This window comes from Kitasatospora sp. NPDC048286 (assembly GCF_043201735.1).
In the GTDB taxonomy this organism is placed as follows: Bacteria; Actinomycetota; Actinomycetes; order Streptomycetales; family Streptomycetaceae; genus Kitasatospora.
Genome location: NZ_JBICZE010000010.1, coordinates 1 through 113267 on the forward strand (window position 1 = coordinate 1; position 113267 = coordinate 113267).

Sequence of the window (113267 nt, forward strand, 5' to 3'; positions counted from 1 at the left end):
ACGCTGTTGAGTTCTCAAGGAACGGACGCTTCCTTCGGACCGCCTTCCAGCGGACCCTCCGGGCTTCGTTCTTTCGTGTTTCCAGCTTATCAGATATTTTCCGCTCCGTTTTCCGGAGTTTCATTCATCTGATTTCCCGTAACTGGCCGGGATCGCTTTCGCGACGTCCACCACACTAACGCATTTCGAGTGTCACTCGAAATTCACACTCGCTCCGGTTGGCGGGAACGCCAACAAACCCATTTTCATGGGGATCAGAGTGAGAGTGGGTCTTGCTGAGTGGGATGGCCGCTCCAGCGACTCGTTCAACACTAGGCCACCTGGACGGCATCGTCAAACGCCGAGGGCCGGATCTGTCCAGATCCGGCCCTCGAGGCTCGAAGCCGCAGCTCAGAGCAGGTGTGTTTCAGCCATGGCCAGGCCTCAGCCGGCGGCGACCAGCTCCGCCGCCGCCAGGTTCCGCTTGCCGCGCCGCAGCACGAGCCAGCGGCCGTGCAGCAGGTCGGCCTCGGTCGGCACGGCCTCCTCGTCCGTCACCTTGACGTTGTTGAGGTAGGCACCGCCCTCCTTGATCGTCCGGCGGGCGGCCGAGCGGCTCGGCGACAGGCCGACGGCGACCAGCAGGTCGACCACCGTCTGGAGCTCGGACACCTCGGCCTTCGGGACCTCGGCCAGGGCGGCTGCCAGGGTCGGGGCCTCCAGGTCCGCCAGGTCGCCCTGGCCGAACAGCGCCTTGGACGCGGCGACCGCGCGCTCGTACTGCTCCGCGCCGTGCACCAGCGTGGTGAGCTCCTCGGCGAGGGCGCGCTGGGCGAGGCGGGCGGCGGGGCGCTCGGTGGTCTCGCGCTCCAGCTCCTCGATCTCCTCCTTCGAGCGGAAGCTGAAGATCCGCAGGAAGTTGGGGATGTCCCGGTCGTCCGCGTTCAGCCAGAACTGGTAGAAGGCGTACGGGGTGGTCAGCTCGGGGTCGAGCCAGACGGTGCCGGACTCGGTCTTGCCGAACTTGGTGCCGTCGGCCTTGACGATCAGCGGCGTGGCCAGCGCGTGGACGGACTTGCCGTCGGCCTTGCGGATCAGGTCCGTGCCGGCGGTCAGGTTGCCCCACTGGTCACTGCCGCCGGTCTGAAGGGCGCAGCCGTAGCGGCGGTTCAGCTCCAGGTAGTCCATGCCCTGGAGGATCTGGTAGCTGAACTCGGTGTAGCTGATGCCCGCGTCGGAGTTGAGCCGTCGGGCGACGGCCTCCTTCGCGATCATGTTGTTGACCCGGAAGTACTTGCCCACGTCACGCAGCAGGCTGATCGCCGACATCCCGGACGTCCACTCCAGGTTGTTGACCATGCGCGCCGCGTACGGGCCCTCGAAGTCGAGGAAGCGCGAGATCTGGCCGCGCAGGCGCTCGACCCAGCCGGCCACCGTCTCGGGGTCGTTGAGCACGCGCTCGGCGGTGGGCTTCGGGTCGCCGATCAGGCCCGTGGCACCGCCGACCAGTCCGAGCGGGAGGTTCCCCGCCTGCTGGATGCGGCGCATGGTGAGGATCTGCACCAGGTTGCCGAGGTGCAGGCTGGGGGCCGTCGGGTCGAAGCCGCAATAGAACGTGACCGGGCCGTCCGCGAACGCCTTGCGCAGTGCGTCCTCGTCAGTGGAAAGGGCGATCAGCCCACGCCACTGCAGCTCGTCGACGATGTCCGTCACGGTCACGCTTCTCCTTCGATCGGGCGTCCGCCCGGTGCCGGCCCGATTCGGTCGGGCCCCGGGTCGGTACGACTCCAGCCTGATAGAGCCTACGCGGTTCCGGCCAGCGAGTTTTCCCCGAGGCACCCCACCGGGTCGGAGGGTCCCCTCTCCCGGGCCCCTCCCCGATACCGGAAATTCCGTTGTTCGACGGCTACGGGCCCATTCAGAGTGGTTCCACCGCCGTGCGGCGGCAGTGACGTGTGTGGAGACGGTCGTGCCGCCGTGGCACGCCCGCGGGAAGGGTGTGCCGAGTGCGCAACACGCTGGTTCTGAACGCGAGCTACGAGCCCCTGACGACGGTGTCGCTCCAGCGCGCCGTCGTCCTGGTGCTCCAGGACAAGGCGGTGGTGGAGCAGGCGCATCCGCTGCGCTCGATCCGGGGGACGGGCGTGGCCGTCCCGGTGCCACGGGTGATCAGACTGCAACGGTACGTACGGGTGCCGTTCCGACAACAGGCTCCGTGGTCGAGGCGGGGCGTCCTGGCCCGAGACCAGCACCTGTGCGCGTACTGCGGCCGGCGGGCCACCACGGTGGACCACCTCCAGCCGAAGTCGCGCGGTGGTGCCGACAGCTGGATGAACACCGTCGCCGCGTGCGCGGAGGACAACCAGCTCAAGGCGGACCGCACGCCGGAGCAGGCCGGGATGAAGCTGCTGCGCCGCCCGTTCGTGCCGACGCCGCAGGCGAGTCTCATGCTCGCGCTCGGTCTGCGCAGCTCGGAGGTCCGGGACCTCGCCGACTGGCTGCCTGTCGTACCGGGCCGGCCCGTCTCGGCGGCGTGAGGCGGTTTCCGGGCGCGGGAGCGTTCTCGGCACTCTCGGCGCTGTCGACGCTCTCGGTCCGAGGACACTCCCGGCGTCCGGGCACCGGCGGGTGACCGTGGGATGGCATGGGCGGAGGGGGAAGGGCGGAGGGCCTCAGTCCTTCGCCTGGTACCCCGCCGCCGTGCCGTAGTTGGTCGAGTGCTCGGGCACCACGACCACCTGCCCACCGCCGATCAGCACCCGTCCGGAGATCAGGAGCGAACCGGTACCGGCCGGGAAGTTGCCGCCGGTCGCCTCCTGGCCGCCCGCCAGCGGGAACCTGCTGAGGCGGGCGGGCTGGTCCCGTCGTTCATCGGCGGCGAGCACCAGCGATCCGCCGTCGATGCCCACGGCCCGGGCGGCGCCCTTGGCGGCGGTGGGCACCTTCCAGCGCTGCTTGCCGGTGTCCAGGTCGTAGCCGACGGCGGCCACCTGTCCGCCGCCGTTCGGAGGGGCCAGGGTGGTGACCATCGTGCGGCCCTCGAAGTACACGCCGGGAGTGGCCGAAAACGTACCGTGGGCGACGTCCAGCCGACCGCCGTCGACGGCCACCGGAATCTCGGCGGCCGGGTCGCCGCCCGCACCCCAGGCGAACAGCCGGTCCGCCTCGGGCTTCTCGCCGGTGGTGAGGACCACGGACGGCTCGGCGGACAGCACGGTCACCGTCTTCGGCTGGTTGTTCAGGCCCCGCCACCAGGCGACCTTGCCGTCCGCGGTGTTCAGCGCGACGGCCTGGTCGGCGGGGGTCGAATCGGCGCAGGAGGAGGCGACGAGCACGGTCTTGCCGCTGACGCCGCCGGAGAGGGTGCAGAACTTGCCCTGGCCGGTGTACTGCCAGACGTCCTTCCCGTCGGCGGACTCCCAGGCCAACGCCCGGTCGTCACCGACGGCAACCACCTTGTCCTCGGTGACGCCGACCCGGGCCGAGTACGCGCCCTTGGCGTCCGAGAGAGTCTTGGTCCAGGCGGTCTTGCCGGTCTTGGTGTCCACCGCGGTCACCAGCGTGCAGGGGCTCTTCGGATCGGCCTGCGGACGGAACAGCACCGCGCCCAGACCCGCCTGGTTCACCCCCGCCGACAGCCCGCACGGAACGGCCCCGGCGGCCGGCGGCTCCACCGACCAGGTCGGCTTGCCACCCGCCCGGTCGTACGCGTGCACCCCGGAGCCGTCGGCCCGGACCACCAGGTCGGCCAGCAGCCAGCTGCCGATCAGCGTGTCGTCGCCCCCGGACGAACCGGCCGCGGCGGGCTGCGCGGCCCACGCCCGGGCGTGCGCCACCGCGAAACCCGGCTCACCGCCGCTGCTCGCCGCCGCGCTGCCACCGCCCTCGGCGCCAACCGTCAACCCGGCGGCCACCAGCACCCCCAGCGCGGCCACACCGGCGCCGGTCCGCACCAGCAGGGCCTTGCGGCTGGGCACGTGCTCCCCGGTCAGCACCGCGCCGGCGGCCTTCCGGGCCTTGGCGGAGAGCGAGGAGCCGGAGCCCGCGCCGGAACCGGCTCCGCCGCCGGCGCCTCGACGGGCAGCGGCCCTCGACGGTGCGGCGGTCTCGGCCTGGCGCTCGGGGGCCTGTTCCCGAGAGGTCCCCGCAGGCTGCTCGGGGCCGGGCTCGGGTTCCGGCTCGACCTCTTCGATGTGCACGTAGCCGTCCGGCGAGTACTCCGCCCCCGCCGGGACGTACAGCCCCTCTGCGGCGGCGGGCTGCTGCGGCGTGGCGTACGGCGCGTAGGACTGGTGCTGCTGTGTGTGGTCCGGGTGCTGCGGATGCGGCTGGTACTGCTCCTGGCCGTCGTACCGGCCCTGGACGTAGCCGCCCTCGACATAGCCGGTCGGACCGAAGCCGGACTGGTCGTACCCACTCTGGTGGTACCCGCTCTGGTGGTACCCGCTCTGGTCATAGCCGGCGTGCCCGTAGCCGCCCTGGCCAAACTGCTGCTGCGGATGCTGTTGCTGCTGCCCGTACTCGGCTGAGCCGTAGCCCGGCTGCGGCTGCCACTGCGGCGGCTGCTGAGGTGCCTGTTGCTGCTCGGAGTACCCGCCGTACGCGTCGTTCTGCCAGTCCTGGTGGCCCTGGGGCGGCCACGGCTGCCGGGGGTGGGCGTCTCCGAAGGGCTCCTGCGCCATCCGTTCCCGTCCCTCCGAGCCGTCCGCCTGCCGATGCGGCAGTCAGCATCTCACGCCCGCCCGGAGGCGCCGCCCGGGCCCTCGGCCCTCGGCCGTACAGTCCCGGGCTTCGCGGTCGTTCTGCGTCAGGCCGCCGACTCGGCGCGCAGGGCCTCGTCGATCCGGGCGGCGAGGGAGAAGTCCAGCCCGGTGAGGCCGCTGGCGCTGTGGGTGGACAGGACGAAGCGCAGCGTGCGCCAGCGGACGTCGATGTCGGGGTGGTGGTCGAGCGCCTCGGCCTGCTCGGCGACGGCAACGACCACCCGGATCGCCGCCGGGAAGTCCGGGGCGTCGGCGGTGCGGAAGATGCTGTCGCCCTCCCGCGTCCACTGGGGCAGCGCCACCAGGGCCGCCGTGATCTCGTCCTCGTTCAGCCGTGCCCTGTTGCTCATCGCCGCGCTCCTGGTGGGTCGTCGGTCCGGTGTCGAGATTCCGGAGTGCCGGGACTCCGGGCTACCGGAATGTCCGGGGTTCCGGTGTCAGGCGGCCTTCCGCCGCGGACGGGCCACCAGCTCGCCACCACAGTTGGGGCAGCTGTCGGCCATGGCCTCGGTGCAGTCCGGGCAGAAGGTGCACTCGTAGGAACATATCGAGGCAAGGCCGTCCGCGGTCAGCGACACCGCGCAGCGCTCGCAGCTCTCACGCATCTCCAGGGCCACGGCGTACTCCTCCGTTTTGCACACGATGTGACAGTCGTTCAACTCAACAGAAGCTTGGCGACGGCCACGAGACCGACCACCACGATGACACCGCGCAGCGCGGTCGGGGGGAGGCGGCGGCCCACCTTGGCACCGAGCAGGCCACCGACCAGCGAGCCCGCCGCAATCAGACCGGCGGCGGCCCAGTTCACGGTCGAGGTGAAGAGGAAGAAGAGCGCGGCGACCGCGTTCACGATCATCGCCAGGGCGTTCTTCACCGCGTTGATCCGCTGGAGGTCCTCCTGGAGCAGCATCCCCATCAGTGCCATCAGCAGCACGCCCTGCGCGGCGCCGAAGTAGCCGCCGTAGATGCCGGTCAGGAACACCCCGATCAGCAGCACCGGGCTGCCGTCCGGATCGCCACCGGGTCGGCGGCGGGCCGCGACGGCCTTGGCCACCCGCGGCTGGATCACCACCAGAACGAGCGCGAGCAGGATCAGCACCGGGACGATCGTGTCGAAGGCCCCGCTCGGCAACTTGATCAGCAGCAGCGCCCCGAGCAGCCCGCCGAGCAGTGAGGCGGTGCCCATGCGCAGCACCCGGCGGCCCTGGCCCACCAGTTCACGGCGGTACCCGATCACGCCGCTGAGCGAGCCGGGGACCAGGCCGAATGAGTTGGAGACGTTGGCGGTGACGGGCGGGATGCCGACGGCGAGCAGGACCGGGAAGGTGATCAGCGTGCCGGAACCGACGATGACGTTGATCATCCCAGCGCCGACGCCGGCCGCCAGGACGGCGATCGACTCCCAGAGCGTCATGGGTCACCTCTCCTCTCGGTCCTGTCCGAGGGGATCATGCCGGACGGCCTCGCGCGCCGACCAGACCCGCCCACGATTCGGGACGCACGCCACACACCCCGGGACGTACGCGCCGGCCTCGCGAAAGGCCGAGGGCCCGCCACCTCTCGGCAGCGGGCCCTCGCCAGTACATGGGGTTCGACCGATCACTCCGGGTCGATCTTCGGGTACTCCCGAGCCGGGTCCACCCGGGGACGGGCGGCGCCCTTCTCGGTGTCCACGGGCCGCGGGCCGGCCGCCGGGTCCAGCGGAACCTGGGTGGCCGCCGGGGCGGTCTGCGGGATGCTGGGTGCCGCGACCGCGCCGCCGTTCATTCCGCCGTTGCCGGTCAGGCCAGTGAAGGCGCCGCCGAGGCCCTTGAGCGCGTCGCCGACCTCGCTGGGGATGATCCAGAGCTTGTTGGAGTCGCCCTTGGCCAGCTCGGGCAGGGTCTGGAGGTACTGGTAGGCGAGCAGCTTCTGGTCGGCGTCGCCGTCGTGGATGGCTTCGAAGACGGTCCGGATCGCGGCCGCCTCACCGTCCGCGCGCAGGACCGCGGCCTGCGCCTCACCCTCGGCCTTGAGGACCTCGGCCTGCTTCTCACCCTCGGCCTTGAGGATCTGGGCCTGGCGCTGGCCTTCGGCGGTGAGGATCGCGGCGCGCTTGTCCCGGTCGGCGCGCATCTGCTTCTCCATCGAGTCCTGGATGGAGGTCGGCGGCTCGATCGCCTTCAGCTCGACACGGTTGACCCGGATGCCCCACTTGCCGGTGGCCTCGTCCAGGACGCCGCGCAGGCCGGCGTTGATGACCTCGCGCGAGGTGAGGGTGGACTCCAGGTCCATCGAGCCGATGATGTTGCGCAGCGTGGTGACGGTCAGCTGCTCGATGGCCTGGATGTAGCTGGCGACCTCGTACGTCGCGGCGCGGGGGTCGGTCACCTGGTAGTAGATGACGGTGTCGATGTTGACGACCAGGTTGTCCTGGGTGATCACCGGCTGCGGCGGGAACGGCACGACCTGCTCGCGCAGGTCGATGCGGTTGCGGACGCGGTCGATGAACGGGACGACGATGTTCAGCCCAGCGTTGAGCGTCCGGGTGTAGCGGCCGAAGCGCTCCACGATCGCGGCGCTGGCCTGCGGGATGACCTGGATCGTCTTGATCAGCGCGATGAAGGCCACCACGACCAGGACGACCAAAACGATAAGGACGGGTTCCACGGACTCTCCCCTAGACGACCAGGGCGGTCGCGCCCTGGATTTCGACGACGTCGACCTGCTGCCCCGGCTGGTACACCTGGCCCGGGTGGAGCGCACGGGCCGACCAGATCTCGCCTCTCAGCTTGATCCGCCCGCCCTCCCCGTCGACGGTTTCCGCGACGACCGCGGTGGCGCCCTGGAGCGCCTCGATGCCCATCTTGACCTGCGGGCCCTTTCGAAGCTGCCGGTAGGCGATCGGGCGGACGAAGACCACCAGAGCGACCGAGACGACGACGAAGGTCACGGTCTCCAGGACCACTCCCCCGCCCAACGCGGCCACGCCGGCGGCGGCCAGCGCCCCGACCGCGAACATGGCGAACTCCGGCATCGCGGTAAGCACCAGCGGTATGCCGAGCCCTGCGGCGGCCAGGAGCCACCAGATCCAGCTGTCCACACGTCCATCCTAGGGAGCGAAGGCCTTCGAAGCGGACAGTTCCCGCAGGTCGAGGGGCGGAAACCGGTCGCACGTGCGACCGGTTCCGACGGCCTTCCGGATGAACGAACGGACAGGGCCTCAGCCCAGCGGCAGACCCTGGGCCGACCAGCGGTCTCCGTGCCGCTCCAGGGTGAGCGGCAGGCCGAAGCACTTGGAGAGGTTGCGGGCGGTCAGCTCGGTGTCGATCGGCCCAGCCGTGAGCACCTTCCCCTGACGGATCATCAGGACATGGGTGAAGCCCGGCGCGATCTCCTCGACGTGGTGGGTGACCATCGCCATCGCCGGGGCGAACTCGTCCTGGGCGAGCGCGCCCAGCCGGCGGACCAGGTCCTCACGGCCACCGAGGTCCAGGCCGGCGGCGGGCTCGTCGAGCAGCAACAGCTCGGGGTCGGTCATCAGGGCGCGGGCGATCAGGGTGCGCTTGCGCTCTCCCTCGGAGAGGGTGCCGAACTTGCGGTCCGTGAGGTTGGCCATGCCAAGGCGGTCGAGCAGGGCAAGGGCGCGGGCCTCGTCCGACTGCTCGTAGGTCTCCTGCCAGGTGACCGTCATGCCGTACGCGGCGGTGAGGACGGTCTGGAGCACGGTCTGCTCGGCGGGCAGCTTGTCGAACATGGCGGCGCCGGCCAGGCCGATCCGGGAGCGCAGCTCGAAGACGTCGATCTCGCCGAGCTTCTCACCCAGCACCGTGACCTTGCCCGAGGTCGGGAACAGGTACGAGGACGCGATCTGCAACAGCGTGGTCTTGCCGGCGCCGTTCGGGCCCAGGATGACCCAACGCTCGCCCTCGGAGATGGACCACGAGACCTGGTCGACCAGCGCGCGCCCCTCCCGGACCACGGATACGTCCACCAGCTCCAGCACGTCGCTCATGCCTACGCCTTCCCCAAAAAACAAGATTCTCGGCCGTCGGTGCGGGCGGCGAGCCTACTCCGGCAGCCGGTGGGCACGGGGTGGGTGCGCCGCACACGCATGGGCAAACCTACGCCACGCGGATGACCGCCGATTCCGTAGGCTGGCCGGATGCTCGCGACACCTGCCGACAATCCGTACGAAGAGCCCCGTTCGGGGCGGCTCACCGCATGGGGCAACGCCCTGCTGGCTGGTCTGGTTCCTCCGGACGACGCCGCCACGGCAGTCCTGGGCGCAGACGAGATCCATCGGGTCACCGGGCTTCCCGGCGACGAACCTGGCGAGCAGCACGGCCTGACCTGGGCGCTGGGCCGACTGCGAGTGCTCGGTGTGAAGGGCCTTCGTCTCGCGCTGCCCTCAGCCGGGCATCCGCTCGGGCTGACCGGCCCGAGGGCCTTCAACGAGCAGGCCATGAGTGCGGGTGAGGCCGTCCTGGCTGTGGGCGCACCGCTCGGGCTGGTGCCGGAGGTGGAGGTGTACGGTCCGGCCGGCGACCGCTCGGCCACCGTGCTGTGGCGCTGTTCCGAGGTCAATGACGCACCTCCGGCGGACGTGCCGTCGCTCCACGAAGCCGAGCGTGAACTCGCAGACGGGCTGCGGGAGGCTACCGTCATGCTCGCTCGCCTCGACGTGGCCGGGGCCGGGCCTGAGGCCCTGCGCGCCCTCGATGCGTACCGCCGGCGTGGCCACAGCGAGCTGCTCGCCCCTGGCTACCCGTCCCGGGCCGTCCGCGTCCTGGAGTCGGCCCGCCAGGTGTCCGCCCTGCTCGCCATCGCCTCCGGCGGCCACGGCGCTGCCGTCAGCGCCTCGGAGATGGCGGCCCGCCAATCCGTGCTGGCCCCGCTGCGGCGCACCGCCCGGCGCGCCCAGGTGGCCGCCTACAACGCCCTCATCGACGAGCGAGACGACCGCTGAGAGGCGGTGGGGCCCGGAGCCGGCGGCGGCGAGCGCGATCACCTCGGCGCGCTCGTATCTGCCGTCGGGCCCGATAACCAGGTCTCCCTGTGTCGTAGCGGCCGCCAGCCTTCGCCGGGACCACCCCAGGATCTCGGCCGCCTCCTCCTCCGAGAAGCTCGCCGCAAGCCGCCGCTCCAGCACCTCGACCGCGGCTCTCGCCGTGTCCGCAGCCTTGCGCATGCGCTCCATGACGGCCTGCTCCACCGCGGCATACGGGACTGCGGCCAAGGTCTCCCGGCTGTAAGTCGGCCAACCCCGGTATCCGCCACAGGGTCGCAGCTCCCCTGCGGCGGCAAGGCGTCTGACGTCCTCGGCGATCACCAGCAGACCGGTGGTGTGCCTCAGCACCGTGGCCGCCTTGGCCGCTCCCACCGGCGGCACGGCGCCCAACGCGAGGACGATCTCCTCGGCACGAGCCTCGAGCTGCACCTTGACGAGGGCCGACCAGGTGCCGTTGTCGAGGTCCGGTTCGGGGATCAGTTCGCGTTCCCGTGCCAGGTCGAACTGCCAGCGCCGCATCCGGAGCCGGCGCCTCAGCAGCTCCGGCCCGTACGCCTGCCGGTCGCGGATTGCCGCCCGGGTCGACCGCGCCCGGCGCTCGGTGGCTTCCGCTGCGCCGATATCCGGCTCCATGTCCTGACACCCCGACAAGAGGGGTTCGTCCGGCCCCCGCCCCTGGCTTCCGCGCTCGGAAGTCAGGGGAGGCCCAGAGCTGGACGGGATGGACGCGCCAGACAGGCGGCACGTCAACTCGAACTCATGGGCCAGCAGGGCAGTCCCGCAATCACTGCGCATCGCGTTCATCCGGCCCTCCATCGGAATCGGTGTCGGCATTCAGGCTGGCACAGCCGAATGACCACACGTCACCAAAATTCGGACCATCCCTGCCGAAAGGCATATGCCGGACCACCGTTTGACACCAGTTCTGGCCGAAACCCTGCCGATCGACACAGCGCCCGCATTAACTCCACGCGCCCCCGGCGCGCTACCCCTCGCGGGTCTCGCCATGGCGAACGGCCCAGAGTGCCGCCTGAGTACGGTCGGCCAGGTCCAACTTCATGAGGATGTTGGACACATGGGTCTTCACCGTCTTCTCCGAGAGGTGCAGGCTGCGGGCGATCTCCCGGTTGGAGCGGCCGTCGGCGATGTGACTCAGTACCTCGCGCTCGCGCTCCGTGAGCGTGCCTCCGCGCCCCTGCGGAGCACGAGGGCCGTCGTCGGAAAGCAGGGCCTCGGCCAGTTCGGGCTGGAGCAGGACGTGACCGGCGTGCACAGATCGGATCGCCCCGGCCAGTGCCTCCGGATCCACGTCCTTGTAGACGTACCCGGCCGCGCCGGCCCGCAGCGCGGGAACCATCGTGCGGTGCTCGGTGAAGCTGGTGACGATAAGGATCCGGGCCCGGCTGCCTTCCCCCTTGAGCGTGCGCAGCGCCTCGATGCCGTCGACGCCGGGCATCTTGAGGTCCATCAGGACCACGTCAGGATCGAGTTCACGGGCCCGCTCGATGCCCTCCGCCCCATCGGCGGCCTCCCCGACCACCTCGATGTCGTCCTGGACCTCCAGGAACGTACGCAGCCCGCGCCGAACCACCTGGTGGTCGTCGACCAACAGGACACGGATCGACGGTGTGCTCTCAGGCACCGGGGACCTCCATCTCGACTAGCGTCCCCCGGCCGGGGGCCGACTCCAGGGTTAGCGTGCCGCCGACGGCGGACGCTCGGTCGCGCATCGAGGCCAGGCCGAGGTGGCGGCCGGCTCGACGGACTGACTCTGGATCGAAGCCGCGCCCGTCGTCGTGCACCCGCAGCACCGCACCGCGCGCCGGCGTCCCGGTCAGGGTGACGGTGACGGTCCGGGCTCCCGAGTGACGTAGCGCGTTGTGCAGCGCCTCCTGGGCGACTCTCAGCAGCGCGGCCTCCTGGGCCGGCGGCAGCGCCCGGACACCGTCGGCGGTGAAGGTGACATCGGCGGTGTGCGCCCGGTCGAGCACCTGCACCTGCGAGGCGAGAGTCGCGCTGAGCCCGTCCTCCTCCAGCGCGGCGGGGCGCAGCTCCACGACGACGGCGCGCAGTTCGTCGGCCGCCTCGGCGGCCAGCCGGGCGACCTCGGCGAGCTCGGCACGCGCCCGGGCCGGGTCGCGGTCGACGAGCTTGGCGGCCGCCTTGGCCGTGAGCCGCAGCGAGAAGAGCTTCTGCGAGACGGCGTCGTGCAGGTCGTGGGCGATCCGGGCCCGCTCGCCGGCCAGCGTGAGCTCGCGGCTGCGCTCGTACAGCCGGGCGTTGGACAGGGCCAGGGCGGCGTGCGCGGCGAGGATCCGCAGCAGCTCCTCGTCGTGGTCGGTGAAGAGGCCGCCGCCGCGCTTGTTGGCGAGGAAGATGACGCCCATCACCTGCGGCTCGTCCTCGGCCGCGTCGGTGTCCAGGATCGGCATGCCCAGGAAGGCGTCCATGTCGGGGTGGGCCGCTGGCCAACCTTCGAAGGCGGGTGCCTTGCGGACGTCCACGAGCCGCGTGGGACCGGCCTCGTGCAGCATCGCGGCGAGCACCCCGTGCTGCCGGGGCAGCGGGCCGATCGCCCGCCACTGCTCGTCGGTGACACCGTCGACCACGAACTGGGCGAAGCCCCCGTGGTCGTCGGGCACACCCAGGGCCGCGTACTCGGCGCCGAGCAGCCCGCGGGCAGAAGCGGTGATGCGGCGCAGCACCTCGCGGACCTCCAGGTGCCGGCTCATGGCGAGCAGTGCCTGGCTGACGGTCTCGATCCCGGACAGGCACGGTTCGCAGGCAAGCAGCGGGCCGCGGTGGGCCCGGTGGTCTCCGGTGATGCTGGGCATATCGCCAAACTACCGCCGTCGCGACGAGCGCCGCGTCCGTCCGCGGCCGCCCCGGGCCCAGGTCCGGGGACCTAGGCCACAGGGCCCGCCCGGAGTCCTGGGGAGACCACTCGGAGCCCCGAGGGACCTTCCGGAACACGGAACCGAACACGCCCGGAACACGAAAGGGGCGGCCCTCCCCACTGGGAGAGCCGCCCCTCGGCCTGTCGTCGAGAAGGGTCAGCCCTTCTGCATGACCTCAGGCTCGTGCCGGCGCTGGAGCCGGGTCACGATGACGCCGATGACGATCGAGATGGCGATCAGCACACCCGCGTCGATCGCCCACTGGGCGACGCTGTGCTTCCAGAGCGGGTCGTAGTTGGGGTTCTGGAAGTCCTTGTTCCACGGGCCCATGAGCACGGAGAGGTCGAGCGTGGTGGACACGACGCCGGTGCCCCAGCGGGCCGGCATCAGCCAGGCGACCTGCTCCAGTCCTGGCTTGCTGAAGATCTGGAAGAGGCAGCCGGTGAAGACGACCTGCACGATGGCGAACATGACCAGCAGCGGCATGGTCTTCTCGGCGGTCTTCACCAGCGCGGAGATCATCAGGCCGAACATCATCGCGGCGAAGCTCAGCAGGATCATGCCGATGGTCATTTCGATGATCGGCAGGTTCTTGACGATCAGGCCGTGCTCGGGGAGCTTGCGCGGCAGGAAGCCGACGGCGGAGATGATGGCGCCCTGGATCACGCTGAAGAACCCCAGCACGATGATCTTGGACATCATGTACGCCGAGCGGGAGAGCCCGGTGGCTCGTTCTCGCTCGTAGATCGCCCGCTCCTTGATCAACTCGCGGACGGAGTTGGCCGCTCCGGAGAAACAGGCTCCGATCGCCAGGATCAGCATGATCGTCGCGGCGCCGCTGTTGAGGTGGAGCTGCGTCTTGGGATTGGGCGCGAGCCCCGGTTCGTTCGGGATCAGCACGCTGACCGCGCCGATGACGGCGGGCAGCAGCACGGACAGCGCGAGGAAGCCGCGGTCCGAGGCGAGCACCGACATGTAGCGGCGCATCAACGTCCACAGCTGCGAGCCCCAGCTCTGCGGCTTCGGTGGCCTGACGGCCTCCTGGGCGACCTGGACGTGCTGCACCTCACCCGCCTCCGCGGTGGGCGCGGAGTACTGCTGGTAGTGCACCGAGCCGCGGTAGCGGCCGGCCCAGTCGTGGTCCGGGTAGTTCTCGAAGGCCTGGAAGACGTCCGCCCAGGTCTCGTACCCGAAGAAGTGCAGCGCCTCGTCCGGCGGGCCGAAGTAGGCCACCGAACCGCCCGGCGCCATCACCAGCAGCCGGTCGCACAGCGCCAGCTCGGCCACCGAGTGGGTGACGACCAGGATGGTGCGGCCGTCGTCGGCGAGGCCGCGCAGCATCTGCATGACCTCGCGGTCCATGCCCGGGTCGAGGCCCGAGGTGGGCTCGTCCAGGAAGATCAGCGAGGGCTTGGTGAGCAGCTCCAGGGCGACCGAGACGCGCTTCTGCTGGCCGCCGGAGAGCGCGGTGATCTTGTTGTCGGCACGCTTGTCCAGGCGCAGCTCGTACAGCACCTCGTCGATCCGGGCGTCTCGCTCGCGGGCCTCGGTGTCGCCGGGGAAGCGCAGCCGGGCCGCGTACTTGAGGCCCTTGCGGACGGTGAGCTCGCGGTGCAGGATCTCGGACTGCGGCACCAGGCCGATGCGCGAGCGCAGCTCGGCGAACTGCTTGTAGAGGTTGCGGCCGTCGTACAGGACCTCGCCGCGGTCGGCCGGGCGATAGCCGGTGAGGGCGCGCAGCAGCGTGGACTTGCCGGAGCCGGACGGGCCGATGACGGCGACCAGCGACTTCTCCGGGACGCCGAAGCTGACGTCGTTGAGCAGGATCTTCTTGGTGCCCTTGTGCTCGACCTCGACGGTCAGGTGACGGGCGGAGAAGGAGACCGCACCGGTGTCGACGAACTCCTGCAGCTGGTCGCCGACCAGGACGAAGCTGGAGTGGCCGACGGTCAGCCGGTCCTGCGGGCCCATCAGCTGACGCTGCACCCGCTGGCCGTTGAGGAAGATGCCGTTGTGGCTGCCGAGGTCGACGATCTCGTAGCGGCCGTCCGGGAGCTGGCGCAGCTCGGCGTGGTGGCGGGAGACCTGGAGGTCGGACACCACGACGTCGTTGTCGAGCGCACGGCCGATCCGGACGGTACGCATCGCCGACGTCAGGTTGCGGATGATGGTCGGCTGCGGCCCGCCGTCGTGCTGCGGCGGGGCCGGAAAGCCCTGCTGGGGGAAGCCACCGTGCTGGGGCTGGGACTGCTGCGGGGCCGGCTGGGCCTGCGGCGGCGCGTACTGCTGCTGCGGGAACGCCGGCTGGGCCTGCGGCTGCCCCTGCCAGGCCTGCTGCTGCGGCTGCTGGTACGGGTCGTGCTGCGGCCAGCCCTGCTGCGGGGCGGGCTGCTGGGGCGTGGGCACCGGGCCACGGCTGGTGGCGGCCTCGTGCACCGGGGCGGCCTGCGGCGCCGGGGCCTGCGGAGCCACGGCGTGCGCGGGTGCGGAGAAGCCGAGCCGGGGGCCGTTCTCCGGGTTGCCCAGGTTGACCACGGCACCGGGGAACAGCTGGGCCTGCATGGTGCGGGCGCCGGCCACGTACGTTCCGTTGGTGCTGCCGTGGTCGTCCAGCTGCCAACCGCTGCCGTTGAAGCTGATGGTCCCGTGCTGCCAGGAGACCCTGGCATCGTCGAACGTGAAGTCCGACTGCGGGTTGCGCCCGATGGTGTAGGACCGCCCGGGCTCCAGAGTCCGCTGCTGTCCGTTGATCTCGATGACGAGTTGCGGCACTGCTCGCCTGCCCCGCTCTCTCGGTTCCCCCGAATTGTGGCCCCCGGCCGGGGCTGCGATGTTCCTGTGACTGACGGGGGGAATCATTCCAGCCTGCCGACCACCGGTGAAAGTCAGCCCTGGCGACTGTGACCAGGCTGCTACCGAGCCCTGACCCGCGTCGTCCCGCGAGGTGGGACGGGTGCTCCCGGGCCCTCGGCCGCCCGGTAGCGTGGAAGGCACCATGAACGCATCGCCCCTGGCCGCTGAGCCCCTCCCCGCCGCCCAGCACCGGACCGCGGACGAGCGCACCCTGCTCGTCAAGGTGTTCGGCAAGGACCGCCCCGGCATCACCGCCGGCCTCTTCGCGACGCTGGCCGGCTTCGGCGTCGACGTCATCGACATCGAGCAGGTCGTCACCCGTGGCCGCATCACGCTGTGCGCCCTGGTCACCCCGCCTCCCACACCCGGTGCCGAGGGTGGACTGCGGGCCACCGTCCACCGCTGGGCCGACGAGCAGAAGCTCCAGGCCGAGATCCTCTCCGGCATCGGTGACAACCGGCCGCGCCGTGAGGGCCGTTCGCACGTCACGGTGCTCGGCAACCCGCTGACCGCCGCCGCCGTCTCCGCGCTCACCTCCCGGATCACCGCCTCGGGCGGCAACATCGACCGTGTCTTCCGGCTCGCCAAGTACCCGGTGACGGCGGTCGAGCTGGCCGTCTCCGGCGTGGCCACCGACGAGCTGCGGGCCGCCCTGGCCCAGGAGGCCGCCACCCAGCGGGTGGACGTCGCGGTGGTCGCCGCCGGGCTGGAGCGCCGGGCCAAGCGCCTGGTGGTCATGGACGTCGACTCGACGCTCATCCAGGACGAGGTGATCGAACTGTTCGCCGCCCACGCGGGCTGCGAGGAGGAGGTCGCCGAGGTGACGGCAGCGGCGATGCGCGGCGAGCTGGACTTCGCCGAGTCGCTGCGGGCCCGCGTGGCACTGCTGGCGGGGCTGGACGCCTCGGTGACCGAGAAGGTCCGTGCCGAGGTCCGCTTCACGCCGGGCGCGCGCACTCTGATCCGTACGCTGCAGCGCCTCGGCTACCAGGTCGCGGTGGTGTCCGGTGGCTTCACCCAGGTCACCGACCACCTGGTGGAGCAGCTGGGACTGGACTTCGCGGCCGCGAACACCCTGGAGGTGGTGGACGGCAGGTTCACCGGCCGGGTGGTCGGCGAGATCGTGGACCGGGCGGGCAAGGCCCGCTGGCTGGCCCGCTTCGCCGAGCAGGCGAAGGTGCCGCTGGAGCAGACGGTGGCGATCGGCGACGGCGCCAACGACCTGGACATGCTGAACGCGGCCGGCCTCGGGGTGGCGTTCAACGCCAAGCCGGTGGTGCGCGAGGCCGCCGACACCGCGGTGAACGTGCCGTTCCTGGACACCGTGCTGTACCTGCTGGGCATCACCCGCGAGGAGGTCGAGGCGGCCGACGCGCTGCACGGCACCCCGCCCGAGTAGGCGCGGACCCGGCGACGGCCGATGGAGTGAGGCCCGCCGAGGAGCGCCTGCGTTCTGCGTCCCGCAGCCGCGGACACACGAGGGGCGCGTGGATCAATCCGCGCGCCCCTCACGTACGTTCCGGGGTCAGTCCTGCGGCGTGTGGTACGAGACCAGCTCGGCCACGCCCGGCTCGACGCCCTTCCAGGAGCCGCTGAAGCTGAGCACCGCGATCGCCGCCGTCGGGAAGCCCCCGAGCCGCAGCCGCTCCAGCGCGTCCCGGTCGCCCGCGTCCCCGGCCAGCACCTGGGTCAGGCCCAGCACTCCCGGGTTGTGGCCGACCAGCACCACGTCCGAGTACTCCTCCGGGGTCTCCTGGAGCACCGCGATGATCTCGCCGGGACTGGCCTCGTAGACCCGCTCCTCGTAGACGGTCTTGAGGGGCCGCTGCGGCAGCTCGTGTACGGCCAGCTTCCAGGTCTCGCGGGCGCGCAGTGCGGTGGAGCAGAGCACGTAGTCGGGGCTGATGCCGGAGTCCACCAGCCAGCGGCCGGCGTCCGGGGCCTGGTGACGGCCCCGGTCGGCCAGCGGCCGGTCGTGGTCGTCCACGCCGTTCGGCCAGTCGGCCTTGGCATGGCGGAGAACGATGATCCTGCGGGGCGTGTCGGCGCTCATACCCAGCAAGCTTGGCAGAAAAGCGGCCCGGCGGCGCGATGCTCCCGGATGCCGCCACTCCGAGGGACGACGAGTGTCATCATGCCCCGTTCACCGGGGCGTCGGATGGCGTACGGGCGTCCGTCAGCCCATCGTGGCCGCAACGGTGGCGATGATCGCCACCAGCACCACGATGGCGCCGAAGGCGAGGGCGATGCGGCCGAGCTGCTTGCGGCCGTCGGTGGGGTTGGGATCGAGAACGGGCATGTCCGAAAGTCTCCCATCCCGAACACGCCCGCCCCCCGCTGGCCCCTCCCCCTTGGCCGGGGCTTGACCTTCCCCGTCGGGCCCGGCCTTCACCGCCCCGTCCGACCGCCTCGCGGCCTCACGCGCCCCTCCGCGGCGTCACACGCCCCTCCACTGCCGCACGCGCCCTGCCGCGGCATCACGCGCTCCTCCGAGGCATCGCACGCCCTACCCGGGGGCGTCACGCCTTGGCCTGCTCCACCGGGTGCACCGCCTCGTCCTCGATGTGCCGGGCCCGCGCCGCGCGCAGGCCGAACAGCATCTGCGGCACCAGCAGCAGCGCCAGGAATCCCAGCGGCCAGTACCACTGGCCGGTGATGTCGTAGATCCGGCCGATCAGGATCAGGCCGGGAACGGAGATCAGGTAGCCGACGCCCTGGGCGAAGGCGGACAGCTGCGCCACCCCACCTGCCGTCCTGGCTCGCAGTCCGATCATCGTCAGCACCAGCGGGAAGGCGCAGTTGGACAGGCCCACCAGCACGGCCCAGACCCACGCCCCGCCGGCCGGGGCGAACGCCAACCCGGCGTACCCGACGATGCCGCAGGAGGCCAGCACGACCACGAACGGCCGCTGGTCGCCGCGGCGGGCGGCCAGGTTGGGCAGCACGAAGGAGACCGGCACGCCGATCACCATGGTGACCGCGAGCAGCACCCCGGACGTGCCCTTGTCGACGCCGGCGTCCTGGAAGATCTTCGGCAGCCAGCCCATCACCACGTACGCGCCGGTGGCCTGGAGGCCGAAAAAGCAGGCCAGCGCCCAGGCCGTACGGCTGCGGGTGATGGGCAGCCGGGCGAGGGCGGCGCCGCCGGCGTGCTCACCGCGCTCGCGCTTGGCGATCAGCACCGGCAGCCAGAGCACCAGGGCGAGCGCGCCCAGCGCTGCCCAGACGCCCAGTCCATGGCGCCAGTCACCGCCGAGCGCGTTGGTCAGCGGCACGCTGACCAACGCGGCCAGCGCGGTGCCGGCGGACAGCGCCATCGAGTACAGGCCGATCATCGGACCGACCTTCTCCGGGAAGTACCGCTTGATGACCACCGGCAGCAGCACGTTGGAGACCGCCACACCGGCCATGGCGAGCGCGGTGAGCAGCAGGAACACCGCCGTGCCGCCGGCGAAGGAGCGGGCCAGCACGCCCGCCGTGATCGCGCCCATCCCGGCAGTGACCACCGCGATCGGGCCGATCCGGCGGGCCGCGGCCGGTGCGGCGAACCCGAACAGCGCGAAGCACAGCGACGGGACGGCGGTGAGCAGTCCGGCGAGCGTCGGGTTCATCCCGAGGTCGTCGCGGACCTGGTCGAGCAGCGGCCCGAGGCTGGTGACCACGGGGCGCAGGTTGAAGGCGGCGGCGGCGATCGCGACGGCGAACAGCCAGCCCAGGTACTTGGCGGAGCCGGAGGTGGCGGACCGCTCGGCGGCCGGCGTCCGGCTCTCGGTCCGGGCGGAAGCGGTGGTGTCTGCTGCGGGCATGGAGAGCATCATAGAATGATGGGATGAATTGATGCACCTCGTTATTGGCATGATGTGCCGACCGTTCATCCGCCGGCCATCTCCCACCCAGGCCCCACCGAGCCGTAGTCGCAAGGAGTCCCCGTGGCGCTGTCCTCGCCGAGGCGCACCCCGCTGTCCGACCAGGTGATCGCACAGCTGCGTGCCCAGATCACTTCCGGGGAGTGGCCGGTCGGCTCCCGCATCCCCACCGAGGCCGCCCTGGTCGAACAACTCGGTGTCGCCCGCAACACCGTCCGCGAGGCCGTCCGCGCCCTCGCCCACAACGGGCTGCTCGACATCAGACAGGGCTCCGGAACGTACGTCCTCGCCACCAGCGAGCTGGCCGGCGTGATGCACCGCCGCTTCGCCGACGCCGACCAGGACCAGGTCGCGGAGCTGCGGGCGGCCCTGGAGACCTCGGCCGCGGCCCTCGCCGCCCGCCGCCGCACCGCGCGCGACCTGGAGCTGCTGGACGGCGCGATGGCCCGCCGGGAGGCCGCCTGGCTCTCCGGCGACGCCGAGGACTTTGTCCAGGCCGACGCCGCCTTCCACCAGGCTGTGGTGGAGGCCGCCCACAACGACGTCCTGCTCGCCGTCTACGCCGACCTCGGCGAGGCCACCCGCGAACTCCTGCGGCACGACATCGGCCCCGAGCTGATCCCCGAGCGCTACATCGGCCACCAGGCCATCCTGGAGGCCATCAGGGACGGCGACGCCCAGCGCGCGTCCGTCGAGGCCGGCCGCGCCGCCCCCGGCCCCTGCGCCACCATCGAGGCCTGACCGCCCGCACGCCGGCCTTCGACGTCACCCCGGCCCCCGACCCCGGCTGCCCCACCCCTCAGCCCTCAGCTCAGCCCTCAGCCAGAACCACCCCGCGGGCCCCACCGAACGAGAGCAAGAACGAGAGATCGAGAACAAGACGCCGCTGCCCGGCACCCCCACGAGGGGCGCCGGGCAGCGGCGTACGCGCGGAGCGTCAGGCGCCGATGGCGTGCAGACCGCCGTCGACGTGGATGATCTCGCCGGTGGTCTTCGGGAACCAGTCCGACAGCAGCGCAACGATGCCGCGGCCGGCCGGCTCCGGGTCGCTCAGGTCCCACTTCAGCGGGGAGCGGTGGTTCCAGGTGTCGGCCAGGTCGCCGAAGCCCGGGATGGACTTGGCGGCCATCGAGCCGATCGGGCCGGCCGAGATCAGGTTGCAGCGGATGTCCCGCTCGCCCAGGTAGCGCGCCAGGTAGCGGTTGGTCGACTCCAGGGCGGCCTTGGCCGGGCCCATCCAGTCGTACTGCGGCCAGGCGAACTGCGCGTCGAAGGTCAGGCCGACCACCGAGCCGCCGTCCTGCATCAGCGGCAGCAGCGCCGTGGTCAGCGACTTCAGCGAGTACGCCGAGACGTTCATCGCGGTGGCCACGGACTCCCACGGGGTGTCCAGGAAGTTGCCGCCCAGCGCGTCCTGCGGGGCGAAGCCGATCGAGTGGACGATGCCGTCCAGGGTCGGCAGGTGCTCGCGGACCTGGTCGGCGATGCCGGCCAGCTGCTCCGGGTTCGAGACGTCCAGCTCCAGCACCTTGACCGGGTTCGGCAGCTTCTTGGCGATCCGCTCGGTCAGGCTCGGGCGGGGGAAGGCGGTGAGGATGATCTCCGCGCCCTGCTCCTGCGCGAGCTTGGCGGTGTGGAAGGCGATGGAGGACTCCATCAGCACACCGGTGATCAGGATCCGCTTGCCCTCGAGGATTCCACTCATGATCAGTGACCCATGCCCAATCCGCCGTCGACGGGAATGACGGCTCCAGTGATGTACGCGGCCTCGTCCGACCCGAGGAACCGCACGGTGGAGGCGACCTCGGCGGGCGCCGCGTAGCGGCCCAGCGGCACGCCCGAGACGATCTCCGCGCGGCGCTCGTCACTGAGCACGGCGGTCATGTCGGTGTCGACGAAGCCGGGGGCGACCACGTTGACGGTGATGTTGCGCGGGCCGAGCTCGCGCGCCAGCGACCGGGCGAAACCGACCAGGCCGGCCTTGGAGGCGGCGTAGTTGGCCTGGCCCGGGGAGCCGGACAGGCCCACCACGGACGAGATGAGCACGACACGGCCCTTCTTGGCACGCATCATCAGCTTGGACGCGCGCTTGACCACCCGGAAGGTGCCGGTCAGGTTGGTGTCCACGACGGAGGTGAAGTCCTCCTCCGACATGCGCAGCAGCAGGGTGTCGTTGGTGATCCCCGCGTTGGCGACCAGCACCTCGACCGCGCCGTGCTTCTGCTCGATCTCGGTGAAGGCGGCGTCGACCTGCGCGGCGTCCGTGATGTCGCAGCGGACCGCGAGGACGTCGTACTTGGCCAGCGCCTCGGGCACCTCACCCGAGCGGCTGGTGATGGCCACCTTGTCGCCCGCCTCGGCGAAGGCCTGGGCGATCGCGAGGCCGATGCCCCGGTTTCCTCCGGTGACGAGAACCGAGCGGCTCAACGATCCACCTCTCTCCGTGTGTGAGCGCGTACGTCGGAATGCGCACGCAATGTGACGCTATCGGGCGGTCGGCGGCGGCGGCGCATCGGTCTCCCACAGCGCGACCCCGGCGGATCTGTCGCAATCCGACAATCCGCACCCGCCCGCGCCGCCCCGGCGACGGACATCGCCCAGGCCCGGGCGCTGCCCGGATCGGGGCGACTGTACGGGAACAACACGGGCGGGCGCACCCGTTGCCCCCGTGGTGCGGGCCGGCCCGGGACCTGCCGTACCGATCCCCGACCATCCCGGTGAGCGACGAAGGCAGAGCGGATGACCAAGGCACGGCCCGGGAGCACCCACCGACGCGGACGACTGCTGGCCCTCACCGCCTTGGCGGCCGGCCTGGGGGCGGCCGCCTGGTCTCTGCGCGACCTCCCGGCGGCGTTCGGGCGGCGGCCGGACGGCGAGCGCGAGGAGCGGGTGCGCAACTCCCCGCAGTACCGCGACGGCGTCTTCCACAACGCGCCCTCCGCGCTCGCCCGCACCGCCGGCGCCCCCGGCTTCGACGGCGCCACCGCCCGCCGGATGCTGTTCGAGCGGGCCGGCCGTGTCCCCTCGCGTCCGGTTCCGACGGTCCGCCCCGCCGTCCCGGCCGGGCCGGCCGCCGAGGGCGTGGAGGTCACCTGGTACGGGCACGCCTCCGCGCTGGTGGAGATCGAGGGCTTCCGGGTGCTGTTCGACCCGATCTGGAGCGACCGCTGCTCCCCCGCCGCGCACGTCGGCCCCAAGCGGCTGCACCCGGTGCCGGTCGAGCTGGAGGAGCTGCCGCAGGTCGACGCGGTGCTGATCTCGCACGACCACTACGACCACCTGGACATGGCGACGGTCAAGCGCCTGGTGCGCAGCCAGTCCGCGCCGTTCGCGGTGCCGCTCGGCATCGGCGCCCACCTGCGCCGCTGGGGCGTCCCCGAGCACCGGATCATCGAACTGGACTGGGACGAGACCTGCACCCTGGGCGATCTGGTGCTCACCCTCACCGCGGCGCACCACTTCTCCGGCCGCGGGCTGACCCGCAACACCACCCTGTGGGGTTCCTGGGTGGTCGCCGGCCCGAACCGCAAGGTCTTCTACACCGGCGACTCCGGCTACTTCGAGGGCTACGCCCGGATCGGCGCGCAGCACGGCCCGTTCGACGCCGCGCTGGTCCAGATCGGCGCCTACGACGCGGCCTGGGCGGACATCCACATGACCCCGGAGGACGCCGTCCTCGCGCACCGGGACCTGGCCGCCGGCCTGCTGGTGCCCGTCCACTGGTGCACCTTCAACCTGGGCCTGCACCCGTGGTCCGAGCCGGTCGAGCGGCTGGTGAAGGCCGCCAAGGAGCAGGCCGTCCCGCTGGCCGTCCCGCGGCCCGGCGAGCGGGTCGACGTCGACAACCCGCCGGAGCTGGACGGCTGGTGGGAGAACGTCGGCTGACGGCCCGCACCCACCGGCCGGGGGCACCGGCCCCGCTGGTCGGACGAGGCCGGCTGCCGGACGGCCCCACCGACCATCCGGGCACCACCGGCCGGACGGCCCCGCCGGTCGGACGGTGCCGGTTTCGGACGGCACCGTCCGAAACCGCGGCGCAGCGGCCGTAATGCGCTGGCCGGAAACCGGGTGGACGGGAAATGATGCGGTGCGGGCGCCCCTGTGGCGCCGCACCGCCACCCTCCGCGACCTGGGAGCCCGATTGCCTCCGATCCCTCCGGCCGATCGCTCCGGCGCCCCGCACGGGCGCGCCGTCGATCCGCTGTTCCTCGCCCTGCCGCTGCGGCCCCTCGCCGACGCCGCCCTCACCCGGGCCCGCGGACTGGGCGTGAGCCACGCCGACTTCCGGCTGGAGCGGATCCGCAGCGCCTCCTGGCGGCTGCGTGACGCGCGTCCCGCCGGCACCTCCGACAGCGTGCAGCTCGGTTACGCCGTCCGGGTGCTGCTGGACGGCGCCTGGGGCTTCGCCGCCGGTGTCGACCTGACCCCCGACGCGGCGGCCCGGGTCGCCGAGCAGGCCGTCGCGGTGGCCCGCCTGTCCGGCGGGATCAGCCGGGCGGCCGGCACCGCCGAGCGGGTCGAGCTGGCCGACGAGCCGGTGTACCGCGACGTCACCTGGGTCTCCGCGTACGAGGTCAATCCCTTCGAGGTGCCGGACGCCGAGAAGACGGCGCTGCTCGCCGAGCGCAGTTCCCGGCTGCTGGCGGCCGAGGGCGTCTCGCACGTCCAGGCGGCCCTGCGCACCGTCCAGGAGAACAAGTTCTACGCGGACACCGCCGGAACGGTGACGACCCAGCAGCGGATCCGGGTGTACTCGGACCTGGAGGCCACCTCGGTCGACGAGCGCACCGGCGCCTTCGACTCGATGCAGACGCTCGCCCCGCCGGTCGGCCGCGGCTACGAGTACGTCACGGGCACCGGCTGGGACTGGGACGCCGAGCTCGCAAAACTGCCCGTCCTGCTGGGCGAGAAGATGCGGGCCCCGAGCGTCGAGGCGGGCCGCTACGACCTGGTCGTCGACCCGACCAACCTCTGGCTGACCATCCACGAGTCGATCGGCCACGCCACCGAGCTGGACCGCGCGCTCGGGTACGAGGCCGCCTACGCCGGCACCTCCTTCGCCACCTTCGACCAGCTCGGCTCGCTGAAGTACGGCTCCGAGCTGATGCACGTCACCGGCGACCGCACCGCCGAGCACGGCCTGTCCACCATCGGCTACGACGACGAGGGCGTGGCCACCCAGTCCTGGGACCTGGTCAAGGACGGCGTCCTGGTCGGCTACCAGCTGGACCGCGGCATCGCCAGGCTGAAGGGCTTCGAGCGCTCCAACGGCTGCGCGTTCGCCGACTCCCCTTCGCACGTCCCGGTGCAGCGGATGGCCAACGTGTCGCTGCAGCCCGCCGCCGACGGCCCGGACACCGAGGGCCTGTTCGCCCAGGTCGAGAACGGCCTCTACATCGTCGGCGACCGTTCGTGGTCGATCGACCAGCAGAGGTACAACTTCCAGTTCACCGGGCAGCGCGCCTACGCGATCAAGGACGGCGAGCTCGCCGGCCAGGTCAAGGACTTCGCCTACCAGGCCACCACCACCGACTTCTGGGGCTCGATGGCGGCGGTCGGCGGCCCGCAGACCTACCTCCTCGGCGGTGCCTTCAACTGCGGCAAGGCGCAGCCCGGTCAGATCGCGGCGGTCAGCCACGGCTGCCCGTCGGCGCTGTTCCGCAACGTCAACGTGCTCAACACCCAGCAGGAGGCGGGTCACTGATGACCGCGAAGCAGCCCCACGAACTCGTCGAGCTGGCGCTCGGCCTCTCCCGCGCCGACGGCTGCGTGGTGATCGCCGACGAGGAGTCCACCGCCAACCTGCGCTGGGCCGGCAACGCGCTGACCACCAACGGCGTCACCCGCGGCCGCCGCCTCACCGTGATCGCCACCGTGGCGGGCGCCGAGGGCACCGCCTCCGGCGTGGTCTCCCGCGAGGCCGTCACCGCGGAGGAGGTGGAGGGCCTGGTGCGGGCCGCCGAGGAGGCCGCCCGCGCGGCCGGACCGGCCGAGGACGCCCAGCCGCTGATCGCCGACCAGCCCTCCTCGCCGGACTTCACGGAGCCGCCGGCGCTCACCTCCATCGAGGTGTTCGACGCCTTCGGCCCGGCCCTCGGCGAGGCCTTCGCCCGCGCCGCCGCCCAGGGCGAACTGCTGTACGGCTTCGCCCGGCACGAGATGACCTCCAGCTACCTGGGCAGCTCCACCGGTCTGCGGCTGCGCCACGACCAGCCCACCGGCATGGTCGAGATCAACGCCAAGACCGCCGACCTCTCCGGCTCGGCCTGGGTGGGCGCCGCCACCCGGGACTTCGCCGACATCGACCTCACCGCCCTGCACACCGAGCTGACCAGGCGGCTCGGCTGGGGTGCCCGCAAGGTGGACCTGCCGGCCGGCCGGTACGAGACGCTGCTGCCGCCCTCGGCCGTCGCCGACCTGCTGGTCGTCCTCAACTGGAACGCCGGCGGCCGGGACGCCCAGGAGGGCCGGACGGTCTTCTCCAAGCCCGGCGGCGGCACCCGGCTCGGCGACAAGCTCAGCTCCCTGCCGCTGACGCTGCGCTCGGACCCGCGCGAGCCCGGCCTGGAGGCCGCGCCGTTCGTACTGACCCACTCCACCGGCGGGGACTTCTCGGTCTTCGACAACGGCCAGCCGATCGCCGCCACCGAGTGGATCCGCGACGGCGTGCTGAACGACCTGATCACCAGTCGCCACGCGGCCGCCCTCACCGGCCTGCCGCTGCGCCCGGCGATCGACAACCTGGTGCTGGAGACGGCCGACCAGGAGTCGGCGCCGACGCTGGACGAGATGATCGCCCGCACCGAGCGCGGCCTGCTGCTCACCTGCCTCTGGTACATCCGCGAGGTGGACCCGGCGACGCTGCTGCTCACCGGCCTCACCCGGGACGGCGTCTACCTGGTGGAGAACGGCGAGGTCGTCGGCGAGGTCAACAACTTCCGGTTCAACGAGTCCCCGGTGGACCTGCTGGACCGGATCACCGAGGTGGGCCGCACCGAACGCTGCCTGCCCCGCGAGTGGAGCGACGTCGTCACCCGCACCGCGATGCCACCCGTGCGTGTCACGGACTTCAACATGAGTTCGGTCAGCCAGGCCTCTTAGCCACTGACCTACGGGGGATACGAGAGACATGATGGACGAGAAGCGCCTGGTCAGGTCGAGCAAGATGCTGTCGCGCATCCTGCGGCACGAGCCCGGGCTGGTGGGGATCACGCTGGACGGGGCCGGCTGGGTCCGGGTCGACGAGCTGCTCACCGCACTCGCGGCCCGGGGCAGGCCGCTCACCCGGGCCGAGCTGGACCACGTCGTGGCGACCAACAACAAGCGCCGCTTCGGCTACTCGCCGGACGGTCTCTCGATCCGCGCCAACCAGGGCCACACGGTGGCGGTCGACCTCGGTCTGGCCGCCGCGGTTCCGCCGCCCGTGCTCTACCACGGCACCGCCGACCGGCACCTGGCGGCGATCTTCCACGAGGGGCTGCGCCCGATGGCCCGCCAGGACGTCCACCTCTCGGCGGACACCGAGACGGCGACCAGGGTCGGCGCCCGGCACGGCCGTCCGGTGGTGCTGACCGTGAACGCGGCGGCGATGACGGCGGCCGGCCACGAGTTCCGGCTCAGCGAGAACGGCGTCTGGCTCACCGACGCCGTGCCCCCGCAGTACCTCTCCCGGCGCTCGTAGCCGACCGGGCCGCGCCGCCTCGCCGGCGCCCCGACCGAAGGGCCTGTCCGCTCCGCCGGACAGGCCCTTCGCGTACCCGACCGGGTGGGTCCGGCCCACCCGGTCTCGTCGCCGCCCGTGCCCGGGCGTACCGTGAGGAGGCCGCGCGGCCAGGCGCGCGGGTGCGTGACGAGGGCGGTAGGACACATGGGTAAGAGCGCCGACGACGGGCAGGTCTTCCGGATCACCGGGGCGCGCAGCAGCCTCACCGAGGACGTCCGGGGACGCCAGCGCCGCTACGTCATCTCGATGCTGGTCCGTACGGCCTGCGTGCTGCTCGCCGTGGTGCTGTGGGACGTCCAGCGGATCCTGGCGTTCGCCGCGCTGGCGGGCGCCGTGCTGCTGCCGTACTTCGCGGTGCTGATCGCCAACGCGGGCCGGGAGCGGGCCCCTGGGCTGCCGAGCACCTTCGACATCCCGCTCGACACCCCGCTGATGCTCGGCCCCGGTGGGAGAGGTGGGACGGGTGGGATGGGTGGAGCAACTGCGAAGGCCGGTACAGGAGAGGCAAAGGCCGCTCCCACCGATCCTTCACAGGACGTGGACTGACCGTCCGTTTCATGCTGCTTCACCCCCGTCCGGCCCGGAGAAAGCTCAAAAGAAGCTCAGATTAATCATGCAAGACCTCCCCATCCACGGGTCTTCGCGTGACATACTGCGTACGCGCTCCGCATCCCCCGTCGGAGCGACGGACCGACGCCGGGCGGCTCCCCCCGTGGCTGCCCGGCGTCGCCATGCCCGGACGGATCCGCTCGGCCCGGGCGGGCGTGACAGACTGGCGGCGCAGACGTACCCGCCAATCGTTGAGGACGGCCCGATGGAAACCCCGCAGACGCCGATCTGCTCCGCCAAGGGCTGCCGGGCGGACGCCGGCTGGGTGCTGGTGTGGAACAACCCCAAGCTGCACACCCCGGACCGCCGCAAGACCTGGCTCGCCTGTGACGAGCACCGCGAGCACCTGTCCCAGTTCCTCGGGGTGCGCGGCTTCCTCAAGGAGGTCGTCGCCTTCGCCGAGTGGACCCCCGAGGCCTCCGAGAGCACCGCGAGCACCGAGGGTTCCGGGAAGCCGGCCTAGCCGCCGATCGCGGACATCGGCCGCTCGGGCTGGAGGAACTCCGGGTCGTCGATCCCGGCCCCGGCCTTCTTGCCCCACATCGCCGCCCGCCACAGCGCGGCCAGTTCGGCGTCGTCCGCGCCCGAGCGCAGCGCGGTGCGCAGGTCGGTCTCGCCGGTCGCGAACAGGCAGTTGCGCACCTGGCCGTCGGCGGTCAGCCGGGTTCGGTCGCAGGCCCGGCAGAACGGCCGGGTGACCGAGGCGATCACGCCCACCCGGCCCGGGCCGCCGTCCACCAGCCAGCGCTCGGCGGGTGCCGCGCCCCGGCGGGCGGACGGCTCGGGGGTGAGTGTGAAGCGGGCCCGCAGCAGGTCCAGGATCTCCGTCGCGGTGACCATCGACGCGCGGTCCCAGCCGTGCTGGGCGTCCAGTGGCATCTGCTCGATGAAGCGCAGCTCGTAGCCCCGCTCCAGGCACCAGGCCAGCAGGTCGGCCGCCTCGTGGTCGTTGACCCCGCGCATCAGCACCGCGTTGAGCTTCACCGGCGCCAGCCCGGCGGCCTCGGCGGCGGCCAGCCCGTCCAGCACGTCCTGGTGACGGTGCCGGCGGGTGAGGGTGTGGAACACCTCGGGGTCGAGGGTGTCCAGCGAGACGTTGACCCGGTCGAGGCCGGCCTCGCGCAGCGCCGTCGCGGTGCGGGCCAGCCCGATGCCGTTGGTGGTCAGCGAGAGTTCCGGGCGCGGCTTCAGCTCCGAGCAGGCGGCGACGACGGCGACCAGCCCGGGGCGCAGCAGCGGCTCGCCGCCGGTGAAGCGGACCTCGCGCACGCCCAGGTCGCGCACGGCGACGGTGACCAGCCGGACGATCTCCTCGTCGGTCAGCAGGTCCGGCTTGCCCAGCCACTGCAGGCCCTCCTCCGGCATGCAGTAGGTGCAGCGGAGGTTGCACCGGTCCGTGAGGGAGACCCGCAGGTCGACGGCCTGGCGTCCGAAGGTGTCGAGCAGCACGTGCGTCCTTCCCCGAGATGCGGCCGGCCCGGCCACCGTCACGGCGGGCCGGGCCAGCATAGTCATCGCGGGACGATCAGTGGGCGCCCAGCCCGGTCAGTGAGCGGACCTCCAGTTCAGCGTACTTCGCCGGATCGGGGCGTTCCGTGGACAGCAGCGTGCCGAGCCAGCCGGCCAGGAAGCCGACCGGGATGGAGACCAGGCCGGGGTTCTCGAGCGGGAACCAGTGGAAGTCGGAGTGCGGGAAGAGCGAGGTCTTCGCGCCGGAGACCACCGGGGAGAAGACCACCAGCACCACCGAGGTGACCAGGCCGGCGTAGACCGAGCTGACGGCGCCGACGGTGGTGAACCGCTTCCAGAACAGCGAGTAGAGCAGGGTGGGCAGGTTCGCCGAGGCGGCGACCGCGAAGGCCAGGGCGACGAGGGCGGCAGTGTTGAGCTTGTCCGCGAAGAGGCTGAGCACGATCGCCACCGCGCCGATCGCGACCGCGGCCCACTTCGCCGACAGCACCTCCTCCCGCTCGCTCGCCTTCCCGCGCCGGATCACGTTGGCGTAGAGGTCGTGGGCGAAGGAGGCCGAGGAGGCGAGCGTGAGCCCGGCGACGACGGCCAGGATGGTGGCGAAGGCGACGGCCGAGATCACCGCGAGGAGGATCGCGCCACCGGTGGTCCCGACGCCTCCGCCGAGCGCCTCGGCCAGTTGCGGGGCCGCGGTGTTGCCCGCCGCGTTGGCCGCCTTGATCGCCTTGGAGCCGACCAGCGCGGCCGCGCCGAAGCCGAGCGCCAGGGTCATCAGGTAGAAGACGCCGATGATGCCGATCGCCCAGAACACCGACTTCCGGGCCGCCTTGGCGGTGGGCACGGTGTAGAAGCGGACCAGGATGTGCGGCAGGCCGGCGGTGCCGAGCACCAGCGCGATGCCCAGGCTGATGAAGTCGAGCTTGGCGGTGCCGGTGCCGTACTTCTGCCCCGGTTGGAGGAAGGCCTCGCCCTTGCCGCTCGCGCTCGCCGCCGCGCCGAGCAGTTCGGAGGGGTTGAACTGGTACTTGGCCAGCACCAGGACGGTCATCAGCGCGGCGCCGGCGATCAGCAGCACCGCCTTGACGATCTGCACCCAGGTGGTGCCCTTCATCCCTCCTATCACCACATAGACGATCATCAGCGCGCCGACCCCGACGATGGTCCAGCGCTTGGCGGCACTCCCCTCGGCCCCCAGCAGCAGGGCCACCAGGGTGCCGGCGCCGACCATCTGGGCGAGCAGGTAGAAGATCGACACCACGATGGTGGAGACGCCCGCCGCGGTGCGCACCGGGCGCTGGCGCATCCGGAACGCGAGCACGTCCGCCATCGTGAAGCGGCCGGAGTTGCGCAGCGGTTCGGCGATCAGCAGCAGGGCGACCAGCCAGGCGACCAGGAAGCCGATCGAGTAGAGGAAGCCGTCGTAGCCGCTGAGCGCGATGGTCCCGGCGATGCCGAGGAAGGAGGCGGCGGACATGTAGTCGCCGGAGATGGCCAGGCCGTTCTGGAAGCCGGTGAAGCCGCGGCCGCCCGCGTAGAAGTCGGAGGCGCTCCTGGTCTGCCGCCCGGCCCAGACGGTGATGCCGAGGGTGGCCAGGACGAACACGCCGAACAGGGCCATCGTCAGGCCGCGGTGCTCGGTGGCGGAGCTGGCGAGCAGAGTCATTCGACGGACTCCCGGGGGGCGTGGACGACGGCGCCGTGCGCCTCGCGGATCGCCGCGGCGGCGGGGTCGATCCGCCGGTCCGCGTAGCGGGCGTACCAGGCGGCGATGGCGAAGGTGGTCGCGAACTGCAGCAGCCCGAGCACCAGGGCCACGTTGACGTGCCCGAGGACCTTGGTGCGCATCAGTCCCGGGGCGTAGCAGGAGAGCAGGACGTAGAGCAGGTACCAGAGCACGAAGCCGATGGTGACCGGGAAGGCAAAGCTCCGGAACGAGCGCCGCAGGGTGCGGAACTCCTCGCTTTCGTCGATGACTTGGGCTTCCGTGGCGGCGGTGGTGGTGAGCGGCGGCGAATCCACGCTGTCTCCTCACTCCTTCGGCGTATGTGTCACACGGGGGAACGGTCGAGCGTGAGGGGCGTCACAGGTCTGGTGCGCGCCGCGCAATGCTAGGAGCGTCCTGCCCACCCCGGAAGGGGTTGACCGCGATCAGTCGACCGTTCACCCCCTCGCACCATCCGATTGGCCGAAAAACAGCCCATCCCAGCGATGCCACACCCCTCCAGCCCCACCCGGAACACGGCACCGGCCCGTACCGCACCCCATACGGGGCGGCACGGGCCGGTGCCGGGAGGCCGAGGACTCAGAACGCGATCCGCACCTTCAGGGCCGAACGGTCGTCCATCGCGCGGTAGCCGTCCGGAACGCCGTCCAGGCCGACGGTGCGGTCGAAGACCAGCCCCGGCTCGATGGCGCCCGAGAGCACGTCCGGCAGCAGTTCGGGGATGTACGCGCGGGCCGGCGCGACTCCGCCGTTCAGCGAAACGTTTCGGCCGAACATCTGACCGATGTCGACGCCCGCGCTGCCACCGTGCGGCACCCCGACGTAGCCCACCGCGCCGCCGTCCCGGGCGATCGAGACGGCCGTCCGCATCGACTCCTCGGTACCGACCGCCTCCAGGACGGCGTGCGCGCCCTGACCGCCGGTCAGCTCCTTCACCGCCTCGACCGCGGCCTCGCCGCGCTCCGCCACCACGTCCGTCGCGCCGAAACGGCGGGCCAGCTCGGTACGGGCCGTGTGCCGGCCCAGCGCGATGATCCGGCCCGCGCCCAGCCGGTGCGCCGCCAGGACGCCGCACAGGCCCACCGCACCGTCGCCGACCACCGCGACCGTCGCGCCGGGGCGCACCCGCGCCGAGACCGCCGCGTGGTGCCCGGTCGACATCACGTCGGACAGCGCCAGCAGCCCGGGCAGCAGCTTCTCGTCGCCCGCCGCCTCCTTCGGCAGCTTCACCAGCGTCCCGTCCGCGAACGGCACCCGCACCGCCTCGCCCTGGCCGCCGTCCGAACCGACCTGCCCCCAGAACCCGCCGTGCGGGCAGGAGGTCTGGAGGCCTTCGAGACAGAAGTCACACGTCCCGTCCGACCAGACGAACGGCGCCACCACCAGGTCGCCCTTGGCGAAGCCGCGCACCTCGGCGCCGGCCTCCTCGACCACCCCGAGGAACTCGTGCCCGATCCGCTGCCCGGCCACCCGGTGCGCCACCCCGCGGTAGGCCCACAGATCGCTGCCGCAGATACAGGCGTTCACCACCCGGAGCACCACGTCCGTCGGGTGCTGGATCACCGGGTCCGGGACTTCCTCGATCCGGATGTCGTTGGGGCCGTGAATCACGGTGGCACGCATGCGCTGTTCCTTAGCTGAATGGTTTCGACCAGGTGTACGACATCCCCCGCGACCACTCTATTCCGGCCGGTCCATCGGATCATTCCGGCCGGAACCCCCGCCCGGCCCCTTATCCTGTTGGACCATGCAACCGATCCAGCCCGAGACGTACGGAGTGCCGCGGACCGCGCCGGTCCCCGCGCAGCGCTCCGCCGACCCCTCCCGGGGCTTCGCGGTCGTCGACGTCGAGACCACCGGTCTCGGCCGCTCCGACCGCGTCATCTCGGCGGGCGTCTACCAGCTGGACCCGGACGGCGACGTCGTCGACCACTGGTACACCCTGGTCAACCCCGGACGGGACCCGGGCCCGGTCTGGATCCACGGCCTCACCGCCGAACTGCTCGCGACCGCCCCGACCTTCCCGCAGATCGCCGACGAGTTCGCCGCGCGTCTGCGCAACCGCGTCCTGGTCGCGCACAACGCGCTCTTCGACTGGAACATGATCTCCCGCGAGTTCTCCCGGGCCGGCCTGCGCGCCCCGGTCGAGCAGCGGCTGTGCACCATGGTCCTCTCCCGCGACCTGCGGCTGCCGCTGCCCAACGGCAAGCTGTCCTCGCTCGCCGCCCACTTCGGCGTCCGGCAGCGCCACGCCCACAACGCCCTGGACGACGCCCGGGTGCTCGCCGAGGCCTTCCGCCCCAGTCTGCACCTCGCCCGTGACGGCGGCGTGCCGCTGCCGCTGCAGAACTGCGTCGCGGTCACCGACCTCGGCGAGGAGGAGCCCGCCAGCCCGGGCCGCGCCGGCTGGACCGGCGCCACGTACCGCCAGGCCAAGAAGCGCCCGCCCTGCCCGTACCCCAACCCGGGGCGCTGGGAGGACGGCAAGCCGCTGGTCCAGGGCATGCGGGTGGCCATCACCGGTGACACCGCCACCGACCGCGAGATCCTGGAGGACCGCGCGGTCGAGGCCGGACTGCACATCGCGACCTCCGTGAGCCGCCTCACCAGCCTGCTGGTCACCAACGAACCGGACGGCTGGAGCGGCAAGGCCCGCAAGGCCCGCGAGGTCGGCACCCCCGTCGTCGGCGAGGACGCCTTCCTCCAGCTGCTGCGCGAGGTCGCCCCGCACCCCGGTGCGTGAGCCGGTTGTGAGGTCGGCGTACCGTTCCCATGTGTACCGTTTTCTGCTGACCCGACAGTGGCTGATCACCATGCTGATCGCGCTGCTGCTGATCCCCGCGACGATCAAGCTGGGCTTCTGGCAGCTGCACCGCCACGAGGCGCGGGTGGCCCGGAACGAGCTGATCGGCCAGGCCCTCACGGCCGCGCCGGTCCCCTTCGACACCCTGTCGCCGACCCCCGGCTTCGCGGTCCCCAAGGACCTCACCTGGCGCGCGGCGACCGCCACCGGTCAGTACGACCCTGCACACGAGTTCGTGGTCCGCAAGCGGACCGACTCCAGCGGGACCATCGGCTACTTCGTCGTGACCCCGTTCCAGCTCGCCGACGGCAAGGGCACCGTCCTGGTCAACCGCGGCTGGGTCGCCTCCGGCGACGGGGCCACCGAGTACCCCCCCGTCCCGGCCGCCCCCGCCGGCGAGGTCTCCCTCACCGGCCGCCTGCGCGCCGAGGAGACGTACGGCGCCAGCGGCATCAAGGACCGCACCGGCCTGCCGGACCGCCAGTTCAACCTGATCAACACCGACGAGCAGGCCAAGCGGACCGGCGTCCCCCTCCTCGGCGGCTACCTCGAACTCACCGGCACCACCCCGGCCCCGGCCGACCAGCCCCAGCTGATCCCCGAGCCCAACCACTCCGACATCGGCCCGCACATGGCCTACGCGATCCAGTGGTGGCTGTTCACCGCGATGATCCCGGTCGGCGTCTGGGTCCTCGCCCGCCGCGAGGCCAAGGACCGCGCCAAGCAGGCCGCCGAAGCCGAGGTCCCGCTCGAGGCCGTCCCCGCCTAGAGCACGTCGTCCAGCTCCCGCAGCAACCGCGCCTTCGCCCGCGCCCCCACCACCGACCGCACCGGCTGCCCGCCCCGGAACACCATCAGCGTCGGCATCGACAGCACCCCGTACGCCGCCTGCGTCCGCGGGTTGCGGTCCACGTCCACGCTCACCACCCGCAACCGGTGCGCCTCCTCCCGCGCGATGTCCGCCAGCACCGGCGCCATCATCCGGCACGGCGGACACCAGTCCGCCGTGAAGTCCACCAGCACCGGTCCCTCGGCCGCCAGCACCTCCGCGGCGAACGTGTCGTCCGTCACCGCCGGCACACCCGTGATCTCCACCATCGTCTACTCCTTCACCAGTTCACAGAGAGGCGACTCCCGGACGGCGGCCAGCTCGTCCCGTGCCCGCACGGCCCGATCGAACTGCCCCGCCATCTGCGCCCGCACCTCCTGGAGCCGGGCGATGCACTCGTCCAGCTCCCCCAACTTCCGCCGGTACACCTCCAGAGAGGCCGGACACGAGTCCCCCTCCGGGTGCCCCGCCCGCAGACACTCCACGAACGGCCTGGTCTCCTCCAGCCCGAACCCGAAGTCCTGCAACATCCGGATCTCCCGCAGCAACCGCAGATCCCCCTCGTCGTACGCCCGGTACCCGTTGCCCGCCCGCCGGGCCGGCAACAACCCCAACTGCTCGTAGTACCGCAACGCCCGCGTGGTCGTCCCCGCCCGCTCCGCCAACTCCCCGATCCGCACGCCGAACCACTCCTCCCGCACTTCCGGCAACGACCGTAAACCTTCCCCCCGACGTCAACGCCAGCCCTGCCCCGGCTCCCGATCACCCTCACCCAGCCCCACGGGGCGGCGGCCTCCCCCACCCCGGGGCCGCCCCCGGCCCCAACCATCCCGAGAGCCCACCCCCCGAACCCCAACCCCCACCGGGCACTATGTCCCCATGGATCTCGGACTGAAAGACAAGGCCTACATCGTCACCGGCGCCACCCGAGGCCTCGGCCTCGCCGGCGCCCGCGAACTCGCCGCCGACGGCGCCCGCGTGCTCATCAGCGGTCGCACCCAGCAGGCCGTCGACACCGCCGTCGCCGAACTCGGGACCCTCGGCACCGCCCGGGGCCTCGTCGCCGACAACGCCGACCCCGACACCCCCGAGCGCCTCATCTCCGAGGCCCGGCACCACTTCGGCCGTCTCGACGGCATCCTGATCAGCGTCGGCGGCCCCCAGGCGGGCCCCGTCGAGACCACCCCCGAGGACGCCTGGCGCGCCGCCTTCGAGTCCGTCTTCCTCGGTGCCCTCCGGCTCGCCCGCGCCACCGCCGCCGCGCTCCCCGAGGGCGGTGTGATCGCCTTCGTGCTCTCCAGCTCGGTCCGCCAGCCGATCCCGGGCCTCGGCATCTCCAATGGCCTGCGCCCGGGCCTCGCCATGGCCGCCAAGTCCCTCGCCGACGAGCTCGGCCCCCGCGGCATCCGTGTGCTCGGCCTGCTCCCGGGCCGGATCGACACCGACCGGGTCCGCGAGCTCGACGGCCTCACCCCCGACCCCGAGGCCGCTCGCGCCAAGGCCGCCGCCACCATCCCGCTGGGCCGGTACGGCGCCCCCGAGGAGTTCGGCAAGGTCGCCGCCTTCCTGCTCTCCCCCGCCGCCTCCTACCTGACCGGCCTCATGGTCCCCGTCGACGGCGGCGCCCTCCGCACCCTCTGACGCCCTCGCAACTCTCAATCACTCATTCCTGACCAATCGATCCCGACCAATCCGTCCCCACTACTCCACCCTCGACTGCCTGCGCCCCCGCCGGCCCCGCCGCCCCCACCCGTGCCGCGGCTCGACGGGGGCCGCCTGCAGGACCCGGATGCGCAGATCGGCCGGCAACTCCGCCAGCCGCAGGCTCCCGCACGCATCCGCCCGGGGCCCGTCCTCGAAGTGCTCCACCAGCGCGGCCGGATCCCCGCCCGGCCGCAACCGCACCGCGCCTCGCAACCGCGGATGCCTCGGTGCCCGCACCAGCCGCACCCCGGCCCGCTCGACCTCCGGCAGCACCGCCGTCCCGTTCTCCAGCGCCTCTTCCAGCGCCCGCGCACCGACCCGCAGTCGGAGCCCGCTCACGCCCGGCGTCGGCACCGCGATGCTCGGCAGCCCGCTGCGCCGCAGCTGCGCGACCAGCCACCACGCCATCCCGGCCACCAGCACGGTCAACCCGCCGATCACCGTCGGCCACCACCACGCCGACGCCACCCACTGCCCCCGCGAACGCGCGCTCACCACCGGCTGGTCGGGCGAGGTGAGCGGCCACCAGTCCGGCGGATGTACGCCCAGCCGCCGGTACAGATCGAGCCCGCCCGCCAACACCAGCACCCCGATGCCCAACAGCACCGCACCCACCAGCCCCAGCAGCACCCGGTTGACGACCGTCCTCCTCACCCCGTCACCCCCTCACCACCACCCGCGCCGCCACCCGTCCCCGCACTCGCCCCAGCCCCCGCGCCGCCACCCGTCCCCGCACCGGTCCCCGCGCCGAAGTCCTCCCCCACCGCGCCGGCGGCCCCTCGTGCCATCCGCACGTCCAACCGCAACGGCCGCCCCAGCCCCACCCGCTCCAGCTCGTCCCGCAGCTGCCGCTGCACCAACGCCGGATCCGCCACCCCCGCCAGCGAGATCCGGACCCGCCGCCGACCGACCCGGATCCGCAGGTGGTCGATCCCGTCCAGGCCCGCCGCCCGGTCCGCCAACAGGTGTCCGACCCCGGCCCGGTCGATGGCCGCCGACGTCCCCCCGTACGGACGCAGCACGAGCCACCGCCGCAGCCCGGGCGCGACGGCCAGCCACAGCAACCACCCGCCGAGCGCGGTCGCCACTCCGGCCCCCACCAGCACTCCCAGGTCGTCGAGGTGGCGTGTCGCCAGCTCGTCCGCGATCTGTGCCCGCCACCGTCGCGCCGGCTGCCCCACCCGCACCGCGATCACGTCGTACAGCAGCGCCCCCGCCACCACCAGCACCCCGGTCGCCACCAGCGCCGCCGCGGCCGTACGCGGAGCCCGCAGCCGTCTCACCCTCCACGGCCGGGCTTCCGGCGCCGCCCCTTCCACGCCCGCCGTCGCGGAATCCTCCGCGTTCACGCTCACGAGGCGCCTCCCGTCACCAACTTCTCGACCACGACGACCACTTCCGACACCCTCGTCCCGGTCAGCCCCACCACCCGCTCGGCGATCCGCTGCCGCACCGCCCCGGCCAGCGCCGCGATGTCCGAGGGGAACGGCAGCTCGAGCTCCACCCGGACCATCACCGTGCTGCCCGGTACGGTCACCGAGACATGCGGCGGCGCCCCCTTCGCCCGCCCGGCGGGCCAGGCATCGGCGAGCACCTCCCGGGCGGCCCGGGCCGCGATCCGGGCGTACACCCGGTCGGCGACCCGGAGCCGCCCCCGACGGCCCGGCACGGACCCCACGGCGGAACCCGACCCGGGGACCGCCGAGGAATCCGAACCGGAGCCCGAACGGGAAGAGAGCGCAACCCGCCCCGGACCGGACGCAACGCCCGACATCAGTGACGCCGGTCGCGGCCGCGGAGCAGGTCCCCGAGCTCGCCCAGCTCGATGTCTCCCTCCAGCAGGCGCCCGACCACGAAGCCGACCAGCCCGAGCGCGCCCACCAGCAGGAAGGCCGCGAATCCGCCGAAGTACCCGGCGAAGCCGAGGGCCATACCCGCCGCCAGGCCGACGATGGCCAGGTTCATCCGCTACTCCCTCGTCTCCAGCTACCTCGTCCGGTCCTGATCCGACTCGCCGCCGACAACCCGACCCCGCCCCGCCCCGCCCCGCCCCGCCGCCGAACGCGCTACTTGAGCTTCGGCCGCTGTCCGGGCGCCGTCTCCGGCACCTCTTCCTCCTCGAACTCCGGTTCGTCCGGGAGGTGGACGTCGTTGACCGCGATGTTGACCTCGACGACCTCCAGGCCGGTCATCCGTTCGACCGCGTTGATGATGTTCTCCCGCACCTGGCGGGCGAGTTCGGGAATGACCACGCCGTACTCGACCACCAGGGCGATGTCGATCGCGGTCTGCTTCTCGCCGACCTCGGCCTTGATGCCCCGCCCGACGCTGGGCTTGCCGCCGGGCACCCGGTCCCGCATCGCGCCGAAGGTACGGGCGAGCCCGGAGCCGAGCGCGTGGATCCCGGCGACCTCACGGGCTGCCATCCCGGCGATCTTCTCCACCACGCCGACGGCCAGCGCGGTGCGGCCGCGCTCGCCGACCGGCTTGGCACCGCCGCCGGTCCCCGGCGGCGGGCCGGCGCTGCCGCCGGTGTGCTTGTGCATGGTCGCGGGCGTCGGAGTGTCAGGCATGGCGCTTCTCCCGTCGTGCGGCTCCAGCTATATCGCAAGCCTCCCCAACTCTGGCATTTCGCCACGAACCCCGCCCGCCGAGCGCCGCCGGCCGGCTCCCCGCACGGAAGCTCCCGCCCCCGAACGGGGAAAGGGCCCGGCCCCGGGAGGATCTCCCGGGGCCGGGCCCTGCGTCGTCACCGCGCGGTCAGTCGCCGATCCCGGCGAGTTCCCGCAGTCGGCGGGCCTGCGCCGCCCGTTCAGCCGAACGCTGCTCGTCGAAGGAGCGCCCGGCGGCCCCCTGCAGCAGGGCCTTGGTCTCGATCACGGCCCCGCGCGGAGCGGCCAGCAGGGCCGCCGCGAGGTCGCGAGCGGCGGCGTCCAGTTCCTCGCCCGGCACCGTCAGGTTGGCCAGCCCGATCGCGGCAGCCTCCTCGGCACCCACCCAGCGGCCGGTCGCACAGATCTCCAGTGCCCGCGCGTAGCCGACGAGGTCGGTGAGCGGCTTGGTGCCGGCCAGGTCCGGGACGAGGCCCAGCGAGGTCTCCTTCATCGCGAACCGGACGTCCTCGGCGACCACCCGCAGGTCGCAGCCGAGGGCCAGCTGGAAGCCCGCACCGACGGCGTGGCCCTGGACCGCCGCGATGGAGATCAGGTCCGGGCGGCGCCACCAGGTGAAGGCCTCCTGGTAGGTGGCGATGGCGTCGTCCAGCTCCTGGTCGCTGGAGGCGGCGAGCTGGAGGAAGGTGGGCTCGCCCGGGATGCCCTCGGGGGTGAACATGGCCCGGTCCAGCCCGGCGGAGAAGGAGACACCCTCCGCGCGCAGCAGCACCACCCGGACGCTGCCGGGCAGCTCGCGGCCGGCCGCGGTGAGGGCGCGCCAGAGCGCGGGCGACTGGGCGTTGCGCCGCTTGGGCAGGCACAGGGTGACGACGGCGAGTTCACCGTCGATCTCCAGGCGGACGCCGTCGCGCTCCCAGCTCGGGGCCTGCGGGTCGGTGGCGGGAGCGGTCATGCGGGAACCTCCGGTGGCGAGGGACTTGGCTACCGGAGAGTAACAAAACTGGAGACGCGAGGGCAGGGGCCCCGACCCGAAAAGATCGACGGGGCCCACAGCGCTCGACGAAACGCGAAAGCGGAGCAGAGCGAAGCGCGAAAGGAAAACGAACGGACGTGAAGAACGGGGGGCGGACGACACCCCGGACATGACGATCGGCGGCCGGTCCACACGACCCGAGGGCGGACGCCCAGCTGGTGGTCAGCTGTCGTCTCCTCGGCCGGCGCCCTGCCGCCGCGTCATCCAGCCGGTGGCTGACTAACCGTCAGGACCCGGCCCCGGCGGTCGCCTTGTTCTTGCCCCGCGTGGCACCGCCGCGACCCCGGAGAATGACTCCGGATTCGCTCAGCATCCGGTGCACGAAGCCGTACGAACGACCGGTCTCCTCCGCGAGAGCGCGAATGCTCGCCCCGGAGTCGTACTTCTTCTTGAGATCGGCCGCGAGCTTCTCACGCGCGGCACCGGTCACCCGGCTGCCCTTTTTCAGAGTCTCGGCCACCCGTGCCTCCTCGTAGCGTTGCTCGGTCAGATTCCCATGATCACCCATCCATCGCGTCCTGGCCACCCATTCGACAAGGTCGATGTCGGAAATGCGTGGTCCTACGGTGGTGATCCGAGCGCATCAGGGCGCTCACACAGAGTGCACGCCCCCGGGTGGAAGTCGCCGTTCGCCGAGAAATAGCTGATCAGCAGCGTCGGCCCGACCACGATCGAGTGGCGGGCCGACGGAAAGTCCTTAAACGGAATCCGGGTCTACTTCATTCCCGGACACGCCGAAAGGACTAGATATTCTCATCCGAAAAGCGGATCTCGCGTCTACTTCCGGTCAGGCCAAGGAGACCAGATCGGCGTAGGACGGGTTCCAGAGATCCTCCACGCCGTCCGGCAGCAGGATGATCCGCTCCGGGTCGAGCGCCTCGACCGCGCCCTCGTCGTGAGTGACCAGGACGACCGCCCCGGAGAACTCGCGCAGCGCGCCCAGGATCTCCTCGCGGCTGGCCGGGTCGAGGTTGTTGGTGGGCTCGTCGAGCAGCAGCACGTTGGCGGAGGAGACCACCAGGGTGGCCAGCGCCAGACGGGTCTTCTCACCACCGGAGAGCACCCCGGCCGGCTTGTCGACGTCGTCGCCGGAGAACAGGAAGGAGCCGAGGATCTTGCGGATCTGCACCAGGTCGGTGTCCGGCGCGGCCGAGCGCATGTTCTCCAGCACGCTGCGGTCCGGGTCGAGCGTCTCGTGCTCCTGGGCGTAGTAGCCGATCTTCAGGCCGTGGCCCGGGATCACCTCGCCGGTGTCCGGCTGCTCCACCCCGGCCAGCATCCGCAGCAGGGTGGTCTTGCCGGCACCGTTGAAGCCGAGCACGACGACCCGCGAACCGCGGTCGATCGCCAGGTCGACGTCGGTGAAGATCTCCAGCGAGCCATAGGACTTGGACAGGCCGCTGGCGGTCAGCGGGGTCTTGCCGCACGGGGCCGGCTCCGGGAAGCGCAGCTTGGCGACCTTGTCGCTCTGGCGCACCTGCTCCAGACCGGAGAGCAGCTTGTCGGCGCGGCGGGCCATGTTCTGCGCGGCCACCGTCTTGGTCGCCTTGGCACGCATCTTGTCGGCCTGGGCGTTGAGGGTCGCGGCCTTCTTCTCGGCGTTGGCCCGCTCGCGCTTGCGGCGCTTCTCGTCGTCCTCGCGCTGCTGCTGGTACTGCTTCCAGCCCATGTTGTAGACGTCGATGCAGGAGCGGTTGGCGTCCAGGTAGAACACCTTGTTGACGACCGTCTCGACCAGGTCGACGTCGTGCGAGATGACGATGAAGCCGCCCTTGTACGTCTTCAGGAAGTCCCGCAGCCAGACGATCGAGTCGGCGTCCAGGTGGTTGGTGGGCTCGTCGAGCAGCAGCACGTCGGAGTCCGAGAAGAGGATCCGGGCCAGCTCGACGCGGCGGCGCTGACCGCCGGAGAGGGTGTGCAGCGGCTGGCCGAGGATGCGGTCCGGCAGGCCCAGCGCGGCGGCGATGGTGGCGGCCTCGGCCTCGGCGGCGTACCCGCCCTTGGTAAGGAACTCGGTCTCCAGCCGGGCGTACTTCTTCATCGCGTTGTCCTGGGTGGCGCCCTTGCCGTTGGCCATCCGGTCCTCGTTCTCGCGCATCTTCTTCAGCACGGTGTCGAGGCCGCGGGCGGACAGGATGCGGTCCTTGGCGAGCACGTCCAGGTCACCGGTGCGCGGGTCCTGCGGGAGGTAGCCGACCTCGCCCGACCGGGTGACGGTGCCGGCGGCGGGCAGGCCCTCGCCGGCCAGCACCTTGGTGAGCGTGGTCTTGCCGGCGCCGTTGCGGCCGACCAGGCCGATCCGGTCGCCGGCGGCGACCTTGAAACTCGCGGACTCGATCAGGATCCGGGCACCGGCACGCAGTTCGAGGGCGTTGGCGGAAATCATGGCTGAGGACTACTCCTGGGACGTGGGCGGGCGGCCGGGTGCGACGGACCCGGGGCCGGGTTGGCGTGAGGGGGACTTCAACGGCGGTCGGCGCGGCCCTCGTGGCGCCGCCACCCGCTATTGCCCGGAGAAGATAGCCATGGCGGCAAGTCTACCGGGCCCCGTGTGTCGCCTCCGGAGTAGTACCGGCCTGGGGTATCCACCGGGCACCGGGGGCCCACCGGTCCCGGCCGAGGGCCGCCCGGACCGAGACCATCACCTCGGACCGAAGCCTCGCCTCGGACCGTAGCCGTCGCCCCGGGCCGAAGCCTCGCCCCGGGCCGGAGGCCGCCGTCCGCGGGCCGACCCGGTTGCCGCGACCGGAGACGACCGCGGCCGCGACTACTGCGGCTGTCCGGCCGGCTGGTCCCCGGTAGGCGCCGCGGAGTCCGGCGTCGGGGCGTCCGGGGCGGTGCCGGCGGCCGCCGGGTCGCCCGCGGCCGGGAGGAGCGCCGACGGGTCCGCCGCACAGCCGCCCTGAGGACGGACCGCGGCGAACGGCGCGTCCACGCTGCCGCAGGGCGTCTCGGGCGCCGCCGCCTTGGTGTCGAACACCTTGGGCGGGACGATCGGGCCGTCGGTGATCTCCACCCGGCTGCGGTCCAGCACCTTGACCATGGCGTTCGGGCCGGTGCTCGTCGCCCAGCCGTTGCTGTCCAGCCGGTAGCCGGTGATGCCGCCGGACACGGCCTGCCCGCTGCTGTTGGTGCAGGTGCGTGGGATGAGTACGGCGTAGTCGGTGTGGACGGCGCGCAGCGGGTCGTAGACGCAGCCGCCGGAGGGCTTGTCGTTGTAGCGCAGGTCGCCGTCGGCGTCGCGCAGGCCCATGGTCAGGTTCGGCGTGACCAGGGCCAGCCAGGGCGAGCCGTCCCGCTGGACGGTGTGCAGCGCGCCCGCGGCCCGCTGCATGGCGAGCGCCTTGCGCTGGGCGTCGGTCCGCTTGTCGGCGCCGGGTTCGCCGTCGCCGTGCAGCCAGTCGGCCAGGCCGGGCACCGCGCGGTGCCAGCGGACCTCGTGGTCGCCGGGCCGCACCGAGGTCACCATGCCGTCGTCCCAGACCACGATGGCGTTGTCGCCGGCCATCGCCAGGTAGAGCGCCTCGGCGCCCTCCCGGCGGTAGGACCAGGCCTGCTCGCCGGTCTGCTTGTGGAAGGCCTCCAGGCCCGGGCCCACCCGCAGGTCGAGGTCGGCCGAGCTGAGCGACTCGGAGTTGACCGGCGTCGCCCCCGCGTCACCCGGTCCCGCCACCCGGTCGCCGAACGGCACCGGCTTGTTCGCGTGTGCCGCCGCTCCGGCCGCAAGGACCAGCACCACCGCCGAGGCAGGCAGGATCGAGCGGGGGGTCAGTACACGCAGCGGCTTCCAGGACACGGCCGGAGCGTACCTTTCACCGGGCACGCGAGTCAGCCCGGTTCTGCCGCCGACACCTCCCGCCCGGCGTCCGCCCGGCCCCGCGCGCCCTCCCCGCACGTCCGCCCGCCCACCTGCGCCGTCGGGGCCTCGGCCGCTCCGGCGGGCGCGCCGGAGCGGGCCGCAGCGGCCCGGCGGGACCGTTACAGAGCTGATACACGACCGCCGGTCGTCGGCCGCCGTGGCAGCCGACGTTCGATCGGCGCCCACTTTGGGGTGACATTCGGCCCCTTCGTCCCTCTTCGGGCCTACTGTCAGCGAGCGGGGCGCCACGGTCCGTCCACGCCGTGACCGTGGCTCCCCGCCCACGAGACTCCCGAGGAGAGCACCATGCGAATCGGCCGCCTGACGCTGGCCGCCGCCACCCTGCTGCTGATGGCCACGGCCAGCGTCCCGGCCGGGACGCCGTTCAGCCAGACCGAACGGCACACCCTCTCCTCGGACGCCATCGAGCCGCGCGGTCCGGCCCCGCGCCCGCCGGTCCAGCGGCCGAGCCACGAGCCGCCGTTCGGCGCGTTCGTCGGCTCCTGGGACGACTACATCCCGCAGATCGGCCGGTACGCGCAGTGGCTCGGCGACGCGAACATCCAGGTCGGCCACACCTACCTGGCGGGCAACGGCTGGAGCGACATCGAGGGCGAGCCGATGGTGCTCGGCCTCTGGTCGCAGTGGCGGCAGGCCGACTCTTCGCGGCTGCTGGTGCTCGGTGTGCCGATGCTGGTGCCCAGCGAGGCGAAGGTGTCGGACGACGAGGTCGCCGAACTGCTCGCCCAGGGGGCGCGCGGGGACTTCGACGGGCACTTCCTCAAGCTCGCGCGCCGACTGGTCGCGTTGGGCAGTGCGGACACCGTGCTCACGCTCGGCTGGGAGATGAACGGCACCACCTACACCCACCGCTGCAAGCCCGACCCGTCGGCGTGGAAGACGTACTGGCGGCGGATCGTCGAGGTGATGCGCTCGGTGCCCGGGCAGCGCTTCCGCTTCGACTTCGCCCCCAGCCGCGGCCTGGACGCCATCCCCTGGACCAAGTGCTACCCCGGCGACGACGTGGTCGACATCATCGGCATGGACAACTACGACCAGCCCGCCGGCGGCACCTTCGACGACTACGTGCGCGAGCCGTACGGCCTCCAGGACCAGGTGGAGTTCGCCGCCAAACGCGGCAAGCCGGTCTCGTACCCGGAGTGGGGGCTGTTCCGCAACGGCGACAACCCCGAGTTCGTGCAGCGGATGGTCGACTGGATCCGCACCCACGACACCGCCTACCAGACCGTCACCGACTACTGTCCGCACGGCTTCTTCCAGTGCGAGCGCAATCCGCGCTCGACGGCGACGTTCAAGGAGTTGATGGCCGGGTCGAAGGGGGCGCCCTCGCCGGCGCCCGCCGCGGCGGCCCCCGGCGTGCCCGCGGCGCCGGGCCCGGCCGGCCCCGTGGACTCGCCGGCCGCGCCCGGGGGCCGCGCCGCGCCGAGTGCGACGCCGCACCCGGCGGCCCGTCCGACGACCGCCAAGGCGACGGCCGTTCCGACGGGCACGAAGCACGCCCGGCACTGAGCGGTCAGCTGCGGCGGCGGGCCAGCAGCGCCTCCTTGAGCCGGGGGAAGCGGGTGTGCAGCTGGTGCGCCGCCACCTGCCGGGCGAGCACCGCCCCGGCCCGGAGGGCGGCCGCCGGTGCCGCCCCGGCCGGGCCGAGCAACAGCCGGTGGTTGGACAGCTGGTCCGGCCGCCAGCGCTGCTTGTACGGTTCCTGCCCGCGCAGCAGGCCGAGCACCGGGACGCCCGCGCCGACGGTCTCGTCCAGGGCCGCGCTGAACAGCAGCCCGGCGATGTCAAGGCGCTCGCGCAGCACCGGGTGGGCGCCGTACATGTACAGCCCCCCGAAGGACGGGCAGAGCAGCAGCAGGTTCACCGCGACCAGCTGGCCGTCCAGGTGGAACTGGTGGACGACGGCCCTGCCCGCGGCGACCAGTCCGGTGGTGGACTCGGTCAGGTGCCGGGCGAACCGGTCGGTACGGTGCTCCGGCGTGACGCCGCGCGCCTGCCACTGCAGGAAGTGCAGCCGCAGCAGCCCGTCCAGCGCCTGCGGCACCTCGGCCACCGGGGTCGTACGGACCTTCACGCCGGCCTCGGCGATCTTGCGGAGCTTCACCCGGCTGCGCTGGGCGGTCTTGCCGGGCACCCGTTTGAGCAGCCGGTCCATCGGGACGGCCGGCAGGTACTGGCAGAGCGAGTCGCGGTAGCGGCGGCGGCTGCCGCGCCAGTGCCCGTACACCCGGTGCACCGCCGCGTCGGGATGCACCTCGCGCAGCTCCAGCCAGTGCCACGGGCGGGTGAGCGGGAGGACGGCGGCGAGTTCGGCGGCGGCCCGGTCGGCGTACTCGTCGTCGAGCAGGACGTCGGTGTAGTCGGCCAGCCCGGCACCGAGACCGGTCAGGCCGCCGAACGGTCCGCCGCGGCGGACGAAGGCGCCCGCGCCGACCAGCCGGCCGTCGCGGCGGACCAGCACCAGGAGCAGGCCGCCGGGGCGGCCGTAGTGGCGCCACCAGGAGCGCTGCCAGTCGGCGGCCTGGAAGAAGGTGGCGGTCCGGGAGCGGGCGGCCAGGTCGTCCCACTCCTCGGCGAGGACGTCCAGGGCGTCGTCCTCGCGGCGCAGCTCGGTGGTCCAGGCCGGCGCCGTCGCCTGGGCGGGCAGGCTGCTTCCGCGGGTGCGGGTGCTCACCGGCCGCTCCCGGCCGGGGCCTTCTTCCGGGCGGGGGTCTGGTTCCCGGTGGCCGGGGCCTGCTCCTCGGCGGCGGCGGGGGCCTGCTCCTCGGCCGGGGGCTGCTCCATCGCGGGCTGCTCCGCCGCCGCGGGCTCGGTGCCGGCCTGCTTGTCGGCCTTGCCGTCGACCTTGCCGTCGGTCTTCTTCTCGGCCTTCGGGCTCTCCTTCTTCACACTCGTGGTCCTGGCGCTCTCCTTCTTCGGGCTCGCGGCCTTCGCCCCTCCGGCCTCGGGAGCGGCGACAGCCCCGGGCTCGGTCTCGGCCGGCTCCTCGCGACGCGGGCGCGGCTGCGTCGGGACCGCCACCGACACGGCGGCGGCGGGGACAGCGACGGCGGGGGCGGGGGCAGGGACCTCCGGTGCCCGTGCGGCCCGCGGCGCTTCGGGGCTCGCGTCGGCCTCGGGCGTTCCCGCGCCGCCCCGGCGGCGGGTCATCATCACCAGCGCGCCCAGCAGCAGCCCGGCCGAGCCGCCGACCGCGACGTCCAGCTTCCCGGAGGGCGTGGTCGGCTTGTCCGGCGCGGCGGCCGGGGCCAGCGTCACCAGCCGGACGTTGGTGTCCTTGCTGCTGGTGTTGGCGAAGGCGACCAGCGAGCGGGCCACCGCGTCGGCGGTCCCGGCCGCGTCCTGGGGGCGCCGCCCGGTCCCGGTGATCTCGATCATCGGGGCGTCCGGCGAGGTCGTCCCGTGCACCAGGGTCTCCAGCTCGGTCCGGGTGTGGCCGGTCTCGTCGGCCGCCACGGCGAGCACCTGCGGCTGGCCGGCCAGCCGGCCGTACGCCTGGGCGAAGTTGGTCGCGATCACGGCCTCCCCGGGGTTCTGCGCGACCACGAGGACGTAGGCGTTCGCGGCGTACGACGGGTGCGCGACGACGGCGTACCCGGCGCCGGCCGCGGCGCCCAGCGGAACCGCGAGCACCACCGGCCACCAGCGGCGGACCAGGCGGCGGGCGCTTCGGCGCGGTGTGGTCATAGGTGTTGCTCCTTGGGTCTGGTACGGCGGTTCCGGCGGTGGCGGGCGGTCAGACGCGGGCCAGCCGGTCGTAGAGGGCGCCCAGGTCGGAGGCGACCCGGGCGATGTCGTAGTGGCCGATGGCCGGGGGGTGGGGCAGCGGGTCGGCGATGTGCCCGCTGAGCGGCCGCAGGTCGCGCAGCGCGGCGGCGTAGGCGGCCGGCTCGGAGGGGATGCGGCGGGCCTGCGGGGCGGCGCTGGGCGGGAGTTCGTCGAGTGCCGGGCAGGCGCTGTGCCGCACCGGCAGCCCTGCCGCGAGGCCCTCCAGGACGCCGAGGCCGAAGGTCTCCGCGGTCGAGGGGGCGGCCAACACGTCCAGGGCGGCCAGCAGTTCGGGCACGTCGTCGCGCTCCCCGGCGAGCACCAGCCGGTCCCGCACGCCGGCCTCGTCGGCCCGGCGCTCCAGCGCGGCGCGCTCCGGGCCCTCGCCGACCAGCACCAGCCGGGTGGCCGGGTCGAGTTCGGCGAGCGCCTCGACCAGCACCTCGAAGCGCTTGCCCGGCACCAGCCGGCCCACCCCGCCGACCACCCAACTCCCGTGCGGCAGCCCGAGCTCGGCCCGCAGCCGGCGACGGACGGCGGCCCGATCGGCGGGTGGGAGGCGGTAGCGGGAGGCGTCGATGCCGTTCGGGATCAGCTCGATCCGGGCCGGCGGGACACCCCAGGAGCGCAGCGTCTGGGCGACCTGTCGGGAGACGGCGACGGTGGTGCTGCCGAGCCGTTCGGCCGCCAGGTAGAGGCCCTTGACGCCCCGGGTGACCGGGCGGCCCTCGATCACCCCGGCGTGCAGCGAGTGCTCGGTGGAGACCACCGCGCGCACCCCGGCCAGCCGGGCGGCCAGCCGGCCGTACAGCTGCGCCCGGTAGAGGTGGGTGTGCACCAGGTCGTAGCGGCCGGCCCGGACCAGCCGGACCAGCCGGGGCAGTGCGCGCAGGTCCCGGTTGCCGCGCATGCCGAGATGGTGGACGGTGACGCCGTCGGCGCGCAGCGCGGCGGCGACCGTACCGGGCTCGGTCAGGGCTAGCACCTCGCACTGCTGGTGCGCCGGCAGGTGCCGCAGCAGCAGGTGGAGTTGGCGCTCGGCACCGCCGGCGGCCAGTCCGGTGACGATGTGCAGCACCCTCATGGCCGGGGCTCCCGGCGGGCGTGGCGCAGTTCGGTGACGGCGTCGCGCAGCCGCTGCCGGCCCCTCTTGGCGCGCAGCCGCCAGGCGCCGTCGCGGGCGCCGACGTAGCAGCGGGGCAGGGCGAAACGGCCGGTGAGCGGGGAGTGCCCGATGGCGCAGGCGTAGTCGTACCCGGCGTCGCGCACGGCCAGGGCGGCGGGCAGGTCGACGGCGCCGTACGGGTAGCAGAAGCCGGTGACCGGTCCGCCGACGGCCTTCTCCAGCAGGCGCCGGCTCTCCCCGGCCTGGACGGCGAGGGCCTCGGCGGGCAGGCCGGGCAGCGCCTGGTGACCGAGGCCGTGCGAGCCGATCTCCCAGCCGGCGGCGGCGAGTTCGGTGACCTCCTGGACGGTGAGCAGCTGTTTGCGCGGGCCCTCGGTGTCCCAGTCGTTGTCCCGGCCGAGCAGGTCGGCGACCACGTACGCGGTGGCGGTGAAGCCGTACGCCTGGAGGATCGGCACCGCGTACCGGGCGAAGTCGGCGTAGCCGTCGTCGAAGGTCAGGCCGACCAGTCCGTCGTCCCGGCCGAGGGCCCGGGCCCGCATCAGCTCGCGGACACTGACGCCGCGCAGGCCGCGCCGGTGCAGCCAGGCGATCTGTTCGGCGAACCGCTCGGGACTGACGGTGAGCCGGTAGGGGTCCTCCTTCTCGACCGCCACCGAGTGGTACATCAGGATCCACGGCGAGGCGGAGCCATGGACCGGTGGTTCACCGATCGGGGGGCGGCTCCTGGGCAGTGGTGCCCAGTGCGGCGGGGCGCTGCTGACGCCCGCCCGGGCCGAACGGACGGCTCCCCGTTCATCGTCCATGGGGACGCTTCCCTTCTTCGGCGACGGTTGGCGGGGTCCGCCCGGGCCCCAGGGCCCGGGCGGCGGCGAGGACCGGGCCGCGCACCTCGCGGGCGCCGAGCCCGGTGCCGAGGGCGGCGAAGGCCAGCGCCACGGTGAGGCCTCCGAGGAGGGTCGAGAGCAGCGGGTCGGCGGCCAGGGCGGCGGCGGCGGTGCCGAGCACGGTGGCCCCGGCGGCGGCGGCCACCAGCCGGCCGTGTCCACCGAGCACCCGGTGCAGCCGCAGCGGGATGCCGCGCAGCACCAGGCCGTGCAGCAGCAGCGCGGCGGTGGTGGTGATGCCGGCCGCGTTGCCGGCGGCCAGCCCCAGGGCGCCGAAGCGGGGTGTGGCGAGCAGGCCGGTGGTGACGGTGACGCCGAGGCCGAGCAGCATGGCGGCGACCGGGTACCAGTCCAGGAGCCGGCCGCGCCCGTCCTCGGTGCCCGGGTCGTCGGCCCGGCGGACCACCGGGCGCAGCGAGAAGTACGGGCGGATCATCACACCGATCAGTGCCTGGGCGGGCAGGCCGAAGCTGTAGACCCGGATGACGTCCGCGGTGGCGGCCGTGTCGTGCGGGCCGAAGGCGCCGCGTTCGAACAGCAGCGAGACCACCGAGGGGGCGCAGGCCATCAGGAAGGCGGTGCCGAGCAGGACGACGGCCGCCGCCTGGCCGAGGTCCTTCTCCACCCGGTCGCGGGCGGCGGTGAGGTCCCCGGCGGCGAGGGCCCGGGCGACCAGCGGGAAGGTGACGGTGCAGATCAGGATGCCCGCCGTCATGGCGAGCTGGGAGACCTTGGCGGCGTAGTTGAGGTGCGAGATGGTGCCGGGCGGCAGGGCCGAGCCGAGGTAGCGCTCGACGAAGACCTGGGACTGGCGGGTGAGGGTGAAGGCGGCCACCGGCAGCAGGGCGAGCGGCATCAGCACCAGGGTGCGGCGCGAGCGGCGGCCGCGGCCGGTGCCGGGCGGGCCCTGGCGCAGTCGGCGCAGGAACGGGCCGACCAGCAGGCCGGCCATCAGCAGGCTGCCGGCCGCGACACCGAGGGCGGCGGAGCGCACCCCGAGGTGGGAGTGGAGGCAGAGCAGGACGGCGAGGATGCCGAGGTTGTGGGCGACGTAGATGCCGGCCGGGGCGGTGAAGCGGTGGTGGGCGCGCAGCGCGGCGGCCAGGTAGCCGGCCACCCCGAAGGGCAGCACGGTGATCGCGGTGATCCGGGTGCAGGTGACGGCCAGGCCGGGGTCGGTGAGGCCGGGGGCGAGCAGTGCGACCAGTTCCGGGGCGCCGAGCGCGGCGGCCAGGGCGAGGCCACCGAGCGCGAGCAGCAGCCAGGGCAGGGAGGCGCGGACGAGTTGGCGGACCGGGTCGGGGGCGTCCGGGTCCTCCTCGCGCAGCACCAGGGCGAGGGCGAAGGCGGGCACCATGAGGAAGGACATGGCGTCCTCGATCAGCAGCGGTGCGGCGGTCTCGGGGACGGTCCAGGCGACCAGGAAGGCGTCGGTGCCCTGGTTGGCGCCGAAGTAGCGGGCCAGCAGGAGGTCGCGCAGCAGGCCGAGGCCGGAGCCGGCGGCGCTGAGGACGGCGGTGATGCCGAAGGCCTTGGCGAGGAAGCCGCGCCGGGGGGCCGGGTGGGGCTCGGCGGCGGGGTCCTCGCCGGTGGCGCCGCGGGGGGCCGGGAGGGCGGCGGGGCCGACGGCGGCGGCCGGTTGGTCGGTGGTCACCGGGCCGCTCCGGCGGCGGGGTGGTCGGTGGCGGGGTGCTCGGCGGCGGGGAGCCCGGGGCGGTGGGTGGCCGCGTGGGCGGCGAGGCCGAGGACGACGGAGGTCAGCACGGTGGTGGTGCCGCCGATGTCGGAGTACAGGAAGTCGACCAGGACCCAGGTGAGCAGGGCGAGTGCGGCGAGCCCGGGGCCGTGGCGGTGGCGCAGGCAGCCGAGCAGCAGGGCGAGGAAGAGCGCGGCGTAGGCGGTGATGCCGATCAGGCCCTGCTCGCTGAGCACCAGGAAGTACATGTTGTGCGGGGAGAGCAGCGGTTCGCGCTGGAAGCCGATGGTGGCGTCGGCGGCGTCGCTGCCGGAGGACAGCCGCAACGGGGCGTGGCTGTCGCGCAGTTGCTGGAAGGCCTTGGGCCCGGCGCCGTGCACGGGGTGGTCCTGCCAGATCAGTCCGGCGGTGGACCACAGGTCGTACCGGTCGGAGACGGACTGGTCGGGGGCGGCCGAGACCGAACCGATCGAGCTGAGCCGCTGGGTGACGCCGGAGCCGCCGAGGCCGAGGCCGCCGACCAGGACGACGACGGCGGCCAGGCCGACGACGGCGCCGCGCACCAGCAGCCGGGCGTCGGCGCGCAGCAGCAGCACGGTGGCGGCGAGGCCGGTGGCGATCCAGCTGCCGCGACTGAAGGAGACGGCCAGCGGGAAGACGAGGAAGGCGGCGGCGGCGAACATCGCGCGGCGCAGGCGGGGGTTGCCGTCGGCGCGCGGCGCCGGGCTCCCGTCCTCCGCCCGGCGGGCGGGGGTGCGCCGCCCGGCCCCTGGTCCGCGCTCGGCGAGGGCCAGTGCGAGGGCGGCGAGCAGGCCGTAGCTGACCACGCTGGACATCGCCATGACGTCGAGTGCGCCGAAGGTGCCGACGGCCCGGATCGGCTGGCCGGTGTAGGAGGCGCCGGTGTGGGTGAGGTACTGCTTGGCGCCGACCGCGCCCTGGATCAGCGCGGCGAGCACGAAGGAGCCGAGGACCAGGCGCTGGTCGGTGCGGTCGCGCAGTGAGCAGAGGACGGCGACGGGGACCAGGACGAACACCTGGGTGAGCCGGACGAAGCCGGTGACGCCGGCGGCCGGGTCGATCGAACCGACGGTGGCGACGGCGGCCGCCACGACGATCCCGCCGAACAGCGCGCAGGTGGTGCGGCTGATCGCGGGCAGCCGTCCGCGCAGCAGGTCGAGCGCGGTGAGGGCGACCAGGGCCAGCGAGGCGAGGTCGGCGGCGGTGATGTGGACGGCGGCGGCGACGTCCTTCTGCCCGGTGGGCACGCAGACCAGCAGGACGGTGGCCGCGGCCAGCGGGCTGGTGCGCTCCGCGAGTACGGGCAGGGCCTTCCGTAAGACGGGGTGGGGGAAGGCGGGGAGGGTCAGGGCCACGCGGGGTCAGCTCCCGTCCGGGTGGAGCATCAGGGCCGTGGTGCGGCACAGGATCTTGACGTCCTGCCAGAGGCTCCAGCTCTCGATGTAGCGGTTGTCGAAGCGGGCCCGGTCCTCGATGGAGGTGTCCCCGCGCAGGCCGTTGACCTGGGCCAGGCCGGTGAGGCCGACCGGGACCCGGTGGCGGTCGGCGTACTCGGGGTAGGCCTGGCCGAACCTCATGACGAAGTACGGCCGTTCGGGGCGCGGGCCGACCAGGCTCATGTCGCCGCGCAGGACGTTCCACAGCTGGGGCAGCTCGTCCAGCGAGCTCTTGCGCAGCAGCCGGCCGACGGCGCCCATCCGGTGGTCCTGGGCGATGTTCCAGCGGGTGGCGGACTCGTGCTCGTTGCTCGGGCGCAGGGTGCGGAACTTGAGGAGGGTGAAGACCCGGCCGTCCAGGCCGGTGCGCTGCTGGCGGAAGAGCACGCCGGGGCCGGTGTCGAAGCGGACGGCGAGGGCGCAGAGCGCCAGGACGGGGGCGAGCAGCAGCAGGCCGACCGCGGCGGCGGTGAGGTCCAGGGTGCGCTTGGCGATCCAGCCGGGGCGGCGGCGCGCGGGGCGGCCGACCCGCAGGCAGGGGAAGCCCCACAGGTGGTCGCCGCCGGTGACCGGGGTGACGGGCAGCGAACCGTACTCGCGCAGGGCGGGCACCAGCCAGGCCTGGCAGCCGAGCCGTGTGGCCTCGCGCAGGGCGGCGGCGGTCTCGGCCTCGTCGGTGCCGCCGGCGGTGGCGATCACGTGCTGGACGCCGTGCCGGCGCACCTCGCGCTCCAGCGCCTCGCGGCCGCCGAGCACGGGCAGGTCGGTGTCGCCGGGCAGCAGCGGCGGGTCGGCGTCGAGGAAGCCGACCGGGCGCATCCCGTACTCGCCGTGCTCGCGCAGGACGGCGGCGACCCGGTGACCGAGCCGGCCGGCGCCGAGCACCAGGACGGGGCTGGGGCGGCTGCGGCGGATCCGCCGGGCCAGGTGGTAGAGGACGGCGCGGCCGGCGGCGGCGATCAGCAGCTGGGCGCCGAGCAGGAGGGTGAGCCGGGCCGGGCCGCAGTCGGGCCAGCGGCCACCGAGGCAGCCGGACAGGGTGACGGCGAGGGCGGTGGCGACCACGGCCCGGGCGGCCAGTGCGGGCAGTTCGTCCAGGACGGAGAGGGTGAGGCGGGAGCGGTAGAGGCCGCCGGTGAGGTTGAGCAGGAGCAGCAGGGGCAGGACGGCGGGGACGCCGAGCAGCGGGTCGAGCGGGCCGGCCGGGTCGATGACGCGACTGGCGATGCCGCCGGCGGAGCAGAGCGCGATGATGTCGGCCTGGACCAGGGCGAGCGACAGGGCCGGCCGGGATCGGACCGTGCCACGGGAACGGCGCGGCGAGGGGACCGCCCGGGGGTGTGCCGCTCCCGCCGGACGGTCGAGCAGCCCGGTGCCGGGCCGGCGGGGGCCGGACAGGGGTCCGGCGTATCGCGGCACACTGTCGTGGTCAATGGTCATCAGCGCACGATCTCCCCTGCTGTGTGCCCGGGGTGACGGTGCCCCGGCACCGGCTGGCGCGGGGCGGCCGTCCCGGCCCGGTGGGCGCGGTCCTGACAGCGCCTGCTGCCGCTGACGGCTTTCGGACGTCCGGTGGCGGGGCCGATCGCCGAGGGACCAATCACGAGGGAATCGGTCGCGCGGGGCTCTGCCGTGAATTCCCGGCATGAAATCTGAACGAAGCAGGCAAAATCCGACAATACAGAACCAGGCCGTACCGGGCGGAAGTTGACTTGCCGTTTCATTCCAGCCGCCCAGTAATAGGTATTTCGGATTTGACTCCTCGCCTCCATATCCGGTCGAGGGTGCGAATACGACAACGCCGGAAACGACGGGCATTCACGGCATGTGAAACGATCAGATCCGCTCTGGGACACGGGCCCGGCGCCGCCCCGACGCCGGACCGGCACCCAGCAGGTGGCGGTAGAGGACATCCACCTGTTCGACCACGGTGCGCACGTCGTGCCGGCCGGCCACGTGGTCGCGCAGCCGCGCACCGCGCCGCTCGCACTCGATCGGATCCGACAGCGCGTCCCCCATTCGGGTGGCGAGGGCCCGCACGTCCTCGGACGGGACCACCGCGTGCGCGAGCTCGGACGGCGGCAGGCACTCCCGGGCCCCGGACACGTCGGTCAGCAGCACCGGCCGGCCGGCCGCCATCGCCTCCAGCGGGGCCAGCGCCATCCCCTCCCAGCGCGAGGGCAGCACCACCAGATCGGCCGCCGCCAGCCACGGGCGGGGGTCCGGCACGTCCCCGACCAGCCGGACCCGGGCGGGCTCGGCGGTCCGCCTGACCAACTCCGCGACCCGCTGCTCCTCCGGCCCGCCGCCGACCAGTGCCAGCCGGGCCCGCGGCACCCGGCGCAGCACCTCCGGCCAGGCGGCCAGCAGCACGTCCTGACCCTTCTGCCGGCACAGCCGCCCCACGCACACCGCCAGCGGGGCGTCCAGGTCCAGGCCGAGCGCGATCCGGGCGGCGCGGCGGTCGGCGGGCACGAAGTGGCGCACGTCGACACCGTTGGGCACCACCGCCCAGTCGGCGTGCACCCCGGCCGCCACGCCGTCGGCCCGCTCCTGGACGCTGACGCACAGCAGCCGGTGCGACCAGCGGGCCGCGAAGCGCTCCCAGCGCAGGGTGGCGGCGGCGAGCGCGCCGTCGACGGCGGCGAAGGACCAGGCGTGCGGCTGGAAGACGGTCGGCACCGTGCCGCGCACCGCGAGCCGCCCGGCCAGTCCGGCCTTGGCGCTGTGCAGGTGGACCACGTCGGGCGCGGCCGCCCGGACGATCCGGCGCAGCCGCCAGGCCTCGGCGGCGGTGCCCGGGCCGGGCGAGCGCCGGGCGGGCCAGTCCTGGACCAGCGCGCCCACCGCGCCGGCCTCCTCGGCCAGCCGGCCGCCGCGCGGGCAGGCGACCATGACCCGGTGCCCGGCCTCCCGCTGACCCCGGACCAGATCGGCGACGACGCGGGCGACCCCGCCGTCCACCGGTTGCGAAATGTGAAGGATCGTCATATGCACGGCGGCGAGCCTAGGGTGGCTCCCCGGCGCCGGGCGGCCCTCGTCACCCGCAGGTGGTGGTTCGGCCACCCGTACGGCTTTCGGCTCGTACGGGAGACCGAACCGCTCGAATTCCCGGGCGATTCGAGCGGTTCGATGGATCTACGCGCGCGAATCGCGCGGTTGGCGATTCCGCGGCCTCGGCGGGCCGCGGATGATTCAGCGGGACGCCGCGGCCGCGGAGGCTTCAGCGGACCTCGGCGCCCCCAGTGGGCCGCGAGGGCCTCAGCGGACCTCGGCGGCGAGGTTGGCGAGCACCTGGTCGTGGATCCGGTTCAGGCCCTTCGGCGCGAAGGTGCGCTCGAAGAAGCCGCCGATGCCGGTCGCGCCCTGCCAGGTGGCGGTCACGGTGACCTTGGAGCGGCCCTCGCCGACGGCCGAGACGGTCCAGGTGATCACCATGCTGGAGTTGGCGTCCTTCTCCACCAGCTGGTCCGGCGCGGGCGCGGAGACGGTGAACAGGCAGTCGCGCACCCGCTTCTCGGTGGCCTGGAGCTTCCAGTGCACCTGGGTGCCGGCGCCGGTGCCGCCGACCCGCACCTCGTACTCGCTGTACTGCGCGGGCAGCAGCTTCGGGCGGGTCACCTGGTAGTCGGCCAACGCCTCGTACACCCGCTCGGGGGCCGCGTCGTAGACCCGCTCGGTGGTGGCCTGCACCTGTCCCATGACCTTGCTCTCCTCGTGTTGCGGGAACCGCTCTGTCCGGCAAGCCAATCACAGGCTCACGCCCGCGACGCGGCGGGATAGGGTGACCGGTGTGCTCGATCTGGTGACTGCTGTGCGCTACGTCGACCCGCTGCGGGCCGGTGGCTCCGTCCCCGGCGTGGTGGAGACCGACGACCTGGGAACGTACGTGGTCAAGTTCACCGGGGCCGCGCAGGGCCGCAAGGCGCTGATCGCCGAGGTGATCGTCGGCGAACTGGCGCGGCGGCTGGGCCTGCGGGTGCCGGAGCTGCGGCTGGTGGACTTCGATCCGGCCGTCGCCGCGGACGAGCCGGACACCGAGATCCAGGACATGCTCAAGGCCAGCGCGGGCCTCAACCTCGGGATGGACCTGCTGCCCGGCGCGCGGGACTTCCGGCCGGGGATGATCGCGGTGGACTCCGCCGAGGCCGGCCGGGTGGTCTGGCTGGACGCGCTGACCGGCAACGTCGACCGCACCGTCCACAACCCCAACCTGGTGGTCTGGCACGGACGGCTCTGGCTGATCGACAACGGCGCCGCGCTGATCTTCCACCACCGCTGGGCGGGGGCCGAGGCGGCGGTCGGCAAGCGGTACGACCTCAGCGCGCACGCGCTGGGCGGCTCGGCCCCGGACGTCCGGCTGGCCGACGAGGAGCTCGGGCCGCTGGTCACCGTGCCGCTGCTGGAGGAGGTCGTGGCGCTGGTCCCGGACGAGTGGCTGGCCGGCGAGCCCGGCTTCGACTCGGTGGACGCCGTCCGGCACGCCTACGTCACCCATCTGGCTGCCCGGGTGGTGCTCTCCGAGGAGTGGCTGCCGGAGGGCTTCGCCACGCCCGAGCAACTGCTCGAGGCGGAGCGGCGGCGGGCGGCCCGGACCAGGACGGGGCGGCCGGCCTGGCTGCAGGAGGTGCCGGACCTTCACGGCAAGCCGTCCGTGGAGACGGTCTGGGAGCACCACTTCGACGAGGCGTAGCCGGGCGCGGGACGGCCGGAGCGGCGCGGGCGGCCGACGCGGCCCGGGTGCGGGGCGACCCGGGTGCGGGGCGACCCGGGTGCGGCCGGAGCGTCGGTGATCGGATGCGACCGATCGGCGATCCTGTCCGGCCGGTTGGCGGTCGGGTGCGAGCGGCCGGCGCGGGAACGCGACCGGGGAGCGGGACCGTGTGGTCCCGCTCCCCGGCTCTACTGTTCGGAGTTGTCCGCGATCAGCATGTCAGCGCGTCAGCGCCACCACTGGACCGCCTTCTCGGCGTTGATCAGGCCCGCGCCGTAGAAGCCGTTGTCGTCCGCGCCGCCCTCGCAGGTGGCCTTCCAGGTGCCGGCGCCGCCCGGGTTGAACTCGCCGGTCGGGCACGGGACGGACTCGGCGTGGGTGGTCAGCAGCTCGGTCAGCTCGTCCGGGCTGGCCCACGGGAAGGTGCTGGCGAGCAGCGCGACCACGCCGGCGACGTGCGGGGTGGCCATCGAGGTGCCCTGCATGTAGCCGTACTTGCCACCGGGGATGGTGGACAGGATGCGGCCGTCCTTGTCCGGGGTGTTCGGGAACTGGAAGCGGCGGTCGCCACCCGGCGCGGTGACGGAGACGACGCCCTTGCCGTAGCTGGAGTAGTACGACTTGACGCCGTCGGAGCCCACCGCGGAGACGGCGATGACACCGGGCAGCTCGGTCGGCAGCGACAGGCAGTCGTTGGTGACCGGGCGGGAGCCGGGGGTGGTGTCGTCCGGGCTGGCCACGTCGACGGTCTTGTGCGCCAGGTCGATGTTCTCGTTGCCCGCGGCGGCGACGTTGAGGACGCCCTTGCGCTGCGAGAAGGCGACGGCCTTGCGGACGGCCTCGGAGATCGCGGCCTGGTCCTTGTCCGTCTTGCAGTTGAACATCCACGGGTCGACGAAGTAGCTGTTGTTCGTCACCTTGAAGCCGTGCTCGCCGGCCCAGACGAAGCCGCAGACCGCGTTCTCCGGGTAGATGAACCCGCCGTCGTCGACGACCTTGACGGCGGCCAGCTTCACGTTCGGCGCGACGCCGACGACGCCCTTGCCGTTCTTGGCGGCGGCGATGGTGCCGGCCACGTGGGTGCCGTGGTCGCTGGTGGTCGGCTGCCAGGCCTTCCAGTCGGTGTTCGTCTTGCCGTCGATGCAGGAGACCGACTGCGAGGCGTCCACGTTGGCGGCCAGGTCCTCGTGGGTGGCGTCGATGCCGGAGTCCAGCACGCCGACGGTGACGTTGCGGCTGCCCAGCGAGATCTTGTGGGCCTTGTCGGCACCGATCTGACGCATGTCCCACTGGTAGGCGTCGTAGGGCTCCTGGCCCGGGGCGGCCGCGGCGGCCGGCTCGGCGGCGACGTCGGCCTTGCCCTGGTCGGCGGCCTGGATGCCCTTGGTACGGCTGGCGCCGACCGAGTCGACGCCCTTGGCCAGGCGCAGCTTCTCGGCGAACTTGGTGTCGTTCGAGCGGGCGACGACGACGCCGACCTGCTCGTACGACTGGACCACGGTGCCGCCGAGGCCGGTGATGGCCTTCTCGACCTTCTGTACCTGGCCGTGGTTGGCCTTGGTGTTGACGACGTAGCTCATCAGCGGACCGGTCGTCGAGTCGGCCGTGGGGGCCGCGACGGCGGTGCCGGCCGGCAGCGCGAGGGCGCCGGCGGTGGCGAGCACGACGCCCACCGCCGCGTACCGGGTACGGCTGATCCGAGGAACACGCATGAGGGTTGGCCTCCCGAGTCGTCAGGCGGCAGCTGCGATGGGCAGGTGCGCTTGGGAATGACCGGGACGCTAATGAATATTTGGTTATAAGCGCAAGAGGTAGTCATCTAATCGTCACATCTTGACCAGGGACCGGGGTTAAGGGCACCCGGCGATCAACACAGGCAACAGAGGTCAAGAGTGTTAAAAAGTGATGGTTCGCCGACGTGCCGCCACACCCTCCGCGACCTCGGCCACCAGCACGGATCGCGCCCCTACAACGCGTACAACCGACGTGCGTTGCCGGACGCGACCGATCGCGCCAGCCGCTCGGCGTCGGCCGCGGAGCAGGCGCCGTCGGCCCGCCACTCCGCGAGCACCGCGGCTAGTCCGTACCGGAACTGACAGGTGCCCACCAAATAGAGCTCGGGCAGGCCGTACGCGTCGGTGGAGAACAGCAATTTTCCGAACGGGGCCAGCTCCAGCATCTCGCCCAGCACCGCGGCCACCCGCGGCCCGGTGTACGAGGCCGTCAGCCCGAGGTCGGTGTACACCGTCGGGAAGGCCTGGGCCAGCCAGGCGGCCTGCCGGTGGTACGGATACCCGTGCAGCAGCACCAGCGGAACGCCGCTGGGCTCGGCGGCCCGCACGAAGTCCGTCAGCAGCGACGGGTCGGCCCGGTGCAGGGTGAGGTCGGGATCGCCGAAGCCGGTGTGGAGTTGGAGCGGCAGGCCGAGCTCGGCGCAGACCTCCACCGCCGTCCAGAGCAGGTGGTGCAGCAGCACCCGGTCCGTCAGCCGGCCGCCCCCACCGCGCAGGTGGGCGCCGGCCGCGGCCACCACGGCCGCGGTGGCGGGGCGCTCGGCGGGGGCGGCCAGGCCATGCCGGTACGCGAGCACCGACTTGACCGCGACGGCCCCGGCGGCGGCCGACGCGAGCGCCCCCGCCACGGCCCGCGGCCAGTCCTCGGCACCGGCCGCCACCGTCTCGGCGACCGACTCCAGCCGGACCACCTCGCGCACCGACGCCCCGGTGGCCGCGGCGAGTTCGGGCAGCGGCAGCAGTGCGTGACCCGCCGCGGTGGCCAGCCCGGTGTCCACCAGGCAGGCGTCCAGCCCGGCCGCCGCGAGCAGCCGCCCGGTGGCCTCGGCCGCACCCAACTCCCGCCGCCGGGCCAGGTAGTCGGCGGCCGGGGCGTGCGCCGGCAGGCCGAGGGCGGGCGGGCACCAGCGTCGCACCGCGAGGCCCAGCGCGCTGTCGAAGGGCGAACAGCCGGGCGCGGGCGGGCGGTCCGACTCCGTGAGCAGCCCGGCCAGGGCGTCGTCGGTGAGCTCGGCCGCCACCACGCTGTGGCAGTGGTGGTCGACCAGCGCGGGCCCCTCCGGCCGGGGCACCGCTCAGTACCGCCAGCGGGTGGCCGCGACCAGCTCCTCCGGCGTGGCGGCCGCGTACTGCTCCCGCTCCGCCCGGCGCACCGCCAGCACGGCCTGGTAGAGCGGCTCGCCGAGCGCCTCGCGCAGCACCGCGGAGTGCTCGTAGGCGGCGATCGCCTCGGCTGGGCTCGTCGGCAGCCTCGGCACCATGCCGGGCTCGGCGGCCGCTGGGTCCCCGGTGAACTCCGGTGGCAGCGCGCGGCGCTGGTCCAGCCCGGCGAGGCCGGCCGCGATCACCCCGCCGACCGCCAGGTACGGGTTGGCGCTCGCGTCGAAGCACTTGACCTCGGCGTTCGCGGCGGCGGACCGCTCTCCGGCGGAGCCCGTCACCAGGCGCAGCGCGGCCTCCCGGTTCTCCAGGCCCCAGCACTGGTAGGCGCCGGCCCAGTGCGAGGGCACCAGCCGCAGGTACCCGGCGGGGCTGGAGCAGCCCAGCACCAGCAGTTCGGGCAGCGCGTCGAGCACCCCGGCGAGGAAGCCCTCGGCTTCGGCGGTCAGGCCGTGCGGGCCGGGGCCGCCGTGGCCGAGGTTGTGCCCGTCCCGCCAGAGGCTGACGTGCAGGTGCCCGCCGTTGCCGACGCCGCCGGTCTCGACCACCGGGGCGAAGGAGGCCCGCAGCCCGTGCCTGGCGGAGACGGCCCGGACGGTGTGCCGGACCAGGACGGAGGTGTCGGCGGCGGCGACCGGGTCCTCGGGGGCGACCGAGACCTCGAACTGGCCCGGGGCGTACTCGGGGTGGATCTGGAGGACGCTCAGCCCCTGCCGGCCGAGGGCGCGCAGCACGTCGCGCAGGTAGTCGGAGAGGTCGGTGAGGCGGTGCATCCCGTACGCCGGGCCGTGCGTCGGGTACTGCGGATCCTCATGCGGGGTGGCGGCCAGGGCGACCGTCCACTCCACCTCGATCCCCGCCTTGAGGCTCAGGCCGCGCGCGGCCGCCACGGCCCTGGCCCGACGGGCGAACAGCCGCTGGCAGCCGGGGTGCGGGGTGCCGGCCTGGGTGTACCTGTCCCCCGGGGCCCAGGCCCAGCCGGGCTGGGCGGCCAGCGGGACGATCCGGTCGAGGTCCGGGTAGAGCCTGAGGTCCCCGGTGGGGCCGCCGATGATCGCACTGGTGGTGATCGTGTCGTCGGCGAGGAACACGTCGAAGCAGGGCGCGGTGCCGACACCCCACTGCGCGGCGTGCACCAGGCCGCCAAGGGGCACGGCCTTGACCCGGGTGATGCCGGCGTTGTCCACCCAGGTGACGGCCACCGCCTCGACGGCGTCGGTGCGCAGCCGGTCGGCGGCCGCCTCGGCGCGCTCCGCCCGCTCGTCGCGCGGTGGCAGCGCGACGGCCGCCGCGGCGGCGGCAGCGAGCCGTTCGGCCGTGGCGGGCGGCTCGGCGGGACCGGGCGCGGTGGGGCCGGCGGCGGCGGTTCGGGTGGTCATGTCCTCATGCTGCCCCGCCGACCGGGGTCCGGTAACTCCCCTATCGGGTGGTCCCGTTGGCAGCCGTGTTCGCCCGTTCACCCGTTCGGGGCGAGCCTGGCGGCCGGCTCCCCCACGGCTCCGACGGGTTTCGCGACTCCGACGGGTTTTCCGCCCGCACCCTCTTCCTACTCGCGAGTAGCTTCGCTACAGTGGCCGGACACGCACCACCGCCGGGCTTCGGGAGCCGCACCGGCGGCAGGCCGCGGTCGCCGCTTCTCCGGCGCCCGCGCGGTGCGCTTCCACCGGCCGGTGCCGCGGACCGCGGCAGGCCGGGTTCTCCTCGTATTCAGAGCCGCTTCCTTCACCTTCGAGCGCCTGAGCACCACGGCACATCCGCAGTTCGGCCGGAGCGGACCGGCCGCTGCCCCGATGCGCCGACCCCCGTCATCTCCCCAGCCCCGCGCGTGGACCCTCCTCCGGCGGCGGCCGCCCCGGCGTACCGGCCCGGCGGCGTGCCCGCCGGAGCACGCGCGCGCCCTTCATGACTAGGAGTCAGGACAGATGGAGCGTCCCTTCCCCACTGTCGCCGTCGTCGGCCTCGGCACGATGGGTGCCGGCGTCGCGGTGGCGGTCGCCAAGAGCGGCCGCCGGGTGATCGGCATCGAGGCCACCGAGGACTCGGCCGCCCGGGCACTGGCCCGGATCGAGGAGGCCACCGCGCACGCGGTGGACCGGGAGCGGCTGACCGCCGAGGAGCGCGCCGGGCTGCTGGCCCGGATCTCGGTCGGCCACGAGCTGGCGGCCGCCGCCGGGGCGGACCTGGTGATCGAGGAGGTGCCCGAGCAGCTGGAGCTGAAGCGGGAGGTCTTCGCCGAGCTGGACCGGATCTGCCCCAAGGACACGGTCCTGGCCACCGGCACCACCGCGCTGTCGGTGACCAGGATCGCCGCGGCGACCGCCCGTCCGGAGCGGGTGCTCGGCCTGCACTTCTTCAACCCGGTGCACGGGATGAAGCTGGTCGAGGTGGTCCGCACGGTGCTGACCTCCCCGCGGACCGCCGAGGACGCCGCCGAGTTCGCCCGCGACCTCGGCAAGGAGCCGGTGGCGGCCGGCGACCGGGCCGGCTTCGTGGTGAACGGCCTGCTGTTCGCCTACCTGAACCAGGCCGCCGCGATGTTCGAGTCCAAGTACGCCTCGCGGGAGGACATCGACGCCGCGATGCGGCTCGGCTGCGGCCTGCCGATGGGCCCGCTGGCGCTGCTCGACCTGATCGGCATCGACACCGCGCGCACCGTGCTGGAGGCGATGTACGAGCAGTCCCGGGACCGTCTGCACGCGCCCGCCCCGATCCTCGGCCAGCTGGTCGCGGCCGGGCTGCTGGGCCGCAAGACCGGGCGCGGCTTCTACACCTACGAGGCGCCGGGCTCCTCCCGGGCGGTGGACGCGGCGACCGGGCCGGCCAGGCCCGGGGTGCCGGGGCGGCAGGTGCGCACCGTCGGCGTCTGCGGCTCGGGGACGATGGCCACCGGGATCGCCGAGGTGTTCGCCAAGGCCGGGCACCCGGTGCTGCTGGCGGCGCGCAGCCAGGAGAAGGCCGAGGCGGCCAAGGCGCAGCTGGCGAAGTCGCTGGAGCGTTCGGTGGCCAAGGGCCGGCTGTCGGCCGAGGCCCGGGACGCCGCGCTGGCGCTGGTCACCCCGGTCGGGCAGTACGCGGAGCTGGCCGAGGTGGACCTGGTGGTCGAGGCGGTCGCCGAGGACCTGGCGGTCAAGCGGGAGCTGTTCGCCACCCTGGACAAGATCGTCAGGCCGGGCGCGGTGCTCGCCACCACCACCTCCTCGCTGCCGGTGATCAGCTGCGCGACCGCCACCTCGCGGCCGCAGGACGTGATCGGCATGCACTTCTTCAACCCGGCCCCGGCGATGAAGCTGGTCGAGGTGGTCTCCACCGTGCTGACCGCGCCGGACGTCACCGCGACCGTGCTGGAGCTGACCGCCGAGGTCCGCAAGCACCCGGTGGAGTGCGGCGACCGGGCCGGCTTCATCGTCAACGCGCTGCTCTTCCCCTACCTGAACGACGCGGTGCGGATGCTCCAGGAGCACTACGCGACGGTGGACGACATCGACACCGCGATGAAGCTCGGCTGCGGCTACCCGATGGGCCCGTTCGAGCTGCTGGACGTGGTGGGCCTGGACGTCTCGCTGACCATCGAGCGGGTGCTGCACCAGGAGTTCCGCGAACCCGGCCTGGCCGCCGCGCCACTGCTGGAGCACCTGGTCGCGGCGGGCTGCCTGGGCCGCAAGACCGGCCGCGGCTTCCGCGACCACGCGCGCCGGTGACCACGCCGCAGGCCGGGGGCGGCCCGTACGAGACGCCGTACGGGGCCCCGCCGGCCGGACCGCTCGCCGCACAGCCGTACGGGGCGCAGCCGCACGGATCCGCGGCCGCCACGCCCTCCGCGGCGTCCGCGCGCCCCGGTTGGAGCCCCGGGACGGTGTCCTCGCGCTGGCCCCGCCCGGCCGTGACCGGCCCGGTCGCACCGGTGCGACGGGGAAGGGCCGCGGCCGCGCCGTCCGGGCCGTGTAGCGTTCCGGACATGGATCGGGTTCAGTCAACCTCCCCGCAGCACCCCACCGGGCCGCACGGCGGCACCGACCGGACCGCCCCCTCGACCGGGGGCACCGGACCGGAGGGCGGGCCGGGCAGCCGCCGGGCGGCGGCGCAGCGCCAGCAGATGCGCCAGGACCTGGCCACGGCGGCGATGGAGCTGTTCGCCTCGCAGGGCTACGAGGAGACCACGGTCGACCAGATCGCGGCCGCCGCCGGGGTGGCCCGGCGCACCTTCTTCCGGTATTTCCGGTCCAAGGAGGAGGCGATCTTCCCGGACCACGACGACACCCTGGTCCGGGTGGCCGACCTGCTGGCCAGCGCGGAGCCGGAGGAGCACCCGCTGGACGTGGTCTGCCGCGGCATCAAGGAGGTGCTGCGGATGTACGCCTCCACCCCGGGGGTGTCGGTGGCGCGGTACCAGCTGATCCGTCAGGTCCCGGCGCTGCGCGAGCGGGAGATCGCCGTGGTGGCCCGCTACGAGCGGCTGTTCACCCGCTACCTGCTGGGGCGCTTCGACACCGGCGAGTCCATCCCGTCCGGCTGGCAGCGGGGCGGCGAGGACGACTCGATGCTCGCCGAGGTCTCGGCGGCGGCGGTGGTCGCGGCGCACAACCACGTGCTGCGGCGCTGGCTGCGGGCCGGCGGCCGGGGCGACGTGGAGGCACAGCTGGACCACTCCTTCGAGGTGATCCGGCGGACCTTCTGGGCCTCCAGCGCACCGGGTGCCAGACGCCGGGGCTCGCTGGTGGCACCGGGTGCCAATGGGACCCCCGGGGACACCGGGGCACAGAGCGCACTGAGTGCCAGCCCCGGGGGTGAGGTACTCATCACAGTCGCCCGGACGGACGCTCCACTGGACGTCGTGGTGGACAGCATCCGAGCCGCGCTGAGTGGCGTCCAGGAGTCGTAGACGCGGTATTCACGCAGGTCAGAGCTTTACACCGGGCCCGCGCCGACCGATCGGCGCGGGCCCTTCGCATGCCCGCTCAACGCGCGTCACGCAGCCCCGAAGGCCGCCCGAATTCGTGACACCCGGTGTCTTTACGAGTGGCACAGGGTGCCACTACCTTGTTACTCACCAGTCGCGGCGCCGCGGCTCCCCACCTCGGCGCGCCGCCGTCCGGCGTTCCCACACCCCGGGAGCAGAGCCAGCACGGCCCGGTCCACCCGGGCGCCCAGCCTGACCCGCCCACCACCCACCTCAGCGAAGCCGGTGTCCGCTCCCGGCTCCCCCAGACGCCCTGTGCCCCTCACACAGGTACGCCTTCGGAGGCAGCCATGCAGGAAATCCTCGACGCGATCCTCAGCACCGACAGCACGTCGGCGGACTTCGCGGCGATCAAGCTCCCCGAGTCCTACCGAGCGGTGACGCTCCACAAGGACGAGGAGCAGATGTTCGCCGGCCTCGACAGCCGCGACAAGGACCCCCGCAAGTCCCTTCACCTCGACGAGGTGGCCCTGCCCGAGCTGGGCCCCGGCGAGGCCCTGGTCGCCGTCATGGCCAGCGCGGTGAACTACAACACCGTCTGGAGCTCGATCTTCGAACCGGTCTCCACCTTCGGTTTCCTGGAGCGCTACGGCCGGCTGTCGCCGCTGACGAAGCGCCACGACCTGCCGTACCACGTCGTCGGCTCCGACCTCGCCGGCGTGGTGCTGCGCACCGGTGCCGGGGTCAACGCCTGGAAGCCGGGCGACGAGGTCGTCGCGCACTGCCTCTCGGTCGAGCTGGAGTCCGCGGACGGCCACAACGACACGATGATGGACCCGGAACAGCGCATCTGGGGCTTCGAGACCAACTTCGGCGGCCTGGCCCAGCTGGCCCTGGTGAAGACCAACCAGCTGCTGCCCAAGCCCAAGCACCTCACCTGGGAGGAGGCCGCCTCCCCGGGCCTGGTCAACTCCACCGCCTACCGCCAGCTGGTCTCGCGCAACGGCGCCGGCATGAAGCAGGGCGACAACGTGCTGATCTGGGGCGCCAGCGGCGGCCTCGGCTCGTACGCCACCCAGTACGCGCTGGCCGGCGGCGCCACCCCGATCTGCGTGGTCTCCAGCGACCAGAAGGCCGAGATCTGCCGCGCCATGGGCGCCGAGGCGATCATCGACCGCTCCGCCGAGGGCTACCGGTTCTGGAAGGACGAGAACACCCAGGACCCGCGCGAGTGGAAGCGCCTGGGCGCGAAGATCCGCGAGTTCACCGGTGGCGAGGACGTGGACATCGTCTTCGAGCACCCGGGCCGGGAGACCTTCGGCGCCTCGGTGTACGTCACCCGCAAGGGTGGCACCATCGTCACCTGCGCCTCCACCTCCGGCTACATGCACCAGTACGACAACCGGTACCTGTGGATGTCGCTCAAGCGGATCGTCGGCTCGCACTTCGCCAACTACCGCGAGGCCTTCGAGGCCAACCGCCTGATCGCCAAGGGCAGGATCCACCCGACCCTCTCCAAGGTCTACTCCCTGGAGGAGACCGGCCAGGCCGCCCTTGACGTGCACCACAACAAGCACCAGGGCAAGGTCGGCGTGCTCTGTCTGTCCCCCGAGGAGGGCCTGGGCGTGACCGACCACGAGCTGCGGGAGAAGCACCTGCCCGCCATCAACCGCTTCAGGAACGTCTGATGACCGAACCTCAGAAGCGCGACCGCCCCTGGCTGATGCGCACCTACGCCGGCCACTCCACCGCGAGCGACTCCAACGCCCTCTACCGGCGGAACCTGGCGAAGGGCCAGACCGGCCTGTCCGTCGCCTTCGACCTGCCGACCCAGACCGGCTACGACTCCGACCACGTCCTCGCCCGCGGCGAGGTCGGCCGGGTCGGCGTCCCGGTGGGCCACGTCGGCGACATGCGCACCCTGTTCGACGGCATCCCGCTCGAACGGACCAACACGTCCATGACGATCAACGCCACCGCCATGTGGCTGCTGGCGCTCTACCAGGTGGTCGCCGAGGAGCAGGGCGCGGACACCGCCACGCTCACCGGCACCACCCAGAACGACATCGTCAAGGAGTACCTGTCGCGTGGGACGCACGTCTTCCCGCCCGGCCCGTCGGTGCGGCTGATCACCGACATGATCGCCTACACGGTCGGCAACATTCCCAAGTGGAACCCGATCAACATCTGCAGCTACCACCTGCAGGAGGCCGGCGCCACGCCCGTCCAGGAGATCGCCTACGCGATGTGCACCGCCATCTCGGTGCTCGACGCGGTGCGCGACTCCGGCCAGGTGCCGGCCGAGCGGATGGGCGAGGTGGTCGCCCGGATCTCCTTCTTCGTGAACGCCGGGGTGCGCTTCGTCGAGGAGATGTGCAAGATGCGCGCCTTCGCCCGGCTGTGGGAGAAGGTCACCCTGGAGCGCTACGGCGTCACCGACCCCAAGCAGCGCCGCTTCCGCTACGGCGTCCAGGTCAACTCGCTCGGCCTGACCGAGGCCCAGCCGGAGAACAACGTCCAGCGGATCGTCCTGGAGATGCTGGCCGTCACCCTCTCCAAGGACGCCCGCGCCCGGGCCGTCCAGCTGCCCGCCTGGAACGAGGCGCTCGGCCTGCCCAGGCCCTGGGACCAGCAGTGGTCGCTGCGCATCCAGCAGGTGCTGGCGTACGAGTCGGACCTCCTGGAGTACGGCGACATCTTCAACGGCTCCGAGGTGGTCGAGGCCAAGACCGAGGAGCTGCTGGCCGGCGCCGAGGCCGAGATCGCCAAGGTGCTGGAGATGGGCGGGGTGATCCCCGCCGTCGAGTCCGGCTACCTGAAGTCCAACCTGGTCGCCTCGCACGCCGCCCGCCGGGCCCGGATCGAGTCCGGCGAGGACAAGATCGTCGGGGTGAACTGCTTCGACACCACCGAGCCGAGCCCGCTCACCGCCGACCTCGACAGCGCGATCATGGTGGTCGACCCGGCCTCCGAGCAGTCCGTGCTCGCCGCCCTGGAGGCCTGGCGCGCCGAGCGCGACGAGGCCGCCGTCCAGGAGTCGCTGGCCGAGCTCAAGACCGTCGCCGCCACCGAGGCCAACCTGATGCCGGCCACGCTCGCCTGCGCCCGGGCCGGCGTCACCACCGGCGAGTGGGCCTTCGCCCTGCGCGAGGTGTTCGGCGAGTACCGCGCGCCCACCGGTGTCGGCGGCGCCCCCGTCGCGGTGGCCGCCGAACCGGGCGGCGAGCTGGAGCAGGTCCGCGCCGCGGTCGCCGCGACCGCCGAGGAGCTGGGCGCCGGCAAGCTGCGCCTGCTGGTCGGCAAGCCCGGCCTGGACGGGCACTCCAACGGCGCCGAGCAGATCGCCGTCCGGGCCCGCGACGCCGGGTTCGAGGTGGTCTACCAGGGCATCCGGCTGACCCCGGAGCAGATCGTCTCCGCCGCCGTCGCGGAGGACGTGCACTGCGTGGGCCTGTCCATCCTCTCCGGCGCGCACAGCGAGCTGGTGCCCGACGTGCTGACGCGGCTGCGCCGCGCCGGGGTGGAGGATGTCCCGGTGATCGTGGGTGGCATCATCCCGGCAGCGGACGGCGAGGCCCTCAAGGCCGCCGGCGTCGCCGCCGTGTTCACCCCGAAGGACTTCGGCATCACGACCATCATCGGCCGGATCGTGGACGAGATCCGGCTGGCCAACAAGCTCCAGCCGTGGACGCCCGCACCGACCGCGGCCACGAACTGACCAGCTGACCAGCTGACCACTGGGAAGGAACCCTCGATTCTTATGACTGCAGTCAACCGTCTGCGCCCGCGCCGCTCCTGCCTCGCGGTGCCCGGCAGCAACCCGCGCTTCCTGGAGAAGGCCCAGGGCCTGCCGGCCGACCAGGTCTTCCTCGACCTGGAGGACGCCTGCGCCCCGCTGGTCAAGGAGAGCGCGCGCCACAACATCGTCGACGCACTCAACAACGGCGACTGGGGCGGCAAGACCCGCGTCGTGCGGGTGAACGACTGGACCACGCACTGGACCTACCGCGACGTGATCACCGTCGTCGAGGGTGCCGGCACCAACCTCGACTGCATCATGCTGCCCAAGGTGCAGGACGCCGAGCAGGTCAAGGCGCTCGACCTGCTGCTCACCCAGATCGAGAAGACCATGGGCTTCGAGGTCGGCCGCATCGGCATCGAGGCGCAGATCGAGAACGCCAAGGGCCTGATCAACGTCGACGCCATCGCCGAGGCCTCGCCCCGGCTGGAGACCATCATCTTCGGCCCCGCCGACTTCATGGCCTCCATCAACATGAAGTCGCTGGTCGTCGGCGAGCAGCCGCCCGGCTACGGTGCCGACGCCTACCACTACATCCTGATGCGCATCCTGATGGCCGCCCGCGCCAACGACCTCCAGGCGATCGACGGCCCGTACCTCCAGATCCGCAACCAGGAGGGCTACCGCGAGGTCGCCCGCCGCTCGGCCGCCCTCGGCTTCGACGGCAAGTGGGTGCTCCACCCCGACCAGGTCTCCGCCGCGAACGAGATCTACTCGCCCGCCCAGGAGGACTACGACCACGCCGAGCTGATCCTCGACGCGTACGACTACTGCACCTCCGAGGCGGGCGGCGCCAAGGGCTCCGCGATGCTCGGCGACGAGATGATCGACGAGGCCAGCCGCAAGATGGCGCTCGTCATCGCCGGCAAGGGCCGGGCCGCGGGCATGCAGCGCACCACCAAGTTCGAGATCCCGGAAAGCTGAGGGCCCACGCCATGCAGTTCGGACGCACCTACGAGGAGTTCGAGGTCGGCGCGGTCTACAAGCACTGGCCCGGCAAGACGGTCACCGAGTACGACGACCACCTCTTCTGCCTGCTCACCATGAACCACCACCCGCTCCACATGGACACCAACTATGCGGAGAAGACGACGGACTTCGGCAAGAACGTCGTGGTGGGCAACTACATCTACTCGCTGCTGCTCGGCATGTCCGTCCCGGACGTCTCCGGCAAGGCGATCGCCAACCTGGAGATCGAGTCGCTGCGCCACGTCGCGCCGACCTTCCACGGCGACACCATCTACGGCGAGACCACCGTGCTCGACAAGTGGCCGTCCAAGTCCAAGGACGACCGCGGCATCGTGTACGTCGAGACCAAGGGGTACAAGCAGGACGGCACGGTCGTCTGCATCTTCCGCCGCAAGGTGATGGTGCCGACCGAGACGTACACCAAGGAGCGCGGCGGCGAGCAGCCCGGCCGTCCGACCCCGCTCGCCTGAGCCGCTCCCCCTTCCCAGGTCCACCTCTCCCCTTTATGTCCACCTCTCCCCTTTATAGGGAGCCCTCCTTCCGGGGCGGGCCCCCTCGAGAGACCCCGGACGGGCAGGCCGCCGTCATCGGCCGCGCCCCACCCGGTACGGGGGCCCTGCTGCCGCAGCCACGCCGGCAGGGCCCCCGCAATCCCCCCCCGGGGGGGATGCCCCGACTTTCCGCAGACCCTCAGACCTTTCGGAGCCGCACGATGGGACGCCTCGCACAGACCGACGGCCTCACCGAGATCCAGCGGGACATCCTCGCCACCGTGCGGGATTTCGTCGACAAGGAGATCATTCCGGTCGCGACCGAGCTGGAGCACAAGGACGAGTACCCGACCGCCATCGTCGAGGGGATGAAGCAGCTCGGCCTGTTCGGCCTCACCATCCCCGAGGAGTACGGCGGCCTCGGCGAGTCGCTGCTCACCTACGCCCTGGTGGTCGAGGAGATCGCCCGCGGCTGGATGTCCGTCTCCGGCATCGTGAACACCCACTTCATCGTGGCGCACATGATCAACGCCCACGGCACCCAGGAGCAGAAGGACTACTTCCTGCCGAAGATGGCGGCCGGCGAGATCCGCGGCGCCTTCTCGATGTCCGAGCCGGGCCTCGGCTCCGACGTTTCGGCCATCTCCACCAAGGGCGTCAAGGACGGGGGCTTCTACGTCCTCAACGGCCAGAAGATGTGGCTCACCAACGGCGGCACCTCCACCCTCGTCGCGGTCCTCTGCAAGACCGACGAGGGCGGCAACACCCCGTACAAGAACATGACCACCTTCCTGATCGAGAAGGAGGCCGGTTTCGGGCCGAACCCCAAGGTTCCCGGCCTGACCGTGCCCGGCAAGATCGAGAAGATGGGCTACAAGGGCGTCGACACCACCGAGCTGGTCCTCCAGGACGTCCGCATCCCGGCCGACCGCATCCTCGGCGGCGTCCCGGGCCGCGGCTTCTACCAGATGATGGACGGCGTCGAGGTCGGCCGCGTCAACGTCGCCGCCCGCGGCTGCGGCGTCGCCCGCCGCGCCTTCGAGCTCGGCATCTCCTACGCCCAGCAGCGCTCCACCTTCGGCAAGAAGATCGCCGAGCACCAGGCGATCCAGTTCAAGCTCGCCGAGATGGCCACCAAGGTCGAGGCCGCCCACCAGATGATGGTCATGGCCGCCCGGAAGAAGGACAGCGGCGAGCGCAACGACCTCGAGGCCGGCATGGCCAAGTACCTCGCCTCCGAGTACTGCAAGGAGGTCGTCGAGGACGCCTTCCGCATCCACGGCGGCTACGGCTTCTCCAAGGAGTACGAGATCGAGCGCCTCTACCGCGAGGCCCCGATGCTGCTCATCGGTGAAGGTACTGCGGAGATCCAGAAGATGATCGTCGGACGCCGGCTCCTCGAGGAGTACCGGATCGCCGACTGATCCCCGGGCCGCCGGTCGACGGACCACGTCGCCCGGGCGGCCCCTCGAACCGCCGGTCGACGGGCGTGCGGGCCCGTCCCGGCGGAGCGCCGTGCCCCGTCACGGGCCCGGCCTGGTCCGCCTGGGTCCGGCACGGCCCTCCCGAAGCGGCCGCAGGGCGTACAGCTGCAACGACACGCCCTGCGGCCGCTTCCGCACACCCGCTTCCGGCCGCTACGGCCGTTTCGCCCGGCGGGTTCCGTCGGCGTACCCGTTGAGACAAGAGTCACCAGCCCCGTCAGGTCCCTTGGGAACCGGACCGGGTCGGGCTACGGTCGTAGGAGTGGACGCGCACACGCGCCGCCACCGGACACATGAACGAGCAGGCGGGTTGCCCACCCACCGTGTGCTCCCGATAGCATCCACCGGGACAGCAAGCCGTCCCTCTATTACCGATCCCGCGGTGGCCCCCGTCCAGCGGCCATGATCCCCCGCGACAAAGGTCTTCGATGCCCATCAGCCCGTCCCCTCACACCTCCGTCACGGACCGCGATGCCCTCGCAGCCCCGACGGCCGGTCGGCGACCCCGCGTGACCATCGCGCGCGGAGCCACCCCCTGGTTCGTCCCCACCCTCGCCACGGCCGCCGTGACCACCGCCCTCACCCGGCGCAGCGGCAAGTGGGCCCTGGCGGCGGTACCCGCCTGCGCGCTCAGCGCGGGCATGCTGTGGTTCTTCCGCGACCCCGAGCGTGAGATCGGCACGGGCAGAGTGATCTCCCCCGCCGACGGCGTGGTGCAGAGCATCGACGCCTGGCCGGACGGTCGCACCCGGGTCGCGATCTTCATGAGCCCGCTGAACGTCCACGTCAACCGCGCGCCCCTGCCGGGCACGGTGACGTCGGTCGAGCACGTCGCGGGCGGCTTCGTCCCCGCGTTCAACAAGGACAGCGACCAGAACGAGCGGGTCGTCTGGCACTTCGACACCGAGCTCGGCGACATTGAGATGGTCCAGATCGCGGGGGCCGTGGCCCGCCGCATCGTGCCGTACGTGGACGCCGGAACCAAGGTCGAGCAGGGCGACCGGATCGGTCTGATCCGGTTCGGGTCCCGGGTCGACACCTACCTGCCGGCCGGCGTCGAGGTCGGCGTCGAGGTCGGCCAGAAGACCACAGCCGGGGTGACGCGCCTTGACCGTGACTGATCCTGAAACAATCGTCGGCCTGGACGACGAGGAGACGGCCCTGCGCCGCCGCCGCTGGGCGCGCGACCGCGAGCTGCGCGCCCCGCGCTCTCCTCAGCACCTGTCCACCGCCGACTTCCTGACCCTGGGGAACGCCGTCTGCGGCTTCCTGGCGATCTACTCGATCACCACCGGGGTCCTGGTCCCGCACATCACCAACCCGGACGCCGCTCCGGACCGGCACAGCGCCGCCACCGCGGTGACGCTGCTGCTGATCGGCTCGATGTGCGACCTCTTCGACGGCCTGGTGGCGCGCAAGCTGCGCTCCTCCGCCCTCGGAGCGGAACTGGACAACCTGGCGGACCTGATCAGCTTCGGCATCGCGCCGGCCTACTTCGTCGCGGTCTGGGGCATGGTCTCCCAGGGGTCCAACACCAAGCTGTCGGCGCTCATCGCGATCATGGTGCTGCTCGCGGTGGTCCTGCGGCTGGCCCGCTTCTCGGCCGTCAAGATGCGGCCAGGGGTGTTCCAGGGCATGCCCTGCCCGATGGGCGCAATGACGGTGATCGCCATCGTGCTGCTCGACCCGCCGTTCCTGCCCGGTCTGCTCGCCATCTTCGGCGCCGCCTACCTGATGGTCAGCCGGATCGAGTACCCGAAGCCGCAGGGGCTGCTGGCCACCGCCACGCTCTGCTGGATCGTGGTCTCCATCGGCTGCCTGGCCGCCTGGGCCACCGGGCTGCCCGGTGGCGACAACCTGATGCACGTCGGCGCGTTCGCCCAGATCACGCTCGCCGCGATGGCGCCGCTGCTGGTCATCCGCCGCAAGGTGGGGCAGAAGGTCGGCGACGTCCGCGCTCGGCGGGCTGAGTCTCGGATCGGCTGATTCCCCGCAAAAGTCATAAGAGTCAGGGCCCGGAACCTGTTGGTTCCGGGCCCTGACTCTTATGACTTTTCACGACACTCGACCGCCTCGGGTGCGGCCGCCCAAGACGCGGTCGGTGCCGACGACGACGTGAACGACGGAGGCTCGGTCGATGCTGACGACGGAGCCGCCGTCGCCGTGGACGACGAACTCCATCTCAAATGTCATAAAAATCAGGCGCCACCGGTGTGCACGCTGAACGCCGAACGACGGGCCGCCCGGGCCACGCCCGGGTCCGGGTGCACGCCCGAGACCGCCGTCAGCACCGAGGCCGCCCGCGGGTGCCCGGACTGCCGGGCCCGGGCGAACAGCCGCACCGGGTCGCCCGCCGAGGCGCCCTCGACGTGGCCCACCAGCAACTCGGTCTCCCCGTGGTCGAGCACCGCGGCCGCGGTGTCCACCCAGAGCCAGGCCGCGTCCTCCGCGCCCAGCACGTCCGCCGGGGAGACGCCCTCGTCCGCACGCTCCGCCAGCCACAGCAGCGCGTAGGGGCGCAGCACCGGCGCGTCCACGGCCGCGCGCACCGCCTGCTCGGCCGGCCCTCCGGCCACCCGCAGCGCCTCGAAGGCCAAGCCGCGCACCAGCGCGTCGTCGCCCCGGGCGGCCTCCAGCAGCTCGCCCACCGCGCGGTCCGCCGGACGGGCCGCGACCCAGGCGCGGAACTCGGCGCGGGCCGGGCCCGGCGAGTAGTCGGCGCAGGCGTTCAGCAGCTCGAAGGCGCTCTGCTCGATGTGCCCGGCCGCGGTCTGGGCAACCGTGCAGATCTCCTCCAGCTTGGCCCGCACCGCCCAGTGGCCGAGCGGCGACAGCTCCGCGGCATCGTTCCTGCGTACCAGGGCGCCGACCGCCGCCAGGCCGTCCAGCATCCAGTCCAGGACGGCGGCCACGTCCGAGGGCGCGGCCGGGGTGTCGATCTGCGGCGCGCGGCAGGTGCCGCGGACGGCGGAGACGGCCGAGGCCGCGTGCGGCACCGGCGACAGGCCCGGCCCGCCGAGCCCCGCGCCGACCCGGCGCTCGTCCAGCCCGCGGCGCAGCAGCTCCAGCAGCTCGCTCTCGGCGACCGGGCCGTCCACCAGGTGCAGGAAGGAGAGCAGCTGCGGAGCCTGGTCCACGGCCTGCCCGGCGAGTACGGCGAACACGCCGCGCAGCGCGGCGGGCGGCACCGGGGCGAGCAGGGTCCAGGCGTCGAACAGCGCCGACCAGCCACGCACCACGGCCTCGTCGTCGTGCTCCCAGGCGTGCAGGCGCCAGCCGGGGCCGGCTCCGCCGTCCCGGGCCTCGACCAGACCCACCAGCAGCGCCTGCCCCCATGCCTTGGCGGCGGCGCCGACCGTCATGGCCAGCGCCCGGCCCGCCGCACGGGCGTCCTCCGGGAGCAGCTCGCCACGCTTGTCGACCTCGGCCAGCTCGCCGGCCCAGCGGGCGACCCGGACGGCGTCCACCAGCATCCGGCGGGCCAGCGGCGCCAGCTCGGCGGGTGCCGGGAAGCCCTCCGGCACGGGAACCCGACCTCGCCCGGGAGCCGGAGCCGGCCCCCGTCGCCGGGGTACTCCGTTACGGGGGACACCCGCCCCGCCCGGCCTGCCACCGGCGGGCCGTTGGGCCGTTCCGGGGAGACGGGTCACCGTCGCACCGGTACCGATCGTCGGCGGGAGCGGGGCATCACGGTCGCGCGGGTTCCGAGACGTCACGTCGAGCAGTCTTCCCCTTGTACCGGCCTTCTGTCACATCCGGTTGTCCGTACGACCGGGCGAGCGGCGGTGGCACCTCCGCAAGATCGGGCAACAGCGGCAAACCGCCTGGCCGGAAACGTATGGCCTGCCCATGCCATCCCGGGCGCCCCGGTTGCCGGGAATACTCGACCGGTCACCGTGCGTACGGGTGGGGGGTAAGGGTCCGGGCCAACTATTGCCCCTGGCGACGCGCCGGATTTCGCACGGGCAATCCCCTCCCCCGGCTTCCGGCCGGGCTGTCCAGCCCGAATCCGGACGGATGGCGGGCGGGGGCGGGGGGATCGTGCTGCACGAGAAGTCGGACAGGCCGACTTCTCGTGCGCGCTCGACGTAATGGCAGGAACGTTCATTCGTGGACGGGGGGAAGCTGAGCGGAAAAACCGACGGGACCCGGCCGAACGCGCCCGCACGGAGAGGGGGGCTCACGCGGAACGGCTCGTACAGCAGCACTCGCACGGAAAGGCTCGCGCGGAAGGCGGCTAGAGCAACGGAGTGAGCCACCGGCGGAGCAGTTCGGTGTAGCGCTCGGGGGCGCTGTTCCAGAGGGTCGCGTGGTCGGCGCCGGGGAAGGCCTGGAGGCTGACCACGTCGCGGCGGGCGGCGGCCAGCTTCTCGGCGGCGCCGAAGGGGGCTATCCGGTCCTCGGGGCTGTGCAGGAGGAGGGTGGGCACCCGCAGGTCGGCGCCCTCGGCGATGCGGCCGAAGTCGGCGAGGTCGACGCCGGTCCGGCCCTCGGCGGCGAGGACGCCGAGGGCCGCCGCGACGCCCGGGAAGCCGGAGCGGGCGGCGTCCCGGCGGGCGGAGGCCGGGAGGTCGAGTACGGGTGAGTCGAGGACCAGGCCCCGGACGGCGTGCGACCAGGCGGAGCGGGCCGCCGTATGGAGGACCATGGTCGCGCCGAGGGACCAGCCGTAGAGGATCACCGTGCCGGCGCCGCTGTCCAGCGCCAGCCGTATCGCCGCCTCGACGTCGCGCCACTCGGTCTCGCCGAAGTGGCTGAGCCCGTCCGGGGAGGCGGGGGCGCCCCGGTCGCCGCGGTAGGTGACGGCGAGGGCGGGCAGGCCGAGCCGGTCGAGGACGGGGAGCACCGGGAGGGTCTGCCGACGGTCGGCCTCGGGACCGTGCACCAGGATCACCCAGGTGCCGCGTTTGCCGTCGAGCCGCCAGGCGGGAAGGGCGCCGAGCTCACCGTCGACGGCTATGTCGGCGAAGGCGAGGCCAAGCGCCTCGGTGGGGTCGCCGAGGTGGACCCGCGGGGTGAAGCGGACCTCGGTGCCGGGGGTGAGGGTGCCCCGGTCGGCGCGGACCTGCCGGCGGGTGACCTCCTGCTCGTCGCTGTGCAGGATCTCCTCGACGACCGCGTGCCCGCCGTCCGCCCACTCGACCGCCCAGCGGCCGGGGCGCAGGCTCCCGGGACCGCGGGTGAAGGTGATCCGGCCGGGGGCGAGGCCGCGGACCACGACCGGAGCGGACTCCTGAACGGTGGTCACCGGACGGACCATCCGCTCGGAGGCCCGACGGCCGATCACCAGCACGGCGGCCCCGACCGCGGCGGCCGCCACGACGGCTGCGGTTCCCCAACGCATTTCGCTCCCCGCTCTCCTGCCTCACGGCCCGGACGGTGTTCGGGCACCAGTTCACCGGCGCCCTGCCCGCCCGGCCACCGGACTGGGCCGTCCGGGTCACCCGGGCGGCGGCCCGGCCCTGCCGAGGAGCCGGCGGCCCTGGCGCTGCCGAGGTGGCGCCGGAGACGGGTGATGAGGACGGCGGGCCCGGGAAGGCGAAGGCCGAGAACGAGGGCAGCGGCAGGCCCCGTCCTCGGCCCGCCGCGCCGACCGGTCCCACGGGGCGTCAGCGGCGTCCGCGTGTGACCAACCCCTCCGTGACCTCGGTTGACTCCCGGTTCGGGCCCGTGATGGGATCCTGGGGCCAAACGGAGGCATGGAGAGGAAGCCGGTGGAAGTCCGGCGCGGTCCCGCCACTGTCACCGGGGAGCACGCTCGGAACATCGCCACGGCGGGCCGTCGACGGCCGCTGGAAGGCTCCGGGGGTGCGTTCGACCCGGAAGCCAGGAGACTCTCGCCGCCGTCACGTCGATCCAGGGCGCGGACCCTGAGTGAGGACACGCACGCGATGCAGGCTGCCCCGCCCTGCCCGACCCCGAGCTGCCCTCCGCCGTGCGACCGATGACCCGGCCCGCGCCTTCCCCTTCCGTGCGCCCGCTGACCCGCGCCGCCGCGTTCGCGCTCGGCGCCGTCGCGGGTTACGCCGCCGACGCCCGTTTCGCCGACCCCCGCCGGGGCCACCCGGTGGCCGTCTTCGGCAGCGCCGCGACCCGGCTGGAGCGGCGGCTGTGGCGCGACGGCCGAGCCGCCGGGGCCGGGTACACGGCGCTGTGCGTGGGCGCGGTCGCGGCGGGCGCGCTCGCCCTGGACCGTACGGTGGGCCGGCGCCCGCTGGGCCGGGCGGCGCTGGCGGCGGCCGCGACCTGGACGGTGCTCGGCGGCACCTCGCTGACCCGGGAGGCGCGCACCATCGGCCGCTCGCTGGCGGCGGGCGACCTCACGGCCGCCCGGGAACGGCTGCCGCACCTGTGCGGGCGGGATCCGAGCGCGCTGGACGGGCAGCAGATCGCCCGGGCGGTGGTCGAGTCGGTGGCGGAGAACACCGCCGACGCCGTGGTCAACGCGCTGACCTGGGGCGCTCTGGCCGGCACGCCCGGCCTGCTCGCCTTCCGCGCCGTGAACACCCTGGACGCCATGGTGGGCCACCGCTCGCCGCGCTACGCCCGGTTCGGCTGGGCCTCGGCCCGGCTGGACGATTTGGCGGGCTGGCCGGGCGCCCGGCTGACGGCGCTGCTGACGGTGGCCGCCGCGCCCGAGCCGCGAACGGCCTGGCGGGTCTGGCGGCGCGACGGCTCCGCGCACCCGAGCCCGAACGCGGGCCAGGCCGAGTCGGCGTTCGCCGGCGCGGTGGGCGTCCGGTTGGGCGGGACGCTGCGGTACGGCGAGCGCGTGGAGAACCGGCCGGTACTGGGCGCGGAGCTGCGGCCGGTGACGGTGGACGACATCGAGCGGGCCTGCGCGCTCTCCCGGCGGGTGGGCGCGCTGGCGCTGGGTACGACGGTCGCGGGGCACGTCCTGCTGCGGGTGCTGGCGAAACGGCTGCTGACGGAACGGGTGCCCGCGGAACGGGTGCCGGCGAAGCGACTGCTGCCGAGGATGAGGGGACGGGGATGAGCAACGCACTGCTGGTCGCGGGGACGACCTCGGACGCGGGCAAGAGCGTGGTGACGGCCGGGATCTGCCGTTGGCTCGCCCGCCAGGGCGTGCGGGTCGCGCCGTTCAAGGCGCAGAACATGTCGCTGAACTCCTTCGTCACCTCCGACGGCGCCGAGATCGGCCGCGCCCAGGCGATGCAGGCGCAGGCCGCCAGGGTGGAGCCGGAGGCGGCGATGAACCCGGTGCTGCTCAAGCCGGGCGCGGACGGCCGCAGCCAGGTGGTGCTGCTCGGCAGGCCGGTGGCCGAGGTGGGCGCGCTGGACTACCGCGAGCGCAAGCCCGTCCTGCTGGAGCGCTCCCTGGAGTGCCTGGCCGACCTGCGCCGCCGCTACGACGTGGTGGTCTGCGAGGGCGCGGGCTCGCCCGCCGAGATCAACCTGCGCGACCGCGACATCGCCAACATGGGCCTGGCCACGGCCGCCGCCCTGCCGGTGGTGGTGGTCGGGGACATCGACCGGGGCGGGGTCTTCGCGGCGATGTACGGGACGCTGGCGCTGCTGTCGGCGGAGGACCAGCGGCACGTGGCGGGCTGGTTCGTCAACAAGTTCCGCGGCGACGCGCGCCTGCTGGCACCCGGGCTGGACATGCTGCGCGAGCTGACCGGCCGTCCGGTGCTGGGCACGCTGCCGATGCTGCCCGGGCTCTGGCTGGACGCCGAGGACTCGCTGGACCTGTCCACGGTGGTGGACCGGGCGGACGGGCCCGGGCCGCTCGGCGCGGACGTGCTGCGGGTGGCCGTGGTGCGCTTCCCCCGGCTGTCCAACTTCACCGACGTGGACGCGCTCGCGCAGGAGCCGGGCGTGCTGGTGCGCTGGGCGACCAGGCCGGAGGAGCTGGCCGACGCCGACCTGGTGGTGCTGCCCGGCACCCGGGCCACCGTCGCGGACCTCGCCTGGCTGCGCGAGCGCGGCCTGGAGCCGGCCCTGCGGGCGCGGGCGGCGGCCGGCCTGCCGGTCCTCGGGGTCTGCGGCGGCTACCAGATGCTGGCGCACTCGATCGTGGACGAGGTCGAGTCGAAGGCGGGCGCCGTCGAGGGCCTCGGGCTGCTGCCGACGCACGTGCGGTTCGGCGCCGAGAAGGTGCTGGCCCGCCCGGTCGGCGAGGCGTACGGGCAGCGGGTCGAGGGCTACGAGATCCACCACGGAGTCGTGACGGTCGAGGGCGGGGACGCCTTCCTGGACGGCTGCCGGGTGGGCGCGGTCTGGGGCACGACCTGGCACGGCGCGCTGGAGAACGACGGATTCCGTCGCGAACTCCTGCGCGAGGTCGCCGAGTTGTCCGGGCGAGCGTTCGTCCCGGCGCCGGACACCTCCTTCGCCGCGGCGCGCGAGGCCCGGCTGGACCGGCTGGGCGACCTGATCGAGGAGCACGCGGACACCGACGCGCTGTGGAAGCTGATCGAGGGCGGGGTGCCGGCGGCCGGATCGCTGCCGTTCCTCCCGCCCGGGGCCCCTGGGAGTGACGCATGACCGACGTCCGCTATCCGTTCACCGCGATCGTCGGCATGGCCGACCTGCGGCTCGGGCTGCTGCTGAACGCGGTCTCCCCGGCCGTGGGCGGCGTGCTGGTGCGCGGCGAGAAGGGCACCGCGAAGTCGACCATGGTGCGCGCGCTGGCCGGCCTGCTGCCGTCCATCGCCACCGTGGACGACTGCCGCTTCGCCTGTGACCCGGCCGCACCCGACCCGCAGTGCCCGGACGGGCCGCACGCCGCTCCGTCCGCGTCCGAACGGCCTTCCCAGCTGGTCGAGTTGCCGGTAGGCGTGACCGAGGACCGGATCGTCGGCTCGCTGGACCTGGAGCGGGCGCTGGCCGAGGGCGTCAAGGCGTACGAGCCCGGGCTGCTCGCCAGGGCTCACCGCGGCGTGCTGTACATCGACGAGGTGAACCTGCTCCAGGACCACGTGGTGGACCTGCTGCTGGACGCCGCCGCGATGGGGCGCTCGTACGTCGAGCGCGAGGGCGTGTCGGTGCGGCACGCGGCCCGGTTCCTGCTGGTCGGCACCATGAACCCGGAGGAGGGCGAGCTGCGGCCGCAGCTGCTCGACCGGTTCGGCCTGACCGTCGAGATCGCCGCCACCCGGGACCCGGTCGAGCGTGTCGAGGTGGTCCGCCGCCGGCTCGCCTACGACGCGGACCCGGCAGGCTTCGCCGCCCGGTTCGCCACGGAGGAGCGGGCGCTCGCCGAACGCATCACCACGGCACAGGAGTTGTTGCCCGCGGTCGAGCTCACCGATGTGGCGCTGCGTCAGATCACCGCCGTGTGCGCCGCGTTCGAGGTGGACGGACTGCGCGCGGACATCGTGATGGCCCGCACCGCCGTCGCGCTGGCCGCCTGGGACGGGCGCACCGAGGTGCTGGAGGAGGACGTCCGACGGGCCGCCCGGCTGGCGCTGCCGCACCGGCGCCGCCGCAACCCCTTCGACGCGCCGGGGCTGGACGAGGAGCAGCTGGACCGCACCCTGGAGGAGCACTCCCGGCAGGACGACCCGGAGCCCGAGGGCGACGGGCCCGGCCCGGACGGCGACGGCGACGGCGGGCCGGACGGGGGGCCGGAGGACGGCGGCCCCGACGGCGGACCCGACGGCGGCGGCCCTGACGGCGGCGGCGCACCCGAGCCGTCCGACGGCGACCCCGAGGCGTCCGCGCCCGAAGCGTCCGCTCCCGAGGCGCCCGCCACCGAGGGCGCCGACGCGCCCGCGCAGCCGCCCGTACCGGCCCAACACCCGACCCCCGCACGGGAGTCGGCGCCGGTCGCAGCCGGGGACCCGTACCGGACCAGGCTCTTCACCGTCAAGGGCACCGGGCACGGCGCCCAGGGCCGCCGCTCCCCCGCCGAGACCACCGGCGGGCACAACATCCGCGCCCGCCGCCCGCAGGGCGCGCTCGCCCGGCTGCACCTGACCGCGACCCTCCAGGCCGCCGCGCCGCACCAGGCGGCGCGCGGGCGCAGCGGGCGGGCGCTGCTGCTGCGCAAGGACGACTTCCGCGAACAGGTGCGCCAGGGGCGGGAGTCCAACCTGGTGCTGTTCGTGGTGGACGCCTCCGGCTCGATGGCCGCCCGGCAGCGGATGACCGCCGTCAAGGGCGCGGTGCTGTCGCTGCTGATGGACGCCTACCAGCGCCGCGACAAGATCGGCATGATCACCTTCCGGGGTGCGGGCGCCGAGTTGGCGCTGCCGCCCACCTCCTCGGTGGAGGTCGGCGCGGCCCGGCTGGAGTCGCTGCCCACCGGCGGACGGACCCCGCTGGCCGCCGGCCTGCTGCGGGCGCACGAGGTGCTGCGGGTGGAGCGGCTGCGCGATCCGGACCGGCGCCCGCTGCTGGTCGTGGTGACCGACGGCCGGGCCACCGGCGGGCGGGACGCGCTGGCGCAGTCCCAGCGCGCGGCCGCGCTGTTCGCGGCGCAGGGCACGGCGAGCGTGGTGCTGGACTGCGAGTCCGGCCCGGTCCGCCTGGGCCTGGCCCGTACCCTGGCCGGGCTGCTCGGCGGCACCGCCGTCAGCCTGGACGAACTGCGCCCCGAGGGCGTCGCCTCGCTCGTCCGCGAGAACCGCTCCACGAGCCGACCCACGAGCCGGTCCGAGAACCGTTCCACGAACCACTCCGCGAACCGCTCCGCGAACCGCGCGACCACCACGATGCGAAAGGCGGCCTGAGCCGACATGCCCAAGGGTGTCCCCGAGAGCGTCCCCGACGACGGCCTGACGACGCGCCAGCGCCGCACCCAGCCGATCACCGCCGTGCACACCGGCCCGGGCAAGGGCAAGTCCACGGCCGCGTTCGGCATGGCACTGCGGGCCTGGAACCAGGGCTGGTCGGTCGGGGTGTTCCAGTTCGTGAAGTCCGCCAAGTGGAAGGTCGGCGAGGAGAACGCGCTGCGCGTGCTCGGCGCCTCCGGCGAGGGCGGCACCGTCGACTGGCACAAGATGGGCTCCGGCTGGTCCTGGATCCAGCGCTCCGCCGAGCAGGAGATGTCCAGCGAGGAGGCGGCCAAGGAGGGCTGGGAGCAGGTCAAGCGGGACCTCGCGGCCGAGACCTACCGCTTCTATGTGCTGGACGAGTTCACCTACCCGATGCACTGGGGGTGGATCGACCCGGAGGAGGTGGTGTCCGTGCTCGAGAACCGCCCGGGCAGCCAGCACGTCGTCATCACCGGCCGGTACGCGCCCGAGGCGCTGACCGGATTCGCCGACCTGGTCACCGAGATGACCAAGGTCAAGCACCCCATGGACGCCGGCCGCAAGGGCCAGCGCGGCATCGAGTGGTAGACCGTTGAACACCGCCCCCCGCACCGTTCCCCGCCTCGTGGTCGCCGCGCCCTCCTCGGGCGCCGGCAAGACCACCGTCGCCACCGGCCTGATCGCGGCACTCGCCGCGCGCGGGCTGGCGGTGTCGCCGCACAAGGTCGGCCCCGACTACATCGACCCGGGCTACCACGCGCTCGCCGCCGGACGCCCGGGCCGCAACCTGGACGCCTTCCTGTGCGGGCCGGAGCGGATCGCGCCGCTGTTCCTGCACGGCGCGGCGGGGGCGGACGTCGCGGTGGTCGAGGGGGTCATGGGCCTGTTCGACGGGGCCTCCGGGCGCGGCGAGCTGGCGTCGACGGCGCACGTCGCCAAGCTGCTGCGGGCACCGGTGGTGCTGGTGGTCGACGGCTCCTCGCAGTCCCGCTCGGTGGCCGCGCTGGTGCACGGCTTCGCCTCCTGGGACCCGCAGGTGCGGCTCGCCGGGGTGATCCTCAACCGGGTCGCCTCCGACCGGCACGAGCAACTCCTGCGCGAGGCGCTGGAGGAGGGCTCCGGCGTACCGGTGCTGGGCGCGTTGCGCCGCTCGGCGGCGGTCGCCACGCCGTCCCGCCACCTCGGACTGATCCCCGCGGTGGAACGCTCGGCCGAGGCCCTCAAGGCGGTCGCCGACATGGGTGAACTGGTGGCCTCCTCGGTCGACTTGGACGCCCTGCTCGAACTCGCCCGGACCGCACCGGACTTGGATGCCGAGCCGTGGGACCCGTCGGCCGAGGTCGCCCCGGTGGCCGGCCGGCCGCGGATCGCGGTGGCGGGCGGCGCGGCCTTCTCCTTCTCGTACGCCGAGAACGCCGAACTGCTCGGCGCGGCGGGCGCGGAGGTGGTCCCGTTCGACCCGCTGCACGCCTCGGCCCTGCCCGAGGGGACGGCCGGCCTGGTGGTCGGCGGCGGCTTCCCGGAGCTGTACGTCCGCGAGCTGAGCGGCAACGCCCCGCTGCGCGACGCCATCGCCGCGTTCGCCGCCGCGGGCGGGCCGATCGCCGCCGAGTGCGCCGGACTGCTCTACCTGGGGCGGGAGTTGGACGGCCTGCCGATGTGCGGCGTACTGGCCGCCGACGCCCGGATGACCGAACGGCTCACCCTCGGTTACCGGGAGGCGGTCGCCCTGCACGACTCCCCCCTCGCCCCGGCCGGCACCCGGGTGCGCGGCCACGAGTTCCACCGCACCGTCTGCGAGCCCGGCGCGGGCGAACTCCCCGCCTGGGGCTGGCGCCTGCCGACCGGCCCCCGCACCGAGGGCTTCGCCGGCGGCAACGTGCACGCCTCCTACCTGCACCTGCACTGGGCGGGCGCACCGGCGCTGGCGTCCTCCTTCACGGCCGCGGCGGCGGCCTTCGCGGCGGGGGCCGCTACGGCGGGTGCCACCTTCGGCGGATAACGCCGCGGCGGGTGCGCCCCCGGCGGATAACGCCGCGACACCGTGCCTGTCCGGGCCTAGGCTGCGCGCATGCATGTGATCGTCCTCAACGGCGGGTCCAGTTCCGGCAAGTCGAGCATCGCGCGGTGTCTGCAGGAGCTGCTGCCGGAGCCCTGGCTGCACCTCGGAGCGGACACCATGGTCGAGGCACTGCCACCCTCGCTGCGCAGCGGCGGCGAGGGGATCGGCGGGCTGGAGGGCGGGGACGGGACGGTCGAGGTCGGACCGGCGTTCGCCGCGCTGGACGCCGCCTGGACGGTCGGGGTGGCGGCGATGGCCCGGGCCGGGGCCCGGATCGTGGTGGACGAGGTGTTCCTCGGCGGCGCGGCTTCACAGGCCCGCTGGCGGGCGGCGCTGAAGGGCCTGGACGTGCTCTGGGTCGGGGTGCGCTGCGATCCCGCGGTGGCGGCGCGGCGGGAGGCCGCACGCGGCGACCGGGTGGCCGGGATGGCCGCCGCGCAGGCAAAGGCGGTGCACCTGGGGGTCGCGTACGACCTGGTGGTGGACAGCTCTCGGGCGGCCGCGGCGGACTGTGCCCGGGCCGTGGCGGCACGGGTGGCGGCCGCCGGCTCGTCGGACGCGCCGGCGGACGGGCGGCGGGCCGGCACCCCCGCGTAGGGCCGCGGGCTACTCCCGGTCGAGCAGCGCGGAGAGGTAGGACGCCGCCTCGTCGCGCAGTTCCTCCGGCGACGGGACGTGCCAGTGCCCGCTGCCCGCCGTCGCGTTGAACAGGACGCCGTCGCACCAGCGGATCAGGCGCCGGGCGTCCGCCGTCGGGTCGGCCGAGCCGCTCCGGGCGAGCAGCGCGGCGGCGATGTCGGCGAAGCGCCCGCCCAGCCGGTCGTAGACGGCGCGCAGTTCGGGCCGCCGGGTGGCCTCCAGGGCGAGTTCCAGGCGGGCCAGGGTGAGCCGGCGGCCGGTGGTGAGCGCCTGGTGCAGCAGGTCGGCGCCGACCCGGACGAGGAGGTCCCGCGCGGAGGCGGGGGTGGGCGACGCCGCGGCGGAGGGCTCCACGATGAGGACCGGGTGGTCCTCGGTCTCCCGCTCGACGATCCGGGTGAGCGCGAGCTCCAGCAGGGCGGCCCTGGTCCGGGCGAGGTTGGAGGTCGAGCCTGAGGGCAGTCCGGCCTCCTCGTCCACGGCGCGGTGGGTCAGCCCGCGCAGGCCGCGTTCGGCGATCAGGGTGATGGCGGCGTCGGCGATCAGAGTGGGGCGCGGGGGCGTCATGGGTCCGATCATGGCCTCTCTCCTCGGACGATCCCAAACCACTACAGCAGTAGTTCCCGGTGGACTACATCTGTAGTACGGTACTGGCAGACGCACACTACGGACGTAGTGCGAGGAGAGGAGCCCTCCCATGGGCAGCCCACAGGCCAGTCGGCAGGCGATCGTCATCGGCGGCGGCATCGGCGGTCTCGCCGCCGCCCTCGCCCTCCACCGCCGGGGCGTCCCGGTCCGCGTCCACGAGCGCGCCGACTCCCTCGAACCCGTCGGCGCCGGGCTCGCCCTGGCCCCCAACGCCCTGCGCTCCCTCGACCGGCTCGGTGTCGGCGAGCGCCTGCGCGCCCTCGCCACCCCGCACCCCGCCATCGGGCTGCGCCACCCCTCCGGCCGCTGGCTGGCCCGCACCAGCACCACGGCGTTCGAGGCCTACTTCGGCGACACCATCGCCGCCGTCGCCCGCGCCGACGTCATCGACGCCCTGGTCGACGCGCTCCCGGAGGGCACCGTCCGCACCGGCTCGCCCGCCACCCTCGTCACCCCCGGCGGCCCCACGGAGCCCGCCGTCGTCCGCACCACCGACGGGGAGGAGACGGCCGACCTGGTCGTCGCCGCCGACGGCATCCGCTCCGCGACCCGGAGCCGGCTCTTCCCCCGACACCCCGGGCCCCGCTACAGCGGCTTCACCACCTGGCGCACCGTCGTCACCCCCGACCGCCGCCCGGCCGCCGCCGGCGAGGTGTGGGGCCGCGGGTGCCTCGCCGGGATCGTCCCGCTCGCCGACGGGCGGGTCTACGTCTACGGCGCCGCCCTCGCCCCGGCCGGCGAGCGGGCCGCCGACGGGGACGAGCGGGCCGAACTCCTGCGCCGGTACGGCGACTGGTGCGCCCCGGTGCCGCAGCTGTTCGCGCTGGCCGAGCCCGAGCGCGTCCTGCGCCACGACGTCTGGGACCTCGCCGACCCGCTGCCCGCCCACCACCACGGCCGGGTCGCCCTCCTCGGCGACGCCGCCCACGCGATGTGCCCCTTCCAGGGCCAGGGCGCCTGCCAGGCCATCGAGGACGCCGTCGTCCTCGCCTCCCTGCTCACCCCCGGTGCCGACCCGGCCGCCGCCCTGTCCGCCTACACCGCCGCCCGGCTCCCCCGCACCACCGCCGTGGTGGCCGGCTCCCGCCGCATCGGCGACCTCGTCGCCCTCCGCTCCCCCGCGGCCACCGGCCTGCGCACCGCCGCCCTCACCCTCGCCGGCCTCCTCCCCGCCCGCGCCCTGCTGAGCCGCTCGGCCCCGACGTACGGCTGGCAGCCGCCGGCCCTGGGCGAGACGGGGTGAGGGGGGCGGGCCGTCCCGGACCTGAGGAGCGTGCACACCACGGGCGTGCGGCGTCGGGGCCGGGTTCGGAGGCTACGCGTCGGTGTCCTTCGGGTGCCGGGGCGAGGCGTAGACGAGGTGGACGGTGCGGGCCGCCTCGTCCACGACATACCGCACCCGGCCACCGGCGGTCACCTCGTACTCCCACTGCGGCAGCTCGGCACCCCCGAAGGCCCGGGTCGCCAGGCGCCCCCGAAGCCGGTGCTGACGGTCGGGGTCCCGCCCCGACAACGGGTTCGCCCGGAGCGCCTCGAAGCAGCGACGGGTATTGCCGGGCGCTTCGGCACACAGGTCGCCCCAACCCTTGGCAGCCTCGCTCGTGCCGAACCGAAGGCGCCACTCACCGCCGACGGGTGGCGGCGGAACGTCGTCGCCACGCTTGGGGCTCACGGCTCGATCACCTCGCCGTGATCGTCGCCGGGCAGGGGCCCAGTGAGCTCAGCCGTCAGTTCCGGATCCGCGAGGACTCTGGCCGTGGCACGCCATTCGGCTATCACCCGGTGCAGACCGGCATGCACGTCCAGCTCGACGACGTCACGGGTCACGTCGACGAGGTCGACGACGAACTCGCGAACCTCCTCGGCTGACAGGTGCCTGGTCCAGGGGAAGACCGCAGGAAGCGCCAGCAGCACGGCCCGCGCGCCTTCGTCGCTGCTGATCAGCGCGGCGAACAGGCGCGCCGTGACATCCGCGGTCTCCTCGCGCTGACGGTCATGGCGCGCGGTGGTGAGGTACAGGTCCTCGCCGTCCCGCCGCGTGACGTGCACGCGCTGGGCCCGCTCCACAGTGTCCGCGACACGCTTGGAGTTCTTCGACAGCTCTGAGAACGCCACGGTGACAGTCGACATGGCTCGACGGTAGTTCGGAACACATTCCGAAGTCAATCGCGACGGGGTCACCAGGCCGCGCGTGTCGGTGGGTGTTGCGATGATGCGTGCCATGGGTGACTCCGGCCGACGGGCCATTGCCGAGTACTGGGACGCGGCCGCCGCGGCCTTCGACCAGGAGCCCGACCACGGGTTGCGGGCGGGGCCGGTACGGGCGGCGTGGGTGCGGCGGGTGCGGGGGTGGGTGCCGGGTGGGCCGGCGGACGTGCTGGACGTCGGGTGCGGCACCGGGTCGCTGGCGCTGCTGCTCGCGGCGGACGGGCACCGGGTCACGGGGGTGGACCTGGCGCCGCGGATGGTCGGGCGGGCCAGGGCGAAGCTGGTCGCGGCGGGGCTGACGGCGCGTTTCCTGGTGGGCGACGCGGGCGCGCCGCCGCTCCGGGACGGAAGCTTCGACGTCCTGCTGTCGCGCCACCTGCTCTGGACGCTCCCCGAGCCCGAGCGGGCGTTGCGCGCCTGGGTGCGACTGCTGCGGCCCGGCGGCCGGCTGGTCCTGGTCGAGGGCCGCTGGCGCGAGGCCGGGCGGGCCGCCGACGTCCCGCCGCCGTACCCGGCCGGTGCGGGGCGGCTGCCGTGGGGCGGCGGGGTCGGGGCGGAGGAACTCGCCGCGGCCGTCCGGCCGTTGGTGTCCGAGCTGCGGGTCGAGCCGCTCGCCGGGGAGGCCGCGCTGTGGGGTGGCCCGGTGGACGACGAGCGGTACGCGCTGGTCGCGCGACGTTGAGCGGCCTGCGGGGCGTCCGCGTCAGGCGCGCCTGCCGAAGGTGCCGTTGAGCGGGTCGGACCGGTGGCAGGCGGCGCAGCGCAGCCGGGTGTAGATCGCCACCGCGCCCATGAAGACGTCCTCGCGTCCGTCGGCCGGGGACGCGGAGGAGGCCGGTTCCCCGCAGTCCAGGCAGACGCGGCGCGGCCGGGCGGCGATCGAGCAGGCGCGGCAGACCAGGTGGGTCGGGTGTTCCGCGTGCACGACGACGGGCTGCGGGCCGCCGTACAGCAGGTGGTCGCACCACGTGCAGGACTCGTCCCGCTGCGACGCCAGCATCCGGGCCCGGGTCTCCTGCTGCCACTTCGCGGCCTTCTGCACCGGGACCCTGACCGGCGGCCCCCACCCGGAGGCGGTGAGCCACTGGGCGCCCTCGGCCCCGGCGGCCCGCAGCTGGTCGTCGACGGCGATGTCCCTGGGGGTCTTCTTCTTCATCGGGGCCTCTCCTCCGGTGGGCTTCCGCAGGGGATAACGCGGTCGGGACGCGCCTGGACACGCCGCCCGGCGCGCGGCCCCGTCGGTGCGGCCCGTTTGTGCAGCCCCGGCGGCCCAGGCGGGGCCGACTCGGACGGCCCGATCCGGACAGCGGCCCGACTGGGACGGCGGCCCGATTCAGAGGAGCGGCTCGGTGTCCCCGTGGGCGATGAGGAGCTTGCGCAGCAGGGTGTCGAGCCGGGTGCGCTCCTCCGCGTCGAGGGCGGAGAGGATGCGCTCCTCGTTGTCGACGTGGCCGGCCAGGGCGCCGTCGATCAGCTCCTTGCCCGCCGGGGTGAGGCGGACCAGGACGGCGCGGCGGTCGCTCGGGCAGGGGTTGCGTTCGACCAGGCCCTTGGCGGACAGCCGATCGACGCGGTTGGTGATGGCCCCGGAGGTGACCATCGCGGACTTGAGCAGCGCGCGGGCGTTGAGCTCGTACGGCTCGCCGGAGCGGCGCAGGGTGGCCAGCACGTCGAACTCGGAGGAGTCCAGGCCGCAGACGGTGAAGTACTCGCGCAGGGCGTTGTCGACCCGGACGTTGAGCCGTCGCAGCCGGCCGATCAGGGCCATCGGCCCGGCGTCCAGATCGGGGCGGGCCCGGGCCCACTGCTCGACGATGTCGTCCACGGTGTCGCGCTGCTGCATGTCCGCCGCCCTCCCGGAGCCGTCTGTCCGCGACCGCCCGAGGCCGTCCGGACCCGTCTGTCCAACCTGGATATCTTAACATTCACATACTTGACGTTCACCGATCCCAGGCGTAGAAAGTATCTCAACGTTCAGATAATCAACGTTCAGGGGAAGCCATGGCCGTCATGGACCGCAAGCGCGCGGGGATCGCCGTCACCGCCGCACTCGCCCCGGCCGCGTGGGGCACCACCTACCTCGTCACCACCCAGCTGCTGCCCGAGGGCCGCCCGCTGCTGCTCGCCGCACTCCGCGCGCTCCCTGCCGGGCTGCTCCTGCTGCTGATCGGCCGCCGACTTCCCAAGGGGCGCTGGTGGGGGCGCGCGGCCGTACTCGGGATGCTCAACATCGGGCTGTTCTTCCCGCTGATGTTCGTCGGCGCCTACCGCCTGCCCGGCGGCGTCGCCGCCACCATCGGGGCGATCCAGCCGCTGCTCGTCGCCGGGTTCTCGATCGGCGTGCTGCGGGTGCGGCCCGGACGGCGGGCGGTGGTCGCCGGACTGGTCGGGGTCGGCGGAGTGGCCCTGCTGGTGCTCAAGAGCGGCGCCCGGCTGGACGGCGTCGGCATCGCCGCGATGGTCGCCGGCATCTCGCTGATGGCCATGGGTACCGTCCTGACCCGCCGCTGGGGCCGCCCCGAGGGCGCCACCCTGCTCGACCTCACCGCCTGGCAGCTCCTGGCCGGCTCGGTCTTCCTCGTCCCGCTCGCCGCCCTGGTCGAGGGCGCGCCGCCCGCGCTGAGCGCCGCCAACCTGGCCGGCTTCGCCTACCTCGGCCTGTTCGGCACCGCACTCGGCTACTTCCTCTGGTTCCGCGGCATCGAGCACCTCGGCGCCGGCCCGGCCTCCTTCCTCGGCCTGATCAACCCGGTCGTCGCCACCCTCGGCGGCCTCCTCGTCCTCGGCCAGACCCTCACCCCCTGGCAGCTCCTCGGCCTCCTCCTCGCCCTCGCCGCCATGCTCGTCGGCCAGGCCCCCGCCCGCCGCACGCCGGCCCCGACGCCCGCTCCCGCTCCCACGCCCCCCTCGGTACCTCTTGCCCCCACACCCCACCCCACACCGGCCACCACCCGCTGACCACGCCACTCCGAACGCCTGCCGGGTGCCCACCCGCAGGCGTTCGACCGTTCCCGGCTTCTCGGCCCCGCCCGGTCTCCACATCGAGGGCGTATGGCGCCGCCACGCGGGTAGGGGGCCGTTGACCCGACCCAACCAGAGCGGGAGAAAAGGGGATTGCCCGATGGCCGATTCCGACGGATTGCGTTCCGCGATCGCCGCACAGGTCGAAGGATTCGCAACGGCCGGCGGTGCAGGCGTGCGCAGCGTCCTGGTCAAGACGCTCGACGGCCCCCGACTCACCGTCGCCCACCGTGCGGACCAGGTGCTCCCCTCGGCGAGCCTGGCCAAGATGATCCTCGGGGTCGCCCTCTTCGACTCGGCCGAACGCGGCGAGCTCGACCCCGACGAACGCGTCCGGGTCGGAACCCTCCCGAGCACGATGTACCCGAGCGTGCTCCAGGCCCTCGATCCCGACTCGACCGTCACCGTACGGGAGTTGTGCGGGTTCGCCTTGGTGACCAGCGACAATCCGGCAGCCGAACACGTGCGCACCGTTCTGGGCCAGGAGCGGATCGACGCCACGGTCAAGGCTGTCGGGCTGCACAGCACGTCCTTCCCCGCCGGGTTCTCCGAACGGGAACTCGGTCCGCTCGGCCGGGCCAACGTCACCACGGCCGAGGACATGCTGCGGCTGGTCGAGCACATCGACCGGACGCCGCACCTGGAGCCGGTCCGGCGCTACCTGGTCAACTACCTGCGAAACGACCGGATTCCGTCCCGGCTGGACGACGATGTCCCGGTCCGGCACAAGACCGGGAGCCTGCGCGGCATCGTGAACGACGCGGGCATCGTCCTGCATCCCGCGAACCGCATCGCCATGGTCTTTCTGACCGAGGGACAGACGGATAACGTTCGTACGGCACAGGAGATCGGGGAGGTCTCCGAACGGATCGTCCGGATCATCGCAGAGGGGTCGGCGCTCTGACGCGGCCCGCGGGGGTGGCGTGTGGCCGTGTCTCGTGAACGACAACTGCGCAAGATCCTCGCGCTGGTCAACACCCTCGCACTGATGGTGGGGCTGGTGTGCGTCGTGACTGCGGCACTGATAACCCACCAGCAGGTCCTCGCCACCGTCCTCAGCCTCATCGGCGGCGCCTTCGTGTCGGCGGCGGCCGTCACCCTGGCGATCGGATCCCTCACCGTACGGGAAACCACGGAGCAGGTGGACAGCGCCGTACTCCGCGGTATGCAGGACGTCCTCGGCCCGGTGCGCGACCCGCTCTTCGCCGGAGCGCTGTCCGCCTACCGCTACGACTGTCTGCTCTCGCCCGCACCGGGCGGTGACGCCCACCCCGATTACCTCTACCAGAGCTTCCGGATCTCCTACCGGATCGACGCCCTGCCCGGGACGGTGACGATCGCCTGCCTCGCCTCCAACGACGACGCAGGCCTGGACGGCTTCACCGGGCCCGAGTGCCTGCTCCGCTGGATGATCGACGACAATCTGGATCCCGACGACCCCGAAGTCTTCACGGTCGGCGCGGTCCGGGTCGACAACCGGGACCTGGACCGCGCGTCCGCCACGCACGAGGACATCGTCGGCGGGCGCGCCAGGATCGAACACTTCTCGGTACCGCGCGAGGCCCAGAGCACCGCGGGCCATCTGGTGGAGCTGAGCGTCACAGCCCGCAAGTTCGTGGGCAACGACCGACGGATCCGCATCCAGGCCCAGGTGTTCCGCCATGTCACCGATGCCGAGTACCGGCTCACCGTCGACCCGGCACTCCGGCCGACCCGCCTGAGCGTGAACGCGTCGGAGATCAGCGCGCTCGGCGCCGCCCATGGCGCCAGCGTCCGGGCCACCTTTCCCGCGCCGTTCAACAACACTGCCGGACTGATCCAACTCCCGTTCCCGCTCCAGCCGGGCAGCGTCATGGCCTTCACCATCGACCGGGACGTGGCCTGACCCACCCCGGCGGGGGGTCAGCCGGTGGCGCGGATGTAGATGTCGGCGGCGCCGGGCAGGCCGCCGGGGATGGTGGCGACGTAGATGCGGCGGGCGGTGGGGGTGCGGGTGGGGACGGCGGTGGGGCTGGGGGTGGGGGTGGGGGTCCAGGTCGGGGTGGGGGTCGGGATCGGGGCCGGGTCGTCGGAGGTGGGCTCGTCGGGGGTGGGCTCGTCGGGGGCCGGGGTGGCGGCGGGGGCGACGGCCGGGGTCGGGTCGGCGGCGGGGTCCGCGGGGGCGGCGAGAGGGTCCGCCCGGTTTCCCGCGGTGCCGGCGGTGCCACCCGGGCTGCCGGGGTCGGCCTCCGGCGACGGGCCCTCGGTGGCTGTGGAGGCGGAGGCGGACGGCGTGGCGGCGGGCAGCAGCGGGGAGGCGGGGAGTTCCGGGGCCTCGGCCGGTTCGTCGCCGCCGAGGGCGGCGACCAGGTCGGCCGGGAGCCGCGAGGCCGGGCCGGGTGAGGGGAGGTCGTAGGCGCTGAGGAAGTCGCCGAGGCCGGGGGCCCTGCCACCGCCGAGGCGGTAGTGCAGGTAGGCGACCGGGGCGCCGTCGGAGGTGTGGGTGTAGACGGCGCCGACCGGGACGTAGAAGCGGCCGACCCCGGGGTGCTGGGACGGGTGGAGGCCGGCCAGGCGTTCGGCGCGGTCGCGGTCGGTCTCGCGGCCGGCGCTGCCGGCGGTGAGCGCGTTGACGCCGCGCACCACGAGGGCGGCGGCGACGGACACGCAGAGCACCAGCCCGACGGCGACGGTGCGCCGTAGGACCGGGCGGCCGTGCAGGGCGGGCCAGGAGTCGGTCACCATGCGCTCGGGTGGGATGCCGTCCACGGTTGTCTCGCTCCCCCGTTCGATCAGAACGCTCGATCAGGACGTCTGATCAGGGCATTCGTTCAATATGCCCGATCAGGGACGTCACACTCTGCTCGACGTGGGACCGTAGCCGAGAGTTCCTCAGCCCAGGTAGGCGGGGGCGACCGCGGCCTTGGTGACCGGCTGCGCGCTGCCCGAACCGTCCGCCGGGACGGTCCACAGATCGGCACCGTAGTCGCCGGGCAGCGCGTAGACCAGAGTGCCGTCGCCGGACCAGAGCGCCTGGTCGTCGATGTTGCGCTGCTCGGCGGTGGCGGTCTCGGTCATCGTGGCGAGGTCGAGCACGTACAGCCGCCACGGGGAGTCGGCGGGCAGGCCGGGGACGCGCTTCTTGTACGCGACGCGGGTGCCGTCCGGGGAGAGCGAGGGGCACTCGACGTTGTCGTGCAGGGCGGTGAGGGTGCGGGCGGCGAGGTCGCCGCGGACGAGGTGGGTCCGCCCGGCGCTGGCGAGGGTGGCGTAGAAGGTGTTGTCGTCGGCGAAGGTGACGCCCCAGATGTTGACGTCGTGCGCCTGGTACGGGTGGCCGTCCAGGACGACGGCGAAGTCCTCCAGGTTCTCCCGCAGGTTCCAGTCCCGGACGTCCACGATCGAGGTGCGGGTGGAGAAGTCGCTGCCCGCGTACGAGTCGCCGCTGACGAAGACCGTCCACGCGGCGAGGTGCCCGGACGGCGAGACCCGGGAGCGGGTGGGGATGCCGGCCGCCGGGAACGAGCGGAGCTCGCGCAGGTGGTCGTCCAGGACGACGGCGCGGTAGCTGTCCTCCAGCGCGCCGCGCTGTGCCTGGAGGCAGATTCCGGTGCCGGCGGCGGCGTGGAAGCGCAGGCACTGGACGCCGGAGGCGGTGCGCGGTCCGTCCGGGTGGTCGGCGGCGACGGTGGTGATCTCGTCCCGGTGCGGGCCCCAGGCCATGTTGCGGAACAACAGCTGTCGTCCGCCGCTCTGCACCTGTAGTGACACCGGCCCCGACTCGACGGACGGCCCACCGGGCTGGGCCTGGTCCCGGCGGGCGGTGCGGCCGGCGGCGTTCAGGACGGCCCCGGTGCCGACCGCGCCGAGCAGGACGACGGCGACCAGCAGGATGATCACCCTGGTCCGGTTCCGCAGGTTCATCGGGTCTCCTCCTGGGTCGTCTCCGACGGCTTCGCGGCGACGGCGGGCTCGGGCTGCCCGCCGACGGATTCGGGCTCGCCGCCGCCCGGTCCGGACGGGCCCGGGGCCACCGGTCCGGACGGGCCCTGATCCACGGCGCCGGACGGGCCCGGGGCCACGGCGCCGGACGGGCACAGCACCGCCGCCGCGCCGAGCACGCACAGCGCCAGCGCCCCCGCCGACCAGCCCAGCGCGGCCGGGCCGCCGACGGCGCCCCACAGCGCGCCGAACAGCAGCGAGCAGGCGAACCGGGCCAGCGCCTGCCCGGTGCCGACCAGGGCGAGCCCGGCACCGCGCTGCTCGGCGGGTACCGCGTCGGCGGCCGCGGCGGCGAGCACGCCGTCGGTGGCCGCGTAGAAGGTGCCGTGCAGCACCAGTACGCAGAGCACCGCCGGCAGCCCGCGCAGCGGCGAGAGCAGCAGCCCGTACGCGAGCAGCAGCACCCCGTGCCCGGCCAGGAAGAGCCGGTGGCGGCCGATCCGGTCGGCGAGCGCGCCGAGCGGGACGGCGAGCAGCAGGAAGGCGGCGGCGGTACCCAGCGGCAGCAGCGGGAACAGGGAGACGGGCAGGTCGAGGCGGCGCTGGACGAGCAGGTAGAGGAAGGAGTCGCTGACGGTGGTGAGGCCGAGCAGGACGGCGCAGAACGTCAGCCTGCGCAGCCCCGGCAGCCGCAGCAGGGCGAGGCCGGCGCGCAGCGAGGGTGTGGAAGTCGACAAGTCGTCACCCCGCTGCCGGTTCGGCACGAACAGCAGCAGGATCAGCACGCCGAGCGCCGCGACGCACGAGCTGACGGTGAACACCGCGTCGTAGCCGTGCCGCTCCCCGCCGTCGGCGAGCAGCGGCCCGCCGGCCAGCCGCAGCACCAGGAAGGCGGTGAGCGGGCCGAGCAGGGCGCCGGCCGTGTCCATCGCCCGGTGCACGCCGAACGCCCGGCCACGGTGCGCCGGTTCGGTGGCGAGTGAGATCATCGCGTCCCGCGGCGCGGTGCGCAGACCCTTGCCGGTGCGGTCGACGGCGATCACGGCGCCGATCAGCGGCACGGTGTGGACGAACAGCAGCAGGGGCCGGCACAGCGCGGACAGCCCGTACCCGACGGCGGCGACGGCCTTGTGGCGGGCGGCGCCGTCGCGGCCGCGGCGGTCGGAGAGGTGGCCGCCGACCAGCCGGACGAGGGCGCTGAAGCCGTTCTGGATGCCGTCGAGCAGGCCGAAGCCGAGCGGGGAGAGGCCGAGGCCGGTGAGCAGGTAGAGGGGGAGGACGGCGGTGACCATCTCGGAGGAGATGTCGGTGACCAGGCTGACCGTGCCGAGGGCGATGACCGCCCCGGGCACGGCGCGCAGGCCGGTACCCCGCCGCACCGGGCCGGCGGCCGGGGAGGCGGCCGGGGAGGCGGAGGCGGCCGGCGCGGCCTGCGTGGCCGGCCCGCCGGGGGCCTTCGAGCTGCGGGAGTCCGCGACGTACACGGGCGTCAGTTCCAGATTCCGGTGATGTCGGCGGCGCCGGCGGAGTTGCCCGCGTGGGCGTTGACCCCGGCCAGGTCCTCCAGGGTGTGCAGCACGTCGTAGTGGTTGTAGGTGGTGGCGGTGCTGCTGCCGGGTGCGACGTGGGCGCCGTAGACCAGGGTCGGGATGCGGTTGCCGGACAGCTTGTCGTCCTCGTCGAAGGTGAGCAGCAGCAGGCTGTTGTGGCTCTTCGCCCACTGCGCGTACCCGTCGAGGTTGGTCCGGAGCCAGGAGTCGCCGGTGCCGACGGAGCAGTCGTGCATGTCGTCGCAGAGGTCCGGGACGACGAAGGAGACCTTCGGTAGGGTGCTGTAGTCGCTCGGGAAGGCGTCCATGCCGTACGCGCTGGAGGTGGGCACGTTGCCGAAGCCGAACCACGGGTTGTGCTTCTGGGCGTAGTCGCCGCTGCTGCAGTCGGTGGCGCCGGGGGCGGGCAGGCCCTCGTTGTAGCTGGCCCAGGTCTGGCCGGCGCCGATCAGCTCGGAGGCGAGGTTGGGCTCCCGCAGGGCGCCGACGTCCACGCAGCCGTCGTCCACGATGCCCTGGGAACTGCCGGAGAACAGCATGTAGTAGTTGGGCTGGCTGGGGTGGGTGAGCGCGTAGGAGTTGGTCAGCGTCGCGCCGCCGGCCACCAGGGTGTTGTTGATGTACGGGGCCTTGGAGCTGCCGATCACCTGCGTGTAGGCGTGGTTCTCCAGCACGACGACGACCACGTGGTCCGGCGCGGGCAGCCCGGCGGCGGCGTCGGCGGCCGCACTGCCGCCGGCGGCCCACAGGCCGAGCGAGCCGGCGACCAGGCCGAGGCCGGCGGCCAGCGCGGTGAGCGGGCGGCGGCGGAGGGGGCGCGGGAGGGCGCCGGGGACGCCGGGGACGGGAGTTCCGGGGGTGCGCAGTCGTGCGAAGGCCATGAGGTCCTCCGGAGGTCGGGGCTTCCCGGGCGGGAGCGCCGAGAACAGTACGAGCGCCGCAGTGTCGTGTACCCCACAACACAAGTGAAGAACAGACGAACAGCTGCCGCGCGGCGGCCCCGGGGCGGACCGGCGGCGGCAGGCACGGCGTCGGGCACGGCGCCCGGCACAGCGCCGGACCTGGCGTCCGACGTCACACCCGCCACGATTGACCCGTTCCGGCCGGGCGTGGTGGGATCACCGGAGTTCGGGACGAAGGGGTGCGGCACGTGAGCGGACCGGTCGCCGTCGTCCCGCGCACCCTGGTGGTCGGGATCGGCGCGAGCAGCGGCGCCGAGCGGACCGAGGTGCTGCGACTGTTGACGGACACCCTCCGGGAGGCCGGGCTGGACCGCTCCGCGGTGGCCCGGCTGGCGACCGTGACGGGCAGGGCGGACCACCCGGCGGTGCGCTGGACAGCCGACCGCCTCGGCGGGGTGCCGGTGGACGAGCACCCGCCCGAGGCCCTGGCGGGCGTGCCGGTGCCGAACCCCTCCGCCACGGTCGGTACGGCCGTCGGCACCGCGAGCGTGGCCGAGGCGGCGGCGCTGGCGAGCGCTCCGGGCGGCCGGCTCCTGGTCACCAAGCGGAAGTCGGCACGGGCCACGGTCGCGATCGCCCGGGCCGCGGCACCGGACGGGCCCGCCGCGCCGGTCGCGCAGGTCGCACCGCCCGTCACGCCGCCCGCCGCACCTCCCGGCCCGTACGAGCCCCACCCCGCGCCACCCCGCACGACGAGCCCCACCCGCACCACCGGCACCACCCCGCAAGGAGACCCCCCGTGACCACCCCCGAACCCGACCTGCGCCACCACGGCGACGCCGAGGTGCGCGCCGACGGGCTCGGCCTGGTCGACCTCGCCGTCAACGTCCGCACCGGCACTCCCCCGACCTGGCTGCGCGAGCACCTCGCGGCCACCCTCGGCGACCTCGCCGCCTACCCCGACCAGAGCAGCGCGCGCACCGCGGTGGCCGCCCGGCACGCCCGCCCGGTCGAGGAGGTGCTGCTCACCGCGGGGGCCGCGGAGGCCTTCGTCCTGCTGGCCAGAACTCTGACGCCAAGTCACATCACCGTGGTCCACCCGCAGTTCACCGAGCCGGAGGCGGCGCTACGGGACGCCGGACACCGGGTGCACCGGGTGCTGCTCTCCCCCGAGGACGGTTTCCGGCTGGGCACCGTCCCCGAGGAGGCGGACCTGGTCGTTCTCGGCAACCCGACCAACCCGACCTCCGTACTGCACCCCGCCGAGGCCGTCGCCGCGCTGGCCCGGCCGGGGCGCACCCTGGTGGTGGACGAGGCGTTCATGGACACCGTCCCGGGCGAGCGGGAGTCCCTCGCCTCCGTCCGGGACCTGCCCGGCCGGGTCGTCGTGCTGCGCAGCCTCACCAAGACCTGGGGCCTGGCCGGACTGCGGATCGGCTATGTGCTCGGGCCCGCGCCACTGATCGCCGACCTCGCCGCCGCCCAGCCGCTCTGGCCGGTGTCCACCCCGGCGCTGGCCGCCGCCGAGGTGTGCAGCGGCCCGGCGGCGCTCGCCGAGGCGGACCGGGCGGCGGCCGAACTGGCGCTCCGGCGCGACCACTTGGTGAAGGGCCTGGCCGCCTTCCGCTCGGTGCGGCTGTACGGCGAACCGGCCGCCTCCTTCGTCCTGGTGCGACTGCCGGAGGCGGCCGCCGTCCGGCAGCGGCTGCGCGAGCACGGTTTCGCCGTCCGGCGCGGGGACACCTTCCCGGGGCTGGGCGAGGAGTGGCTGCGGATCGCCGTCCGGGACGAGGCGACCACCGACCGCTTCCTCAACGCCCTTGAGGCCGTGCTCCGTTCGGCCTGACCGCCAGAGGGGACGGCCGAACAGGAACCCCTACCGGAGCCCGAGCGCCTCCGCCGCCAGGGCGGTGCCCCGCACCCGCGCCGCGATCTTGGCGAAGGCGGTCTCACGCGCGGTGGAGGTGTCGTCGGCGAACGGCGAGAACCCGCAGTCGTCGGTGGTGCCGAGCTGGTCGACCGGGATGTGCCGGGCCGCGGCCAGCACGCGGTCGCGCACCTCCTCCGGGGTCTCCACCCTGGGGTCGATCGGGTCGGTCACCCCGACGAACACCCGGATCCCGGGGCGGAGTTGCTCCGCGATGACGGCGAGAACGCGGTCGGGATCGGCCTCGCTCGCCAGCTGCACGTAGAAGTTGCCGACCTTCAGCCGGAAGAGCTTCGGCAGCAGCTCGGCGTAGTCGACGTCCAGGCTGTGGGTGGAGTCCTGGTCCCCGCCCGGGCAGGTGTGCACGCCGAGGCGGGCCCGCTCCTCCTCGGTGAACCGGTCGAGCACCCGGTTGTTGAGGGCCACGAAGTCGTCCAGCAGACCGCCCGACGGGTCCAGCTTGAGCGACAACCGCCCCTCGGTGAAGTCGAGTTGGACGACGTGGGCGCCCGCGTCCAGGCAGCCCCTGATGTCGGCCTCGGCCTCGTCGGCCAGGTCCTTCAGGAAGTCCTCGCGCGAGTAGCCGTCGATGCCGTCGGCCGGGTAGAGCAGACTGAGCGCCGAGGGCGCGATGACGGCCTGCTTGACGGGCTGCGAGGTGTGGCGGAGGGCCTCGCGCAGGTAGCTCTCGGCGCGGACCCGGTACCGGAAGGGCCCGGCGGTCAGCCGCGGCAGCTGCCGGGTGTGCCCGTCGGCGAAGGGGATGACGGCGCCGTTCCCGTCGAGGGCGGTCAGCCCGGTGAGGGGGTACGTGACGAAGCTCGGCTTCGCCTGCTCGCCGTCCACCAGGACGGGGCAGCCGAGTTCCGCCAGCCTGGCCAGGGTGTCGGCGGTGGCCTCGTCCTGCAGCTTCTTCAGGTCGGCTTCGGACAGGCGCCCTTCGGCGTACTCGGCCAGGGCGTTCAGCAGGGTGTTCGGCCGCGGGATGCTGCCGATGGGCTCCGTGGAAATGGTCATGATGGGACGTTAGAAAGCGCGGCGCGACGTGCACAACGGGGCGCACGGCGCACTTCACCGGATCATTCACGCCCCGCGCGCCCCACCCCCCATGGTTCACGCCCCCGGAACAGCGCGACCCTCCGCCCACTCCCGCAGCCTGGCGAAGTCGTCGGCCAGCAGGCCGATCCGGGGGTTGACGTGCAGGGCGAGCGCCGGACCCGGGTGGTGGGCGGCGATCCACTCCTCGTCCTGCGGGCCGAGCTCGTCGTCCACCCAGACGAACGGGCGCCCGGCGGCCCAGGCGACCACGTCCCTGGTCTTCCAGTGCAGCCCGCCCGGATCCGTACCGAACAGGTCGGACCAGCGGATGTACGGGAGTTCGGGCAGGCCGATGTGCGGGCCTATGTGGGTGTTCGCCTCACCCATCCACCCGGTGGCCCACACCAGTTCGTACGGCAGCGCCAGCAGCTCCTCGCCGTGCGAGGGGTTGAGCCAGACCCGCAGCGGCTTGACCCGGACGGCCGGCGGCTTGGCGTGCTTGGCGCGCGTCGCCTGCCGGGCCTGGACCGCCGCCAGGTACTCCTGCTTCGCCACCCACCAGGAGGGGCGCAGGCGGTGGGTGGCGTAGCCCTCGGGCCTCCGCTTCGGCGCGGCATAGGGGTTGAGCGGTCCGTCCACGTCGAGGAGGAGCAGGGGCTGCTGGGTCATGCCATGAATTCTCGATCCGGCAGGGGCGCTTGACCAGCGATTTGCCGGTCACGATCGGGTTCCCGCACCAGGAGTCGCGGGCGGCTCCAGAGGTTGCGGGCGGCGAGCAGCGGGAGCACGCCCTCACCGAACCAGTACGCCTCCTCCAGGTGCGGCATCCCGCTCAGCACGAACTCGTCGATACCCAGGCCGTGGTACTCGCAGATCAGGTCCGCGACCTCGCGATGGCTGCCCACCAGCGCCGTCCCCGCGCCGCCGCGCAGCAGCCCGATGCCGGCCCACAGACCGGGGTGCACCTCCAGCCGCTGCGCCGAGCCGCCGTGCAGCGCGAGCATCCGCCGCTGCCCCTCCGACTCGCTCTCGGCGAGCGCCCGTTGGGTCTCCCGCACCCGGCGCGGGTCCATCGCGGCGAGCAGCCGTTCGGTCTCCGCCCAGGCCTGCGCGGCGGTGTCCCGGGTGATCACGTGCAGCCGGATGCCGAACCGGACGGTCCGGCCGCGGGCGGCGGCCAGTTCGCGGATCCAGCGGATCTTCTCGCGGACCTGGGTGGGCGGTTCGCCCCAGGTCAGGTAGACGTCCGCGGACCGGGCCGCGACCTCGCCGGCGGCCGGGGAGGAGCCGCCGAAGTACACCGCCGGCACCGGGTCCGGCAGCCGGTTCAGCCGCGCCGCCTCGACCCGCAGGTGGGGGCCGTGGTGGTCGACCGTCTCCCCCGCCCAGAGCCGCCGGGTGACGTCCAGGAACTCCCCGGTCCTGGCGTACCGGGCGTCCTTGTCCAGGAAGTCCCCGTAGGCACGCTGCTCGGCGGACTCCCCGCCGGTCACCACGTTGAGCAACAGCCGCCCGCCGGTGTGCCGTTGGTAGGTCGCGGCCATCTGCGCGGCCAGCGTCGGGCTGATCTGCCCGGGCCGGAAGGCCACCAGGTACTTCAGCCGCTCGGTCACCTGGCTCAGCATCGCGGTGGTCAGCCAGGCGTCCTCGCACCAGGCCCCGGTCGGCGTCAGCACCCCCTCGAAGCCCAACTGCTCGGCGCTGCGGGCGATCTGGCCGAGGTAGCCGATGCTCGGCGGCCGGTCCGACCCGGCCGCGCCGGGCGTGGAGCCGTGCCCGCCGCCGACGATCAGCCGACTGTCGCCGTTGGTGGGGAGGAACCAGTGGAAGGTGAGAGCCATGGACGGACACACTCCTGGGGCCGGTACTGCCTGAGGTCGGTTGACGGAACCCACCGACCACGACACCCGTCCGCCCACACCCGCCCCAGATCCACGTGCAGCCTGCGCACGAGGAGGGGCCGGTCCGAAGCAGTCACGGCCCGATTCTCCGCGAACTCCCCCACCCGATCAAGGCCCACCGTCCGCCCCCGGCACCACCACCCGATCAAGGCCCACCGTCCGCCCCCGGCACCACCACCCGTCCCGAGGGCCACGCACGCGACGGAACGCCCGCAGGCCCCCTCCTGCACCGGGAGGGGGCCTGCGGGGTGTGGTGCGGGTGCCCGGGTGGGGCGGGTGGATCAGACCTGGCCGGCCTTCTCCAGGGCCTCGCAGCAGGTGTTGATCAGGAGGCGGGTGACGACGTAGGGGTCGACGTTCGCGTTCGGGCGGCGGTCCTCGATGTAGCCCTTCTTGTCCACCTCGACCTGCCACGGGATGCGCACCGAGGCGCCGCGGTCGGAGACGCCGTAGCTGTAGACGTTCCACGGGGCGGTCTCGTGCTTGCCGGTGAGGCGGGACTGGATGTCGTCACCGTACTGGTTGACGTGCTCCAGCACCTTCTCCTGGGAGGCGCCGAGCGACTCGCAGGCGGTGATGATGGCGTCGTAGCCCTCACGCATCGCCTTGGTGGAGAAGTTGGTGTGGGCACCCGCGCCGTTCCAGTCACCGCGGGCCGGCTTGGCGTCCAGGGTGGCGTCGATGCCGAACTCCTCGGCGGTGCGGTAGAGCAGGTAGCGGGCGATCCACATGTCGTCCGAGGCAGTCAGCGCGTCGACCGGGCCGATCTGGAACTCCCACTGGCCGGGCATGACCTCGGCGTTGATGCCGCAGATGGCCAGGCCGGCGTCGATGCAGCGGTCCAGGTGCAGCTCGACGATCTCGCGGCCGAAGACCTCCTCGGCGCCGACGCCGCAGTAGTAGCCGCCCTGCGGGGCCGGGTAGCCACCCTCCGGGAAGCCGAGCGGGCGGGAGCCCTTGAAGAAGGTGTACTCCTGCTCGATGCCGAAGATCGACTCCTGCGCGGCGTACTTCTCGGCGACCTCGCGCAGCAGGGCGCGGGTGTTGGAGACGTGCGGGGTGCCGTCCGTCTCCAGGACCTCGCAGAGGACCAGGATGTGGTCGCCGCCGCGGATCGGGTCCGGCGTCACGCGCACCGGGTCCAGCACGCGGTCCGAGGCGTGGCCCTCGGCCTGGCTGGTCGAGGAACCGTCGAAGCCCCAGGTGGGGATCTTGTCGGCGTTGGGCAGGACGCGAGTCTTGGAACGGAGCTTCGCGGTCGGCTTGGTGCCGTCGATCCAGATGTACTCGGCCTTGATTGCCACGTCGTGTCCCTCGCATTGCTGGGTGGTGGGTGCCCGCGTAGCGTTGCAAGCCGCCGTTTCCCGGTTGTTCCTCTCGTGTAACGCGCATGTGAACCAACCGTCCGCATTGACACCGTCACGGTGCGGGAGTGCCGCGGGCGGCACTCCCGCCGTTCCGGGTGCCGTCGGTGACGGCACCTGCGTGGTCGGTGACGACGGATGCGGTCGTGGGCGACCGCCGTCGTCAGTGACGGCGGGCGTGCGCGGCGCGGCGGCGCCGGGTGGCCCACAGCGCGGCCGCCCCGCCCGCGACCAGGGCGGCGGCCCCCGCGGCGAGCGGGCCGGTGGCGCTGCTGCCGCCGGTGGCGGCCAGCCTCTCCGCCTTCTCCGTCTTCTCGACCGCGGCCTGCGGGACGGCGGTGCGGGAGGCGGTGGTGTCGGCGACCGGCTGGGCGGCGGGCGCGCCGGTGGACGCGCCGCCGCCGGTGGCCTGGCCGGAGGGTACGGCCGGAGTGGTCTGGCCGGACGGAGTGGCCTGGCCGGACGGAGTGGCCTGGCCGGCCGCCGGCGAGGAGGGCTTCTCGCAGCTCACCGAGGCGACGGTGACCTTCCCGGTGACCTTGGCGACGTTCAGGTTGAGCGGGTTCACCTCCACCTGCACCTCCAGCGCGGAGGCGGCGGCGGTGGTCGTCGTCACGGTCTTCTTGGAGAACTCCACCGAGACGCTGCCGATCAGCGGCACGTCCACCTTGGTCGGCCCGTAGAGGCCGACGGTGACCGGCTTGCCGAGCACGCTGAGCCTGACCGGCGCGACCACGTCGGCGGTGGGCTGCCCGTCCACTGGACAGGTCGCCTCGGCGCTCATCGCCTCCAGGCCGAGCAGCGCGGTGACGGGCAGGCCGGGGGCGTGCACGTCGGCGTTGACCAGCTTGACGGAGGCGCTGGCGCCCTTGGCGTCGACCCTGGTCACCGACTTGCCGATGTCGGCCTTGACCAGCTCGACCGGGCCTGCCTGGTCGACCCCGGCCACGGTGGCCGTCAGGACCGACCCTCCCCCAGCCTCCGGCTGGGGGGACCCCCCTCGCTGGGCCGGCGACTCCACCTTGTTCAGCGCGATGTTCACCGGGATGTCCACGGCCTTGTTCAACAGGCTGACGTCCAGGTCGAGTTCGGCGGTGACGGCGCGCGCCTTGCCGGGCGACGGGGCGGGCTCGGCCGCCCGGACGGGCCCGGCGGTGAGCAGCGTGCTCGCCACCACGGCGGTGGCCGCGGCGGCGGAAACGATTCGGCGAGAAGACATGGCGATACCCCCACACAGATGAAACGATGAGCCGCCAGTCTTCTCGAACAATCCGTCACATGAGTAACACAGAAAGTCATTTCACTCGTTGGAGTGAGATTGGCGTTCTGCGCTGACTCGACTCTGCTAGGGCCGGTCCGCTACGGCCGGTCTGCTACGGCAGCCGCCAGTCCACCGGCTGAGCCCCCTGCCGCACCAGCAGCTCGTTGGCCCGGCTGAACGGCCGCGAGCCGAAGAAGCCGCGGTCGGCCGACATCGGGCTGGGGTGGACCGACTCCACCGACGGGACGTTGCCCAGCAGCGGGCGCAGGTTGCGGGCGTCGCTCCCCCAGAGGATCGCCACCAGCGGGCCGCCGCGCGCCACCAGCGCCCGGATCGCCTGCTCGGTGACGGCCTCCCAGCCCTTGCCGCGGTGCTGGCCGCTCTTGCGCGGCTGGACGGTGAGCACCCGGTTGAGCAGCAGCACGCCCTGCCGCGTCCACGGGGTGAGGTCCCCGTTGGTGGGCTGCGGCAGCCCCAGGTCGGTGCCGTACTCCCGGTAGATGTTGATCAGGCTCGCCGGGATCGGCCGCACCTCCGGCGCCACCGAGAAGCTCAGCCCGACGGCGTGGCCGGGGGTCGGGTACGGGTCCTGCCCGACGATCAGCACCCGCACGTCGGCGAAGGGCTGCTGGAAGGCCCGCAGCACGTTCGGGCCGGAGGGCAGGTAGGTGCGGCCTGCGGCCAGTTCGGCGCGCAGGAAGTCGCCCATCTCGGCGACCCGTCCGGCGACGGGTTCCAGGGCGGTGGCCCAGCCGGGCTCGACGATCTCGTTCAGTGGACGCGGTGCCATGGTCGCCACCCTATCGGCCTACACCGACAGGGCTTTCAGCGGATGATCATGCGATCGAAGGGCCGCCTTGGAAGGCCGGCGCGACGGCCCGGACCGGGCCGCACGACGGTACGGACCGGCCCGCACGACGATACGGACGGGCCCGCGCAACGGTACGTACCAGCCCGCACGACCGTCCCGCCGGGCCCTCGCAGCAGCCTCGCGCGACTACCCGACCGGCCGTCCCCGCAGCACCACCAGCCGCGGGGCCGCGAGCACCCGGACGTCCGCCCGCGGGTCCTGCGCGTACACCACGAAGTCCGCCGGCGCGCCCTCCTCCAGCCCGGGCCGCCCCAGCCACTCGCGCGCGCCCCAGCTCGCCGCCGACAGCGCCTCGGCCGGGCTCAGCCCCGCCTTCACCAGCTCCGCCACCTCGTCCGCGACCAGCCCGTGCGCCAGCGAGCCGCCCGCGTCCGTCCCGACGAACACCGGGATGCCCGCGTCGTGCGCGGCGCCGACGGTGTCGTACCGGCGCTCGTGCAGCCGCCGCATGTGCGCCGCCCAGGCCGGGAACTTGGCCTCGCCGCCGGCCGCGAGGCCCGGGAAGGTGGCGATGTTGACCAGGGTCGGCACGATCGCCACCCCGCGCTCGGCGAAGACCGGGATCAGCTCCTCGGTCAGCCCGGTGGCGTGCTCGACGCAGTCGATCCCGGCCGCCAGCAGGTCCGGCAGCGACTCGGCGGAGAAGCAGTGCGCGGTGACCCGGGCGCCCTCCTGGTGCGCCGCCGCGATCGCCTCGGCCAGCGCGTCGCCGGGCCAGCAGGCGGCGAGGTCGCCGCGCTCGCGGTCGATCCAGTCGCCGACCAGCTTCACCCAGCCGTCCCCGCGGCGGGCCTCGGCCCGGACGTAGGCGGCCAGGTCGCCGGGCTCGATCTCGTGCGCGTAGTTGCGGATGTAGCGGCGGGTGCGGGCGATGTGCCGGCCGGCCCGGATGATCCGGGGCAGGTCCTCGCGCTCGTCGATCCACCGGGTGTCGGCGGCCGAGCCGGCGTCGCGGATCAGCAGGGTACCGGCGTCCCGGTCGGTGAGCGCCTGCTTCTCGCTGGTCTCGGCGTCCACCGCGCCGTGCGCGTCCAGCCCGACGTGGCAGTGCGCGTCCACCAGGCCGGGCAGCACCCAGCCGGTCACCGTCCGCACGTCCTCGGCGGTCGGCGGGCGGGTGAGGCTCACCCGGCCGTCCACCACCCAGAGTTCGTCCCGGACGTCCTCGGGGCCGACCAGCACCCGACCCCGCACGTGCAGCACCGCGCCATCACTCATGGCCGCACTCTACCGACGGGCGGGTTCCGTGTAAGCAGTCATGATGCGGCAGACTCGTTTCCGCACCCCACCCCCGCGAAAGGCGAAAAAGACGTGAGCCCCTTCCTCGACCTGCCCCCGCTCAGCGCCGCCGGGTTCGCGGCGATCGAGGACCAGGTGGCCGCGCTGCTGCACACCGAGGCCGACGTGATCGTCACCCAGGGCGAGGCGCTCCTCCCCCTGGAGGCCGCGATCCGCGGCGCCGCGCACCCCGGCTCGACCGCCCTCAACATCGTCACCGGCCCGTACGGGCAGACCTTCGGCAACTGGCTGCGCTCCTGCGGCGCGAAGGTCGTCGACCTGGCCGTGCCCTTCGACAGCGCGGTGAGCGCCGAGCAGGTGGCCGCGGCCCTGGAGGCCCACCCGGAGATCGACTTCGTCTCCCTGGTGCACGCCGAGGCCGCCACCGGCAACACCAACCCGGTCGCCGGGATCGGCGCCGTGGTCCGCGAGCACGGCGCGCTGCTGATGCTCGACGCGGTGGCCTCCGTCGCCGCCGAGCCGCTGCTCACCGACGAGTGGGGCGTCGACCTGTGCGTCATCGGCGGCCAGAAGGCGATGGGCGGCCCGGCCGGGGTCTCCGCCGTGTCCGTCTCCGAGCGCGCCTGGGAGCGGATCGCCGCCAACCCGGCCGCCCCGCGCCGCTCCTACCTGTCGCTGCTCGACTGGAAGGAGCGCTGGACGGACGCCGGCCGCGCCGTCCTGCCGCACGCCCCGGCCCAGCTGGAGATGCTCGCGCTCGGCGCCTGCCTGGACCGGATCGCCGCCGACGGCCTGCCCGCCGTGATCGCCCGCCACCGCGCCGCCTCCGCCGCCACCCGGGCCGGCGTCCGCGCGCTCGGCACGCTGGCCCCGTACGTCGTCGAGGACGCCCACGCGGCCCCGGTCGCCACCACCCTGCGCACCCAGGACGGCGTCGACGCGACGGCCCTCGCCGCCCGCCTCGACCCGGCCCTGCCCGTCCAGCCGGGCGGCGGCGCGCTGGCCGGCTCGATGCTGCGGGTCAACCACTACGGGCAGGCGGCCGCCCTGGACACCGTCCGGGCCTGCCTGTCGGCCCTCGCGGACGCGACGGACGCCGACCCGGCGCCCGCCCTGGCCGCCGCCGAGGCCGCCTGGAACGTGACCGTCCGGGCCTGACCCGGTACGGCCGAGGCCCCCGGAGGACGTCCTCCGGGGGCCTCGGCCGTCTGTCGCGCGCTCCGGTGCCCGTGTGCCTCGGTGCCCGCGCGCTCCGGTGCCCGCGGCCGCCTCTCGCGGACCTCAGTGCCCGTTGGTGTCCACCACCTCGACGCCCCGGATGTTCCGCTCGATCTCCTCCGCCGGCAGCGCGATCGCCAGCGCCCAGTAGTAGACGACCAGCGAGAACACCACCACCACGACGATGTCCCACCACAGCGGCAGGTTCCCCCGCGAGCCCACGCCGAAGGTGCCCTGCCAGGAGATCAGGCCCATGCCGACCAGGTAGACCGGCAGCCACTGACCGGCCCGGAAGTCCATCCGGGGCGCGTTCGGCAGCCCCTTCGAGCGCGCGTACCAGGAGTACCCGCCGAGCAGCACGTAGCCGATCACGATCGCCAGACCGAGGCGCCACAGGGTGTCCCAGCCGGACCAGTAGATGACCAGGCCGGCCACCACGAAGGCCAGCGGCGAGACCACCGCGCCGCCGGGCAGGTGGTACGAGCGCTCCATCTCGGGCAGCCGCTTGCGCAGCACCCCGAAGGCCAGCGGAGCGCCCGCGTACATCAGCACCACCGCCGAGGTGATGAACCCGACCAGCCGCTGCCAGCTCGGGAAGGGCAGGAAGCAGACCACCCCGGCCACCCAGGCGATCAGCAGGCCGAGCCAGGGCACCGCGCGCTTGTCGGTGGACTGCAGCACCTGCGGCGCGTAGCCGTTGCGGCTCAGGCCGTAGGTGACCCGGGAGCTGGAGGTGATGTAGACGAGCCCGGTGCCGGCCGGCGAGATGACCGCGTCGATGAACAGCACGGTGGCCAGCCAGCCCAGCCCGATCAGGGTCGCCAGGCCGGCGAACGGTCCGCTGATCCCGGGGTAGTCGAGCGTGCTCCAGCCGTGGGCGAAGGTCTCCGGCGGCAGCGCGCCGATGAACACCACCTGGAGCATCACGTAGACGACCGTGCCGATCACCACCGAGCCGAGCACCGCGCGCGGGATGTCCCGGCGCGGGTTGCGGCTCTCCCCCGCCCACTGGATGGCCTGCTCGAAGCCGAGCAGCGCGAAGATCACCCCGCTGCTGCTGATCGCCGTGAGCACGCCCTTGGCACCGTCCGGCGCGAAGCCGTGGACGTCGAAGTTGGAGCCGTGGAACTCGCTGATGCCGAGCGCGAAGATGGTCAGCACCGGGATGGCGACCTTCCAGACGGTGGCCGCGCTGTTGGTGTGGGCGAGCAGCCGCACGCCGAGGAAGTTGACCGCGACGAAGACCCCGAGCAGGACGGCCGCGACGACGAACCCCCAGCCGGTCAGCGTCAGGTTCTTGTTCAGCAGGCCGTCCGCCCAGCTCCAGTGCTGGGCGTAGTTGATCATCGCCTGCACCTCGATCGGTGCGATGGTGGAGGCCTGGAGCCAGGTGAACCAGCCGAAGGACATCCCGGCGAACCCGCCGAAGGCGTAGTGCGGGTAGCGCGCCGTACCGCCCGCCACCGGGAACAGCCCGCCCAGCTCGGCGTGCACCATCGCCAGCAGGACGATCGCGACCGCGCCGATGCCCCAGGACAGCAGCGCCGCGGGCCCGGCCGCCACCGCCGCCTTCTGCGCCCCGAACAGCCAGCCGGAGCCGATGATCGCCCCGACCGAGGCCCAGAGCAGTCCGATGACGCCGACCTCACGCCGCAGTGCGGTGTGCCCCGAGCCGGGCGGGTTGGAGGAGGAATGGGCCATGGCCGATCGCCTCTCGAAGCAGGAGGAATTCCTCCGACAGTCCCCACCCGCCCGCCCCGAAACGCCCCGCGCCCCGCACCCCTCACTCGAACAGCCCTCCGGAACCACTCGCCGGACCACCCGCCACCGCACCTGCCGACGCACCTGGCGACATGCTCGCCGCGCCGACCTCCGGCACAGTTCCCGCATCGTTCACCTGCCCGGCACGTGGACCTCACCGGAGGCAGGCAGGCTCCCGGACAGGGCGTGAAGTTGGCTATACAACTTCACGCGACCAGACCCCCGACACGACTGCCCCGACACGACAGCCGTAGTGCGCCGAGGAGAAGACCGATGACCGAACTGCCGCCGTACTGGCTGCGCGACAACTGCCCGTGCGCCGAGTGCCGGGACCCGCGCAACGGGCAGAAGCTGTTCCAGATCGACGACCTGCCCGAGGGCCTCGCCGTCGCCGGGAGCACCGAGGCCGACGGGCACCTGGAGGTGCTCTGGTCGGACGGGCACCGCTCCCGCTACCCGCTGGAGTGGCTGGACCGGGCCGACGAGGGCGACGGGCGCACCGAGCGGGGCAAGCGGCTCTGGACGGCGGCGGACTTCGCGCCCGGCATCCCGCGGGCGCGCTGGGAGGACTACCTGGCCGACCCGGCCGAGCAGGCCGCGGTGCTGGCCGCCGTACGGGACAGCGGCTTCGCCGTGCTGCGCGGGGTGCCGGCCGTCGAGCGGCAGGTGCTGCGGGTGGCGGAGAGCTTCGGGTACGTCCGGGTCACCAACTACGGGGAGCTGTTCGACGTCCGGGTCGAGCCGGACCCCAACAACCTGGCCTTCACCAGCGTCGCCATCGCCCCACACACCGACAACCCGTACCGGGACCCGGTGCCCACCCTCCAGCTGCTGCACTGCCTGGAGAACTCGGCGACCGGCGGCGACTCCGGACTGGTGGACGGCTTCAAGGCCGCGGCGATCCTCCGGGAGGAGGCGCCGGACGCGTTCGAGGTCCTCACCCGCACGCCCGTCCCGTTCGTCTTCCGCGACCGCCGCACCGAACTGCGCGCCGACCGCCCGCTGATCGGCGTGGACCCGCGGGGCCGGATCCGCGAGGTCAGGTTCAACAACCGCTCGATCGGCACCGTCCGGGCCGACGACCCGAAGGACCTGGACGCCTTCTACGCCGCCTACCGCCGCTTCGCCGCGATCACCCTGCGCCCCGAGCTCCAGCTGACCTTCCGCCTCGGCCCCGGCGACTGCCTGGTCTTCGACAACACCCGTCTGATGCACGCCCGGACGGCCTTCCAGCAGGACGGCCACCGCCACCTCCAGGGCTGCTACGCCGACCTCGACTCGCTGAACAGCACCCTCGCCGTGCTGCACCGCCGCGCCGCCGCGCTGGACGCGATCGCCGCGCTGTTCGCGGGCGAGGGCGCCGGGGAGTACCTGGGCGAGGAGGTCACCATGGCCGAGCACATGCTCCAGGCCGCCGCTGCCGCCGAGGCCGCCGGGGCGCCGGAGCACCTGGTCGCCGCCGCGCTGCTGCACGACATCGGACACTTCCACGGTGCCCTGCACGGGCGGGACCTGATGGAGGGTCAGGACAACCGGCACAGCGACTCCGGGGCCGACTGGCTGGCCCGCTGGTTCGGCCCGGAGGTCACCGAGCCGGTCCGGCTGCACGTGGCCGCCAAGCGCTACCTGTGCGCGGTCGAGCCCGGCTACCGGGAGCAGCTCTCCGAGGCCTCCGAGTACACGCTGAGCGTGCAGGGCGGCCCGATGGACGAGCGCCAGGCCGCCGCCTTCGCCGAACTCCCGGGCGCCCGGGACGCGGTGGCGGTGCGGCGCTGGGACGAGCAGGCGAAGGTGGCCGGCGCCCCGACGCCGGGCTTCGAGCACTACCGCCCGCTGCTCGCCGCGCTCATGCGGTGAGGACGCCCGGACGCCGAGGTCGCCACGACCTCCGCCCGCCGAGACACCCGCGCGGCACGCGCGAGGAGCTCAGTCCAGCTCCCGCGCGTGCCGCGAAAGCGCCGACGTGGCCAGGGAGTTGTGCACGCTGAACGCCACCGTCCCGGGCAGGTAGCGGTCCTGGGACCACTCCACCGGCGTGCCCGTCGGGTCGGTCGTGCGGCGCCGCTCGCGCAGCAGCGGGCCGCCCCGGCGGCAGCCGAGCAGCCGGGCGTCCTCGGCGTTGGCCGGGACGACGTCGATGGTGTGGTCGGCGTCGGTGAACAGGATGCCGTGCTCGCGCAGCACTTCGGTGTGCGAGACCACGTCCGGCGGCAGTTCGGCGACGATCTCGCCGACCCGCGGCGGGTAGACGGTGCGCTCGACCATCACGGGCGTGCCGGAGAGCGTCCGCAGCCGGACGATGACGTACACCTCGGCGCCCGGCTCCAGCCGCAGTTGCTCGCGCTCGGCGGCGTCGGCCGGGCGGCGCACCAGCGAGTCCAGGATGCCGCCGGGCTCCTCGCCCATCGAGTACGCCCAGTGCGTGAAGCTGAGCAGTTCGGAGAAGCTCTGCACCCGGGCGCCGCCGAGGACCACCCGGCGGGTGCCGCGGCGGGAGGTGACCAGTCCGTCGGAGCGCAGCACGGCGAGCGCCTGGCGGACGGTGCCGCGGGAGACGCCGTACTGCTCGGCCAGCGCGCCCTCGGCGGGCAGCCGGCCGGCCTCGCCGAACGCGCCGGTGGTGATCGCCTCGCGCAGGTCGGCGGCCACCTTCCGGTACAGCGCGCCGGGGCGCTCGGCCGGGGGCTCGCCGGCGGTCGGGCGCCCCCCGGCAGCCGAGCGCTCCCCGCCGGCCGAGTGGTCCCCGGCGGCCGGGTGCCCCTCGGTCTCGGGGCGCTGGGGCTCAGTTGCCACGTCAGTCAATGTCCCTCCTGGGGC

General features: G+C 73.3%; 103 protein-coding genes and 1 riboswitch. Of the genes, 39 read left to right on the top strand and 64 right to left on the bottom strand.

The genetic code is table 11. The features are described 5' to 3' along the window. Positions 1-423: 423 nt before the first annotated feature. Positions 424-1692, bottom strand: a complete 1269-nt coding sequence (tyrS, locus tag ACGF13_RS23735; protein ID WP_392878825.1) for a tyrosine--tRNA ligase — start codon at positions 1690-1692, stop codon at positions 424-426. Between the two features lie 293 nt (positions 1693-1985). On the opposite strand from tyrS, the gene ACGF13_RS23740 reads away from it, so the two are divergent. Beyond that, a complete protein-coding gene (locus ACGF13_RS23740) occupies positions 1986-2516 on the top strand; it encodes an HNH endonuclease (protein WP_392878228.1) in 531 nt (176 codons plus the stop codon). A gap of 135 nt (positions 2517-2651) precedes the next feature. Here the strand turns inward: ACGF13_RS23740 and ACGF13_RS23745 are convergent, their stop codons facing one another. The 7 genes from ACGF13_RS23745 to ACGF13_RS23775 all read right to left on the bottom strand — a co-directional run bounded on the left by ACGF13_RS23745 (position 2652) and on the right by ACGF13_RS23775 (position 8736). Beyond that, positions 2652-4661, bottom strand: coding sequence for a PQQ-binding-like beta-propeller repeat protein (locus ACGF13_RS23745; protein WP_392878230.1), 2010 nt, complete (start codon positions 4659-4661; stop codon positions 2652-2654). 125 nt (positions 4662-4786) lie between these two features. Continuing rightward, positions 4787-5092, bottom strand: coding sequence for a 4a-hydroxytetrahydrobiopterin dehydratase (locus ACGF13_RS23750; protein ID WP_392878232.1), 306 nt, complete (start codon positions 5090-5092; stop codon positions 4787-4789). A gap of 87 nt (positions 5093-5179) precedes the next feature. Further along, positions 5180-5359 carry a DUF1272 domain-containing protein gene (locus ACGF13_RS23755; RefSeq protein WP_392878234.1) on the bottom strand — a complete coding sequence of 60 codons (180 nt, stop codon included), beginning with the start codon at positions 5357-5359 and terminating at the stop codon, positions 5180-5182. Between the two features lie 38 nt (positions 5360-5397). Beyond that, the gene (locus tag ACGF13_RS23760; RefSeq protein WP_392878236.1) at positions 5398-6156 is read right to left on the bottom strand and encodes a sulfite exporter TauE/SafE family protein; all 759 of its coding nucleotides are present in this window, start codon (positions 6154-6156) and stop codon (positions 5398-5400) included. A gap of 185 nt (positions 6157-6341) precedes the next feature. Then, positions 6342-7391 (bottom strand): SPFH domain-containing protein, encoded by a 1050-nt coding sequence (locus ACGF13_RS23765; protein WP_392878238.1) that lies wholly within the window; start codon positions 7389-7391, stop codon positions 6342-6344. Between the two features lie 10 nt (positions 7392-7401). After that, positions 7402-7824: an NfeD family protein gene (locus tag ACGF13_RS23770; protein ID WP_392878240.1), complete on the bottom strand. Its 423-nt coding sequence runs from the start codon at positions 7822-7824 to the stop codon at positions 7402-7404. A gap of 120 nt (positions 7825-7944) precedes the next feature. Further along, the gene (locus ACGF13_RS23775; protein ID WP_360354233.1) at positions 7945-8736 is read right to left on the bottom strand and encodes an ABC transporter ATP-binding protein; all 792 of its coding nucleotides are present in this window, start codon (positions 8734-8736) and stop codon (positions 7945-7947) included. 150 nt (positions 8737-8886) lie between these two features. On the opposite strand from ACGF13_RS23775, the gene ACGF13_RS23780 reads away from it, so the two are divergent. Then, entirely contained in the window at positions 8887-9690 is an 804-nt protein-coding gene (locus tag ACGF13_RS23780; protein ID WP_392878242.1) for a hypothetical protein, read from the top strand. Positions 9691-10717: 1027 nt separating this feature from the next. On the opposite strand, the gene ACGF13_RS23785 is transcribed toward ACGF13_RS23780, so the two are convergent. The 3 genes from ACGF13_RS23785 to ACGF13_RS23795 form a co-directional block, all read right to left on the bottom strand. Next, positions 10718-11374 carry a response regulator gene (locus tag ACGF13_RS23785; protein ID WP_392878244.1) on the bottom strand — a complete coding sequence of 219 codons (657 nt, stop codon included), beginning with the start codon at positions 11372-11374 and terminating at the stop codon, positions 10718-10720. Next, on the bottom strand, positions 11367-12464 hold the full coding sequence (locus tag ACGF13_RS23790) for a GAF domain-containing sensor histidine kinase (protein WP_392878827.1): 1098 nt from the start codon (positions 12462-12464) through the stop codon (positions 11367-11369). Before ACGF13_RS23790 ends, ACGF13_RS23785 begins: the two co-directional genes overlap by 8 nt. Before the next feature lie 321 nt (positions 12465-12785). Next, the gene (locus ACGF13_RS23795) at positions 12786-15401 is read right to left on the bottom strand and encodes an FHA domain-containing protein (protein ID WP_392878246.1); all 2616 of its coding nucleotides are present in this window, start codon (positions 15399-15401) and stop codon (positions 12786-12788) included. Between the two features lie 223 nt (positions 15402-15624). Here ACGF13_RS23795 and serB point away from each other — a divergent pair, with 223 nt between their 5' ends. Next, the gene (serB, locus tag ACGF13_RS23800; protein ID WP_392878248.1) at positions 15625-16881 is read left to right on the top strand and encodes a phosphoserine phosphatase SerB; all 1257 of its coding nucleotides are present in this window, start codon (positions 15625-15627) and stop codon (positions 16879-16881) included. 126 nt (positions 16882-17007) lie between these two features. Here the strand turns inward: serB and ACGF13_RS23805 are convergent, their stop codons facing one another. The 3 genes from ACGF13_RS23805 to ACGF13_RS23815 all read right to left on the bottom strand — a co-directional run bounded on the left by ACGF13_RS23805 (position 17008) and on the right by ACGF13_RS23815 (position 19288). After that, entirely contained in the window at positions 17008-17535 is a 528-nt protein-coding gene (locus tag ACGF13_RS23805) for a SixA phosphatase family protein (protein ID WP_392878250.1), read from the bottom strand. Between the two features lie 123 nt (positions 17536-17658). Further along, complete coding sequence (locus ACGF13_RS23810; RefSeq protein ID WP_392878252.1) at positions 17659-17781, bottom strand: SGM_5486 family transporter-associated protein; 123 nt, start codon at positions 17779-17781, stop codon at positions 17659-17661. Between the two features lie 220 nt (positions 17782-18001). Beyond that, positions 18002-19288 carry a CynX/NimT family MFS transporter gene (locus ACGF13_RS23815; RefSeq protein ID WP_392878254.1) on the bottom strand — a complete coding sequence of 429 codons (1287 nt, stop codon included), beginning with the start codon at positions 19286-19288 and terminating at the stop codon, positions 18002-18004. A 123-nt stretch (positions 19289-19411) separates the two neighbouring features. Here ACGF13_RS23815 and ACGF13_RS23820 point away from each other — a divergent pair, with 123 nt between their 5' ends. Continuing rightward, positions 19412-20089 (top strand): FadR/GntR family transcriptional regulator, encoded by a 678-nt coding sequence (locus tag ACGF13_RS23820; protein ID WP_392878255.1) that lies wholly within the window; start codon positions 19412-19414, stop codon positions 20087-20089. Positions 20090-20285: 196 nt separating this feature from the next. Here the strand turns inward: ACGF13_RS23820 and fabI are convergent, their stop codons facing one another. Together fabI and fabG are read right to left on the bottom strand one after the other, a co-directional pair. Beyond that, positions 20286-21053 (bottom strand): enoyl-ACP reductase FabI, encoded by a 768-nt coding sequence (fabI, locus tag ACGF13_RS23825; protein ID WP_392878257.1) that lies wholly within the window; start codon positions 21051-21053, stop codon positions 20286-20288. A 2-nt stretch (positions 21054-21055) separates the two neighbouring features. Beyond that, positions 21056-21775 (bottom strand): 3-oxoacyl-[acyl-carrier-protein] reductase, encoded by a 720-nt coding sequence (gene fabG, locus ACGF13_RS23830; RefSeq protein WP_392878259.1) that lies wholly within the window; start codon positions 21773-21775, stop codon positions 21056-21058. Between the two features lie 312 nt (positions 21776-22087). Here fabG and ACGF13_RS23835 point away from each other — a divergent pair, with 312 nt between their 5' ends. From ACGF13_RS23835 to ACGF13_RS23860, 6 genes are all read left to right on the top strand, one after another. Beyond that, on the top strand, positions 22088-23233 hold the full coding sequence (locus ACGF13_RS23835) for an MBL fold metallo-hydrolase (RefSeq protein WP_392878261.1): 1146 nt from the start codon (positions 22088-22090) through the stop codon (positions 23231-23233). 265 nt (positions 23234-23498) lie between these two features. Then, complete coding sequence (locus tag ACGF13_RS23840; RefSeq protein ID WP_392878828.1) at positions 23499-25052, top strand: TldD/PmbA family protein; 1554 nt, start codon at positions 23499-23501, stop codon at positions 25050-25052. Further along, the gene (locus ACGF13_RS23845) at positions 25052-26449 is read left to right on the top strand and encodes a metallopeptidase TldD-related protein (RefSeq protein ID WP_392878263.1); all 1398 of its coding nucleotides are present in this window, start codon (positions 25052-25054) and stop codon (positions 26447-26449) included. The genes ACGF13_RS23840 and ACGF13_RS23845 overlap by 1 nt, the downstream gene beginning before the upstream one ends. Positions 26450-26480: 31 nt before the next feature. Then, positions 26481-27029 carry an RNA 2'-phosphotransferase gene (locus tag ACGF13_RS23850; RefSeq protein ID WP_392878830.1) on the top strand — a complete coding sequence of 183 codons (549 nt, stop codon included), beginning with the start codon at positions 26481-26483 and terminating at the stop codon, positions 27027-27029. A 186-nt stretch (positions 27030-27215) separates the two neighbouring features. Beyond that, positions 27216-27617 carry a DUF3099 domain-containing protein gene (locus tag ACGF13_RS23855; RefSeq protein WP_392878265.1) on the top strand — a complete coding sequence of 134 codons (402 nt, stop codon included), beginning with the start codon at positions 27216-27218 and terminating at the stop codon, positions 27615-27617. A 268-nt stretch (positions 27618-27885) separates the two neighbouring features. After that, positions 27886-28143, top strand: coding sequence for a hypothetical protein (locus ACGF13_RS23860; protein WP_392878267.1), 258 nt, complete (start codon positions 27886-27888; stop codon positions 28141-28143). Here ACGF13_RS23860 and moaA read toward each other — a convergent pair. From moaA to ACGF13_RS23880, 4 genes are all read right to left on the bottom strand, one after another. Continuing rightward, on the bottom strand, positions 28140-29129 hold the full coding sequence (gene moaA, locus ACGF13_RS23865; protein ID WP_392878833.1) for a GTP 3',8-cyclase MoaA: 990 nt from the start codon (positions 29127-29129) through the stop codon (positions 28140-28142). The two genes, ACGF13_RS23860 and moaA, sit on opposite strands and share 4 nt — an antisense overlap. A 76-nt stretch (positions 29130-29205) precedes the next feature. Continuing rightward, entirely contained in the window at positions 29206-30813 is a 1608-nt protein-coding gene (locus tag ACGF13_RS23870) for a cation acetate symporter (protein ID WP_392878269.1), read from the bottom strand. Further along, positions 30810-31169 (bottom strand): DUF485 domain-containing protein, encoded by a 360-nt coding sequence (locus tag ACGF13_RS23875; protein WP_392878271.1) that lies wholly within the window; start codon positions 31167-31169, stop codon positions 30810-30812. Before ACGF13_RS23875 ends, ACGF13_RS23870 begins: the two co-directional genes overlap by 4 nt. Positions 31170-31452: 283 nt before the next feature. Beyond that, the gene (locus tag ACGF13_RS23880; protein ID WP_392878273.1) at positions 31453-32496 is read right to left on the bottom strand and encodes a zinc-dependent alcohol dehydrogenase family protein; all 1044 of its coding nucleotides are present in this window, start codon (positions 32494-32496) and stop codon (positions 31453-31455) included. 124 nt (positions 32497-32620) lie between these two features. Between ACGF13_RS23880 and ACGF13_RS23885 the strand changes: the two genes are divergently transcribed. Next, positions 32621-33616: a DEDDh family exonuclease gene (locus tag ACGF13_RS23885; RefSeq protein WP_392878275.1), complete on the top strand. Its 996-nt coding sequence runs from the start codon at positions 32621-32623 to the stop codon at positions 33614-33616. A 31-nt stretch (positions 33617-33647) separates the two neighbouring features. Next, positions 33648-34445 (top strand): SURF1 family protein, encoded by a 798-nt coding sequence (locus ACGF13_RS23890; protein ID WP_392878277.1) that lies wholly within the window; start codon positions 33648-33650, stop codon positions 34443-34445. Here the strand turns inward: ACGF13_RS23890 and trxA are convergent. Further along, on the bottom strand, positions 34442-34774 hold the full coding sequence (gene trxA / locus ACGF13_RS23895; RefSeq protein ID WP_392878278.1) for a thioredoxin: 333 nt from the start codon (positions 34772-34774) through the stop codon (positions 34442-34444). The two genes, ACGF13_RS23890 and trxA, sit on opposite strands and share 4 nt — an antisense overlap. Before the next feature lie 3 nt (positions 34775-34777). Next, positions 34778-35185 (bottom strand): MerR family transcriptional regulator, encoded by a 408-nt coding sequence (locus tag ACGF13_RS23900; RefSeq protein ID WP_392878835.1) that lies wholly within the window; start codon positions 35183-35185, stop codon positions 34778-34780. A 199-nt stretch (positions 35186-35384) separates the two neighbouring features. On the opposite strand from ACGF13_RS23900, the gene ACGF13_RS23905 reads away from it, so the two are divergent. Next, a complete protein-coding gene (locus ACGF13_RS23905; protein ID WP_392878280.1) occupies positions 35385-36146 on the top strand; it encodes an SDR family oxidoreductase in 762 nt (253 codons plus the stop codon). 60 nt (positions 36147-36206) lie between these two features. Here ACGF13_RS23905 and ACGF13_RS23910 read toward each other — a convergent pair whose 3' ends face one another. From ACGF13_RS23910 to ACGF13_RS23950, 9 genes are all read right to left on the bottom strand, one after another. Next, the gene (locus ACGF13_RS23910; protein WP_392878282.1) at positions 36207-36863 is read right to left on the bottom strand and encodes an alkaline shock response membrane anchor protein AmaP; all 657 of its coding nucleotides are present in this window, start codon (positions 36861-36863) and stop codon (positions 36207-36209) included. Then, on the bottom strand, positions 36860-37564 hold the full coding sequence (locus ACGF13_RS23915) for a DUF6286 domain-containing protein (protein ID WP_392878283.1): 705 nt from the start codon (positions 37562-37564) through the stop codon (positions 36860-36862). The genes ACGF13_RS23910 and ACGF13_RS23915 overlap by 4 nt, the downstream gene beginning before the upstream one ends. Beyond that, entirely contained in the window at positions 37561-37887 is a 327-nt protein-coding gene (locus ACGF13_RS23920; RefSeq protein ID WP_392878285.1) for a hypothetical protein, read from the bottom strand. The genes ACGF13_RS23915 and ACGF13_RS23920 overlap by 4 nt, the downstream gene beginning before the upstream one ends. A gap of 95 nt (positions 37888-37982) precedes the next feature. Further along, positions 37983-38174 (bottom strand): hypothetical protein, encoded by a 192-nt coding sequence (locus ACGF13_RS23925; RefSeq protein WP_392878287.1) that lies wholly within the window; start codon positions 38172-38174, stop codon positions 37983-37985. Positions 38175-38275: 101 nt separating this feature from the next. Beyond that, positions 38276-38782, bottom strand: a complete 507-nt coding sequence (locus tag ACGF13_RS23930; RefSeq protein ID WP_392878289.1) for an Asp23/Gls24 family envelope stress response protein — start codon at positions 38780-38782, stop codon at positions 38276-38278. A gap of 187 nt (positions 38783-38969) precedes the next feature. Further along, positions 38970-39776 (bottom strand): enoyl-CoA hydratase/isomerase family protein, encoded by an 807-nt coding sequence (locus ACGF13_RS23935; RefSeq protein ID WP_392878291.1) that lies wholly within the window; start codon positions 39774-39776, stop codon positions 38970-38972. A 307-nt stretch (positions 39777-40083) separates the two neighbouring features. Beyond that, entirely contained in the window at positions 40084-40317 is a 234-nt protein-coding gene (locus ACGF13_RS23940) for a helix-turn-helix domain-containing protein (protein WP_030059940.1), read from the bottom strand. 327 nt (positions 40318-40644) lie between these two features. Further along, on the bottom strand, positions 40645-42243 hold the full coding sequence (locus ACGF13_RS23945; RefSeq protein WP_392878293.1) for an ABC-F family ATP-binding cassette domain-containing protein: 1599 nt from the start codon (positions 42241-42243) through the stop codon (positions 40645-40647). A gap of 381 nt (positions 42244-42624) precedes the next feature. Then, on the bottom strand, positions 42625-43653 hold the full coding sequence (locus ACGF13_RS23950; protein WP_392878295.1) for a hypothetical protein: 1029 nt from the start codon (positions 43651-43653) through the stop codon (positions 42625-42627). Between the two features lie 369 nt (positions 43654-44022). Here ACGF13_RS23950 and ACGF13_RS23955 point away from each other — a divergent pair, with 369 nt between their 5' ends. Then, positions 44023-45246, top strand: a complete 1224-nt coding sequence (locus ACGF13_RS23955; protein WP_392878297.1) for a glycoside hydrolase family 26 protein — start codon at positions 44023-44025, stop codon at positions 45244-45246. Between the two features lie 4 nt (positions 45247-45250). Here ACGF13_RS23955 and ACGF13_RS23960 read toward each other — a convergent pair whose 3' ends face one another. The 9 genes from ACGF13_RS23960 to ACGF13_RS24000 form a co-directional block, all read right to left on the bottom strand. Further along, positions 45251-46411, bottom strand: coding sequence for a GNAT family N-acetyltransferase (locus ACGF13_RS23960; RefSeq protein WP_392878299.1), 1161 nt, complete (start codon positions 46409-46411; stop codon positions 45251-45253). Next, positions 46408-47424, bottom strand: a complete 1017-nt coding sequence (locus tag ACGF13_RS23965) for a Wzz/FepE/Etk N-terminal domain-containing protein (protein ID WP_392878302.1) — start codon at positions 47422-47424, stop codon at positions 46408-46410. The genes ACGF13_RS23960 and ACGF13_RS23965 overlap by 4 nt, the downstream gene beginning before the upstream one ends. A gap of 49 nt (positions 47425-47473) precedes the next feature. Then, positions 47474-48589: a glycosyltransferase gene (locus ACGF13_RS23970; RefSeq protein WP_392878304.1), complete on the bottom strand. Its 1116-nt coding sequence runs from the start codon at positions 48587-48589 to the stop codon at positions 47474-47476. Then, positions 48586-49437, bottom strand: a complete 852-nt coding sequence (locus ACGF13_RS23975) for a polysaccharide deacetylase family protein (RefSeq protein WP_392878306.1) — start codon at positions 49435-49437, stop codon at positions 48586-48588. The genes ACGF13_RS23970 and ACGF13_RS23975 overlap by 4 nt, the downstream gene beginning before the upstream one ends. After that, positions 49427-51172 (bottom strand): murein biosynthesis integral membrane protein MurJ, encoded by a 1746-nt coding sequence (gene murJ, locus ACGF13_RS23980; protein ID WP_392878308.1) that lies wholly within the window; start codon positions 51170-51172, stop codon positions 49427-49429. Before murJ ends, ACGF13_RS23975 begins: the two co-directional genes overlap by 11 nt. After that, entirely contained in the window at positions 51169-52590 is a 1422-nt protein-coding gene (locus ACGF13_RS23985; protein ID WP_392878310.1) for an O-antigen ligase family protein, read from the bottom strand. The genes murJ and ACGF13_RS23985 overlap by 4 nt, the downstream gene beginning before the upstream one ends. Positions 52591-52596: 6 nt before the next feature. Next, positions 52597-54111 carry an exopolysaccharide biosynthesis polyprenyl glycosylphosphotransferase gene (locus ACGF13_RS23990; protein ID WP_392878312.1) on the bottom strand — a complete coding sequence of 505 codons (1515 nt, stop codon included), beginning with the start codon at positions 54109-54111 and terminating at the stop codon, positions 52597-52599. A gap of 396 nt (positions 54112-54507) precedes the next feature. Next, on the bottom strand, positions 54508-55662 hold the full coding sequence (locus tag ACGF13_RS23995; RefSeq protein ID WP_392878314.1) for a glycosyltransferase: 1155 nt from the start codon (positions 55660-55662) through the stop codon (positions 54508-54510). 270 nt (positions 55663-55932) lie between these two features. Continuing rightward, positions 55933-56373, bottom strand: coding sequence for an SRPBCC family protein (locus ACGF13_RS24000; protein ID WP_392878316.1), 441 nt, complete (start codon positions 56371-56373; stop codon positions 55933-55935). A gap of 91 nt (positions 56374-56464) precedes the next feature. Here ACGF13_RS24000 and ACGF13_RS24005 point away from each other — a divergent pair, with 91 nt between their 5' ends. Next, complete coding sequence (locus ACGF13_RS24005; protein WP_392878318.1) at positions 56465-57364, top strand: HipA family kinase; 900 nt, start codon at positions 56465-56467, stop codon at positions 57362-57364. A 248-nt stretch (positions 57365-57612) separates the two neighbouring features. On the opposite strand, the gene ACGF13_RS24010 is transcribed toward ACGF13_RS24005, so the two are convergent. The 3 genes from ACGF13_RS24010 to ACGF13_RS24020 all read right to left on the bottom strand — a co-directional run bounded on the left by ACGF13_RS24010 (position 57613) and on the right by ACGF13_RS24020 (position 61937). Then, a complete protein-coding gene (locus ACGF13_RS24010) occupies positions 57613-59097 on the bottom strand; it encodes a S8 family serine peptidase (RefSeq protein WP_392878320.1) in 1485 nt (494 codons plus the stop codon). A gap of 254 nt (positions 59098-59351) precedes the next feature. Beyond that, complete coding sequence (locus ACGF13_RS24015; protein ID WP_392878322.1) at positions 59352-60470, bottom strand: amidohydrolase family protein; 1119 nt, start codon at positions 60468-60470, stop codon at positions 59352-59354. Between the two features lie 3 nt (positions 60471-60473). Further along, positions 60474-61937, bottom strand: a complete 1464-nt coding sequence (locus tag ACGF13_RS24020) for a glutamine synthetase (RefSeq protein WP_392878323.1) — start codon at positions 61935-61937, stop codon at positions 60474-60476. Between the two features lie 543 nt (positions 61938-62480). Between ACGF13_RS24020 and ACGF13_RS24025 the strand changes: the two genes are divergently transcribed. From ACGF13_RS24025 to ACGF13_RS24065, 9 genes are all read left to right on the top strand, one after another. Next, entirely contained in the window at positions 62481-64256 is a 1776-nt protein-coding gene (locus tag ACGF13_RS24025; protein WP_392878325.1) for a 3-hydroxyacyl-CoA dehydrogenase family protein, read from the top strand. A gap of 257 nt (positions 64257-64513) precedes the next feature. After that, positions 64514-65437, top strand: a complete 924-nt coding sequence (locus ACGF13_RS24030; protein WP_392878327.1) for a TetR family transcriptional regulator — start codon at positions 64514-64516, stop codon at positions 65435-65437. Between the two features lie 368 nt (positions 65438-65805). Continuing rightward, on the top strand, positions 65806-67143 hold the full coding sequence (ccrA, locus tag ACGF13_RS24035; RefSeq protein ID WP_392878328.1) for a crotonyl-CoA carboxylase/reductase: 1338 nt from the start codon (positions 65806-65808) through the stop codon (positions 67141-67143). After that, positions 67143-69173, top strand: a complete 2031-nt coding sequence (locus tag ACGF13_RS24040) for a protein meaA (protein ID WP_392878330.1) — start codon at positions 67143-67145, stop codon at positions 69171-69173. Before ccrA ends, ACGF13_RS24040 begins: the two co-directional genes overlap by 1 nt. 42 nt (positions 69174-69215) lie before the next feature. Continuing rightward, the gene (locus ACGF13_RS24045) at positions 69216-70178 is read left to right on the top strand and encodes an HpcH/HpaI aldolase/citrate lyase family protein (RefSeq protein ID WP_392878332.1); all 963 of its coding nucleotides are present in this window, start codon (positions 69216-69218) and stop codon (positions 70176-70178) included. An 11-nt stretch (positions 70179-70189) separates the two neighbouring features. Further along, positions 70190-70693 carry a MaoC family dehydratase gene (locus tag ACGF13_RS24050; RefSeq protein WP_392878334.1) on the top strand — a complete coding sequence of 168 codons (504 nt, stop codon included), beginning with the start codon at positions 70190-70192 and terminating at the stop codon, positions 70691-70693. A 242-nt stretch (positions 70694-70935) separates the two neighbouring features. Further along, positions 70936-72138, top strand: coding sequence for an acyl-CoA dehydrogenase family protein (locus ACGF13_RS24055; RefSeq protein ID WP_392878336.1), 1203 nt, complete (start codon positions 70936-70938; stop codon positions 72136-72138). Positions 72139-72626: 488 nt separating this feature from the next. Next, entirely contained in the window at positions 72627-73319 is a 693-nt protein-coding gene (locus ACGF13_RS24060) for a phosphatidylserine decarboxylase (protein WP_224280704.1), read from the top strand. Continuing rightward, entirely contained in the window at positions 73306-74184 is an 879-nt protein-coding gene (locus ACGF13_RS24065; RefSeq protein WP_392878338.1) for a CDP-alcohol phosphatidyltransferase family protein, read from the top strand. The genes ACGF13_RS24060 and ACGF13_RS24065 overlap by 14 nt, the downstream gene beginning before the upstream one ends. A 69-nt stretch (positions 74185-74253) precedes the next feature. Here ACGF13_RS24065 and ACGF13_RS24070 read toward each other — a convergent pair whose 3' ends face one another. From ACGF13_RS24070 to ACGF13_RS24080, 3 genes are all read right to left on the bottom strand, one after another. Further along, entirely contained in the window at positions 74254-74379 is a 126-nt protein-coding gene (locus ACGF13_RS24070; RefSeq protein WP_392878340.1) for a hypothetical protein, read from the bottom strand. 17 nt (positions 74380-74396) lie between these two features. Then, positions 74397-75722: a hypothetical protein gene (locus tag ACGF13_RS24075; protein ID WP_392878342.1), complete on the bottom strand. Its 1326-nt coding sequence runs from the start codon at positions 75720-75722 to the stop codon at positions 74397-74399. Between the two features lie 713 nt (positions 75723-76435). Then, a complete protein-coding gene (locus ACGF13_RS24080) occupies positions 76436-77542 on the bottom strand; it encodes an alpha/beta hydrolase family protein (protein WP_392878343.1) in 1107 nt (368 codons plus the stop codon). Between the two features lie 359 nt (positions 77543-77901). Continuing rightward, a riboswitch (cobalamin riboswitch) is annotated at positions 77902-78035 on the top strand. Positions 78036-78169: 134 nt separating this feature from the next. Here ACGF13_RS24080 and ACGF13_RS24085 point away from each other — a divergent pair. The 6 genes from ACGF13_RS24085 to cpt all read left to right on the top strand — a co-directional run bounded on the left by ACGF13_RS24085 (position 78170) and on the right by cpt (position 85578). Beyond that, positions 78170-79195, top strand: a complete 1026-nt coding sequence (locus ACGF13_RS24085) for a cobalamin biosynthesis protein (RefSeq protein ID WP_392878345.1) — start codon at positions 78170-78172, stop codon at positions 79193-79195. Continuing rightward, entirely contained in the window at positions 79192-80706 is a 1515-nt protein-coding gene (locus tag ACGF13_RS24090; RefSeq protein ID WP_392878347.1) for a cobyric acid synthase, read from the top strand. The genes ACGF13_RS24085 and ACGF13_RS24090 overlap by 4 nt, the downstream gene beginning before the upstream one ends. Further along, a complete protein-coding gene (locus ACGF13_RS24095) occupies positions 80703-82895 on the top strand; it encodes a putative cobaltochelatase (RefSeq protein WP_392878349.1) in 2193 nt (730 codons plus the stop codon). Before ACGF13_RS24090 ends, ACGF13_RS24095 begins: the two co-directional genes overlap by 4 nt. A 6-nt stretch (positions 82896-82901) precedes the next feature. Beyond that, on the top strand, positions 82902-83507 hold the full coding sequence (gene cobO / locus ACGF13_RS24100) for a cob(I)yrinic acid a,c-diamide adenosyltransferase (protein ID WP_392878351.1): 606 nt from the start codon (positions 82902-82904) through the stop codon (positions 83505-83507). A gap of 4 nt (positions 83508-83511) precedes the next feature. Continuing rightward, positions 83512-84921 (top strand): cobyrinate a,c-diamide synthase, encoded by a 1410-nt coding sequence (locus ACGF13_RS24105; RefSeq protein ID WP_392878353.1) that lies wholly within the window; start codon positions 83512-83514, stop codon positions 84919-84921. A 75-nt stretch (positions 84922-84996) separates the two neighbouring features. Continuing rightward, the gene (gene cpt, locus ACGF13_RS24110) at positions 84997-85578 is read left to right on the top strand and encodes a chloramphenicol phosphotransferase CPT (protein ID WP_392878837.1); all 582 of its coding nucleotides are present in this window, start codon (positions 84997-84999) and stop codon (positions 85576-85578) included. A gap of 9 nt (positions 85579-85587) precedes the next feature. Here cpt and ACGF13_RS24115 read toward each other — a convergent pair whose 3' ends face one another. Further along, positions 85588-86199, bottom strand: a complete 612-nt coding sequence (locus ACGF13_RS24115) for a TetR/AcrR family transcriptional regulator (protein ID WP_392878354.1) — start codon at positions 86197-86199, stop codon at positions 85588-85590. Positions 86200-86317: 118 nt separating this feature from the next. Between ACGF13_RS24115 and ACGF13_RS24120 the strand changes: the two genes are divergently transcribed. Next, positions 86318-87511, top strand: coding sequence for an FAD-dependent monooxygenase (locus ACGF13_RS24120; RefSeq protein WP_392878356.1), 1194 nt, complete (start codon positions 86318-86320; stop codon positions 87509-87511). A 72-nt stretch (positions 87512-87583) separates the two neighbouring features. Here the strand turns inward: ACGF13_RS24120 and ACGF13_RS24125 are convergent, their stop codons facing one another. After that, positions 87584-87940 carry a hypothetical protein gene (locus ACGF13_RS24125; protein WP_392878358.1) on the bottom strand — a complete coding sequence of 119 codons (357 nt, stop codon included), beginning with the start codon at positions 87938-87940 and terminating at the stop codon, positions 87584-87586. Then, positions 87937-88491, bottom strand: coding sequence for a prevent-host-death family protein (locus ACGF13_RS24130; protein ID WP_392878360.1), 555 nt, complete (start codon positions 88489-88491; stop codon positions 87937-87939). The genes ACGF13_RS24125 and ACGF13_RS24130 overlap by 4 nt, the downstream gene beginning before the upstream one ends. Here ACGF13_RS24130 and ACGF13_RS24135 point away from each other — a divergent pair. After that, a complete protein-coding gene (locus ACGF13_RS24135) occupies positions 88490-89158 on the top strand; it encodes a class I SAM-dependent methyltransferase (RefSeq protein ID WP_392878361.1) in 669 nt (222 codons plus the stop codon). The genes ACGF13_RS24130 and ACGF13_RS24135 overlap by 2 nt on opposite strands. A gap of 21 nt (positions 89159-89179) precedes the next feature. Here ACGF13_RS24135 and ACGF13_RS24140 read toward each other — a convergent pair whose 3' ends face one another. Further along, positions 89180-89632, bottom strand: coding sequence for a hypothetical protein (locus tag ACGF13_RS24140; protein ID WP_392878362.1), 453 nt, complete (start codon positions 89630-89632; stop codon positions 89180-89182). A gap of 177 nt (positions 89633-89809) precedes the next feature. After that, positions 89810-90319 (bottom strand): MarR family winged helix-turn-helix transcriptional regulator, encoded by a 510-nt coding sequence (locus ACGF13_RS24145; protein ID WP_392878364.1) that lies wholly within the window; start codon positions 90317-90319, stop codon positions 89810-89812. 167 nt (positions 90320-90486) lie between these two features. Here ACGF13_RS24145 and ACGF13_RS24150 point away from each other — a divergent pair, with 167 nt between their 5' ends. The 3 genes from ACGF13_RS24150 to ACGF13_RS24160 all read left to right on the top strand — a co-directional run bounded on the left by ACGF13_RS24150 (position 90487) and on the right by ACGF13_RS24160 (position 93382). After that, a complete protein-coding gene (locus tag ACGF13_RS24150) occupies positions 90487-91434 on the top strand; it encodes an EamA family transporter (RefSeq protein ID WP_392878840.1) in 948 nt (315 codons plus the stop codon). Between the two features lie 238 nt (positions 91435-91672). Further along, positions 91673-92401: a serine hydrolase gene (locus tag ACGF13_RS24155; RefSeq protein WP_392878366.1), complete on the top strand. Its 729-nt coding sequence runs from the start codon at positions 91673-91675 to the stop codon at positions 92399-92401. Positions 92402-92428: 27 nt separating this feature from the next. Further along, positions 92429-93382, top strand: a complete 954-nt coding sequence (locus ACGF13_RS24160) for a hypothetical protein (RefSeq protein WP_392878368.1) — start codon at positions 92429-92431, stop codon at positions 93380-93382. 17 nt (positions 93383-93399) lie between these two features. Here the strand turns inward: ACGF13_RS24160 and ACGF13_RS24165 are convergent, their stop codons facing one another. The 4 genes from ACGF13_RS24165 to ACGF13_RS24180 form a co-directional block, all read right to left on the bottom strand. Beyond that, positions 93400-94245, bottom strand: coding sequence for a hypothetical protein (locus ACGF13_RS24165; RefSeq protein WP_392878370.1), 846 nt, complete (start codon positions 94243-94245; stop codon positions 93400-93402). A gap of 123 nt (positions 94246-94368) precedes the next feature. Beyond that, positions 94369-95400, bottom strand: a complete 1032-nt coding sequence (locus ACGF13_RS24170; protein ID WP_392878372.1) for a TolB family protein — start codon at positions 95398-95400, stop codon at positions 94369-94371. Beyond that, the gene (locus ACGF13_RS24175) at positions 95397-96902 is read right to left on the bottom strand and encodes an MFS transporter (RefSeq protein ID WP_392878374.1); all 1506 of its coding nucleotides are present in this window, start codon (positions 96900-96902) and stop codon (positions 95397-95399) included. The genes ACGF13_RS24170 and ACGF13_RS24175 overlap by 4 nt, the downstream gene beginning before the upstream one ends. A gap of 5 nt (positions 96903-96907) precedes the next feature. Beyond that, entirely contained in the window at positions 96908-97849 is a 942-nt protein-coding gene (locus tag ACGF13_RS24180; RefSeq protein ID WP_392878376.1) for an alkaline phosphatase family protein, read from the bottom strand. 269 nt (positions 97850-98118) lie between these two features. Between ACGF13_RS24180 and ACGF13_RS24185 the strand changes: the two genes are divergently transcribed. Together ACGF13_RS24185 and cobC are read left to right on the top strand one after the other, a co-directional pair. Then, positions 98119-98673, top strand: coding sequence for a cobalamin biosynthesis protein (locus tag ACGF13_RS24185; RefSeq protein ID WP_392878378.1), 555 nt, complete (start codon positions 98119-98121; stop codon positions 98671-98673). After that, complete coding sequence (gene cobC, locus ACGF13_RS24190; protein WP_392878380.1) at positions 98670-99716, top strand: Rv2231c family pyridoxal phosphate-dependent protein CobC; 1047 nt, start codon at positions 98670-98672, stop codon at positions 99714-99716. Before ACGF13_RS24185 ends, cobC begins: the two co-directional genes overlap by 4 nt. Positions 99717-99746: 30 nt before the next feature. On the opposite strand, the gene ACGF13_RS24195 is transcribed toward cobC, so the two are convergent. The 7 genes from ACGF13_RS24195 to ACGF13_RS24225 form a co-directional block, all read right to left on the bottom strand. Then, positions 99747-100814, bottom strand: coding sequence for a cobalamin-independent methionine synthase II family protein (locus tag ACGF13_RS24195; protein ID WP_392878382.1), 1068 nt, complete (start codon positions 100812-100814; stop codon positions 99747-99749). 96 nt (positions 100815-100910) lie between these two features. Beyond that, positions 100911-101504: a hypothetical protein gene (locus ACGF13_RS24200; RefSeq protein ID WP_392878384.1), complete on the bottom strand. Its 594-nt coding sequence runs from the start codon at positions 101502-101504 to the stop codon at positions 100911-100913. Beyond that, positions 101501-102676, bottom strand: a complete 1176-nt coding sequence (locus tag ACGF13_RS24205; protein ID WP_392878386.1) for an LLM class flavin-dependent oxidoreductase — start codon at positions 102674-102676, stop codon at positions 101501-101503. The genes ACGF13_RS24200 and ACGF13_RS24205 overlap by 4 nt, the downstream gene beginning before the upstream one ends. Before the next feature lie 341 nt (positions 102677-103017). Beyond that, on the bottom strand, positions 103018-104040 hold the full coding sequence (glnII, locus tag ACGF13_RS24210; protein ID WP_392878388.1) for a glutamine synthetase: 1023 nt from the start codon (positions 104038-104040) through the stop codon (positions 103018-103020). A 223-nt stretch (positions 104041-104263) separates the two neighbouring features. Continuing rightward, positions 104264-105319 (bottom strand): SCO1860 family LAETG-anchored protein, encoded by a 1056-nt coding sequence (locus ACGF13_RS24215; RefSeq protein ID WP_392878390.1) that lies wholly within the window; start codon positions 105317-105319, stop codon positions 104264-104266. A gap of 154 nt (positions 105320-105473) precedes the next feature. After that, the gene (locus tag ACGF13_RS24220) at positions 105474-106151 is read right to left on the bottom strand and encodes a uracil-DNA glycosylase (RefSeq protein ID WP_392878392.1); all 678 of its coding nucleotides are present in this window, start codon (positions 106149-106151) and stop codon (positions 105474-105476) included. Positions 106152-106358: 207 nt separating this feature from the next. Beyond that, positions 106359-107450, bottom strand: a complete 1092-nt coding sequence (locus ACGF13_RS24225) for an amidohydrolase family protein (RefSeq protein WP_392878394.1) — start codon at positions 107448-107450, stop codon at positions 106359-106361. A gap of 93 nt (positions 107451-107543) precedes the next feature. On the opposite strand from ACGF13_RS24225, the gene ACGF13_RS24230 reads away from it, so the two are divergent. Continuing rightward, on the top strand, positions 107544-108629 hold the full coding sequence (locus ACGF13_RS24230; RefSeq protein ID WP_392878396.1) for a pyridoxal-phosphate-dependent aminotransferase family protein: 1086 nt from the start codon (positions 107544-107546) through the stop codon (positions 108627-108629). Between the two features lie 123 nt (positions 108630-108752). On the opposite strand, the gene ACGF13_RS24235 is transcribed toward ACGF13_RS24230, so the two are convergent. Beyond that, positions 108753-110390 carry an APC family permease gene (locus ACGF13_RS24235; RefSeq protein ID WP_392878398.1) on the bottom strand — a complete coding sequence of 546 codons (1638 nt, stop codon included), beginning with the start codon at positions 110388-110390 and terminating at the stop codon, positions 108753-108755. Positions 110391-110723: 333 nt separating this feature from the next. Between ACGF13_RS24235 and ACGF13_RS24240 the strand changes: the two genes are divergently transcribed. Further along, positions 110724-112307, top strand: coding sequence for a phosphonate degradation HD-domain oxygenase (locus ACGF13_RS24240; protein WP_392878400.1), 1584 nt, complete (start codon positions 110724-110726; stop codon positions 112305-112307). A 69-nt stretch (positions 112308-112376) separates the two neighbouring features. On the opposite strand, the gene ACGF13_RS24245 is transcribed toward ACGF13_RS24240, so the two are convergent. Next, complete coding sequence (locus tag ACGF13_RS24245) at positions 112377-113243, bottom strand: GntR family transcriptional regulator (RefSeq protein WP_392878402.1); 867 nt, start codon at positions 113241-113243, stop codon at positions 112377-112379. Between the last annotated feature and the right edge of the window lie 24 nt (positions 113244-113267).

Coding starts and splice junctions, on each gene's coding strand:
- ACGF13_RS23945 (WP_392878293.1), bottom strand. CDS start 42,243: ATGATTTCCGCCAACGCCCTCGAACTGCGTGCCGGTGCCCGGATCCTG.
- ACGF13_RS24115 (WP_392878354.1), bottom strand. CDS start 86,199: ATGATCGGACCCATGACGCCCCCGCGCCCCACTCTGATCGCCGACGCC.
- ACGF13_RS23880 (WP_392878273.1), bottom strand. CDS start 32,496: ATGCGTGCCACCGTGATTCACGGCCCCAACGACATCCGGATCGAGGAA.
- ACGF13_RS23930 (WP_392878289.1), bottom strand. CDS start 38,782: ATGCCTGACACTCCGACGCCCGCGACCATGCACAAGCACACCGGCGGC.
- ACGF13_RS23955 (WP_392878297.1), top strand. CDS start 44,023: ATGCGAATCGGCCGCCTGACGCTGGCCGCCGCCACCCTGCTGCTGATG.
- trxA (WP_392878278.1), bottom strand. CDS start 34,774: ATGGTGGAGATCACGGGTGTGCCGGCGGTGACGGACGACACGTTCGCC.
- ACGF13_RS24140 (WP_392878362.1), bottom strand. CDS start 89,632: ATGAAGAAGAAGACCCCCAGGGACATCGCCGTCGACGACCAGCTGCGG.
- ACGF13_RS23810 (WP_392878252.1), bottom strand. CDS start 17,781: ATGCCCGTTCTCGATCCCAACCCCACCGACGGCCGCAAGCAGCTCGGC.
- ACGF13_RS24060 (WP_224280704.1), top strand. CDS start 72,627: ATGCCCATCAGCCCGTCCCCTCACACCTCCGTCACGGACCGCGATGCC.
- ACGF13_RS23870 (WP_392878269.1), bottom strand. CDS start 30,813: ATGACTCTGCTCGCCAGCTCCGCCACCGAGCACCGCGGCCTGACGATG.
- ACGF13_RS23775 (WP_360354233.1), bottom strand. CDS start 8,736: ATGAGCGACGTGCTGGAGCTGGTGGACGTATCCGTGGTCCGGGAGGGG.
- ACGF13_RS23990 (WP_392878312.1), bottom strand. CDS start 54,111: ATGACCATTGACCACGACAGTGTGCCGCGATACGCCGGACCCCTGTCC.
- ACGF13_RS23935 (WP_392878291.1), bottom strand. CDS start 39,776: ATGACCGCTCCCGCCACCGACCCGCAGGCCCCGAGCTGGGAGCGCGAC.
- ACGF13_RS23860 (WP_392878267.1), top strand. CDS start 27,886: ATGGAAACCCCGCAGACGCCGATCTGCTCCGCCAAGGGCTGCCGGGCG.
- ACGF13_RS23790 (WP_392878827.1), bottom strand. CDS start 12,464: ATGAGCCGGCACCTGGAGGTCCGCGAGGTGCTGCGCCGCATCACCGCT.
- ACGF13_RS23970 (WP_392878304.1), bottom strand. CDS start 48,589: ATGAGGGTGCTGCACATCGTCACCGGACTGGCCGCCGGCGGTGCCGAG.
- ccrA (WP_392878328.1), top strand. CDS start 65,806: ATGCAGGAAATCCTCGACGCGATCCTCAGCACCGACAGCACGTCGGCG.
- ACGF13_RS24030 (WP_392878327.1), top strand. CDS start 64,514: ATGGATCGGGTTCAGTCAACCTCCCCGCAGCACCCCACCGGGCCGCAC.
- ACGF13_RS23855 (WP_392878265.1), top strand. CDS start 27,216: ATGGGTAAGAGCGCCGACGACGGGCAGGTCTTCCGGATCACCGGGGCG.
- serB (WP_392878248.1), top strand. CDS start 15,625: ATGAACGCATCGCCCCTGGCCGCTGAGCCCCTCCCCGCCGCCCAGCAC.
- ACGF13_RS24040 (WP_392878330.1), top strand. CDS start 67,143: ATGACCGAACCTCAGAAGCGCGACCGCCCCTGGCTGATGCGCACCTAC.
- ACGF13_RS23850 (WP_392878830.1), top strand. CDS start 26,481: ATGGACGAGAAGCGCCTGGTCAGGTCGAGCAAGATGCTGTCGCGCATC.
- ACGF13_RS24020 (WP_392878323.1), bottom strand. CDS start 61,937: ATGACCACCCGAACCGCCGCCGCCGGCCCCACCGCGCCCGGTCCCGCC.
- ACGF13_RS24225 (WP_392878394.1), bottom strand. CDS start 107,450: ATGAGTGATGGCGCGGTGCTGCACGTGCGGGGTCGGGTGCTGGTCGGC.
- ACGF13_RS24095 (WP_392878349.1), top strand. CDS start 80,703: ATGACCGACGTCCGCTATCCGTTCACCGCGATCGTCGGCATGGCCGAC.
- ACGF13_RS23760 (WP_392878236.1), bottom strand. CDS start 6,156: ATGACGCTCTGGGAGTCGATCGCCGTCCTGGCGGCCGGCGTCGGCGCT.
- ACGF13_RS23750 (WP_392878232.1), bottom strand. CDS start 5,092: ATGAGCAACAGGGCACGGCTGAACGAGGACGAGATCACGGCGGCCCTG.
- ACGF13_RS24055 (WP_392878336.1), top strand. CDS start 70,936: ATGGGACGCCTCGCACAGACCGACGGCCTCACCGAGATCCAGCGGGAC.
- ACGF13_RS23745 (WP_392878230.1), bottom strand. CDS start 4,661: ATGGCGCAGGAGCCCTTCGGAGACGCCCACCCCCGGCAGCCGTGGCCG.
- ACGF13_RS23975 (WP_392878306.1), bottom strand. CDS start 49,437: ATGGACGATGAACGGGGAGCCGTCCGTTCGGCCCGGGCGGGCGTCAGC.
- ACGF13_RS24050 (WP_392878334.1), top strand. CDS start 70,190: ATGCAGTTCGGACGCACCTACGAGGAGTTCGAGGTCGGCGCGGTCTAC.
- ACGF13_RS24135 (WP_392878361.1), top strand. CDS start 88,490: ATGGGTGACTCCGGCCGACGGGCCATTGCCGAGTACTGGGACGCGGCC.
- ACGF13_RS24120 (WP_392878356.1), top strand. CDS start 86,318: ATGGGCAGCCCACAGGCCAGTCGGCAGGCGATCGTCATCGGCGGCGGC.
- ACGF13_RS24235 (WP_392878398.1), bottom strand. CDS start 110,390: ATGGCCCATTCCTCCTCCAACCCGCCCGGCTCGGGGCACACCGCACTG.
- ACGF13_RS24205 (WP_392878386.1), bottom strand. CDS start 102,676: ATGGCTCTCACCTTCCACTGGTTCCTCCCCACCAACGGCGACAGTCGG.
- ACGF13_RS24220 (WP_392878392.1), bottom strand. CDS start 106,151: ATGGCACCGCGTCCACTGAACGAGATCGTCGAGCCCGGCTGGGCCACC.
- ACGF13_RS23845 (WP_392878263.1), top strand. CDS start 25,052: ATGACCGCGAAGCAGCCCCACGAACTCGTCGAGCTGGCGCTCGGCCTC.
- ACGF13_RS24070 (WP_392878340.1), bottom strand. CDS start 74,379: ATGGAGTTCGTCGTCCACGGCGACGGCGGCTCCGTCGTCAGCATCGAC.
- ACGF13_RS23995 (WP_392878314.1), bottom strand. CDS start 55,662: ATGACGATCCTTCACATTTCGCAACCGGTGGACGGCGGGGTCGCCCGC.
- ACGF13_RS24130 (WP_392878360.1), bottom strand. CDS start 88,491: ATGGCACGCATCATCGCAACACCCACCGACACGCGCGGCCTGGTGACC.
- ACGF13_RS24090 (WP_392878347.1), top strand. CDS start 79,192: ATGAGCAACGCACTGCTGGTCGCGGGGACGACCTCGGACGCGGGCAAG.
- ACGF13_RS23780 (WP_392878242.1), top strand. CDS start 8,887: ATGCTCGCGACACCTGCCGACAATCCGTACGAAGAGCCCCGTTCGGGG.
- ACGF13_RS24010 (WP_392878320.1), bottom strand. CDS start 59,097: ATGCGTGTTCCTCGGATCAGCCGTACCCGGTACGCGGCGGTGGGCGTC.
- ACGF13_RS23885 (WP_392878275.1), top strand. CDS start 32,621: ATGCAACCGATCCAGCCCGAGACGTACGGAGTGCCGCGGACCGCGCCG.
- ACGF13_RS24200 (WP_392878384.1), bottom strand. CDS start 101,504: ATGACCCAGCAGCCCCTGCTCCTCCTCGACGTGGACGGACCGCTCAAC.
- ACGF13_RS23815 (WP_392878254.1), bottom strand. CDS start 19,288: ATGCCCGCAGCAGACACCACCGCTTCCGCCCGGACCGAGAGCCGGACG.
- ACGF13_RS24150 (WP_392878840.1), top strand. CDS start 90,487: ATGGACCGCAAGCGCGCGGGGATCGCCGTCACCGCCGCACTCGCCCCG.
- ACGF13_RS24045 (WP_392878332.1), top strand. CDS start 69,216: ATGACTGCAGTCAACCGTCTGCGCCCGCGCCGCTCCTGCCTCGCGGTG.
- ACGF13_RS23905 (WP_392878280.1), top strand. CDS start 35,385: ATGGATCTCGGACTGAAAGACAAGGCCTACATCGTCACCGGCGCCACC.
- ACGF13_RS23805 (WP_392878250.1), bottom strand. CDS start 17,535: ATGAGCGCCGACACGCCCCGCAGGATCATCGTTCTCCGCCATGCCAAG.
- ACGF13_RS23965 (WP_392878302.1), bottom strand. CDS start 47,424: ATGACCACACCGCGCCGAAGCGCCCGCCGCCTGGTCCGCCGCTGGTGG.
- ACGF13_RS23925 (WP_392878287.1), bottom strand. CDS start 38,174: ATGAACCTGGCCATCGTCGGCCTGGCGGCGGGTATGGCCCTCGGCTTC.
- ACGF13_RS24195 (WP_392878382.1), bottom strand. CDS start 100,814: ATGACCATTTCCACGGAGCCCATCGGCAGCATCCCGCGGCCGAACACC.
- cobO (WP_392878351.1), top strand. CDS start 82,902: ATGCCCAAGGGTGTCCCCGAGAGCGTCCCCGACGACGGCCTGACGACG.
- ACGF13_RS24240 (WP_392878400.1), top strand. CDS start 110,724: ATGACCGAACTGCCGCCGTACTGGCTGCGCGACAACTGCCCGTGCGCC.
- ACGF13_RS24180 (WP_392878376.1), bottom strand. CDS start 97,849: ATGGCCTTCGCACGACTGCGCACCCCCGGAACTCCCGTCCCCGGCGTC.
- ACGF13_RS24170 (WP_392878372.1), bottom strand. CDS start 95,400: ATGAACCTGCGGAACCGGACCAGGGTGATCATCCTGCTGGTCGCCGTC.
- ACGF13_RS24025 (WP_392878325.1), top strand. CDS start 62,481: ATGGAGCGTCCCTTCCCCACTGTCGCCGTCGTCGGCCTCGGCACGATG.
- ACGF13_RS24000 (WP_392878316.1), bottom strand. CDS start 56,373: ATGGGACAGGTGCAGGCCACCACCGAGCGGGTCTACGACGCGGCCCCC.
- ACGF13_RS24145 (WP_392878364.1), bottom strand. CDS start 90,319: ATGCAGCAGCGCGACACCGTGGACGACATCGTCGAGCAGTGGGCCCGG.
- fabI (WP_392878257.1), bottom strand. CDS start 21,053: ATGAGTGGAATCCTCGAGGGCAAGCGGATCCTGATCACCGGTGTGCTG.
- ACGF13_RS24215 (WP_392878390.1), bottom strand. CDS start 105,319: ATGTCTTCTCGCCGAATCGTTTCCGCCGCCGCGGCCACCGCCGTGGTG.
- ACGF13_RS24080 (WP_392878343.1), bottom strand. CDS start 77,542: ATGCGTTGGGGAACCGCAGCCGTCGTGGCGGCCGCCGCGGTCGGGGCC.
- ACGF13_RS23835 (WP_392878261.1), top strand. CDS start 22,088: ATGACCAAGGCACGGCCCGGGAGCACCCACCGACGCGGACGACTGCTG.